General features: G+C 62.1%; 103 protein-coding genes, 2 tRNA genes, 1 pseudogene and 1 riboswitch (2 of these 107 only partly in view). Of the genes and pseudogenes, 67 read left to right on the top strand and 39 right to left on the bottom strand.

Annotated elements, in window-relative coordinates:
* Positions 1–832: the 3' portion of a LysR family transcriptional regulator gene (locus F3H95_RS03930; protein WP_149744992.1), read on the top strand. 38 nt of this gene lie to the left of the window's left edge; the window shows 832 of its 870 coding nt (coding positions 39–870); its start codon lies off the left edge, out of view; the stop codon is at positions 830–832.
* A gap of 52 nt (positions 833–884) precedes the next feature.
* Here the strand turns inward: F3H95_RS03930 and F3H95_RS03925 are convergent, their stop codons facing one another.
* A complete protein-coding gene (locus F3H95_RS03925) occupies positions 885–1,121 on the bottom strand; it encodes a hypothetical protein (protein WP_143126471.1) in 237 nt (78 codons plus the stop codon).
* A 208-nt stretch (positions 1,122–1,329) separates the two neighbouring features.
* Positions 1,330–2,619 carry an isocitrate lyase gene (gene aceA, locus F3H95_RS03920; protein WP_149744991.1) on the bottom strand — a complete coding sequence of 430 codons (1,290 nt, stop codon included), beginning with the start codon at positions 2,617–2,619 and terminating at the stop codon, positions 1,330–1,332.
* Between the two features lie 226 nt (positions 2,620–2,845).
* Between aceA and F3H95_RS03915 the strand changes: the two genes are divergently transcribed.
* The 5 genes from F3H95_RS03915 (at position 2,846) to F3H95_RS03895 (ending at position 8,513) form a co-directional block, all read left to right on the top strand.
* Entirely contained in the window at positions 2,846–4,264 is a 1,419-nt protein-coding gene (locus tag F3H95_RS03915; protein WP_149744990.1) for an XRE family transcriptional regulator, read from the top strand.
* 153 nt (positions 4,265–4,417) lie between these two features.
* Positions 4,418–5,512 (top strand): polyamine ABC transporter substrate-binding protein, encoded by a 1,095-nt coding sequence (locus tag F3H95_RS03910; RefSeq protein WP_149744989.1) that lies wholly within the window; start codon positions 4,418–4,420, stop codon positions 5,510–5,512.
* An 84-nt stretch (positions 5,513–5,596) separates the two neighbouring features.
* A complete protein-coding gene (locus F3H95_RS03905) occupies positions 5,597–6,763 on the top strand; it encodes an ABC transporter ATP-binding protein (RefSeq protein ID WP_143126467.1) in 1,167 nt (388 codons plus the stop codon).
* 13 nt (positions 6,764–6,776) lie between these two features.
* A complete protein-coding gene (locus F3H95_RS03900) occupies positions 6,777–7,691 on the top strand; it encodes an ABC transporter permease subunit (RefSeq protein ID WP_149744988.1) in 915 nt (304 codons plus the stop codon).
* Between the two features lie 3 nt (positions 7,692–7,694).
* Positions 7,695–8,513 carry an ABC transporter permease gene (locus F3H95_RS03895; protein WP_143126465.1) on the top strand — a complete coding sequence of 273 codons (819 nt, stop codon included), beginning with the start codon at positions 7,695–7,697 and terminating at the stop codon, positions 8,511–8,513.
* 105 nt (positions 8,514–8,618) lie between these two features.
* Here F3H95_RS03895 and F3H95_RS03890 read toward each other — a convergent pair whose 3' ends face one another.
* The 4 genes from F3H95_RS03890 to F3H95_RS03875 all read right to left on the bottom strand — a co-directional run bounded on the left by F3H95_RS03890 (position 8,619) and on the right by F3H95_RS03875 (position 16,536).
* Positions 8,619–8,855, bottom strand: a complete 237-nt coding sequence (locus F3H95_RS03890; protein WP_149744987.1) for a DUF378 domain-containing protein — start codon at positions 8,853–8,855, stop codon at positions 8,619–8,621.
* 93 nt (positions 8,856–8,948) lie between these two features.
* Complete coding sequence (locus F3H95_RS03885; RefSeq protein ID WP_188134283.1) at positions 8,949–10,739, bottom strand: AsmA-like C-terminal region-containing protein; 1,791 nt, start codon at positions 10,737–10,739, stop codon at positions 8,949–8,951.
* A 196-nt stretch (positions 10,740–10,935) separates the two neighbouring features.
* On the bottom strand, positions 10,936–12,573 hold the full coding sequence (locus F3H95_RS03880) for an iron ABC transporter permease (protein ID WP_149745106.1): 1,638 nt from the start codon (positions 12,571–12,573) through the stop codon (positions 10,936–10,938).
* Between the two features lie 147 nt (positions 12,574–12,720).
* Positions 12,721–16,536, bottom strand: a complete 3,816-nt coding sequence (locus F3H95_RS03875) for an ATP-binding protein (RefSeq protein WP_149744985.1) — start codon at positions 16,534–16,536, stop codon at positions 12,721–12,723.
* A 233-nt stretch (positions 16,537–16,769) separates the two neighbouring features.
* On the opposite strand from F3H95_RS03875, the gene F3H95_RS03870 reads away from it, so the two are divergent.
* The 3 genes from F3H95_RS03870 to F3H95_RS03860 all read left to right on the top strand — a co-directional run bounded on the left by F3H95_RS03870 (position 16,770) and on the right by F3H95_RS03860 (position 19,223).
* Positions 16,770–17,216 (top strand): phasin, encoded by a 447-nt coding sequence (locus F3H95_RS03870; RefSeq protein ID WP_143126461.1) that lies wholly within the window; start codon positions 16,770–16,772, stop codon positions 17,214–17,216.
* Positions 17,217–17,379: 163 nt separating this feature from the next.
* Positions 17,380–17,456: transfer RNA gene (locus F3H95_RS03865), tRNA-His, on the top strand.
* 252 nt (positions 17,457–17,708) lie between these two features.
* Positions 17,709–19,223 carry a bifunctional aminoglycoside phosphotransferase/ATP-binding protein gene (locus tag F3H95_RS03860; protein WP_149744984.1) on the top strand — a complete coding sequence of 505 codons (1,515 nt, stop codon included), beginning with the start codon at positions 17,709–17,711 and terminating at the stop codon, positions 19,221–19,223.
* Positions 19,224–19,259: 36 nt separating this feature from the next.
* On the opposite strand, the gene F3H95_RS03855 is transcribed toward F3H95_RS03860, so the two are convergent.
* Positions 19,260–20,141 (bottom strand): LysR family transcriptional regulator, encoded by an 882-nt coding sequence (locus tag F3H95_RS03855; RefSeq protein WP_143126459.1) that lies wholly within the window; start codon positions 20,139–20,141, stop codon positions 19,260–19,262.
* 265 nt (positions 20,142–20,406) lie between these two features.
* On the opposite strand from F3H95_RS03855, the gene F3H95_RS03850 reads away from it, so the two are divergent.
* The gene (locus F3H95_RS03850; protein WP_143126458.1) at positions 20,407–21,903 is read left to right on the top strand and encodes a CoA-acylating methylmalonate-semialdehyde dehydrogenase; all 1,497 of its coding nucleotides are present in this window, start codon (positions 20,407–20,409) and stop codon (positions 21,901–21,903) included.
* Between the two features lie 85 nt (positions 21,904–21,988).
* On the opposite strand, the gene F3H95_RS03845 is transcribed toward F3H95_RS03850, so the two are convergent.
* Positions 21,989–22,990, bottom strand: a complete 1,002-nt coding sequence (locus F3H95_RS03845) for a Fe(3+) ABC transporter substrate-binding protein (protein ID WP_244617881.1) — start codon at positions 22,988–22,990, stop codon at positions 21,989–21,991.
* Between the two features lie 214 nt (positions 22,991–23,204).
* Here F3H95_RS03845 and rirA point away from each other — a divergent pair, with 214 nt between their 5' ends.
* From rirA to F3H95_RS03830, 3 genes are all read left to right on the top strand, one after another.
* On the top strand, positions 23,205–23,672 hold the full coding sequence (gene rirA / locus F3H95_RS03840) for an iron-responsive transcriptional regulator RirA (protein WP_143126456.1): 468 nt from the start codon (positions 23,205–23,207) through the stop codon (positions 23,670–23,672).
* Positions 23,673–23,810: 138 nt separating this feature from the next.
* Positions 23,811–24,839, top strand: a complete 1,029-nt coding sequence (locus tag F3H95_RS03835) for an AbrB family transcriptional regulator (RefSeq protein ID WP_149744982.1) — start codon at positions 23,811–23,813, stop codon at positions 24,837–24,839.
* Positions 24,840–25,431: 592 nt separating this feature from the next.
* Positions 25,432–26,088 carry a TetR/AcrR family transcriptional regulator gene (locus F3H95_RS03830; protein ID WP_143126454.1) on the top strand — a complete coding sequence of 219 codons (657 nt, stop codon included), beginning with the start codon at positions 25,432–25,434 and terminating at the stop codon, positions 26,086–26,088.
* Positions 26,089–26,212: 124 nt separating this feature from the next.
* Here F3H95_RS03830 and F3H95_RS03825 read toward each other — a convergent pair whose 3' ends face one another.
* Both F3H95_RS03825 and F3H95_RS03820 read right to left on the bottom strand, forming a co-directional pair.
* Positions 26,213–27,502, bottom strand: a complete 1,290-nt coding sequence (locus tag F3H95_RS03825) for an FAD-binding oxidoreductase (protein WP_149744981.1) — start codon at positions 27,500–27,502, stop codon at positions 26,213–26,215.
* 14 nt (positions 27,503–27,516) lie between these two features.
* Positions 27,517–28,764 carry an FAD-binding oxidoreductase gene (locus F3H95_RS03820; RefSeq protein ID WP_149744980.1) on the bottom strand — a complete coding sequence of 416 codons (1,248 nt, stop codon included), beginning with the start codon at positions 28,762–28,764 and terminating at the stop codon, positions 27,517–27,519.
* A 193-nt stretch (positions 28,765–28,957) separates the two neighbouring features.
* Between F3H95_RS03820 and glf the strand changes: the two genes are divergently transcribed.
* The 3 genes from glf to F3H95_RS27615 all read left to right on the top strand — a co-directional run bounded on the left by glf (position 28,958) and on the right by F3H95_RS27615 (position 31,256).
* Positions 28,958–30,121, top strand: coding sequence for a UDP-galactopyranose mutase (glf, locus tag F3H95_RS03815; protein ID WP_149744979.1), 1,164 nt, complete (start codon positions 28,958–28,960; stop codon positions 30,119–30,121).
* Positions 30,122–30,223: 102 nt separating this feature from the next.
* Positions 30,224–31,048, top strand: coding sequence for a manganese catalase family protein (locus F3H95_RS03810; protein WP_143126450.1), 825 nt, complete (start codon positions 30,224–30,226; stop codon positions 31,046–31,048).
* A 73-nt stretch (positions 31,049–31,121) separates the two neighbouring features.
* Positions 31,122–31,256: a hypothetical protein gene (locus tag F3H95_RS27615; RefSeq protein WP_280177824.1), complete on the top strand. Its 135-nt coding sequence runs from the start codon at positions 31,122–31,124 to the stop codon at positions 31,254–31,256.
* 144 nt (positions 31,257–31,400) lie between these two features.
* On the opposite strand, the gene F3H95_RS03805 is transcribed toward F3H95_RS27615, so the two are convergent.
* Positions 31,401–31,892, bottom strand: coding sequence for a sigma-70 family RNA polymerase sigma factor (locus F3H95_RS03805; RefSeq protein ID WP_149744978.1), 492 nt, complete (start codon positions 31,890–31,892; stop codon positions 31,401–31,403).
* A 245-nt stretch (positions 31,893–32,137) separates the two neighbouring features.
* On the opposite strand from F3H95_RS03805, the gene F3H95_RS03800 reads away from it, so the two are divergent.
* From F3H95_RS03800 to F3H95_RS03775, 6 genes are all read left to right on the top strand, one after another.
* Positions 32,138–32,935, top strand: a complete 798-nt coding sequence (locus F3H95_RS03800) for an inositol monophosphatase family protein (protein ID WP_149744977.1) — start codon at positions 32,138–32,140, stop codon at positions 32,933–32,935.
* A 115-nt stretch (positions 32,936–33,050) separates the two neighbouring features.
* On the top strand, positions 33,051–34,184 hold the full coding sequence (locus F3H95_RS03795) for an ABC transporter ATP-binding protein (RefSeq protein WP_149744976.1): 1,134 nt from the start codon (positions 33,051–33,053) through the stop codon (positions 34,182–34,184).
* A 31-nt stretch (positions 34,185–34,215) separates the two neighbouring features.
* Positions 34,216–35,349: an extracellular solute-binding protein gene (locus F3H95_RS03790; protein ID WP_143126446.1), complete on the top strand. Its 1,134-nt coding sequence runs from the start codon at positions 34,216–34,218 to the stop codon at positions 35,347–35,349.
* A 113-nt stretch (positions 35,350–35,462) separates the two neighbouring features.
* The gene (locus F3H95_RS03785; protein ID WP_143126445.1) at positions 35,463–36,284 is read left to right on the top strand and encodes a sugar ABC transporter permease; all 822 of its coding nucleotides are present in this window, start codon (positions 35,463–35,465) and stop codon (positions 36,282–36,284) included.
* Positions 36,284–37,108 carry an ABC transporter permease subunit gene (locus tag F3H95_RS03780; RefSeq protein ID WP_149744975.1) on the top strand — a complete coding sequence of 275 codons (825 nt, stop codon included), beginning with the start codon at positions 36,284–36,286 and terminating at the stop codon, positions 37,106–37,108. The genes F3H95_RS03785 and F3H95_RS03780 overlap by 1 nt, the downstream gene beginning before the upstream one ends.
* Positions 37,109–37,116: 8 nt before the next feature.
* Positions 37,117–38,145: a LacI family DNA-binding transcriptional regulator gene (locus tag F3H95_RS03775; RefSeq protein ID WP_244617863.1), complete on the top strand. Its 1,029-nt coding sequence runs from the start codon at positions 37,117–37,119 to the stop codon at positions 38,143–38,145.
* Between the two features lie 588 nt (positions 38,146–38,733).
* Here the strand turns inward: F3H95_RS03775 and F3H95_RS03765 are convergent.
* From F3H95_RS03765 to F3H95_RS03750, 4 genes are all read right to left on the bottom strand, one after another.
* On the bottom strand, positions 38,734–38,943 hold the full coding sequence (locus tag F3H95_RS03765; protein WP_143126443.1) for a hypothetical protein: 210 nt from the start codon (positions 38,941–38,943) through the stop codon (positions 38,734–38,736).
* A gap of 127 nt (positions 38,944–39,070) precedes the next feature.
* Positions 39,071–39,313, bottom strand: a complete 243-nt coding sequence (rpsU, locus tag F3H95_RS03760; protein WP_143126442.1) for a 30S ribosomal protein S21 — start codon at positions 39,311–39,313, stop codon at positions 39,071–39,073.
* A gap of 51 nt (positions 39,314–39,364) precedes the next feature.
* Entirely contained in the window at positions 39,365–39,610 is a 246-nt protein-coding gene (locus F3H95_RS03755) for a cold-shock protein (protein ID WP_149744974.1), read from the bottom strand.
* 161 nt (positions 39,611–39,771) lie between these two features.
* Entirely contained in the window at positions 39,772–39,981 is a 210-nt protein-coding gene (locus F3H95_RS03750) for a cold-shock protein (RefSeq protein WP_143126440.1), read from the bottom strand.
* Between the two features lie 462 nt (positions 39,982–40,443).
* On the opposite strand from F3H95_RS03750, the gene F3H95_RS03745 reads away from it, so the two are divergent.
* Positions 40,444–41,877 (top strand): aldehyde dehydrogenase family protein, encoded by a 1,434-nt coding sequence (locus tag F3H95_RS03745; RefSeq protein WP_143126439.1) that lies wholly within the window; start codon positions 40,444–40,446, stop codon positions 41,875–41,877.
* Positions 41,878–42,025: 148 nt separating this feature from the next.
* Positions 42,026–42,307 carry a hypothetical protein gene (locus F3H95_RS03740; RefSeq protein ID WP_143126438.1) on the top strand — a complete coding sequence of 94 codons (282 nt, stop codon included), beginning with the start codon at positions 42,026–42,028 and terminating at the stop codon, positions 42,305–42,307.
* An 88-nt stretch (positions 42,308–42,395) separates the two neighbouring features.
* Here F3H95_RS03740 and F3H95_RS03735 read toward each other — a convergent pair whose 3' ends face one another.
* The gene (locus F3H95_RS03735) at positions 42,396–44,147 is read right to left on the bottom strand and encodes an MFS transporter (RefSeq protein WP_149745103.1); all 1,752 of its coding nucleotides are present in this window, start codon (positions 44,145–44,147) and stop codon (positions 42,396–42,398) included.
* 424 nt (positions 44,148–44,571) lie between these two features.
* On the opposite strand from F3H95_RS03735, the gene F3H95_RS03730 reads away from it, so the two are divergent.
* Positions 44,572–45,495 carry a DUF429 domain-containing protein gene (locus F3H95_RS03730; RefSeq protein WP_149744973.1) on the top strand — a complete coding sequence of 308 codons (924 nt, stop codon included), beginning with the start codon at positions 44,572–44,574 and terminating at the stop codon, positions 45,493–45,495.
* Between the two features lie 119 nt (positions 45,496–45,614).
* Positions 45,615–46,436 carry a bifunctional allantoicase/(S)-ureidoglycine aminohydrolase gene (locus F3H95_RS03725; protein ID WP_149744972.1) on the top strand — a complete coding sequence of 274 codons (822 nt, stop codon included), beginning with the start codon at positions 45,615–45,617 and terminating at the stop codon, positions 46,434–46,436.
* A gap of 114 nt (positions 46,437–46,550) precedes the next feature.
* Here F3H95_RS03725 and gmd read toward each other — a convergent pair whose 3' ends face one another.
* Complete coding sequence (gmd, locus tag F3H95_RS03720) at positions 46,551–47,645, bottom strand: GDP-mannose 4,6-dehydratase (RefSeq protein ID WP_143125139.1); 1,095 nt, start codon at positions 47,643–47,645, stop codon at positions 46,551–46,553.
* 281 nt (positions 47,646–47,926) lie between these two features.
* Here gmd and F3H95_RS03715 point away from each other — a divergent pair, with 281 nt between their 5' ends.
* The 16 genes from F3H95_RS03715 (at position 47,927) to F3H95_RS03640 (ending at position 65,933) form a co-directional block, all read left to right on the top strand.
* The gene (locus tag F3H95_RS03715; protein ID WP_143125138.1) at positions 47,927–48,223 is read left to right on the top strand and encodes a hypothetical protein; all 297 of its coding nucleotides are present in this window, start codon (positions 47,927–47,929) and stop codon (positions 48,221–48,223) included.
* Between the two features lie 219 nt (positions 48,224–48,442).
* Positions 48,443–49,414 (top strand): GDP-L-fucose synthase, encoded by a 972-nt coding sequence (locus tag F3H95_RS03710; RefSeq protein WP_149744971.1) that lies wholly within the window; start codon positions 48,443–48,445, stop codon positions 49,412–49,414.
* The gene (locus F3H95_RS03705; RefSeq protein WP_149744970.1) at positions 49,411–50,709 is read left to right on the top strand and encodes a WcaI family glycosyltransferase; all 1,299 of its coding nucleotides are present in this window, start codon (positions 49,411–49,413) and stop codon (positions 50,707–50,709) included. The genes F3H95_RS03710 and F3H95_RS03705 overlap by 4 nt, the downstream gene beginning before the upstream one ends.
* Before the next feature lie 6 nt (positions 50,710–50,715).
* The gene (locus F3H95_RS03700; RefSeq protein ID WP_149744969.1) at positions 50,716–52,218 is read left to right on the top strand and encodes a hypothetical protein; all 1,503 of its coding nucleotides are present in this window, start codon (positions 50,716–50,718) and stop codon (positions 52,216–52,218) included.
* Positions 52,215–53,516, top strand: coding sequence for a hypothetical protein (locus tag F3H95_RS03695; protein ID WP_149744968.1), 1,302 nt, complete (start codon positions 52,215–52,217; stop codon positions 53,514–53,516). Before F3H95_RS03700 ends, F3H95_RS03695 begins: the two co-directional genes overlap by 4 nt.
* Entirely contained in the window at positions 53,513–54,703 is a 1,191-nt protein-coding gene (locus F3H95_RS03690; RefSeq protein ID WP_149744967.1) for a glycosyltransferase family 4 protein, read from the top strand. The genes F3H95_RS03695 and F3H95_RS03690 overlap by 4 nt, the downstream gene beginning before the upstream one ends.
* Positions 54,700–55,752, top strand: coding sequence for a glycosyltransferase (locus tag F3H95_RS03685; RefSeq protein WP_149744966.1), 1,053 nt, complete (start codon positions 54,700–54,702; stop codon positions 55,750–55,752). Before F3H95_RS03690 ends, F3H95_RS03685 begins: the two co-directional genes overlap by 4 nt.
* Complete coding sequence (locus tag F3H95_RS03680; protein WP_149744965.1) at positions 55,749–56,933, top strand: glycosyltransferase family 4 protein; 1,185 nt, start codon at positions 55,749–55,751, stop codon at positions 56,931–56,933. Before F3H95_RS03685 ends, F3H95_RS03680 begins: the two co-directional genes overlap by 4 nt.
* A gap of 1 nt (position 56,934) precedes the next feature.
* Positions 56,935–58,035 (top strand): glycosyltransferase family 4 protein, encoded by a 1,101-nt coding sequence (locus tag F3H95_RS03675; protein ID WP_149744964.1) that lies wholly within the window; start codon positions 56,935–56,937, stop codon positions 58,033–58,035.
* A complete protein-coding gene (locus F3H95_RS03670) occupies positions 58,032–59,195 on the top strand; it encodes a glycosyltransferase (RefSeq protein WP_149744963.1) in 1,164 nt (387 codons plus the stop codon). Before F3H95_RS03675 ends, F3H95_RS03670 begins: the two co-directional genes overlap by 4 nt.
* Complete coding sequence (locus F3H95_RS03665; protein WP_149744962.1) at positions 59,192–59,779, top strand: putative colanic acid biosynthesis acetyltransferase; 588 nt, start codon at positions 59,192–59,194, stop codon at positions 59,777–59,779. The genes F3H95_RS03670 and F3H95_RS03665 overlap by 4 nt, the downstream gene beginning before the upstream one ends.
* The gene (locus tag F3H95_RS03660; RefSeq protein ID WP_149744961.1) at positions 59,776–60,897 is read left to right on the top strand and encodes a glycosyltransferase family 4 protein; all 1,122 of its coding nucleotides are present in this window, start codon (positions 59,776–59,778) and stop codon (positions 60,895–60,897) included. The genes F3H95_RS03665 and F3H95_RS03660 overlap by 4 nt, the downstream gene beginning before the upstream one ends.
* Position 60,898: 1 nt before the next feature.
* The gene (locus F3H95_RS03655; RefSeq protein WP_149744960.1) at positions 60,899–61,807 is read left to right on the top strand and encodes a glycosyltransferase family 2 protein; all 909 of its coding nucleotides are present in this window, start codon (positions 60,899–60,901) and stop codon (positions 61,805–61,807) included.
* A 302-nt stretch (positions 61,808–62,109) separates the two neighbouring features.
* The gene (locus F3H95_RS03650; protein ID WP_348530039.1) at positions 62,110–62,883 is read left to right on the top strand and encodes a sugar transferase; all 774 of its coding nucleotides are present in this window, start codon (positions 62,110–62,112) and stop codon (positions 62,881–62,883) included.
* 166 nt (positions 62,884–63,049) lie between these two features.
* On the top strand, positions 63,050–64,483 hold the full coding sequence (locus tag F3H95_RS03645) for a mannose-1-phosphate guanylyltransferase/mannose-6-phosphate isomerase (protein ID WP_149744959.1): 1,434 nt from the start codon (positions 63,050–63,052) through the stop codon (positions 64,481–64,483).
* Between the two features lie 145 nt (positions 64,484–64,628).
* Positions 64,629–65,933: a UDP-glucose/GDP-mannose dehydrogenase family protein gene (locus F3H95_RS03640; protein WP_143125125.1), complete on the top strand. Its 1,305-nt coding sequence runs from the start codon at positions 64,629–64,631 to the stop codon at positions 65,931–65,933.
* A 168-nt stretch (positions 65,934–66,101) separates the two neighbouring features.
* On the opposite strand, the gene F3H95_RS03635 is transcribed toward F3H95_RS03640, so the two are convergent.
* The 3 genes from F3H95_RS03635 to F3H95_RS03625 form a co-directional block, all read right to left on the bottom strand.
* Positions 66,102–66,917, bottom strand: a complete 816-nt coding sequence (locus tag F3H95_RS03635; protein WP_143125147.1) for a metallophosphoesterase family protein — start codon at positions 66,915–66,917, stop codon at positions 66,102–66,104.
* Positions 66,918–67,178: 261 nt separating this feature from the next.
* Positions 67,179–67,883, bottom strand: coding sequence for a DUF6030 family protein (locus tag F3H95_RS03630; RefSeq protein ID WP_280177826.1), 705 nt, complete (start codon positions 67,881–67,883; stop codon positions 67,179–67,181).
* A 208-nt stretch (positions 67,884–68,091) separates the two neighbouring features.
* Positions 68,092–68,661: a transglutaminase-like cysteine peptidase gene (locus F3H95_RS03625; RefSeq protein WP_244617862.1), complete on the bottom strand. Its 570-nt coding sequence runs from the start codon at positions 68,659–68,661 to the stop codon at positions 68,092–68,094.
* Between the two features lie 306 nt (positions 68,662–68,967).
* Here F3H95_RS03625 and F3H95_RS03620 point away from each other — a divergent pair, with 306 nt between their 5' ends.
* The 6 genes from F3H95_RS03620 (at position 68,968) to F3H95_RS27415 (ending at position 76,256) form a co-directional block, all read left to right on the top strand.
* Positions 68,968–70,470 carry a hypothetical protein gene (locus F3H95_RS03620; RefSeq protein ID WP_149744956.1) on the top strand — a complete coding sequence of 501 codons (1,503 nt, stop codon included), beginning with the start codon at positions 68,968–68,970 and terminating at the stop codon, positions 70,468–70,470.
* A gap of 135 nt (positions 70,471–70,605) precedes the next feature.
* Positions 70,606–71,790: a polysaccharide biosynthesis/export family protein gene (locus tag F3H95_RS03615; RefSeq protein WP_244617861.1), complete on the top strand. Its 1,185-nt coding sequence runs from the start codon at positions 70,606–70,608 to the stop codon at positions 71,788–71,790.
* Positions 71,791–71,920: 130 nt separating this feature from the next.
* A complete protein-coding gene (locus tag F3H95_RS03610) occupies positions 71,921–72,634 on the top strand; it encodes a hypothetical protein (RefSeq protein WP_149744955.1) in 714 nt (237 codons plus the stop codon).
* Between the two features lie 90 nt (positions 72,635–72,724).
* Entirely contained in the window at positions 72,725–74,941 is a 2,217-nt protein-coding gene (locus tag F3H95_RS03605; RefSeq protein ID WP_244617879.1) for a polysaccharide biosynthesis tyrosine autokinase, read from the top strand.
* Positions 74,931–75,641 (top strand): hypothetical protein, encoded by a 711-nt coding sequence (locus F3H95_RS03600; protein ID WP_149744954.1) that lies wholly within the window; start codon positions 74,931–74,933, stop codon positions 75,639–75,641. Before F3H95_RS03605 ends, F3H95_RS03600 begins: the two co-directional genes overlap by 11 nt.
* A gap of 339 nt (positions 75,642–75,980) precedes the next feature.
* Positions 75,981–76,256 (top strand): hypothetical protein, encoded by a 276-nt coding sequence (locus tag F3H95_RS27415; protein WP_244617860.1) that lies wholly within the window; start codon positions 75,981–75,983, stop codon positions 76,254–76,256.
* Between the two features lie 253 nt (positions 76,257–76,509).
* Here F3H95_RS27415 and prmB read toward each other — a convergent pair whose 3' ends face one another.
* Positions 76,510–77,433, bottom strand: coding sequence for a 50S ribosomal protein L3 N(5)-glutamine methyltransferase (gene prmB / locus F3H95_RS03590; protein WP_149744952.1), 924 nt, complete (start codon positions 77,431–77,433; stop codon positions 76,510–76,512).
* A gap of 151 nt (positions 77,434–77,584) precedes the next feature.
* Between prmB and F3H95_RS03585 the strand changes: the two genes are divergently transcribed.
* Entirely contained in the window at positions 77,585–78,388 is an 804-nt protein-coding gene (locus tag F3H95_RS03585) for a pseudouridine synthase (protein ID WP_149744951.1), read from the top strand.
* Between the two features lie 95 nt (positions 78,389–78,483).
* Here the strand turns inward: F3H95_RS03585 and F3H95_RS03580 are convergent, their stop codons facing one another.
* Positions 78,484–80,298: a DUF190 domain-containing protein gene (locus F3H95_RS03580; protein WP_149744950.1), complete on the bottom strand. Its 1,815-nt coding sequence runs from the start codon at positions 80,296–80,298 to the stop codon at positions 78,484–78,486.
* A gap of 89 nt (positions 80,299–80,387) precedes the next feature.
* A riboswitch (Fluoride riboswitch) is annotated at positions 80,388–80,464 on the bottom strand.
* A 34-nt stretch (positions 80,465–80,498) separates the two neighbouring features.
* Between F3H95_RS03580 and F3H95_RS03575 the strand changes: the two are divergent.
* A pseudogene (locus F3H95_RS03575) lies at positions 80,499–80,711 on the top strand (DDE-type integrase/transposase/recombinase); the annotation flags it as partial.
* A gap of 123 nt (positions 80,712–80,834) precedes the next feature.
* Here the strand turns inward: F3H95_RS03575 and F3H95_RS03570 are convergent.
* Positions 80,835–81,614, bottom strand: coding sequence for an SDR family oxidoreductase (locus F3H95_RS03570; RefSeq protein ID WP_149744949.1), 780 nt, complete (start codon positions 81,612–81,614; stop codon positions 80,835–80,837).
* Positions 81,614–81,934 (bottom strand): nuclear transport factor 2 family protein, encoded by a 321-nt coding sequence (locus F3H95_RS03565; protein ID WP_149744948.1) that lies wholly within the window; start codon positions 81,932–81,934, stop codon positions 81,614–81,616. The genes F3H95_RS03570 and F3H95_RS03565 overlap by 1 nt, the downstream gene beginning before the upstream one ends.
* A 102-nt stretch (positions 81,935–82,036) precedes the next feature.
* Between F3H95_RS03565 and F3H95_RS03560 the strand changes: the two genes are divergently transcribed.
* Positions 82,037–82,942, top strand: coding sequence for a LysR family transcriptional regulator (locus F3H95_RS03560; protein ID WP_149744947.1), 906 nt, complete (start codon positions 82,037–82,039; stop codon positions 82,940–82,942).
* A 62-nt stretch (positions 82,943–83,004) separates the two neighbouring features.
* On the opposite strand, the gene F3H95_RS03555 is transcribed toward F3H95_RS03560, so the two are convergent.
* A tRNA-Gln gene (locus F3H95_RS03555) sits at positions 83,005–83,078 on the bottom strand.
* A 343-nt stretch (positions 83,079–83,421) separates the two neighbouring features.
* Between F3H95_RS03555 and F3H95_RS03550 the strand changes: the two genes are divergently transcribed.
* The gene (locus F3H95_RS03550; protein ID WP_244617859.1) at positions 83,422–85,182 is read left to right on the top strand and encodes a Ppx/GppA phosphatase family protein; all 1,761 of its coding nucleotides are present in this window, start codon (positions 83,422–83,424) and stop codon (positions 85,180–85,182) included.
* Positions 85,179–85,919: an RlmE family RNA methyltransferase gene (locus F3H95_RS03545; RefSeq protein ID WP_143125112.1), complete on the top strand. Its 741-nt coding sequence runs from the start codon at positions 85,179–85,181 to the stop codon at positions 85,917–85,919. Before F3H95_RS03550 ends, F3H95_RS03545 begins: the two co-directional genes overlap by 4 nt.
* Positions 85,920–85,922: 3 nt before the next feature.
* Here F3H95_RS03545 and F3H95_RS03540 read toward each other — a convergent pair whose 3' ends face one another.
* Positions 85,923–87,332, bottom strand: coding sequence for an MFS transporter (locus tag F3H95_RS03540; protein ID WP_149744945.1), 1,410 nt, complete (start codon positions 87,330–87,332; stop codon positions 85,923–85,925).
* Between the two features lie 196 nt (positions 87,333–87,528).
* Between F3H95_RS03540 and F3H95_RS03535 the strand changes: the two genes are divergently transcribed.
* The 8 genes from F3H95_RS03535 to F3H95_RS03500 all read left to right on the top strand — a co-directional run bounded on the left by F3H95_RS03535 (position 87,529) and on the right by F3H95_RS03500 (position 96,267).
* On the top strand, positions 87,529–88,551 hold the full coding sequence (locus F3H95_RS03535; RefSeq protein ID WP_188134282.1) for an MBL fold metallo-hydrolase: 1,023 nt from the start codon (positions 87,529–87,531) through the stop codon (positions 88,549–88,551).
* A 379-nt stretch (positions 88,552–88,930) separates the two neighbouring features.
* A complete protein-coding gene (guaB, locus tag F3H95_RS03530; RefSeq protein WP_143125110.1) occupies positions 88,931–90,436 on the top strand; it encodes an IMP dehydrogenase in 1,506 nt (501 codons plus the stop codon).
* A gap of 101 nt (positions 90,437–90,537) precedes the next feature.
* Positions 90,538–90,900, top strand: coding sequence for a hypothetical protein (locus F3H95_RS03525; RefSeq protein WP_143125109.1), 363 nt, complete (start codon positions 90,538–90,540; stop codon positions 90,898–90,900).
* An 82-nt stretch (positions 90,901–90,982) separates the two neighbouring features.
* Positions 90,983–91,402 (top strand): MAPEG family protein, encoded by a 420-nt coding sequence (locus F3H95_RS03520; protein WP_143125108.1) that lies wholly within the window; start codon positions 90,983–90,985, stop codon positions 91,400–91,402.
* Positions 91,403–91,527: 125 nt separating this feature from the next.
* Positions 91,528–92,556 (top strand): alcohol dehydrogenase AdhP, encoded by a 1,029-nt coding sequence (gene adhP / locus F3H95_RS03515; protein WP_149744944.1) that lies wholly within the window; start codon positions 91,528–91,530, stop codon positions 92,554–92,556.
* 170 nt (positions 92,557–92,726) lie between these two features.
* Positions 92,727–93,902 carry a patatin-like phospholipase family protein gene (locus tag F3H95_RS03510; protein WP_143125106.1) on the top strand — a complete coding sequence of 392 codons (1,176 nt, stop codon included), beginning with the start codon at positions 92,727–92,729 and terminating at the stop codon, positions 93,900–93,902.
* 1 nt (position 93,903) lies between these two features.
* Entirely contained in the window at positions 93,904–94,686 is a 783-nt protein-coding gene (locus tag F3H95_RS03505; RefSeq protein ID WP_149744943.1) for a 3-hydroxybutyrate dehydrogenase, read from the top strand.
* Positions 94,687–94,815: 129 nt separating this feature from the next.
* Positions 94,816–96,267, top strand: a complete 1,452-nt coding sequence (locus tag F3H95_RS03500; protein ID WP_149744942.1) for a methyl-accepting chemotaxis protein — start codon at positions 94,816–94,818, stop codon at positions 96,265–96,267.
* An 83-nt stretch (positions 96,268–96,350) separates the two neighbouring features.
* Here the strand turns inward: F3H95_RS03500 and F3H95_RS03495 are convergent, their stop codons facing one another.
* Positions 96,351–97,304, bottom strand: coding sequence for a LysR substrate-binding domain-containing protein (locus tag F3H95_RS03495; protein WP_149744941.1), 954 nt, complete (start codon positions 97,302–97,304; stop codon positions 96,351–96,353).
* Between the two features lie 188 nt (positions 97,305–97,492).
* On the opposite strand from F3H95_RS03495, the gene F3H95_RS03490 reads away from it, so the two are divergent.
* The gene (locus tag F3H95_RS03490; RefSeq protein WP_149744940.1) at positions 97,493–97,774 is read left to right on the top strand and encodes a DUF1127 domain-containing protein; all 282 of its coding nucleotides are present in this window, start codon (positions 97,493–97,495) and stop codon (positions 97,772–97,774) included.
* 153 nt (positions 97,775–97,927) lie between these two features.
* Here the strand turns inward: F3H95_RS03490 and F3H95_RS03485 are convergent, their stop codons facing one another.
* The 5 genes from F3H95_RS03485 to F3H95_RS03465 all read right to left on the bottom strand — a co-directional run bounded on the left by F3H95_RS03485 (position 97,928) and on the right by F3H95_RS03465 (position 103,264).
* The gene (locus F3H95_RS03485) at positions 97,928–98,812 is read right to left on the bottom strand and encodes a DUF937 domain-containing protein (RefSeq protein ID WP_143125101.1); all 885 of its coding nucleotides are present in this window, start codon (positions 98,810–98,812) and stop codon (positions 97,928–97,930) included.
* A 99-nt stretch (positions 98,813–98,911) separates the two neighbouring features.
* Complete coding sequence (locus F3H95_RS03480) at positions 98,912–100,285, bottom strand: glutamate--cysteine ligase (RefSeq protein ID WP_149744939.1); 1,374 nt, start codon at positions 100,283–100,285, stop codon at positions 98,912–98,914.
* A gap of 102 nt (positions 100,286–100,387) precedes the next feature.
* Positions 100,388–101,137, bottom strand: a complete 750-nt coding sequence (locus F3H95_RS03475; protein WP_149744938.1) for a 16S rRNA (uracil(1498)-N(3))-methyltransferase — start codon at positions 101,135–101,137, stop codon at positions 100,388–100,390.
* Positions 101,138–101,163: 26 nt separating this feature from the next.
* Positions 101,164–102,606, bottom strand: a complete 1,443-nt coding sequence (locus F3H95_RS03470) for an inorganic phosphate transporter (RefSeq protein WP_244617878.1) — start codon at positions 102,604–102,606, stop codon at positions 101,164–101,166.
* A gap of 193 nt (positions 102,607–102,799) precedes the next feature.
* Positions 102,800–103,264, bottom strand: coding sequence for an NUDIX hydrolase (locus F3H95_RS03465; protein WP_143125142.1), 465 nt, complete (start codon positions 103,262–103,264; stop codon positions 102,800–102,802).
* 305 nt (positions 103,265–103,569) lie between these two features.
* Between F3H95_RS03465 and F3H95_RS03460 the strand changes: the two genes are divergently transcribed.
* From F3H95_RS03460 to glcF, 4 genes are read left to right on the top strand one after another with little or no spacing between them, the layout of a single operon-like run.
* A complete protein-coding gene (locus F3H95_RS03460) occupies positions 103,570–105,009 on the top strand; it encodes an FAD-linked oxidase C-terminal domain-containing protein (RefSeq protein WP_149744937.1) in 1,440 nt (479 codons plus the stop codon).
* Complete coding sequence (locus tag F3H95_RS03455) at positions 105,006–106,205, top strand: FAD-binding protein (protein ID WP_149744936.1); 1,200 nt, start codon at positions 105,006–105,008, stop codon at positions 106,203–106,205. Before F3H95_RS03460 ends, F3H95_RS03455 begins: the two co-directional genes overlap by 4 nt.
* Positions 106,205–106,927: an endonuclease NucS domain-containing protein gene (locus tag F3H95_RS03450; RefSeq protein ID WP_149744935.1), complete on the top strand. Its 723-nt coding sequence runs from the start codon at positions 106,205–106,207 to the stop codon at positions 106,925–106,927. The genes F3H95_RS03455 and F3H95_RS03450 overlap by 1 nt, the downstream gene beginning before the upstream one ends.
* 3 nt (positions 106,928–106,930) lie before the next feature.
* Positions 106,931–108,229, top strand: a complete 1,299-nt coding sequence (glcF, locus tag F3H95_RS03445; protein WP_149744934.1) for a glycolate oxidase subunit GlcF — start codon at positions 106,931–106,933, stop codon at positions 108,227–108,229.
* A 26-nt stretch (positions 108,230–108,255) separates the two neighbouring features.
* On the opposite strand, the gene F3H95_RS03440 is transcribed toward glcF, so the two are convergent.
* Together F3H95_RS03440 and F3H95_RS03435 are read right to left on the bottom strand one after the other, a co-directional pair.
* Positions 108,256–108,918: an outer membrane beta-barrel protein gene (locus F3H95_RS03440; protein WP_149744933.1), complete on the bottom strand. Its 663-nt coding sequence runs from the start codon at positions 108,916–108,918 to the stop codon at positions 108,256–108,258.
* Positions 108,919–109,004: 86 nt separating this feature from the next.
* On the bottom strand, positions 109,005–109,862 hold the full coding sequence (locus F3H95_RS03435; protein WP_149744932.1) for a L,D-transpeptidase: 858 nt from the start codon (positions 109,860–109,862) through the stop codon (positions 109,005–109,007).
* A 293-nt stretch (positions 109,863–110,155) separates the two neighbouring features.
* Here F3H95_RS03435 and F3H95_RS03430 point away from each other — a divergent pair, with 293 nt between their 5' ends.
* Positions 110,156–110,785: a DNA-3-methyladenine glycosylase I gene (locus tag F3H95_RS03430; protein WP_149744931.1), complete on the top strand. Its 630-nt coding sequence runs from the start codon at positions 110,156–110,158 to the stop codon at positions 110,783–110,785.
* 3 nt (positions 110,786–110,788) lie between these two features.
* Here F3H95_RS03430 and F3H95_RS03425 read toward each other — a convergent pair whose 3' ends face one another.
* The 5 genes from F3H95_RS03425 to F3H95_RS03405 all read right to left on the bottom strand — a co-directional run.
* On the bottom strand, positions 110,789–111,454 hold the full coding sequence (locus F3H95_RS03425; protein WP_149744930.1) for a DNA-3-methyladenine glycosylase I: 666 nt from the start codon (positions 111,452–111,454) through the stop codon (positions 110,789–110,791).
* A 10-nt stretch (positions 111,455–111,464) separates the two neighbouring features.
* Complete coding sequence (locus F3H95_RS03420; RefSeq protein ID WP_143125090.1) at positions 111,465–112,172, bottom strand: HAD family hydrolase; 708 nt, start codon at positions 112,170–112,172, stop codon at positions 111,465–111,467.
* Between the two features lie 112 nt (positions 112,173–112,284).
* Positions 112,285–112,659 carry a DUF305 domain-containing protein gene (locus F3H95_RS03415; protein WP_149744929.1) on the bottom strand — a complete coding sequence of 125 codons (375 nt, stop codon included), beginning with the start codon at positions 112,657–112,659 and terminating at the stop codon, positions 112,285–112,287.
* A gap of 69 nt (positions 112,660–112,728) precedes the next feature.
* Complete coding sequence (locus tag F3H95_RS03410; protein WP_149744928.1) at positions 112,729–113,163, bottom strand: hypothetical protein; 435 nt, start codon at positions 113,161–113,163, stop codon at positions 112,729–112,731.
* Between the two features lie 59 nt (positions 113,164–113,222).
* On the bottom strand, positions 113,223–113,556 hold the 3' end of the coding sequence (locus tag F3H95_RS03405) for a hypothetical protein (protein WP_149744927.1). The gene runs 422 nt beyond the window's last position; only the last 334 of its 756 coding nucleotides appear in the window; its start codon lies off the right edge, out of view — the gene reads right to left on this strand; its stop codon occupies positions 113,223–113,225.

The following is a 113,556-nucleotide window of genomic DNA, read 5'->3' as shown; positions in this document are numbered from 1 at the left end:
GGAGGTCGCGCGGCGGGGCGGGTTGTCGGGTGCAGTGCAGGCCACAGGCCTCAGTCCCGCCTCGCTCGGGCGGCGCATGCTGGATCTGGAGGCCGAAATCGGTCGCTCGCTCTTCCTGCGCAGCCGCACGGGCTATCGCCTGACGGGCGATGGCGAGGCCCTGTTTGCCCAATGCCTGGAGATGGAGGCAGCGGCCCGCCGTATCGAAAGCTGGAATGCCAGCGGGCTGCATGCGCCGCTGGTGCGCATTGCCTGCGGCACCTGGATGGCCTGGCACCTGATGCGGCATTGGCCGCCGCTCTGCCGGCCGGATGACCGGTTCCGGCTGGATATCTTCATCGGCGAGCAGCGCGCGGCGCTCGCGCATCGGGAAAGCGATATCGGCATACGCGCCTTCGAGCCTGCGGAATCCAATCTGGCTGCCACGCGTCTGGGGGAGGTGGCGTATGCCGCCTATCGCGCCCGCAGCCTGTCGGGCACCGAGGCCAACCGCTGGCTGGCGGTCGGGGAAGAGGCTGCTATTTCCGCCTATCTGCGCTATCCGCGCGAACACCATGCCGAGCACATTGCGGTCACCGTCAGCCGGCCGCGCTCGCTGCTCGATCTCGTGCTGGCCGGCGCCGGCATTGCGGTTCTGCCCTGTTTCGTCGGGGATGCTCTGCCGGAACTTGTGCGGCAGGATGGCGAGGTTGCCGCACTGCGTCACAGCCAGTGGATCGTGATGAACAACGAGGACCGGGGGCGGCGCGAGATCCGCATCGTCATCGACCGGATGACGCGCCTCGTGCGGGATGAGGCAGCCCTGTTTGCCGGTGAGCGACCGAACGCATGAGGCGGGGAAGCGTGTGTCGCTTCCCCGCCATTCTTCCAGGCTGTTTTCGGGGTCAGCGCGGCTGCGTCACGATGACCGGGATCATCAGGTCGCCCCAGTTGCCCTCGCCGCCATGGTGGCGGGCGGAGCGCACCAGTTCGACCGAGACGCCGGCATCGACGGCGCGCATCACGGCATGGTTCAGGCGGTGTAGTTCGTTGGCGAGCACGCGGATGGCCGATTGCTGTTCGGCGCTCATCGCGGTGGACTGTTCCTCGGCGCGTTCCTTGACGCGGGTCTGGACGTTCATGGCATTTCTCCTCTTGTTGTACAGGGGTTGTTGAAGGGGAACGCTCAGACCCCTCCCCAACCCCTCCCCACAAGGGGGAGGGGCATGGCCTGCGGCACCGGACTGCCCCTTCAAACCGTCCAGAAAGCTGTCGGCTGCGAATGGGTAAGGCGGTTCTGCGGGTTACCCCTCCCCCTTGTGGGGAGGGGCTGGGGAGGGGCCTTGGTTTTTACTCAGCTGCCGGGCGGAACTGCTCGTGCTCGGTGGATTCCTTCATTGCCGTCGTCGACGACTGGCCGCCGGTGATCGCCAGCGACACGGCATCGAAATAGCCGGTGCCGACCTCGCGCTGGTGCTTGGTGGCGGTATAGCCGTTGATTTCGGCGGCGAATTCCGCCTCCTGCAGCTCCGAATAGGCGGCCATCTGGCGCTCCTTGTAGCCGCGCGCCAGTTCGAACATGCCGTAGTTCAGCTGGTGGAAGCCGGCGAGCGTGATGAACTGGAACTTGTAGCCCATCGCACCCAGCTCGCGCTGGAACTTGGCGATCGTCGCATCGTCCAGATTCTTCTTCCAGTTGAACGAGGGCGAGCAGTTGTAGGCGAGCTTCTTGCCCGGATGCACCTTGTGCACGGCTTCGGCGAACTTGCGGGCCTGTTCCAGATCCGGCTTGCCGGTTTCCATCCAGATCAGGTCGCAATGCGGTGCATAGGCGATGGCGCGCGCGATGCAGGGATCGATGCCGTTCTTCACCTGGTAGAAGCCTTCCGCCGTGCGCCCCTTGTCGTAATCAACGAAGGGCTGGTCGCGCTCGTCGATGTCGGAGGTCAGCAGCTTGGCCGCTTCCGCATCGGTGCGGGCCACGATGAGGGTTGGAACACCCATCACGTCGGCCGCAAGGCGCGCGGCATTGAGGTTGCGGATATGGGCTGCCGTCGGGATCAGAACCTTGCCACCCAGATGGCCGCACTTCTTTTCGGATGCCAGCTGGTCCTCGAAGTGAACGCCGGCGGCACCCGCCTCGATGAAAGCCTTCATGATCTCGAAGGCGTTCAGCGGCCCGCCGAAGCCGGCCTCCGCATCGGCAACGATCGGCGCGAACCAGGTTTCGACCGAAAGTCCCTTGCCTTCCTGCGTCTCGATCTGGTCCGCACGCTGCAGGGTGCGGTTGATGCGCTTTGCAAGCTCCGGCGCGGCATTGGCCGGATAGAGCGACTGGTCCGGATACATGGCGGAGGCGGTGTTGGCGTCGGCGGCCACCTGCCAGCCGGAGAGGTAGATCGCCTTCAGCCCGGCGCGCACCATCTGCATGGCCTGATTGCCGGAGAGCGCGCCGAGCGCGTTGACGAAGTCTTCCTCGTTGATCAGTTTCCACAGGCGGGTGGCGCCCATTTCGGCCAGCGAGTAGCGGATCTCCACCGAGCCGCGCAGCCGCTTCACGTCCTCTGCCGTATACGGCCGCTCGATGCCATCGAACCGCCCCTGGGGCGCGCTGGGAACAAGGTTGTAAAACTCTGTCATGGTGCTCTCTCCCGTCTGCTCTGGAGGCGAGGACACATCCTGTGTCCGATGATGCTACCTCCGAATGTCTGAGACAGAATTTACAGTGCAACGCAGCGTATCGCCAGAAAATAATAGAAAACAGATGGATGAAAGAGGTTAGGTTGTCTTGCCTTTGACGTCTCCTCGTGTAAATTTGTAAATAATGTAAAAGTCGTAAACCAGAGGCCTCTGTAAAAGGTGTGACATGGCGGAGCGGAAGATATTTGCAGGGCCTCGCGTGCGGCGGCTGCGTCTGAGCCTCAATCTCACCCAGACCGCGATGGCCGAGGGGCTGGGGATCTCCCCCTCCTACCTGAACCTCATCGAGCGCAACCAGCGCCCGCTGACCGTGCAGCTGCTGCTGCGGCTGGCCTCGGTCTACAAGGTCGATATCGACCAGTTGCAGGGCGAGGGGGGCGGTGCGGCCCAGCAGCTGCGCGAGGTGTTTGCCGATCCGCTGCTGGCGGGGGAAATTCCGGGCGACCAGGAGCTGATCGAGGTGGCGGAGGGGGCACCCAACGCGGCAGTCGGCATTCTGAAGCTTTACCGCGCCTATCGCGAGCAGGCGGCCCGCCTTTCCGATCTCGCCGATCTTCTGGCGCGCGAGGGGCATGAGACCTCGCTTGGCCGCGCGCGCCTGCCGATGGACGAGGTGCGCGAGACGCTCGAAAAGCGCCCCATGGTGTTTGCAAGGCTGGACGAGGCGGCGGAGGCTTTCATGGCCGCGCTCAATCCCGGCGACGATCTTTCGGGTGCGCTGAAGGGCTGGCTGCGCTCGGTGCATGGGATCGTGGTGCGCCAGCTGCCGGTGCATGCCATGCCGACGTTGCGCCGCCGTTATGACCGGCATTCCATGCGTCTCTTCCTCTCCGAGCGGCTGTCGGTGGCGGACCGCACCCGCGAGATCGCCCAGGAGGTGGCGCTGCTTGCGCTGGGGCAGGAGATCGCCGCGGAGCTTGCCGGCCTGTCGCTCTCCAGCGGCGAGGCGCTGCGCATCGGCCGCTTCGAGCTGGCACGCTATGCGGCGCATGCGCTGATGATGCCCTTTTCAAGTTTCCTGTCTGCAGCCCAGCGCACCCGCTTCGATCTCGATCAGCTGGCGGCCCGCTTCGATGTCTCCCTCGAGCAGGCCGCGCACCGGCTTGTGTCCCTGCACCGGGCGGGCGTCAGCGTGCCCGCCTTCTTCCTGATGGAAGCCGATCATGCCGGCAACGTTCTGCGCAAGGCGGGCGCGCTCGGCTTTCCGCAGGCCCGGTTTGGCGGGCTCTGTCCGAAGCTTGGCCTGCACCAGGCCTTCGCCCAGCCCGGCCAGCTGCTGGTCGAACGGGTGGAGATGCCGGATGGCGCGGCCTTTCTGACACTCTGCCGCACGCTGGAGGGGCCGCGGGCGGCCTATGGCGAACGTCTGCGCCGCACCGCGATCCTCGTCGGCTGCGATGCGTCTGCCGCCTCCGACACCGTCTATGGTGCGGCGGCCGACCTGCCGGCGGCCCACGTGCCGGCCGGCACGGCCTGCCGGCTCTGCGAACGGCAGGGTTGCCTTGCGCGCGCCGAGCCGCCGCTCACCCGCCCGCTGGGTCTCGATGAAATGGTCACGGGTCTAAGCGCGTTCGATTTCCAGTAAAGAACAAGCACGTCAGGCCCCTGCCAAGTCTTGTGCGGTGCCGAACTTTTCCGCTTGTGAGCCGCCCGTTTCCTTTTTACTCTGCACCAAAAGACGACAACCAATCCGCATCCCTTGCCGGGACCTGCGGGAAAACGGGAACTGGAGACGATCATGAAATCACCCATGCTCCACATGCTGGCCCTTGCCGTCTCGGCACTGGCCGCAACCGCCGCCGCCGCCCAGGAGCGCGAGGTGCATGTCTACAACTGGTCCGACTATATCGACCCGTCGATCCTGGAGGATTTCACCAAGGAAACCGGCATCAAGGTCGTCTATGACGTGTTCGATGACAACAGCCTGCTGGAAACCAAGCTTCTGGCCGGCGGCTCCGGCTATGATGTCGTGGTGCCGACCGGGCCCTTCCTGCAGCGCCAGATCAAGGCCGGCGTCTATCGCAAGCTCGACAAGAGCAAGCTGCCGAACATTTCCAACATGTGGCCGGAGGTGATGACTCGCCTTGCCAAGTACGACAAGGACAACGAGCACGCCGTCAACTACATGTGGGGCACGACCGGCATCGGCTACAATATCGACAAGATCAAGGCCGTGCTGGGCGATACGCCGATCGATAGCTGGGATGTGCTCTTCAAGCCGGAAAATGCCGCCAAGCTCAAGGCCTGCGGCATCAACGTCCTGGATGCGCCGGACGAAACCTTCGCGATTGCGCTCAACTATTTGCACAAGGATCCGAACAGCAAGGAGATCGCCGATATCCGCGCCGCCGGCGAGGTCTACAGCAAGATCCGGCCCTATGCCCGTTCGATCAATTCCGCCGCCTATATCAACGATCTCGCCAATGGCGACATCTGCATCACCATCGGCTGGTCGGGTGACATCCTGCAGGCCAAGAAGCGCGCCGAGGAAGCCAAGAACGGCGTGAAGATCAATTACGTGATCCCGAAGGAAGGCACCTATATGTGGTTCGACAACCTGGCGATCCCCGCGGACGCCAAGAATGTCGAGGAAGCGCATGCCTTCATCAACTACCTGATGAAGCCGGAGGTGATCGCCAAGGCCTCCAACTATGTCCAGTATGCCAACGGCAACCTGGCCTCGCAGCAGTTCGTCGACAAGGAAATCCTCGACAACCCCTCCGTCTATCCGACCAAGGAGGTTCTCGGCCGGCTCTTCACGATCTCGCCCTATGAGGGCAAGTCGCAGAAGGAGGTCACCTCCGTCTGGACCAAGTTCAAGAACGGCCGCTGAGGCGAAAACCGGGGGCGGGCCTTGCGGCCCGCCTTTTTTGACTGTGGCGACGTTGACTGGATGACCAGCAGGAGTGGGCAGGGCATGGCGAAATCTCTCGGACCCGTAAAGCGCAAGTTTTCCCCCTGGACCGATCCATCCGCGACCCCCTTCATCCGCTTCGAGAACATCACCAAGCGCTATGGCGATTTCACCGCCGTCGACAATCTGACGCTCGATATCTACGAGCGGGAATTCTTTTCGCTGCTCGGGCCCTCCGGCTGTGGCAAGACCACGCTGATGCGCATGCTGGCCGGCTTCGAGGAGCCGACGTCGGGCCGCATCCTGCTGCAGGGCAAGGATCTCTCCGGCGTGCCGCCCTATCGCCGCCCCACCAACATGATGTTCCAGAGCTATGCGCTCTTCCCGCACATGACGGTGGAGAAGAACATCGCCTTCGGGCTGGAGCAGGACGGGCTGGCGAAGCCGGAGATTAAGGCGCGCGTCGAGGAAATGCTGAAGCTCGTGAAGCTCGAGCCCTTTGCCAAGCGCAAGCCGGCCCAGCTCTCCGGCGGTCAGCGGCAGCGCGTGGCGCTCGCCCGCTCGCTTGCCAAGCGGCCCAAAGTGCTGCTGCTCGACGAGCCGCTCGGTGCGCTGGACCGCAAGCTGCGCGAGGAAACCCAGTTCGAGCTGATGGACATCCAGCACACGCTCGGCCTCACCTTCCTGATCGTCACTCACGATCAGGAGGAGGCGATGACCGTCTCCGACCGCATCGCGGTGATGGACAAGGGCGTCGTCGTGCAGGTGGCGGCGCCGGCGGAAATCTATGAAGGTCCGAACTGCCGCTATGTCGCGGAATTCATCGGCGACATCAACATACTCGACTGCGCAGTCACTGAAAATGCCGGTGTCTGCGTGCATCCCGGCCATCCGCCGCTGGTGCGGCTGGAGAGCGACGGGATGAAGATTGCGGTGGAACAGGAATGCCCGGCAAGCAATGGTGCGAAGGTTGCCTTTGCCATCCGCCCGGAAAAGGTGCGCATATCGCTTGATCCGCCTGTCGAGACCGACGTCAATACCGCCCATGGCGAGGTCTGGGATATCGGCTATCTCGGCGATTTCTCGGTGTTTCTGGTGCGTCTGGACGATGGGCGCATCCTGCGCGCCGCACAGGCCAATGTCTCGCGTCTTGTCGACCGGCCGATCACCTTCGGAGACATGGTCTGGCTCACCTGGCCGCTGGATGGCGGCCTAGTGCTGACACGCTAGCGCGGAGACGATCATGACAGACGCCCCCGCAGCATCCTTCGCCAAGGCCAGCCCGCTGCGCTGGCTGGTGGTGATCATTCCCTATCTCTGGCTGGTGCTGTTCTTCGCCGCACCCTTCCTGATCATCTTCAAGATCTCACTGTCGGATTCAGCGATCGCCATGCCGCCCTACGAGCCGGTGTTCGAGGGTTTTGGCAAGCTCGGCGATTTTCTCTCGGCGCTCGATTTCGAAAACTACCAGTCGCTGGTCGAGGATTCGCTCTATCTCGCGGCCTATCTGTCGTCGCTGCGCATCGCGCTGATCTCGACGCTTCTCTTGCTTCTCATCGGCTATCCGATGGCGCTCGCCATGGCGCGGGCACCGAGTACGATCCGCCCGACGCTGATGATGATGGTGATCCTGCCGTTCTGGACCTCCTTTCTCATCCGCGTCTATGCCTGGATCGGCATCCTGAAGCCGGAGGGGCTGCTCACGGTCGCACTGCAGGCAGTCGGGTTGCTTGCCCCTGACCAGCAGGTGGAGATCTACCGCACCGACTATGCCGTCTTCATCGGCATCGTCTATTCCTATCTCCCCTTCATGGTGCTGCCGCTCTATGCGACACTGGAAAAGCTGGATGGCACCCTGCTGGAGGCGGCAAGCGATCTCGGCTGCCCGCCGTGGAAGGCCTTCTGGCGGATCACCTTTCCGCTGTCCTTGCCCGGCGTGATTGCCGGCGCGATGATCTGCTTCATCCCGATCACCGGCGAATTCGTCATTCCGGATCTGCTCGGCGGGCCGGAGACGCTGATGATCGGCCGAACGCTCTGGGTCGAATTCTTCGGCAATCGCGACTGGCCGCTTGCCTCGGCAGTGGCCGTGGTGCTGCTGCTGGCGCTCGTTGTGCCGATCGTGATCTTCCAGAACCAGCAACAGAAGGTGGGGTGAACCATGAAATCCTCGCGCTTCGACAGCACCGTCCTCACCTTCTGCTTCGCCTTCCTCTACCTGCCGATCGTCATCCTCGTCGTCTATTCGTTCAATGCCTCCAAGCTGGTCACCGTCTGGGGCGGCTTTTCGCTGCAATGGTATCGGTCGCTGTGGTCGAACGAGAGCCTGATGGATGCCGCCTGGGTAACGGCCCGCGTCGGCGTGCTGAGCGCCAGCATCGGCACCGTGCTCGGCACGCTTGCAGCCCTCACCCTGGTGCGGTTTCCGCGCTTTCCCGGCCGCATCCCGTTTACGGGCATGATCTATGCACCGCTCGTGATGCCGGAAGTGATCACGGGCCTTTCGATGCTGCTGCTGTTCGTCGCGCTCGATGTCGATCGCGGCTTCTGGACGGTGACGATTGCCCACACCACGTTCACCATGTGCTATGTGGCGATCATTGTGCAGTCGCGCCTGCTGACCTTCGACCGGAGTCTCGAAGAGGCAGCGATGGATCTCGGCTGCCCGCCGGTGAAGACCTTCTTCAAGATCACGCTGCCGCTCATCCTGCCAGCCATCGTGTCGGGCTGGATGCTGGCCTTTACGCTGTCGCTCGACGATCTCGTCATCGCAAGCTTCACGACCGGCCCCGGGGCCACCACCCTGCCGATCAAGATCTATTCGCAGGTGCGCCTCGGCGTGACGCCGGAAATCAATGCCGTCTGTACCCTTTTGATCGGCCTCGTCACCATCGGCGTCATCATTGCTTCCATCACCACCAAGCGCAATGAGGCTCGCCGCATCCGCGACGAACATGCGGCGATCCGCGGGGTGCTCTGAGGTCCGGTCGCGATCCGGCGCCGTCCAGAGCGAAAAAATGCCGGCGCTCCTTGGGGGAGGCCGGCATGTTTCTTGTTTGTGCCGCAGCGAGAAGGCCGCGTCAGGTCAGCGGTGACCGATATGGGCTTCGGCGGAAGTTTCGCCGGCCGAGAGGGCGCGGGTGAACGGGATCAACTGCCACAGGGCCGACAGGCCGACCAGCACGTAGACGAGGGTGGCGAGCGTTGCCTCCCGGCCGCCGAACAGGGCTGCGACGAGATCGAAATCGGCAATGCCGACCAGAAGCCAGTTGAGGCCGCCGATGATGACGAGCAACAGGCTGACGATGTTGAGGGCGCGCATGGGAAGGTCCTTTCCGCAGGTTTGTCCTCCCCCAACTTTTCCTTGCCGGCATTGTTCCTTGGCGGTGAAAGGTTGTGCTTGAGGGGCTTGCCCTTACGGTTTGGCTGGCGTACCGGCCGGTGCCGGCCAGATGATCGGGTTCGGCCATGCGCCGCCGATGAAGGCGCGGTGCGAGGCCGCGCCCGTCTTGCTGTCGATCACGGCAATCAGCGACAGGCTTCGGGTCTGATAGGGCACAACGCCGCTCAGATGCATCACATAGCTGCTTCCATCGATGGTTGCCTGCCGGATGCGGGCGCTGCCGGCGGTGAAATCCGCCTGAAGATCGAGGCTGTTGAAGTCGGTATGGCCGTCGCGGGCCTTGTCGAGCGTGAAATAGCCGGTGCCGGAGGCGAGCGTGCGGAAGGCGTCCAGATCGAGCGCGGGGATCTGGCCGGTCGCGGCAGAGAAATGCATGGTGCCCGTCACGTCGTCTGGCTTCGCCAGAAACAGCGGCTTGGACAGGTCGAGGTCCAGATCGATGGAGGCGGGGGCGATGATCAGCGATCCCGGCAGGGAAAGCTGTTTGGCGAGTGCATCGAATTCCACATTGCGCGCCGAGAGCCGGATCTTGGTGGCGGGCTTCGGTGTCAGCCGCATGCTGATCTGGCCAGTCAGGCTGCCGCCCAGCGCTGTGCTGTCGAGGATCTCTACCTCTGCCCGCTTCGCATCCGACAGCAGGCTGACGGCAGCATCGGTCAGCACCAGCGGGCCGTAGCGTGCGGTCTTCACGGAGAAGCGGGCATCGAAACCGAGTTGGCGCTCGAAGGGCGCCTCGCGGGCAGGATCGACGGGGCCTGCATCCTGCCGGTCGCTGGAGATCGCATGCGCGAGCGAACGGAGGTCCATCCGGTCGAAGGCGAGCGTTCCGCTCACTCGCGGCGGCTGGGTGTCTGTCGCCATGGCGAGATCCATCACCCCGGTACCGGAGGTGCCATTGGCGGCAATCGTCAGCTGGTCGAAGCGCATCACCCGCTCAAGGGTCACCAACCGTGCGGAAAGCGTGATGTCGTGCAGCGCATCGGCGGTGTGGATCGGCAGGTTTGCCCAGCGCACGACCTCGGCCATCTTGGGGATGGTCAGCTGCAGGTCGCCGGAGAGGAAGGCGCTGCGGGTGAGGTCCGCGCGGCCTGAAAAGCGCGCGGTGATGAGGCTGGAGTTCAAGGCCAGGTCCAGGCTTGCGCTGGCGCCGCCCAGCAGTTGCAGGGGCTGGGCGGTGGAAAGATCAATATCCAGCAGCACGCCGCGCACCAGCGACCGTGCCCGGAGGCGGGCCGGTGCCGATAACTCGTCCCAGTCGAGCGTGCCATTGATCTGCTCAAGTGTCAGGCTGCGCCCGTCGCTGCTGTCGATGACCAGGCGGCCGTTGGAGATCGACACATCGCCGATTTCCGCATCGTTCAGCGGCCGTGCCTTTTCTGCCGTATCGGTGCTGATGGCGTGGCGCACGGCTGCGCCGAGCAGACCCTGGTTGGACCAGTTCAGCTGACCGCCCGCACCCGTATGCACCGTGATGTCCGGCTGTACGAGCGCGAAGTTGTGAAAGACCGGATTGCCCGTCAGCGCCTTCAGCAGGCTGAAACTGGCGGAGAGTTCGGCGATATGCCCGAGAACCGGCGAGCCCGGCCTGTCTTCCTGACGGATCACGATGCCACGCAGGCGCACCATGGGACGCGGCCAGAATTCCAGCTGCGGCACGCTGTCGATTGTCACGTCGTGGCCGAGCCAGTCCTCCACGGCCGTTTCCACCCGCTCGCGCACCAGCGCGGACGATACCAGCACCGGTGACAGGATTCGGAACAGCACCACGACGACCAGAATACCCGCCACGGCGACAAGCGCCATGCGAGATGTCCGGTTGCGCGGTGACAGGTCGATCATGCGTCTTTGGCCATCTCTCTGCTGGATGACGGGAGTTAAGGGGTGACAAGGCCTGAAGCCGTGCGTTTCGTTATCGGAATTGTCAGCGGCTTGCAAACATGCGCGTCAAATCCGCCGATCCAAGGGCCGGATATCGGCCAGACGGGCTAAATATCGACCGTCAGCGTTCCATCGAGCGCGACACCAGCAGCACCGGAATGAGCCCGACCAGCACGATGATCAGCGACGGGATCGAGGCCCTCTCGATCTGCGCGCGCGAGGCATCCTCATAGACGAGAGTGGCGAGCGTGTTGAAATTGAATGGCCGCAAAAGGATGGTGGCAGACAATTCCTTCGTCGATTCCACGAAGACGAACAGTGCCGCCGTCAGAAGCGCCGGGCGCATGTTGGGCAGAAGCACGCCGGTCAGCGTTCTGAGCCGGCTGCGCCCCAGCGTGCGTGCCGCCATGTCCAGATGCAGCGACAGTTTCTGGAAACCGGAATCCACCGTCCCTTCCGCCATGGTGAGAAAGCGTACGGTGCAGGCATAGAAGATGGCAAAACCGGTGCCGGACAAGAGAAGCCCGGTGGAGATGCCGACATGGCTGCGCAGCCAGGCATCCAGCGCATTGTCGAAGGCGGCGAGCGGCACCAGCACGCCGATCGCCAGTACCGTGCCCGGCATGCCATAGCCGAGCGAGGCCAGCCGTCCGGCAAGGCCGCTCAACGCTCCGCCGCGGGTGCGCACGGTATAGGCAAGGATGAAGCCGATCAGCACGGTCGCAAGCGCCGTGGCGCCGGAGACGGTGACGCTGTGCCACAGCGCCTTCATCAGCCGCGGGTCATGCAGCAGGTCGATACGCTTGAAGGCATAGCTCAACAGCATGGCGACCGGCAGCACGAAGCCTAGGGCGACCGGCAGCAGGCATGTGACGATGGCCAACCATCGCTTCATGCCCCCAAGCGGCGGACGGATCTGGTCGTTGACGCTTGCCGTGGTGCGGTTTGCGACGAAGCGCTGGCGCCGCCGGGCAAGCCTCTCCACGGCAATCAGTCCGGCGACGATGACGAGCAATACCACCGAAAGCTGGGCGGCGCCGCCGAGGCTGCCGCGGTTCAGCCAGGCATCGTAGATGGAGAAGGTCAGCGTGTTGACGCCGAGATATTCCACCGCGCCGATATCGTTCAGCGTCTCCATGCTGACCAGCGTCAGCCCGATCATCAGCGCCGGCCGCGCCATGGGAAGCTGGATGCGCAGGATGGTGCGCAAGGGACCGGCGCCCAGCGTGCGGGCCACATCGGCGGCGGCGCGCCCCTGCATCAGGAAATTCGAACGGCAGGCGAGGTAGACGTAAGGATAGAGCACCGAGGACATCACCAGCACGGCGCCGCCCAGCGAGCGGACATCCGGAAACCAGTAGTCGCGGGCGGACTTGAAGCCGAAGAACGCACGGTAACCCGTCTGCAGCGGTCCGGTGAAATCGAGAAACTCGGAAAAAGTGTAGGCCGCGATATAGGACGGGATGGCGAGCGGCAGCACCAGTGCCACCGACAGCACACGTCGCAGCGGAAAATCGAAGGTAGTGACGAGCCAGGCCGTTACGATGCCGAACAGGCTGGTTACGAGACCGGTGAAAACGACCAGCATCAGCGTTCGGCCGGTTGCCCGCGGCAGCACGTTGACAAGCACATGCTGCAGGCTTTCCAAGCCGCCGAAGGCTGCGATCCACACCACTGCTGCCACCGGCATCACGGCAAGGGCCGCGACCAACCCCGACAGGACCGAGAAGGGGCGCGTATCCTGTCGCGCCACACGCATCTGCCTCTGGCGAGCAAGCTGCAAGGCCGGTTCCCCTCTTCTCCAATGTCTCATGATGTCGGTGCCGAAGGCCTACAGCATCCGTCGCAAAAGACAAACGCCTTTTGCGGCAGCGGGGCTGCTACCGGCATGACAAGCCACCCCGGATCAGGTGGCGAGCACGCGGGGTGAGGGGAAGGTCACTTCCACCAGTGTGCCCTCGTTCGGGGCAGAGTGAATGGCAAAGGCGGCGCGGTTCGCATCCACCATCGCCTTGGTCAGCGGCAGGCCAAGGCCGGTGCCATCGCCGCGCTTGCGGGTGCCGCCCGCCACCTGCCGGAAGGGCTTCATCGCCAGTTCCAGTTCCGCCCGCGTCATGCCGATGCCGGTATCGCGGATGCGCAGCACCACGGCGCCATTGGCCTCGTAAGCGGTGGAGACCACGATCTGGCCACCCGACGGCGTGAAGCGGATGGCATTCGAGAGAATGTTGAGGATGATCTGCTTGATCGAGCGCAGATCGGCCACCACCGGCGGCACTGACTGGGAGAGCGCGGTGCGGATGATCACCCGCTGGCCATTGGCCTGCGGCTGCACCAGGGAAACCGCCTCCGCCACCGTCTCGTTGAGGCCGACGGCTGAAAAATCGAGATCCATCTCGCCCGCCTCGATCTTGGAAATGTCGAGAAGGTCATTGACGATGTCGAGCACGTGGCGACCGGAGCGGCCAATGTCATTGGCATATTCCACATAGCGCGGATGGCCGAGGGGGCCCAGCCGTTCGGTCGCCATCATGTCGGCAAAGCCGATGATGGCGTTGAGCGGCGTGCGGATCTCGTGGCTCACATGGGCGAGGAAGTCGCTCTTGTGGGCATTGGCGGTTTCCGCCGCCCGCTTGGCATTGCGCAACTCCTCTTCCGTGCGCTTCCACTGGGTGATGTCGCGGATCACGGCGCAATAGCCGTTGGACGAGGTGAGGTGGCCGATCGTCATGAACAGCGGCAGGAAGCCGCCGGAGGCTTCGCGGCCGATCACCTCGCGCCCGTCGTTCAGCAGGCTCGCGACGCCATGGCCTGCGAGACCGGCGAGGTAATCCATCACCGATTTCTGGCTCTCATGGGCAAACAGCATGACGAAAGGTTTGCCGGCCGTCTCGTCATTGTCGTAGTTGAAAAGCGCGCTGGCCGCCCGGTTCATCGAGCGGATCTCGCCCTCGCTGCCGATGATGACGACGCCATCGGTGGCGGTGTCGAGAATGGCGCGCAACTCGTCCACCTCGACGGCCATGCGGGATACGCGGTCGGCCTGCCGCGCCGGGTCTTCCGCCGGCGCCTTTTCGGCCGCGTCCTTCACCGGCATCAGGGCGAGGATCAGGACGGTCGACTGTTCCCAGCGCACGGTCTGCAGGCGGGCGGTGACCGGCACGATGCTGTCATCGGCGCGCACCACGACCATGCCGCCGGCCTCGGAGGTCTTGTCCTCCAGATCCTGCCGCTGCAGCAGTGCATCGAGGCCGCCAACGGCTGCCAGCGCTTCGAGCGAATCGTAACCGGTCAACCGCAGGAATTCCGGATTGGCATGGATCAGCCGGTCACCGGCATGCACCAGCAGCGCAACCGGCATCTGGTCGATAATGTCGGCGGACAGATCCGGGCGCTGGCGCGGCTTCATCACCTGCGCATAGGCTTCCGCCATCGAGATGCGGTCGTCTTCCGTCTCTTCCGGCTCGGGTACATCGGCATCGAACGTGGCGGCTTGCGGAGCGTCGTCGCGGCCCTCGTCGGCTTCTAAGGCAGCGGTCTCGAAAACGGCCTGCGGCTCTTCCACGGCAAGGGGCTCTGCCTCATCCTCGTCCCCGGACGGCGCGTCCTTCTCATCATCGGGGATCGCGCGAGAAAGGTCATCGTCTGCGGCGACGTCGGACGACGTGACGTCGGTCGGCTCCGCATCGACCAGCGTCGTGGCATCGTCGATGATCGGGGCAATCTCGTATTCGCCGACGGGCGGCGCCATGTCGGCAGCGTGCTGCGCAACAAGCGTCTCCGTCTCGACCGCGGGGTCCTCGGCGACCGCTTCGGCGGGTTTCGAAACCGCGTCCGGTGCCATAGTGCCGGTCTCTGCCGTTGCATCCTTCGGGGCGTCTTCGGCCGGTGCGTCGGGACGGCGGAAGGCATCGAGGCGGCGGGCAATCTCGCGGAAGGCGGCCTGTTCGACGGGCGTCAGGCTGTCGCGACCGGAAGGACGGCGGTCTTCGATGCGCACCACTTTTTCCGGGCTGCCGGGCAGGGCGGGCTGCACGATGCGCAGCACCGGCTTTTCCGCGCCGGGGAAGGGATGCACGGAGGCGGAGGTTTCCTGCGCTGCCTGCGGCTGTTCCTGCGTCAGGTGTTCGCCCGTGTGTTCCGGTGATGGAGGCGCGTCTGTATCGACTGCGGCGGGTTCCGCGGCTGCCGGAGGCTGATCTTCTGTGTCTTCGAAGGCGATGGCCGTCTCGTCCTCGGTCCAGCCGTCTTCCACCCAGGCATGTTCGGGCTGGTCGGGATCGACGATCTCCTCGGCTGCCGCCTCGGCTTCTGTCGGGCCGGGCACCAGCGTAAGGCCGATCGCCAACGGATCTTCCTGCACATCGGCAATGCGGATGATGCCAAAGCCGCGAAACCCGTCGAAATCCCGGTTTCGGGTATAGGTGGGGAGCGCTGCGAGATCGATCGGCACACAGAGGCTGGTGCCCTCGACGGGCCAGTAGATCGTCTTGCCCGACCAGGTGTCACGCCGGGTCAGCAGTTCCGTGATCCTGCCTTCCGGATCGAGATTGAAGAGGGCCGCGACATCGGCAAAGCCGAGACCGATGATTTCTGCCGCATGCGGGCCGACAGCGGCCGCCAGTTCCGGGGATACTGCGCAGAAGCAGCCATCCGCATCGATCTTCCAGACGAAGCGGGTGGCGCGGGTATCGCGGCGGAATTCAAAGCCGGGCGCTGCGGGATGGTCGGTTGCTGGCACAGCGGCAGCCGTTGCGGCTGCGATATCAGCCGGTGTCTCCTGCTTGGCGCCGCCGCTCGACCCCATGCGGTTGGGCGCGACATCCACAACAGGGAGATCGGACATATCGGCCTTCACCGCCTCCGGCTGTTCCGCATGTACCGATTCGGCCGGCTCGGTCACGATTTCGGTGTCTGCAGCCTCCTCTTCCTCCATCTCGACGATGCCGGAAACGGCGGTGAGAGCCTCATCGAAATCCGGGGGTGCGGCCGGTGCGGCGGGCGCGGATGCTGCTGGTTGTCTTTCTTCGGTGGCAAGCGCCGGGTCGCGCTCCAGCGGATCGGCCTGTACCAGGAAGAGAAGGTGCAGCGCCGGCTCATCGGACAGGCGGGCGATGGCCGCGGGCAGATAGCCTTCGGCCGTCGGCACCGGGCGCTTGACCAGCCGGTCGCGATCGTTGGCGGCCAGCGTCACCAGCATGCGTGCGGTGTGCGGCGTCAGGTTCAGGCGCGAGAAATCGGCGGAGGAGGACATGACCTGGCCCTCGCCATCGAGCACTGCCACATGCATGCCGGGATCGTCGAAGCCGTCCATCATCTGCCGGGCGGCCTCTGTGGTCAGCGGCGGCTGTGCGGCGGCGGGCACGGCCAGAAGAACGGCCCTTTCCCCATCAGGCAGGGCGACCAGTTCGCACAGCGCCTGAACGGCCACGCGTTCGAAGCCGGCGGTGATGCGGATGATGAAAGTGCGGCTGTCGCCCACTGCCTGAAGCTGGCGCGCCGTGGTGCGCGCCTGGCGCAGGATGAGGTCGAGACGCGGCGGCCCCTGGTCGATCAGGTCATAGATCGCCGTCTTGCCGAACAGGCGTGCACCGAGCCCGTTGGTCCACAACACCTCGCCGAGATCCTGCGAGAACAGAACAACTGCCTTGCCCGCCGCGAAATGATCCCGCACCCGCGGGTGCACGGCGATCTCGATGAAAGGATATTGCACAGCGGACATGGCAGGCCTTGCACTCGGTGCCGATCTCATTCCGGCACTAGATTAACACATTGTTAGTAACTTCCCAGCCCCGTCCGGTCCACATACCCGCGCGGGGAATCGCCGAACACGGTTAATCAGAAAATGTTTATGTTGCACTGCACAACGATATTGCAATGCAACAATCCATGCGCTATATACGTGTGCATGAGGCCGCCGCACCGGAGGCCAGGTTCGAACAAGGATCAATGAACATGGCTTACAAGACCGAAGACGTATTTTCCTTCGCCGCATTCGACCCGAGCCGTTTTGCGGAAGGTTTCCGCGATATCGCTGAAAAGGGTGCCGCCCAGTCCCGTGAAGCGTTCGGCAAGCTGAAGACGGCCGCTGAAGAAGCGACGAAAACCGTGGAATCCACGATGCAGACCGCTCAGGCCGGTTCGGTCGAACTCGGCCTGAAGGCCATCGACGCGCTGCGCACGAATGCCGATCTGTCGCTGTCCCACATGGAAGCCCTGCTCGGTGTGAAGTCCGTAGCTGAACTGGTCGAACTGCAGACCGGCTTCTTCCGCAAGCAGGCGGAACTGACTGTCGAGCAGGCCAAGGCCATGCAGGAAGCCGCCCGCAAGCTGGCGGAAGAGGTTTCCAAGCCCGGCAAGGAAGCTGCCGAAAAGGTCATGTCGCAGTTCAAGGCCGCCTGATCAGGCGCCTGTCCGCGGACAAACAAGAATGCAGCCGGGCCGCAGCGCCCGGCTTTTTCGTCTTCGCATTTTTTGCGGTGGCGCGGCAATTCGGGGCTTGCAAAACACAGACAATGCTTTTATGTCACGCCCCAGACGCAGCCGGCCTTGCTGGCGGCGGTGTGCGGTTGTAGCTCAGTTGGTTAGAGCGCAGGTTTGTGGCACCTGAGGTCAGTGGTTCAACTCCACTCAACCGTACCACTTCTTCTTCCGATGATCCCTCGAAACCTTGCTTTTGTCATTGCGCAGCCTCTGCGTGTATGTGCTGTTTTGTTTTTCGCTTGCGGCATGTCAAGGCGCAGGGTGCCCGCTCGCTTCTAGCCTGATCCCGCTGTTCTGCTCTGCAACCTGTGCGGTTCATCACCGTTGTCGGGCAGTGGCTGTTGCGCGGGCGTGTGCTCAGGGGACCGCTGCGGACAATGGGAAACGGGGCGACAAGGAGGGCCAGCCAGCATGATCGTGGATGACCAGCAGGAGATCCGGGCCTTCCTGTCCGAGGGCGGTCCGTTCGGCAGCGCCGAACCCGTCACGCTGATCGAGACGCATATTTCTTTGATCGCGCTGGCCGGCAAAAGCGCCTTCAAGCTCAAGCGGGCGGTGCAGCTGCCCTATCTCGACTTCTCCACCCCCGACTTTCGGCTTTCGGCCTGCGAGTCGGAGGTGGCGCTGAACAGTCTGACGGCGCCCGGCCTTTATCGTGGCGTGCATCGCGTCACCCGCGACGAGGCGGGCGCTCTGCGGCTTGGCGGGGAGGGGCGGCTCGTCGATGCGCTGATCGAGATGGCCCGCTTCGATCAGGACCGCCTGTTTGACCGCATGGCGGTGGCCGGACGGCTCACGCCGGCGTTGATTACGCAGACGGCGCGGATGATTGCCCGCGTCCACCGCACGGCGCCCGTATCCGGCGACGTGGCCGGTACCCGGCGGATCGGCGATGTGCTGTCGATCAACGAGGCGGGCTTTGCCACCAGCCGGGTCTTTTCCGCCGATGAAGTCGAACGTCTCTCGGCCCGTTTCCGCTCTCATCTTCTGCGCCATGCCGACCGCCTCGACCGGCGGGCGGCGGCGGGCAAGGTGCGGCGTTGCCATGGCGATCTGCACCTGCGCAACATCTGCCTGCTCGAGGACGAGCCGCGGCTGTTCGATTGCATCGAATTCAATGCCGAACTGGCAACGACCGACGTTCTCTATGATCTCGCCTTCCTGCTGATGGATCTCTGGCATCGCGGTTTTGCCGATCTCGCCAACCTGACGATGAACCGCTATCTGGACGATGCGGAAGAAGATGACGGCGTCGTGCTTCTGCCCTTCCTGATGGCGATCCGTGCGGCGGTCAGGGCGCATGTCACGGCCACCCAGGTGGCGGAAAGCTGGGGGCCGTCCGAGGCGCTGGTGCGCGAGGCACGCTCCTATTTCGCATTGGCGGATGCCCTGCTGGCCACCGAGCCGCCGCGGCTGGTCGCGATCGGCGGCCTGAGCGGTTCCGGCAAGACGACGGTGGCGGACCGTCTGGCCCCGCGCCTTGGCGTGCCGCCCGGAGCCCGCCTTCTGGAAAGCGACCGCATCCGCAAATCCCTGTTCGATGTGCCGGCCGAAACCCGCCTGCCGCAGGCGGCCTATGCGCCGGACGTGTCGCAGGAGGTCTATCGCGAGATTGCGCTGCGGGCGGGCGTGCTGCTCTCGGCGGGCGCCTGCGTGGTTGCCGATGCCGTGTTCGACAAGCCGGAAAATCGTGCGCGCATGGCAGACGCCGCCCATGCCGCGCAGGCGCGCTTCACAGGCATCTGGCTGGCAGCGGATACGGCGACGCTGCACCGGCGGGTGCGCGAGCGGGCGCCCGGCCCCTCGGATGCCACCGTCGACGTGCTGGCTCGGCAACTGGACCGGCTGCCGCAGGTAACGGACTGGCGGCATCTGAAAGCCGATGAGCCGGTCGAGGCCCTTGTGGAGGCGGCGCTGAAGGGGTGAGCCTTCCGGCTGCATCATGCGTGGCCGTCTACCTTCTCAGGTGAATATGGAGCGCGCCTCGCCGACCGCTTCCTGCAGGAAGGAGACGACGGCGCGGATGCGCATCAGGTCGCGCAGGCTCTCGTGATAGCTCGTCCAGTAGGCGCGGCGGATGGTGATGTCCGGCAGCACGCGGGCGAGTTCCGGCACGCGGCGGGCGATGTAATCATGCAGGATGCCGATGCCGGCGCCGGTGCGCACCGCTTCCGTCTGGCCGATGGCGCTCGAAATCTCGAAGCTTGCATCCCAGTCGCGCATCACCTCTCCGGTAAAGTTCAGCTGCGGCGAGAAGATGAGGTCCTCCACATAGCCGATGCGGGGATGCAGTCTCAGTTGCTCCAGCGTGGCTGGCTCGCCGTTGCGGGCAAGATAATCGCGCGAGGCATAGAGGCCGAGCGTGTAATCGGTGAGTTTCGAGCAGACGAGGCGCCCCTGCGCGGGCCGCTCCACCGTGATCGCGATATCGGCCTCACGCTGCGAGAGCGAGAAGGCGCGCGGTACCGGCACCAGCTGGATGCGCAGGTTCGGATGCCGCTGCGTCAACTGGCCAAGCCGTGGCGCGAGGAACGACACGCCAAAACCGTCCGGCGCCCCGATCCGCACCGTGCCTTCGATTGGCGCGTTCACCTGGCCGGTACGTGCCTGCGCCGCCAGCATTTCCGCCTCGATGCGTTCGGCCGATTCCAGAAAGGCATGTCCCTCCGCCGTCAGCTCGCAGCCGTTCGGCTTGCGGATCAAGAGCCGGGTGCGCAAGCTATCTTCCAGCGCATTGATCCGCCGGCCAAGCGTCGCATGGTTCAAGCCCAGGCGCCGCGAAGCCGCCAGCAACTGTCCCTCGCGCGCGACGGCGAGGAAGATGCGCACATTGTCCCAGTCCATCCGCTATTCTCCGCCCTGTCCCTTTTGTCCTCTACCCCGTTTCCCGTCATGGCGGTTGTCATGCGACGACATGGGCATGGCGCTCCTTCCGGGACTTTCCCTCGGCCGATGTCCCTGCGCCGGGAAACTCTACGACCGCAGGGCCTGACGGCAACATCAATCCGTCAATGGACATCAATTCATGCACAACGGATGCGTAAATCATCGCGTTGTCTTGTGCAAATTAAAGCGCATACTACGGCCACACAAAACCTGGAGGACACCCATGTACCAGATCGGTCATTTCATCGATGGCAAGCACGTGCCCGGCACGTCCGGCCGCAGCCAGTCCATCTTCAACCCGGCCACCGGCGAAGTGCAGGGCGAGGTTTCGCTGGCCAGCGCCGCCGAACTCAACGCTGCCGTCGAGAGCGCCAAGGCTGCCCAGCCGAAGTGGGCGGCCACCAACCCGCAGCGCCGCGCCCGCGTGTTCATCAAGTTCGTCGAACTGCTTAACAAGAACATGGACGAACTGGCGCAGATCCTGTCGCGCGAGCATGGCAAGACCATCGAGGATGCCAAAGGCGACATCGTGCGCGGTCTCGAAGTCTGCGAATTCGTGATCGGCATCCCGCATCTGTCGAAGAGCGAGTTCACCGAAGGCGCCGGCCCGAACATCGACATGTATTCGATCCGCCAGCCGGTCGGCATCGGCGCGGGCATTACGCCCTTCAACTTCCCGGCGATGATCCCGATGTGGATGTTTGCGCCGGCGATCGCCTGCGGCAATGCCTTCATCCTGAAGCCGTCCGAGCGCGATCCGTCCGTTCCGATCCGTCTTGCCGAACTGATGATCGAGGCAGGCCTTCCGGCCGGCATCCTCAACGTCGTCAACGGCGACAAGTCGGCTGTCGACGGCCTGCTGACGCATCAGGATATCGGTGCGATCTCCTTCGTCGGCTCGACCCCGATCGCCCGCTACGTCTATGGCACGGCCGCCATGAACGGCAAGCGCGCCCAGTGCTTCGGTGGCGCCAAGAACCACATGATCATCATGCCGGATGCCGATCTCGACCAGGCCGCCAACGCGCTGATGGGCGCCGGCTACGGTTCGGCCGGCGAGCGCTGCATGGCGATCTCCGTTGCCGTCCCGGTCGGCGAGGAAACCGCCAACCGCCTGATCGAAAAGCTGACACCGATGGTGGAAAGCCTGCGCATCGGCCCCTATACCGACGAGAAGGCCGATATGGGCCCTGTCGTCACCAAGGAAGCGCGCGATCGCATTCTCGGCCTGATCGACAGCGGCGTTGAAGCCGGGGCCAAGCTCGTGGTCGATGGCCGCGATTTCAAGCTGCAGGGCTATGAGAACGGCTATTTCGTCGGCGGCTGCCTGTTCGACAACGTGACGCCGGACATGGACATCTACAAGACGGAAATCTTCGGCCCCGTCCTCTCGGTCGTCCGCGCCAAAAACTACGAGGAAGCCCTCGCGCTGCCGATGAAGCACGAATATGGCAATGGCGTTGCGATCTACACCCGTGACGGCGATGCCGCCCGCGATTTCGCCAGCCGCATCAACATCGGCATGGTCGGCGTCAACGTTCCGATCCCGGTTCCGCTTGCCTATCACTCGTTCGGTGGCTGGAAGGCTTCGTCCTTCGGCGACCTCAACCAGCACGGCACGGATTCCATCAAGTTCTGGACCCGCACCAAGACGGTCACCTCGCGCTGGCCGTCCGGCATCAAGGACGGTGCCGAATTCGTCATGCCGACGATGAAGTAAGCACTGTTCTCTCGACACCTATGCGAAAGGCCGGGTCTTGCGCCCGGCCTTTCCGTTTTTATCTCATGCTGCTGACGCACTTGGCTTACTTCGAGGGGCCTTCATTGAAGCCGACCTTGTCCACCAGTTCGGAGGCGGTCTTGCGGTTCTTGGCGATGTCGATCAGCGGCAACGTGTCCGGCTTGATCGGGCCGAAGGATTTGACAATCGCCGAGGGTTCGGCGCCTGGCATCACCGGATATTCGAAGACCTGTTCGGCATAGATCTTCTGTGCTTCGCCGGAAGCCAGGAATTCCATCAGCTTCAGCGCATTCTCCTTGTTCGGCGCATTCTTGGCCAGCGCCATGCCGGAAATGTTGACATGCGTGCCGCGATCGGCAGCGTTCGGGAAGAGAACCTTGATGGACTTCGCCCATTCCTTCTCTTCCGGTGCCTGATCGTTGGTCATCATCAGGCCGACATAATAGGTGTTGCCAAGCGCGATGTCGCATTCACCGGCCATGATGGACTTGGCCTGGCTGCGGTCGTTGCCGTCGGGCTTGCGGGCCAGATTGTTCTTCAGGCCCGTCAGCCACTTTTCCGTGTAGTCTGCGCCATGATGGGCGACCATCGAGGCAAACAGCGCGACATTATAGGCGTGCTGGCCGTCACGGATGCAGATCTTGCCCTTCCACTTCGGATCGGCCAGTTCCTCATAGGTGATGTCGTTCTGCGCGACGCGATCCTTGGAGGCATAGACCACGCGACCGCGGGTCGTGAGGCCGAACCAGTCGCCATCGGGATCGCGGTAGGAGGACGGAATGTCCTTGTTGATCGTCGCATTGCCGGTCACCGGCTGCACGACACCGCCTTCCTTGGCCTCCATCAGGCGGGCAATATCCACCGTCAGGATGATATCGGCCGGTGAATTGGCGCCTTCGGCCTTGATTCGCTCCACCAGCCCCTTGTCGAGGAACAGCACGTTGGTGTCGATGCCCGTTTCCTTGGTGAAGGCGTCGAGAAGGGGCTGGATGAGTTCCGGCTGGCGATAGGAATAGATGTTCACTTCGCCGGCGGCATCAGCACCGGAAACACCGGCCATCAACATTGTGAAAGCGGCAACAGAAGCGGCGAGATAGGGTTTCATCCATAAACCTCCCATTTTTCGGATTATCTTGAAATCCGAATTCATGATTTAATCTGCAGGGTCAATTCACAGGAATGTGAAAAGACGATAAGGTGAGAAAAATATGCATATTTGGAATTGTTCAAAAGTGGCAGAGGGCTTATATAACGCTTAGGCTTGAAGCAGGGAGAATGGCATGCGTTTGACGAAACAGACCAATTACGCGGTGCGCATGCTGATGTACTGCGCTGCCAATGATGGTCACCTCAGCCGGATCCCCGAGATTGCCAGGGCCTACGGCGTCTCCGAACTCTTCCTTTTCAAGATCCTGCAGCCGCTGACCAGGGCTGGACTGGTCGAAACCCTGCGCGGCCGCAATGGCGGCATCCGTCTGGGTCGAGCCGCCGACAAGATTACCCTGTTCGACGTCGTCAAGGTGACCGAAGACAGCTTTGCCATGGCGGAATGTTTCGAGGATGGCGCGGTGGAATGTCCCCTGGTGGACAGCTGTGGCCTCAACTCGGCTCTGCGCAAGGCTCTCGGCGCCTTTTTCGATGTGCTGGCGGAGTATACGATCGACGATCTCGTCAAGGCGCGGCCGCAGATCAACTTTCTGCTGGGCCTGGATGTGCCCGCCAAGCCGGTGGCCGCACCGGCAGCCTGAAGCGTATACCGGCCGCGCCTGCCTCCCGCAGGGGCGACATCGTAAGAATACCAATCCGGTGCACCGGATACCGTCGTCTATAGAGAACTGCCGCGCCTGATAACGGCGCGGTTTTCTTGTCATTATTGCTTTTATTCAATGTATTTCAACGCGCTTATTCCCTTCGGCCAGACGCTTGCACTTGGATCGCTCGGCGCGGCGGTGATGAGCCTTCTGTCCGTGCCGGCGCCTTTCCTGATCGGTCCTGCCCTTTTCGTCACGTTTGGCAGTCTGGCCGGTCTCTCCGTCGCCGTCCCGCATCCGGTGCGCAATCTGTGTTTTCTCGTCGTTGGCCTGTCGATGGGCTCGAGTGTGACGCCGGAGGTTCTGCAGGCGGCGCGCGCCTGGCCCGTCAGCTTCGTGATGGTGCTGGTCACGTCCATCATCCTTCTGTGGTCCGCCTGGCTGATGCTGCAGCGCCTTTTCCGCTATGATCGGCTGACGGCGCTCCTGGCTGCGTGCCCGGGACATCTGAGCTATGTGCTCAGCCTTGCCGCTGAGACGCGCGGTGACCTCGCCAGCATCAGCATCATCCAGAGCGTACGGGTTCTGGCGCTCACGCTCTTCGTGCCCGTGATCGTGGAGTTTTCCGGTGCGACCGGTACCGGCACGGTGACGCTGCCCGAGGCGACCGGCCTTGTGCCGCTTGCTGCCATGGGCCTGCTGGCCGCAGCTCTCGGCATGCTGCTGCTGCGTCTCAAGGTGCCGGCCGCGCTCCTCGTCGGCGGCATGGGTGTCTCCATCCTCGCGCATCTCGGCGGTTTCGTGCATGGCAGCATTCCGCTCTGGCTGCAGGTCCCGGTCTATGTCGTGCTCGGCGGCATGATCGGCACCCGCTTCTCCGGCGTCAGACTGAAGGACCTGCGCAATGCCTTTGCCGCAGGTATTTCGGTGACAATACTTGTCGGGTTCATCTCGGCGGTCATTGCTGGCGGCATTTCCCGGCTTCTTGGCGTGCCGCTCGGGGCGGCCCTGATTGCCTTTGCTCCCGGCGGTCTTGAGACCATGGCCGCCATGGCCGTGATCATGCATGCGGACCCGGCCTATGTTGGTACGCACCACATTCTCAGATTGCTGTTTCTGTCGGTGCTGATGCCCTTCATTTTGTCCAAATTCAGATCACTATAAATTTTCACCCATGACAATGCAGGCGGATAAAGCCGATATCCTGGCCTAATTTTCGTTGAACTAATGTAGATCATGAAGTATTAAGAATTATGCCCGGAGTTGAGAAGGGCGCTAGACAGACTTGAAGACTGATGGATAACCTAGACTATGTACAAGTTCATCAGTGAAAAGTTGTAGTCGGATTGTTTGGCTCTCGAGGGGCCTCTCAACAGTCATACTTTTTACTAAAGGTGTGGCGATTAATCAGGATTTTGGGGTGCCGGGCGGGCGCTTCAAGATGCATGCGGCTTTGTGCCTTGTCGCATTTTGGTGCGATCTGGCGCGGAAACGGAAGCCTCCGGCGGGCGGGGAAGGGTCTTCGGACCCGATCTCCGCCGCGGAGAGCGGCTCACACCGGTGACGGTGCGGGAGATGCGGCCCCAGGGTCGAGGGAGATGGCGGGACGGCGCGGGGCTGTCCGGTCTTGCGAGGAGAGGTTCCGTGTGGTTTTCCACCGGAACCCTGAACAGAAGCGGGCGCCAGAGGCGCCGAGTGGCCCGGGGAAGGGACACGCATCAGAAGGGGGAATACGATGGATGGTTTGAGGTTCGAAATGCCAGATGCCAACAAGGTTGCCACCCGGCCGGTGCTGCGGCGCATTCCCAAGCAGGAGCGCAGTCGCGAGCGTATCGATGAAATTCTGAAGGTGGCGATGGATCTCATCGGCCAGAAGGGCATCGATGCCGTGACGATGAAGGAAATTGCGGCTCTGTCCGGCGGTCCGATTGCCTCGGTCTACCAGTATTTCCCGAACAAGTCGGCCATCATCGCCATGCTCTATGAGCGGTATGTGGCCAATATCACGCAATTCATGCAGGCGGGGCTGGCCGATATCCGGGTCGCTGATGACCTCTACCGGGCCACCGATGCGCTGATCGATCTCTATTGCCTCTACGTCCACAGCAATCCGCAGATCCAGGATCTGGTGAATGCCATCCAGGCGGACAAGATGCTGGCCGACATGGACCTCACCGAAACCCGGCGGCTGGCCGGCATGTTTGCCATGGCCACCGAACAGTTCATCGATGAGAGCCTGCACGAGCAGTATTACCGCACCACCTTCATGATGTGCCATCTGACGGTGAGCATCGTGCGATTGACGCTGAAGACGCCGGCAGACGAGGCCAAGCATATCCTCGAGGACTTCAAGCGATCCACGCGTGACCAGGTGCGGGTGTTCCTGGAAGCAAGCCAGCGGCCGGCGCACTGATGGACGGCAATGTCAGGGCTCGATGAAACATCGCCCGCCCGAACGGACAACGGCAATACAGAATACAGAATGATGCACCTTGACGGTCGCCGCGGCGGACGACCGTCAAGGTGAGCGCGACCGGCTACAACCCCAGCCGGTCGCGCAAACCGTACCACCAGGCTCCGAGAACGGTCAGCGGCACCCGGAAGGTCTTGCCGCCCGGGAAGGGCAGGTTCGGCAACGAACTCCACACGTCGAAGCGCTCCGCATGGCCGGCCACCGCTTCGCCGAGAATCTTTCCCAGAAGATGCGTCGTCGTCACGCCATGGCCGCTGTCGCCATGCGAGAAATAGACGTTCGGGCCAAGGCGCCCCATATGCGGGATGCGCGTCAGCGTCAGGGCAAAATTGCCGCTCCATGCAAAATCGATCTTCACGCCGGCGAGCGCCGGAAACGTCTTCACCATGTTCGGGCGGATCACCGCCACGATGTCCTTCGGGTCGCGCCCGCCATAGCCGATGCCGCCGCCATAGAGGATGCGGTTGTCGGCGGTCCGGCGGTAGTAATCGAGAATGTAGTTGGCATCCTCCACGCAGTAATTGGCCGGCAGCAGCGCTTCGGCCAGATCCGCCGCCAGAGGCTCCGTCGTCAGCACCTGGCTGGAGACGGGCATCATGCGTCCGCTGATCGCCGGAAACTGCGGGGCCAGATAGGCATTGCCGCAGATCAGCACGTAACGTGCCCGGACGGCTCCCTTTTGCGTGCGCACGGTCTGCGTCGCCCCTTCCTCCAGCGCAGTGGCGCGCGAGCCTTCGAAAATCCGCCCGCCCAGGCCTTCCACGGCCGCAGCCTCGCCCAGCACCAGATTGAGCGGATGGATATGGCCGCCCAGCCGGTCGATCATGCCGCCGGCATAGCGATCGGTGCGGACATAAGTTCCCAACTCCGTGCGCGTGACCATCTCCAGGCCGGGATGGCCGTGTTTTTCCCAATCCCGCTTGTGGGCTTCCATGTCACGCATCTGCTTGTCGGTGAAGGCGGCGAAGAAACCGCCGTCGACAAGATCGCAGGCAATGCCGTAACGGCTGACGCGCTCGCGGATGATGGCAGCGCCTTCCAGCGACATGCGCCCGAGGGCTGCGGCCTTCTCGGTGCCGTAGCGGCCGGCGATGGTGGCGAGGTCGCGGCTGTAGCCATTGACGATCTGGCCGCCATTGCGGCCGGAGGCGCCGAAACCGATGCGCTCCGCCTCCAGCACCACCACCGAATAGCCGCGCTCGCACAGGTCCAGGGCCGCGGAAATCCCGGTGAAGCCGGCGCCGATGATGCAGATATCGGCCTCCACCTCGCCCTCCAGCACCGGGCGGATGCGCGTGTCATTGGCGGAGGCGGCATACCAGGAGGCGGTGTGGCCGGGATTGGCGCTCTGCATGGGGTTCGTCTCCGTCACAGGGGGAAGCGTTCGGGGCGCCAGGCCCGCGCATCGAGGAACGGGGTCTCGCCGCAGATTTGCTCGGCGATCAGACGGCCGGTGACCGGCCCCAGCGTCAGGCCGTGATGGGCATGGCCGAAGGCGAACCACAGGCCCTGGTGGCGCGGCGCCTTGCCGATCACCGGCATCATGTCCGGCGTGCAGGGGCGGGCGCCCATCCAGGGTTCGGCATCGAGCCGCTCGCCGAGCGGGAAGATGTTGCGGGCCACGGCTTCGGCGCGATCCAATTGCACCGGCGTCTTCGGCGCATCGCGCAGGGCAAATTCGGCGCCGGTCGTCAGGCGGATGCCCCTGTCCATCGGCGCGAGGAAATAGCCGCGCTCGCTGTCGGCGGTCCAGCCGTTCAGGAGCTTGTTGTCCTTGATGCCGTAATGCATGTGATAGCCGCGCTTGACGCCGAGCAGGAAGCGATAGCCGAGCGGCGCCGTTACCGTGTCGGACCAGGGGCCGAGGGCCACGACCACATCCCTGCCTTCGACGGGGCCGTCTGCGGTACTCATCCGCCAGCCGGTGCCGGTCGCGGCAAGGGTCGTGGCATCGCCGCGGACGATGCGGCCGCCGAGCCTTTGCAGGAGGCCGGCATAGGCGAGCGTCAGCGCATGCGGATCGGTGACCGACCAGGGATCTGTCCAGGTCAGCGCCCCGACGAAATCGCTGCTCAGATGCGGTTCCTTCGCTGAAAGACCCGCCGCATCGAGCGCCTGGAAGCCAAGGCCGTAATCGCGCTTCAGCCGCTCGGCCTCGGCGATCTCCGCATCGCGTTTTGCCGCCGTGCGGAAAGCCTGCGTCCAGCCCTGCTTGCGGATCAGATGGCCGGCATCGGCGGCCTGGATCAGATCGTCATGTTCGCGCACTGAGTGTTCGATCAGCGGCGCATAGGCCCGCGCAATCGCGGCATGGCGGGCGGGATGCGAATTCCACCAGTAGCTGGCAAGGAAACGGGCGACGGAGGGAAGCGCGCCGGCATGGTAATGCGCATCGACACGGTTGTTCATGGCATAGCGCAGCAGCATCGAAATGCCCTGCGGAAAGCCGTAGGGCACCACGCCTTCGCGCTGTATGAGGCCGGCATTGCCGAAGGAGGTTTCCTCGCCAGGCCCGCGCCGGTCCACCAGCACCACGCTCTTGCCGCGGCGGGCAAGATGCACGGCTGCGGAAACCCCGATAATGCCCGCTCCGAGAACGATCGCGTCTGCCGTCATGATGTCTGCCTTGCCCCTTGGTCCATCGCTTTTTGCCTGACCATGCCTCTCGGCACTGCCTCGCGCAAACGAAAACTGTGGTCCACCCGTCACGCAAGGGCGGCTCAAGACTGGGCGGCTAGACCGGATCGACGAGGGGCCTTGCGTGTGCGCTCCTCGCCACCGTTTCGTCTGGCAGGAAGAGGGCCGCCCCATGAATTTCCAGGATTATGATCTCATCATCGTCGGTGCCGGTTTCTTCGGGGCAACGGTGGCGGAGCGGGCGGCCAATCAGCTCGGCAAGCGGGTGCTGATCATCGACCGCCGTTCCCATATCGGCGGCAATGCCTATAGCGAAAACGACCGGCAGACAGGCATCGAGGTGCACAAATATGGCGCTCACCTGTTCCACACGCCGAACAGGACGGTGTGGGATTATCTGTCCCGCTTCACCCGCTTCACCGATTATCGCCACCGCGTCTTCACCAGCTATCGCAACCAGGTCTTTGCCATGCCGATCAATCTCGGCACGATCTGCCAGTTCTTCGGCCGGCAGTTTTCGCCGGATGAGGCGCGGGCGCTGATCGCCGCGCAGGCGGCTGAGCTGGAGGGCAGGGTGCCGCGCAATCTCGAGGAAAAGGCCATCTCGCTGATCGGCCGTCCGCTCTACGAGGCCTTCATTCGCGGCTATACCGCCAAGCAGTGGCAGACCGATCCGCGCGACCTGCCGGAATCGATCATCACGCGGCTGCCCGTGCGCTACAACTTCGACAACCGCTACTTCAACGATCCTTACGAAGGCCTGCCGGTGGATGGCTACACCGCGATCTTTACGCGGATGCTCGACAATCCGCTGATCGACGTACAGCTTGCCACCGATTACTTTGCGGTGCGCCAGGCGATCCCCTCCGACAAGACGGTGGTCTATACGGGCCCGATCGACCGCTATTTCGATTACCGCGCCGGGGAGTTGAAATGGCGCACCATCGACTTCCAGGAGGAGGTGCTGCCGGTCGGCGATTTCCAGGGCACGGCGGTGATGAACTATGCCGACGAGGATGTGCCCTATACCCGCATCCTCGAATTCCGGCATTTCAACCCGGAACGCGACTATCCCGCCGACCGCACGGTGATCGTGCGCGAATATTCCCGCTTCGCCACCCGCGCCGACGAACCCTACTATCCCGTGGATACACTGGAGGACCGGCGTACCTATCTCGCCTATCGCAAGCTGGCGGAAGAGGAGACGGGGGTAATCTTCGGCGGCCGCCTCGGCACCTATCGCTATCTCGACATGCATCAGGCCATCGGCGCGGCGCTGAAGAGTTTCGAGACGGAAGTCTCGCCGCGGCTGATCGGAGCCGAGCGGGCGGCCTGATCGCTGGGCAGCAGGACGCGCCTGCCAAAGGCCTCCCAGGAAAAAAGGAACTTCTCTCACCTCCTACGGTTGGGCTGCCGATCCAACCTCAAGGAGAGAGACATGTTCTATACGGATGGCAAGCTTCAATATCCGGTTCGGGTGGAGAAGGCAGATCCCCTGTTCGCGCGGGCCCTGCAGCAGGCGATCGGCGGCATCGAGGGCGAGATCCGCGTCGCCATGCAGTATTTCTTCCAGGCCTGCGGCGCGCGTGGCAACAGCAAGTTCCGCGACATGCTGATGAACACGGCCACGGAAGAGCTCGGCCATATCGAAATGCTGGCAACCGCCGTCGCGCTCAATCTGGAAGGCGCGCCGCTGTCGGAAAAGGAGGCCGTTGCGGCCGATCCGGTCTCCAGCATGGTGCTCGGCGGCATCAACATGAAGAACATCCTGTCGTCCGGCCTGTCGGCCATGCCGGTGGATAGCGACGGCGTGCCGTTCGACATGTCGCATGTCTATGCCAGTGGCAACATCGCCGCCGACATGACCGCCAATGTTGCCGCCGAAGCGACCGGCCGCACGCTCGCCGTGCGTCTCTACAACATGACCAATGATGCCGGCATGAAGGACATGCTCTCCTTCCTGATCGCCCGCGACACCATGCACCAGAACCAGTGGCTGGCGGCGCTGGAGGAACTGGGCGGTCCCCAGGGCGTGTTCCCCATCCCCAACAGCTTTCCGCAGGATCTGGAAAACCAGGAGTTCTCCTATGCCTTCCTCGGCTTCCAGGAGGCCGGTGTCGAGCCGCTTGCCGGTCGCTGGTCGGAAGGGGAATCCATCGATGGCAAGGGCCGGTTCGCCGCCATGCCGATGAAGCCGCTGGGCCAGAAGCCGGATCTCGGCCCGGCACGCCCGGATAGCGGCGCCCAGACCGAACAGATGTGACGTTTGCCCGCCGGCGGCCCCGCGCCGCCGGCATCCTTTCCGGAAACCTGCCGACGCGATCGGAGATCATCGCATGACACGAAACCGCTGGATCATCCTCGCTGCCCTCGTGCTGCTCGCCCTCATCGCGGTGCTGGCCTCGCGTCCCGCCACGCAGACGGCGGCGGATGCACCCGGTCAGCCGAGCCCGCACGCCATCACACAATAGGGGCACCCGCACATGGAGCGCGCATTGCCTTCGGGTGTCGCGCGCCCGTCCAACGCGTCAACATCCCCCCACGGCAACAGCCTGCGGAGGGCGCTGAAAAAGGCGGGAGGGGCGACGACCGGGCTGGCAGCGCCTGCGGACGAATCAGTCCAGCTGCTGCGCCAGCTGCGCACGCGCGCGGTTGACGCGGCTCTTGATCGTGCCGACCGGGCAGCCGCACCGTTCGGCCGCCACCTCGTAGCTCTGGCCCTGGATCAGGATGATGTCGACCGCGTCGCGGTAATGCCGGGGGAGATCGAGGAAGGCCCGGTGGAATTCCTGGGCGCGTACCGCCCATTCTTGCGGCGCATTCACCGTCGGCCGCGCCGAGGCGCAATCATCGAGCCCGACGATCTCGCGCTTGGCAAGCCCGAAGCGGGTGCAGAAGGTGTTGCGAAGGATGGTGAACAGCCAGGATTTGAGGCTGGTTCCCTCCTGGAACTTGTCGAGATTGGCAAGCGCGCGCATCAGCGTCTCCTGTACCAGATCGTCAACATTGCTGGGGCTGCGGTCGAGCCGCCGGGCGAAGGATCGCAGGGCGGGAATGAGTTCGAGCATTTCCGCGCGGACGCGATCGCTTGCGTGATCAGTCGTCATGGTGTCGCCTTCCTTTTAACGTGCAGGACAACATTCCTGCACGTGGTTGGTTCCGTTTTCTCGGCGAAAACCGTTGGACCTCAGGGCGAAGCGCAATCTTCTTCCCACCCGGTGGCCGCAAGGCTTGCGTCTGCGTGATCGATGAGGCGATAACCCCCTGGAAATTTCAGCGCGAATCGCACAGTCCCGCCTCCGGCTGCCGCCGGTGGCGGGCAAGTGAATACAGACGGAAAGCGTAGATCCCCATGACGGACAGCCTGCCGCATGCAAACCCGTTCGAGGCGCGTGCACGGGTTGCCATCGATATTGCCCGTCAGGTCGGGCGATGGGCGGCGCGCCATCGGGCCGAGAACGATCCGCTGTCGCTGTCTGTGGAGAACAAGGGGCCGCAGGATTTCGTGACGGCGGTGGATCGCCGCGCCGAGGCGGAAATTCGCGCCTCGCTGGTCGGTGCGTTCGCCGGTGATGGCTTCCTGGGCGAGGAGGGCGGCACTGAGGCGGGCAGCGGCGGCATGTGGGTGGTCGATCCGATCGACGGCACCACCAACTATATTCGCGGTTTCCGTCACTGGGGCGTGTCGATTGCCTATGTCGAGGCCGATGCGATCCGTCTCGGGGTGATCTATGATGCTACGCAGGACTGTGTTTTTCATGCGATTGCGGGTGCGGGTGCTTTCAAAGAGGGAGCGCCGATCCGGGCCGCAGCCACGCGGGATCCCACTGCGGCCATGGCGATGATCGGCCACAGCCGGCGCACAAGCTTCGAGGATTATCTGGCCATCTCGCGCCGATTGCACGACCTCGGTGTCGATTACCGGCGTATGGGTGCGGCTGCGATCGGTCTTGTCCGGGTCGCCGAAGGCGTCGCTGATCTCTATTACGAGCGCCACCTGAACAGCTGGGACATGCTGGCCGGGGCGCTGATTGCCCGCGAGGCCGGTGCCCATGTGGCGATGGCACCCGTTCCAAGCCTTCTGGCGCAGGGCGGTGGCATCGTGGCGTGTGCGCCCGGCCTCACGGACTGCTTCTCCTTCCTCACCTGAGCCCCCTCTCCGACGGCGAAAAAATCCTCAAGGTTCCCGTCTGTCATCTGTCTGTTAGAAACAGGTCCTAAGACACTCTCCAGTAGCTGCACAGCTGTGCAAGGAGAGTGCGAACATGAGTGGATCGGGTTATCTGGAGCTGAACGGCATTGCGTCCCGGTACGGCGCAACGCAGGTGCTCAAGGATATCAATCTGTCGATCCGTGCCGGTGAATTCGTGGCGCTGCTTGGCTCGTCCGGCTGCGGCAAGACCACGCTGTTGCGCACCCTTGCCGGCTTCAACGCGCCCTCGTCAGGCAGTGTACACATCGGTGCACGCGATATCACCCACTTGCCGCCGGACAAGCGCGGCATGGCGCTGGTTTTCCAGTCCTATGCGCTGTGGCCGCACATGACGGTGGACGAAAACATTGCCTATGGCCTGAAGCTGAAGGGGGTGCCGCGCGCCGACATCGCGGCGAAGGTGTCGGCCATGCAGTCGCTGCTCGGCCTTCAGGGGCTGGGTGGCCGCAAGCCGCAGGCACTGTCCGGTGGGCAGCGGCAGCGCGTGGCGCTGGGTCGTGCCCTCGTCATCGATCCGGAGATCCTGCTGCTTGATGAGCCCTTGTCCAACCTTGATGCGCGCATCCGCCTGACGGTGCGCCATGAACTGCGTGCCCTGCAGCAGCGGCTTGGCATCACCGCGATCCACGTCACCCATGACCGCGAGGAAGCCATGGTGATGGCGGACCGCATCGTCATTCTGGATGCCGGCCGCATTGCCCAGCAGGGGAGGCCCGAAGAGGTCTACAACCGCCCGGCCTCGCCCTTCGTCGCCGCCTTCATGGGCGCCGAAAATCTGCTGAAGCTCGACGGCTTCGTCGTCGGGGATCGCTTCGTGCTCTCGCCTGGCGCCGTCCATGCCGCCGGTGGTGTGCCGCTTGACGGACGCTCGCTCGCGTCCGGCGCCGTCGAGGCCCGGTTCCGGCCGGAAGCGGCACGCATTCTTGCCACGCTCGATACCGCTACGCCCGAAGACGGCATGACCTTCCGGGGCGAGGTTCTGGCGGTCACCTATCCCGGCGGCCACTGGCGCCATGTGGTGCGCACCGGCGCCCATGAGATTCTGGCCGATGCGCCGCGTGCCTGCCAGCCGGGCGAGCGCGTGGCCGTGCATGTGGGGGCCGATGCGCTCTTCCTGTTCAATTTGGCGGAGCCTGCCTCCGCCTCCTCCCTTTCCCGCCTCTCGGGCGTGAAAACCGATGCCTGACTTCCTTTCCCGACACATCCGGAGAAGACCCATGAAGACATTGTCCTACGCCGCCTTCGCCGCAGCCCTCGTTGCCATGCCCGTGCATGCCGAGGAACTGACGGTCGCCACCGCGGGCGACCAGAACATGGTTGACTACATCAACCAGTATCTCGGCCCGCTGTTCGAGAAGACCTATCCGGGCAACACGGTGCGCGCCGTCGGCACCGGCCCCGGCGATGCCGGCTCGCAGAAGATCCTCGAGCGCTTCGATGCGCAGGCTGGCGCCAAGGCCGACAAGTGGGATACCGACGTTGCCGTCGTTCACGAGAAGTTCGTCGGCCCGATGGTCACCAAGGGCTATCTCGCCAAGTATCGCGGCGACATCGACACCGGCAAGCTGGTGACGCGCGACAACGCGAAGATGGCGCTCGGCACCAATGTCGACGGCTATGTCATGCCGATGTTCAACAGCCAGACGGCCGTTGCCTACAACCCGACGCTCGTCGCCAATCCGCCGAAGAGCTATGCCGAAATCGTCGAATGGGCGAAGGCCCATCCGAAGCAGTTCGGCTATAACGGCATCAAGGGTGGCGCGTCCGGCGTCAGCTTCGTCATGGGCTGGATCTATGCCTTCGGCGAGGGCGATGCCACCACGCTGATGAACGGCCCCTTCAAGGAAGAGGACACCAAGAAGTGGGACAAGGCGCTGAAGAGCCTTGCCGACTTCACCACCAATGCGACGCTGACCCCCGGCAATGCCGGTACGCTCGATCTTCTGTCGCGCGGCGAAATCGCCATGGGTCCGGTCTGGGTTGACATGTTCTACAGCTGGAAGGCCGATGGCCGCCTGCCGCCGGACATGAAGCTCTTTCTGCCGGCACCGGGCATGCCGGGCCAGCCCATGCACTACGTGATCCCGGAAAAGACCGCCCACAAGGATCTGGCCGAGAAGTTCGTGGCACTCGCCACCAGCCCGAAGGTGCAGGCCGAAGGCATCGTGAAGCGCTTCAACTGGTATCCGGGCATCGACGCCCAGCACGTCAAGGCCGAGCTGGACGGCGCCACCTGGAACAAGCTGTTCGTCGACATCTCGCCGGAAGATCTCGCCTCCAAGGGCAAGCCCTTCCCGATCGCGCCCTACAACAATGCGATCCTGGAAGCCTATGAGAAGTCGGTGAAGTAAGCTTTTCCGGTTCGCTAAAGACCCCCTCCGGCCCGCCGGCCGGAGGGGGATGACTGGCGGCCGGTGCTGCCGCGTTCGAAAAGTTCGACCAACCATCTGTGACGGGTTCCCCCATGCCCAGACGTCTCCTCGGCCTTCTGCTCGTCATGCCGGCGCTTGCGGTCATTGCGCTGCTGTTCATCCTGCCGCTCGTCATGTCGGCGGTCGGCGCCTTTCAGCTGAATGGCGGCTGGGGACTGGGAAACTTTGCCAAGGCCTTCGATCTCTATCTGAACGACATCCTGTTCAGCGTCGGTATCGTCAGCCTCTCCACGGCACTGATCGGGTTCGGCGCGATCGCAATCGGCGGCTATCTGACGCTCGGCGCCCATCCCGTGGCCGTGACGATCCTGCGCTGGCTCTATCGCTGGCCGATGTTCATTCCCTTCATCGTCGTTGGCCAGATCCTGCGAACCTTTCTCGCCAAGAACGGCATGATGAACAATACCGCGATCAGCCTTGGCCTGATGACGCCGATCGATGCGATGAGCTTTCTCGACTGGCGCGGCATCGTGATCGCCTTCGTCTGGAAGCAGACGCCCTTCGTCGCCCTCTTGGTGGCCGGCGCCATGGCCTCGGTCAATCGCGAGGGCATCGAGGCGGCCGTCAATCTCGGCGCGTCGCGGCTGCGCGTTCTGGTCGAGATCATCGTGCCGCAGGTCACCGCGACGCTTGCTGTCGGCCTGATCCTCTCCTTCGTCACCATGATGTCGGTTCTCTCGGTGCCGCTGATGATCAATGCCCAGTCGCCCACCATGCTGACCGCCGACATTGCGTTCCGCGTCAACGCCTATGGCGATTACGGCGTCGCCAATGCGCTTGGCCTCATTTCGCTGGTGCTCGCCTCGTCGGTCGCCTGGATCTATCTCCGGATCAGCCTCAAGGAGCGCGCGTGATGGCGGCCCTGCGTTTGAACCTTTCCGTTCTCTGGTGGCTGCCGCGCGGCCTGATCTTCGGCCTGATGGCCTTCCTCATCTTCGGCCCGCTGTTCAACATGGCTTTATGGACCGTCACGGAGAAGTGGTATTTTCCGCATGCGCTGCCGCTGGAATACGGTTTCTCCGCCTGGGCGCGTGTGTTTGCGCCGCGCGGCGGCGCGCTGCAATCGCTCGGCAATTCGCTGACGGTGGCGGTGCTGACGGTGATCGTCTCGCTCGCCTTCGCCATTCCCGCCGGTTATGCGCTGGCGCGACTGAAGCTGCCGCTGCGTAGCCTCATCCTGCTCGCCTTCCTCATCCCGCAGGCTTTTCCGAACCTCACCGTCTACGTCAACGTGGCGCGGCTTTTCTATGAAATCCACCTCAACGGCACGATTGCCGGCGTGGTTCTGGTGCATGTCTCGCACGGCCTTGTCTATGCGGTGTGGATTGCCACCGCCGCCTTCTCGGCGATCGATGTGGAACTGGAACAGGCGGCCCGCAGCCTGGGCGCCGGTGCCATACGCACCTTCCGCGACATCACCTTGCCGCTTGCCGCACCCGGCCTGATGGCGAGCGCGATCTTCGTGTTTCTCGAATCCCTGGACGAATTCACCGGCAGCTATTTCGTCGGCGCGCCGGATGTGAACATGCTGCCGCTGCTGCTTTACACGGCAGGCTCCGGCGGCAACTATCAGGTTGCATCCATCACGGCGCTGCTGCTTCTGGTGCCATCCCTGATCTTCATGCTGATCGTCGAGCGCTTCCTGAAGGCCGACGTTCTCTCTCGTGTCGGACGGTGAGGCTTGCGATGAAAGACGGAAAGACCCCTTCCAACCGGATGCGCTTCGTGAGCGCCGAACAGGTGGCCCGCCGCGCCGGCGTGTCGCGCTCGGCGGTGTCGCGCACCTTCACGCCCGGTGCGAGCGTCGCCCCCGCCACCCGTGAAAAGGTGCTACGGGCGGCCGAGGAGCTTGGCTACCACGTCAACGATCTGGCGCGCGGCGTGTTGAACAACCAGAGCCGGCTGGTCGGCATTGTGGCAACCAAGCCGGAAGTGGGTTTTCGCGCCTATCTGACCGCAGCACTTGCCAAGGCGCTGATCCGCCGCGGCAGCGTGCCGATCCTCATCAATACCGGGCAGACGGAAGAGGAACTGCTGGCCGCCCAGAAGACGCTGATCGGCCACCGGGCCGAAGCGACCATCATTCTGTCCGGCTCTCCGCCGGCCAGTTTCTTCGAGCTTGCCAAGCGCAACGGACAGCCGGTGGTGATGATCGGCCGTTCGGAACCGGATGCCGACCATGTGCATGCCGGCAATGCGGAAGCCTCCATCGAGGCAGCGCGTCTGTTGATCCGTGCCGGACGGCGGCGGCTTGCCTTTGCCGGATCGCATTCGGCGACCCCGTCGATCCTCGAGCGGCAGATCGCCTTCGTGGCGGAGGTCGAATATCACGGTCAGAGCGTTGCGATCGCCCACGGGGCCGATTCCGATTACGAAGGCGGCGTGATGGCGGGCCGCGCCCTTCTGGCGGAAAGCGAGCGGCCGGATGCGGTCTTCTGCGCCAACGATCTGATCGCCTTCGGGGTGATGGACGTGGTGCGGCGCGAGGGCAATCTCCGCATTCCCGAGGATCTCGCCGTCATCGGCTTCGATGACGTGCCGCAGGCCGCCTGGCTGAATTACGGCCTGACCACCTTCCGGCAGGACCCCGTCGTGATGGCGCAGCGCGCCGTCGATCTCCTGGAGCGACGCCTGGCCGATCCGGATGGCGAGCCGGGGCGCGAGCGGGTGGTGCCGGAAATCGTGGTGCGGGAGAGTTTCGTGCCGCGGCCCTGATCGATTGCAGCATCCGATCCTTTGCCATTGAAATGGGGGAACATCCTCCCCTCCTTGCGGGTTCGCCTCGCAAAGGAGGTGACCCATGCCGCATCACAGGACAGATCCGAGGGGAGAGGCCGCCCGCGTCCGGCGCAACCTGCCGCGCCCGGGAAAAGGCCGATTCCGTGCCGTATTCGTGGCCCTTGCCGCAGCGCTGTGTCTCTTCGGTTCGATGGCCGCGGCGCAGCAGACGAAGGATGCCACAGGCCACGGTGATTGTACGGCGCCGGCCCCCGCGGCACCGAACGGGCAAGGCTCCGATGCCGGTGGACGAAACTCTCTCTCCGACTGCAACGGCGTACTGACGCCGCCTCCCGTTGGAGATAAGGACATCGTGACGCCCGCGCCGCCGGTTGGCGATACGCCCGTCATTCGCCCGAATGCGGTGCCCTCTCAGCCGGTATCGCCCGCTGAGAACGGCTCCCGACAGGAGGGATGAGAAGCGGTCTGAATGATCGTGGCTGCGCGAAGCCTGCGCTGAAGCTGTCTTCGAGCGGATCGGCGGCGGCATGTTCATTCGCAGTTCGGGCTGTGCCGATCTCGGCGTCAGTCAGGCCGTTTACGGCGGCCCGCGGCGGGCTTTGGCGCAGGTTCTGCATCGGCCTGTTGTTCCAGCCGGAGCGCTTTCAGCTTTTCGGTCTTCTTCAGTCTGGCCTCGGCCTCGGCGGAAATGATCGCCCGGGCGGACTGGTCTGTGGCAGCGGCGCGGTCACGCGCCGATGGTCTGCTGCGGGTTTCCCTTGCGTCATCCGGCATGGTTCTGCCCTTTGCTGTTGGGAGGAGGGGCCGCGTGACTGCCTGTGCAGTCACTTCCGGCGCGGTGCGCCGTTGCGGGAGAGGGCGTTTCCTGCCCGATGGGGCGGAAACGCTCTGGAACGGCTGATCAGCCGCGACCGCGGGGAGCGGCCTTCTTCGGCGCGGGCAGCAGGCCCTCGCGCTGCATCTTCTTGCGGGCCAGCTTGCGCTGGCGACGAATGGCTTCCGACTTTTCGCGGGCGCGACGCTCGGAGGGCTTTTCGTAGGCGCTGCGCGCCTTCATTTCGCGGAAAACGCCTTCCCGCTGCAACTTCTTCTTCAGCACCCGAAGGGCCTGGTCGACATTGTTGTCTCGAACTAGAACCTGCAAAACATCTCCTTTTGCACGCCATGGCTGGCTGATGTGCAATGTTCGTGTTGTCTACTTGCCGACCTTGATCCGCTGCGGGTTCAACCAGGAGGTTCCCTTGGCGGGAAGGACGGCGGCTTCTTCCGGTATCGGACGGTCCGATTGCTCGGCATCGATGTCCGTCTCGATGATGCGGCGCTCGAACGCTTCGTTCTCCAGCCGAATTCGGTATTGGATGTGCCCGTTGGTGGAGGGCAGCATCGCAGAAATATGGCCGGAAACCGGCGATCCGCCGGGGCCTGGCAGGTCTTTGAGCACCACCCGGCATCCAACGGCATAACGTGGACCTCGCATGGGGGCCTCCGCACTGCGCAAGAAAGGGAATGCGCAAAACAAAAAGGCCGGGCGTTACCCCGACCTCTCCCGTCATTTTCCGATCAACCGCCAGTACATCCGTGGTCGGGGCCGGTGAATGACAATCACGCAGCGATCAGGTTGTCAGCCGAGCTCTTGCCCGAGCGCTTGTCCTGGACGATGTCGTAGCGGATCTTCTGACCATCGGTCAGGCCGCGCAGACCAGCGCGCTCAACGGCCGAGATATGGACGAAAACGTCCTGGCCGCCGTTATCCGGCTGAATAAAACCAAAACCCTTGGTGCTGTTGAACCACTTTACGGTGCCACTGTTCATAACGATCTCCTTTTCAAATCGTTGAGGTTTCCTGACCGGACCCCGGCCGAGGATCGATATTTGAAGGGAAATCTGACAGAGCGGTCCGCTCGTGGACAAAGTCACAACCAAGTTCGATGAGTGCAATCTACGCGGTTTTCGAAAATGAGCAAGAGGTTTCATAAAATAAAATTTCACAAGCAGCCTGTCGGTTTGCGAAACTTTCATGTTATCTCGCTGTTAACATGCAGAAATCGGCAATTTTTTTGCCCAATTTCGTTGGCCCCGTCGGACGGGGCCGGGATCATAAATGCAGCCGTCAAAACCTGTCATATGTCTTGCGGACAGACGTAATATAAGTATGGTGGCGCGCAGGCAGCGGATTGGGTTGCATGTCCGCGGCGAAGGCGTGACATTGCGTGCGCCTTGCATATTTTCTTTCGTGATTTTCAGAACGGCGCATGAACGCCAGAGGGAGGCTCGATGACCATCCACCACAACCTGATCGCCGGCGAATGGGTCGGCAGTTCGACATCGGAAAACATCAACCCGTCCGATACCAAGGACGTCGTTGGTCTCTACGCCCAGGCCAGCGCCGAAGATGCCAAGACCGCCATTGCTGCGGCCAAGGCGGCCTTCCCCGCCTGGTCGCGCTCGGGCATCCTGGAGCGTCACGCCATCCTGAAGAAGACCGCCGACGAGATTCTGGCACGCAAGGAAGAGCTTGGTCGCCTGCTGTCGCGCGAAGAGGGCAAGACGTTGCCGGAAGGCATCGGCGAGACGATCCGTGCCGCGCAGATTTTTGACTTCTTCGCTGGTGAAACCCTGCGTCTGGCTGGTGAGGTTCTGCCGTCTGCCCGTCCCAACATCGGTGTGGAGATCACCCGCGAGCCGCTCGGACCGATCGGCATCATCACACCGTGGAATTTCCCGATCGCCATCCCGGCCTGGAAGATCGCGCCGGCGCTCGCCTACGGCAATACGGTGGTTTTCAAGCCGGCAGATCTGGTGCCCGGCTGCTCCTGGGCGATCGTCGATATCCTGCACCGCGCCGGCCTGCCGAAGGGCGTGCTGAACCTCGTGATGGGCCGCGGCTCGGTCGTGGGCCAGGCCATGCTCGACAGCCCGGATCTCGCCGGCATCACCTTTACCGGCTCCACCGGCACCGGCAAGCGCGTGGCGCTCGCCTCCATCGAGCATAACCGCAAGTTCCAGCTGGAAATGGGCGGCAAGAACCCGATGGTCGTGCTGGACGATGCGGATCTGTCCGTGGCCGTGGAAGCCGCCGCCAATTCCGGTTTCTTCTCTACCGGCCAGCGCTGCACCGCGTCCTCGCGCATCATCGTCACGGAAGGCATCCACGACAAGTTTGTCGCCGCCCTCACCGAACGCCTCGGCAAGCTCAATGTCGACCACGCCCTGAAGGACGGCACGCATATCGGCCCGGTCGTCGATGAAAAGCAGCTGAAGCAGGATTGCGATTACATCGAGATCGGCAAGAAGGAAGGCGCGAAGCTGGCCTTTGGCGGCGAATGTGTCGAGCGCGAGACGCCCGGTTTCTACCTGCAGCCGACCCTCTTCACGGAAGCGACCAACCAGATGCGCATTTCCCGCGAGGAAATCTTCGGGCCGGTGGCTGCTGTCATCCGGGTCAAGGATTACGAGGAAGCGCTGGCCGTTGCCAATGATACGCCCTTCGGCCTTTCGGCCGGCATTGCCACGACCAGCCTGAAGCATGCCACGCATTTCAAGCGGAATTCGGAAGCCGGCATGGTGATGGTCAACCTGCCGACCGCCGGTGTCGATTTCCACGTTCCGTTCGGTGGCCGCAAGGCCTCTTCCTTCGGTCCGCGCGAACAGGGCAAGTATGCGGCCGAGTTCTTCACCGTGGTGAAGACCGCCTACACGCTCGCCTGATCCGTCAGCACGTTGCGTTCTCCAGAAGGCCGGTGGGGCAACCCGCCGGCTTTCCTCGTTTCAGAATGCCGTGCGGGCCGGGCGGCTCTCTTGCTCCCTGCGGTTGTTTATGGGAACCATGCGCAGCATTGACCGGAGGATTTTTGCCATGCTGGACATTCTGACCTCGCAACTCCTCGATCCCTTCCGCATTGGCCTGATCTTCTTCCTGCTGATGACGGCGCTCAGAACGCGGGCCGCGATGGGCATGGCCGCGCCGCTGGCAATGGGCGTCGTCTTCATCGCCATCCTTCTCACCATCACCACAGCCGCCACGCAGCCGGGCAGCATGCCGGAGAAGATCGGTCTCGGCATCGTGGCGAACCTCGTGATCCTTGCGGTGCTTCTCGCCGGCTGGACGGTTTGGGAGCGCTCCCGTCGCCAGGGCTGATGCCACGGGCTTGTTCCAGACGATGCCTGCAAAAGGCAGCGGGCCGGCATTGCTGCCGGCCCGCCTGTTGGATTGCCTGGGATGACGCTTACTTGGCGTCGTCGGCAAAGATGTTCTTCTTGTGCGTGCCGCCTGGCACCAGGAGGGCGCCGATGACCACCGTCGCACCGGCGATGATGATCGGATACCACAGACCGCCATAGACGTTGCCGGTCTGGGCGGAGATGGCGAAGGCGGTGGCCGGCATCAGGCCGCCGAACCAGCCGTTGCCGATATGATAGGGCAGCGACAGGCCGGAGTAGCGGATGCGGGTCGGGAAGAGTTCGACCAGCATGGCGGCGATCGGCGCGTAAACCATCGTCACCAGGATGATGAGGTAGGTCAGGATCAGCACGACCGCGATCTTCTGGCCGCTGAAGATGTCGAAGAAGTGCGCGGCCCTGATGACCGTGGTGTTCTTGTCGGCAACCAGCGGATAGCCGGCAGCCGTCAGGGCGTCGTTGACCGCCTTTGTGAAGGCGGCAGGCGTTGCCTTGGCGGCATCGCCGGTCAGCTTGCTCACGTCATAGGACGGAATGACCGTTTCGCCGATCTTGACCTGTGCCGTTGTGGCAGCCGGATCCTGAACCGAGGTGTAGTTCACCGAAGAGCGCGCAAGGGTGGACTTGGCGATGTCGCAGGACGAGGTGAACTTGGCGGTGCCGACCGGGTTGAACTGGAACGAGCAGTCGCCGGGGGCTGCGGTGACGGTGACGACGGTCTGCTGGGCGGCGTGCAGCGCCGGATTTGCGGTTTCCGTCAGAAGCGGGAAGACGAACTTGTAGGTGAGCGCGGCAATCAGGCAGCCGGCGAGAATGATCGGCTTGCGGCCGATCTTGTCCGACAGCGAGCCGAAGAACAGGAAGCCGCCGGTGCCGAGGATCAGCGACCAGGCCACCATGACGTTGGCCGTGAAGCTGTCGACCTTGATGACGTTCTGCAGGAAGAACAGGGCGTAGAACTGGCCGGAATACCAGACCACGGCCTGACCCGCGACGAGGCCGAACAGCGCTATGAGGGCGAACTTGCCGTTCTTCCAGGTGCCGAAGGCTTCGCGCAGCGGGGCCTTGGAGGCTGCACCCTCTTCCTTCATCTTCTTGAAGGCGGGCGATTCATTCATCTGCATGCGGATATAGAGCGAGATCAGGAGCAACAGGATCGAGCCCAGGAACGGAACGCGCCAGCCCCAGAGATCGAAGGCCTTGATCATCTTCGGCGTGCCATCCGGGTTCATGACGGCGGCTCCTGCCGCATCGAGAACCGCCGTCGGCGCCCAGTGTGCGTTCACATAGCTCTGCACCCCGAGAATGACGATCAGCGAGAGCAGAAGGCCGAGGGTTGCCGTCGTCTGGATGAAGGCCGTGAAGTAGCCGCGCTGGTTGGCCGGCGCATGTTCGGCGACGTAGACCGCCGCGCCGCCATATTCACCCCCAAGTGCCAGACCCTGCAGCATGCGCAGGATGATGAGAATGATCGGCGCCGCCGCACCCCAGCTGTTGTAGCCGGGCAGAAGACCGACGAGGAAGGTGGACAGACCCATGATGAGGATCGTCATGAGGAAGGTGTATTTGCGCCCGACGAGATCGCCCAGCGCACCGAACACCAGGGCGCCGAAGGGGCGAACGATGAAGCCCGCCGCGAAGGCGAGAAGCGCAAAGACGTTACGGGTAGCTTCGGGGAAGGCCGTGAAATACTGCGCGCCGATAATGGCGGCGAGCGAACCGTAAAGATAGAAATCATACCATTCGAAGATGGTGCCGGCAGAAGAGGCCATGATGACCTTCTTCTCCTCACCCGTCATGGGACGCGATCGGTCCCTGGCGTTCATTTCAATTGCTGCCATGTATGCCTCCTCCTAGATTCCAGCCTCTCGGCCTGCCAATGCCGCTGATCACAGTCTCTCGCGTGAACCCTGCCTCCAGCAGCGCCCCTCACTCCGATGCCGGCCGTCCCGGCCGGGAATGCAACGCGTCGCTTGCGCGATCGCCTCCTCATTGCATTTCCTCCGGCCTGTTGCCGGGTGTCGGTCCTTGCGTGGCGACCACAATCAACGCGGTGGCCAAGAGCGACATTGAAAAACCTAGCACAGCTCGAATGGACGGATCAGAACGACTTTGGTCTAACTGTTGACAACCTGCGGTGCCCGAAGCGCCTGATCGGGAACGGGCCGGCCTTGCACGCCGGCAGGACGAAGAGAACCGTCATGCGAGGGGAGAAGACGACGTATGCTGCCGGCCATCATTGCCCATTGCGACTGGAGCATCGACGCCCGCAAGCGCTGGATGGCGGTCGCCATTCGCGAGGGAGGGGGCTACCGCCTGGCCGCGCCGGAGCCGGTTGGCAATACCGCGGATCTGATCGAGCGCCTTGCCCCCCGGGCAACCGAAGCCGGACCGTTGCTGCTGGGCTTCGATTTTCCGATCGGGCTGCCGGTCGCCTATGGTGTGCTGACCGGCCTTGCCTCCTTCCGCCATTTTCTGGACGTGGCGGGCGAGGGGGACTGGGCGGACTGGTTCCGCGTGGCGGCCGTGCGGCAGGAAATTTCCGTGTCGCGTCCCTTCTATCCTGCCCGACCCGGCGGCACCCTGCGCAGCCATCTGTTTACGGGACTGGGTCTCGATGCTGCCGATCTGTTGCGCCAATGCGAGCGGCCGGCACCGGGCAGGGCGACGCCTGCCATGCTGTTCTGGACGCTTGGCGGCAACCAGGTCGGCAAGGCGGCGATCACCGGCTGGCGCGAGATCATCCTGCCCAACCGGAATCGCATCGGCCTCTGGCCTTTCGATGGGACGCTATCCGGGCTTCTGGCCGAAAAGGCGATCGTGATTGCGGAAACCTATCCGGGCGATGCCTATGGCCAGATCGGCATTGCGCGCCAGCCGGTGTGGAGCAAGCGCAAGCAGGAGGGGCGCCTGAGAGCTACGGGTTTTCTGCATCGCTGGATTGCCGGTCGTACCAGGGTTAACGCCTCAGCCCTTCTTCCGTCGCTGGCCGATGGTTTTGGCGTCGATGCCGCCGGTGAGGATCGTTTTGACTGCACGGTCGGGCTGCTCGCGATGATCGACGTGGTTTTCGGCGCAAGGCCCGAGGGCGCCCCCTTGCCGGCGCCGGTCACCACCTGGGAAGGCTGGATCCTCGGGCGCGCCTGATCACCCCCTGCGTTCCCGAACCCGAAAGGCCCGTTTCCTGCGCCATTTATCTTGCCCGATCTTCGGTCTATGAGAAGGGGAAGGCCGGGGTTCGGCCGTGACCAGCGTGGAATGGAAGAATGGAAAAAGCGCGATATTACGCCAAGATGGGTGGCCTGCCGGGCCAGACGGAACTGCTTTCCAGCAAGGCGGTGTTCACCACGGCCTATGCGGTGATCCCGCGCACGGTGATGTCCGATATCGTCACCAGCCTGCTGCCGCACTGGGACAAGACGCGCGCCTGGATCATCGCCCGGCCGATGACCGGCTTTTCGGAGACCTTTGCCCAGTACCTGATGGAGGTGGCGCCGAGCGGTGGCAGCCTGCAGCCGGAACCGAACCGCGAGGCGCAGGGTGCGATCTTCGTGGTCGAGGGCGAGATGACGATCACGCTGGAAGGCACCGCCCATCCTCTGCGGGCCGGCTCCTTCGCCTATCTGCCGGCCGGCTCTGCCTGGACGGTGAAGAACGACGGGGCGGTTGCCGCGAAATTCCACTGGGTGCGCAAGCGCTTCCAGGTGGTGGACGGGCTGGAACTGCCGCCGGCGATCTTCACCCATGAGGACGAGCACGCGATTTCCCACATGCCCGATACCAACGGCGCCTGGGGAACGACCCGCTTCATCGATCCCGCCGACCTGCGCTACGACATGCATCTCAACATCGTGACCTTCGAGCCGGGCGGCACCATTCCCTTCATGGAAACCCATGTGATGGAGCACGGGCTCTACGTGCTGGAAGGCAAGGCCGTCTACCGCCTGAATTCCGACTGGGTGGAGGTGGAAGCCGGCGACTTCATGTGGCTGCGCGCCTTCTGCCCGCAGGCCTGCTATGCCGGCGGCCCGGGCCGCTTCCGCTATCTGCTCTACAAGGATGTCAACCGCCACGTCGATCTGTGGTGAGGGGGGAGGCCGGTTCTGCCGGCCTGCTCTGTGTGCCCGTGGGCAGGCACCTGACATGCGAAGGGGCGGTGTCTCCACCGCCCCTCAGAAAGATCAGCGAACGGAGCCTGCGGCTTATTCGTGATAGTCGTAGGCCGCGAAGCCGTGTCGCTTGACGAGTTCGTCGCGCTCGGCAGCCTTCAGGTCTTCACGCATCATTTCGGCGACCAGTTCCTGGAAGGTGATCTTCGGCACCCAGCCCAGCTTTTCCTTGGCCTTGGCCGGATCGCCGAGCAGGGTTTCCACTTCGGTCGGACGGAAATAGCGGGGATCGACGGCAACGATGCACTTGCCGCTGGCGTCATAGCCCTTCTCGTTCACGCCCTCACCCTCCCAGGTGATGGAGAGGCCGATTTCCTTGGCGCCGGCATCGACGAATTCGCGCACGCTGTACTGCACGCCGGTCGCGATGACGAAGTCTTCCGGCTGTTCCTGCTGCAGCATCATCCACTGCATCTCGACATAGTCCTTGGCGTGCCCCCAGTCGCGCTTGGCGTCGAGATTGCCGAGATAGAGGCAATCCTGCAGGCCAAGCTTGATGCGGGCGAGCGCACGGGTGATCTTGCGCGTCACGAAGGTTTCGCCGCGCACCGGGCTCTCGTGGTTGAAGAGAATGCCGTTGCAGGCATAGATGCCGTAGGCTTCGCGATAGTTGACCGTGATCCAGTAGGCATAGAGCTTTGCGACCGCGTAGGGCGAGCGCGGATAGAAGGGCGTGGTCTCGCGCTGCGGAATTTCCTGGACGAGGCCGTAGAGTTCCGAGGTCGACGCCTGGTAGAAACGCGACTTCTTCTCAAGGCCGAGAATGCGGATGGCTTCCAGAATGCGCAGTGCGCCGAGCGCGTCCGAGTTTGCCGTATATTCCGGCTCCTCGAAGGAAACGGCCACGTGCGACTGGGCGGCCAGATTGTAGATCTCGTCCGGCTGCACCTGCTGGATGATGCGGATCAGGCTCGAGGAATCCGTCATGTCGCCGTAATGCAGGATCAGGCGGCGGTCCTTCTCGTGCGGATCCTGATAGAGATGATCGATGCGATCAGTGTTGAAGAGCGAGGCGCGGCGCTTGATGCCGTGCACTTCATAGCCCTTCTTCAGCAAGAGTTCCGCCAGATACGAACCATCCTGACCGGTGATGCCGGTGATCAAAGCGACTTTGCGTCCATCTGCCATGTGTACCAATTCCCTGTGTCCAAAAACCGATAGTTCATCAAGATATGCAGGTTGCGGATCGGTGGCGCTTCAAAATGCGGAAGGAATGCTTGCCTCAGCCCGCAGCGACGTCTGACGACCTGTCGCCTGTTTCTTTATCATCTTGCGCCGCCCTGTCATTCATCATCCGGACCTATCCTGATATTTCCCCTCTTACTGTTGCGCCGCCACCCTCATCGCGGATCCAGAACGCCACCGTTTTCCTGCATGTTGCTACAGTCAAGGCATGACTCATATCTACTATGAGCCAGACGCATAACTACTTTGCAAAAGCCGGTGATGGATCACCCTCTCGACGCGCCGCATTGGCAGAGCCTACACCCATTTTGTGCTTTGCAGCATTCTTCCGCTTCATGATTTTTCGCAGTTTTGCAAGAAGAAGTTACCCTTTCCAAGGATTTGTTACGGTTTTCTTCGTGCGGCGTGGCTTTTCCGTGCCGCGCTTGATGCGTCTGATGCGCGTTTGCACCAATGCCCAAAAAATAGACGAGCCATACGAATTGAATATATTGGTGATTGCCTCAGTGCTGGCGGTGTAGTACTCACGTGGCCAAGTCTTTCCGAAGACATCTCGTCTGGATGGTGTCTGTTGCGGTTCATCTGCGGTGTCTGTGCCTGCAATATGGAGCCTTGTGAAGTCAAGTTTCCCGTCTGGGGTGTGGTGTTTTCGGGTGCGACTTCTGTTTGCTTGCGTTCTCGGGCGTTTCTTGCGTCCCTGAATTCTGGGTGCGCTGATCGTGGTTTCGTGGAGTGTGGTGATGGCTGACGTGCGTTACGATCTGGCCGGCAAGAAGGTGTATGTTGCCGGGCATCGCGGAATGGTGGGGTCGGCGATCGTCCGCCGTCTGGCGTCCGAAGGGTGTCAGGTCCTGGTTGCGACGCGCAGTGAGCTTGATCTGACCCGGCAGGACCAGGTGGAGGCCTGGATGGGGGCTCACCGTCCGGATGCCGTCTTTCTGGCCGCCGCCAAGGTGGGTGGCATTCTGGCCAACGACACCTATCCGGCGGACTTTCTCTACGAAAACCTGGTGCTCGAGGCGAACATCATTCATGCCGCGCACCGCATCGGTGTCGAGAAGCTGCTGTTTCTCGGCTCCTCCTGCATCTATCCGAAGTTTGCGCCGCAGCCGATTACTGAGGATGCCCTGTTGACGGGCGCGCTGGAGCCCACGAACGAGTGGTATGCGATTGCCAAGATTGCCGGCATCAAGCTGTGTCAGGCCTATCGCAAGCAGCATGGGCACGATTTCATTTCCGCCATGCCGACCAATCTCTATGGCCCCGGCGACAATTTCGACCTCACCTCCAGCCATGTGATGCCGGCACTGATCCGCAAGGCGCACGAAGCCAAAATCAACGGGAAGTCGGAAATCGTGGTATGGGGCACGGGCACGCCGCGTCGCGAGTTTCTGCATGTCGATGATTGTGCCGACGCCTGCGTTCACCTGATGAAGACTTATTCCGGCGAAAGCCACGTCAATGTCGGCTTCGGAGACGATGTGACCATCCTGGACCTCACGAAACTTGTCTGCAAGGTGGTTGGCTACGAGGGGGCGATCGTCAACGATCTCTCCAAGCCCGATGGCACGCCGCGCAAGCTGATGAGCGCCGACAAGCTCAGGGCATCCGGCTGGTCGCCAAGTATCGAGCTCGAGGAGGGCATTCGCAGCGCCTACGATGCCTTCCTCGCAGGCGAGTACGCCGAGCGCAAGCCGGGAGCGGCCGCATGAGTTCGGCGGCCCTTGATGACCTTCATGCGGAAGATGTTGCGCCCAAGGCTGCAGTGTCGCCTTTGGCTGCCCGGAAGGTTCTGATCTACGGCATGAATTACGCGCCGGAGCTTGCGGGTGTCGGCAAATATACCGGTGAGATCGCCGAATATCTTGCGCGCGAGGGGGTGGACGTCACGGTGGTCACCACGCCGCCGCATTATCCCGGCTGGGCTGTGCAGGACGGTTACCGCAACGGTTATGGCAGCTCAGTGGAAAACGGTGTCAAGGTGGTGCGCACGCCGCTGCTGCTGCGCCGCAAGATGAGCGGCATCTGGCGCATGCTGGCGCCGCTGAGCTTTGCCGTCGCGTCCGCGCCCGTCGTCTTCTGGCAGATCCTGCGGCGTCGGCCGGAAACGGTGTTCTGCGTCGAGCCGACCCTGTTTGCCTCGCCCGTTGCGCAACTGGCTGCCGCGGTCGTCGGCGCGCGGACCGTGCTGCACGTTCAGGACCTCGAAGTCGACGCGGCATTTGCTGTCGGCCATCTCGGGGCCCACGGGCTCCTGAAGAAGCTCGGCTTTGCCTTCGAGCGCTTCACACTGAAGCGGTTCGACAAGGTAATCACCATTTCCAACCGGATGGCGGAAAAATTGGTGGCCAAGGGCGTTTTGCCCGAGAAGATGGCGCTGGTGCGCAACTGGGTCGATCTGACGCACATCTATCCGATGGACGAAGAGAGCCCCTATCGCGCCGAACTTGGCTTTGAGAAGGAGGACTTCGTTGTTCTCTATTCCGGCAATATCGGTGCCAAGCAGGGTCTGAACGTGCTTCTGGATGCGGCCGAGCAATTGAAGGACGAGAAAAAGATCCATTTCGTGATTGCCGGCGAAGGCCCGGTCAAGGCCGAGCTGCAGGCGCGCTACGGACATCTTTCCAATTTGCGCTTCCTGCCTTTCCAGCCCTATGCGCGGCTGAACGCGTTCCTCAATATGGCGGATCTGCATGCCCTGCCGCAGGACAAGGGCGCTGCGGACCTCGTGCTTCCTTCCAAGCTTGGTGGTATGCTGGCCAGTGGCAGGCCGGTGCTGGTGACGGCCGACGACGGCACGGAGCTTGCAGAGTTCGTGCGCGGCGCAGCGATCGTGGTGCCGCCGGGCGACGCAGGCGAGATGGCGCAGGCGATCAACGAGGCCTCTTGGCAGATGATGTCTTCCACTCGGCAAGCGGATCAGCTTGTTCTCGTGCGCGGGCTTTCGTCGCACGATGTGCTGCCGCAACTGGCCGGATTGTTCCATGCAGGTCTCGGAGCGAAGTAACCCAGGATGTCATCGATCGCTGCGCAGTCGGAACTCCAACGCGATGCCATTCTGGCCGGCCGCTTTGATATGCGTGTCTGGACCTTCGTAAGGTTTGTCATCCCACTTCACGTCGCGCTCGTTCTGTTAAACTTTGCGTTGGATCAGCAATTTCTTACCGCGTGTGCGCACTTGGCCATGGCAGCGATAGCTTGGCTCGTTACCATGCGCTGCAGGGATGGAATCAGGATCATCATCTTTACGAACGTTTATTGGATGTTCTCGGTTGCGACCTATGCCTACGCTTTTCTGAATGGTCAGACAGCATCCTATGGGTTGGGGAATGCAGAAAGAGCTGCACTTGTAGCTCTCGTCAGCCAGTTGGCGCTGTATGTGGCTTGCCTGCTGACGCCGAATAGAGGCGTCCTGCTGAAGATTGATGAATTCAAGTACATTGGTCGTCGTTCCACGCTCAACACATTGCAGTACCCATTTCTGATCGTTGGTGTGCTCGGTTTCATTGCCGGCAATTATGGTTTGCTTTCTTCCGCATATGCGGCAACTCTCGGTTACTTTTTGCTTGTCGCGATGTCGATCCGGCTTGCAGGAGGTAAAATTGCCCAGGATCCCATCTTGTTGGGGATCTTTGCGCTTATGTTCTACATTTCTGCTTCCAGCAGTGGGCGTACGGCGCTCATGGCGCTTCTATTCATGCTGGGTTTCGCGGTTCTCCTGTTGAAAGAGAAAATCATCTCTTTCGGAACTCTGATTGTCGCATACTTCACAATGCGATTGCTGAGCATATTTTCAGCCCTTCTTCTCTCCGTTCGCTGGACGAGAGGCACATCGGTCTCGACGGCGGAGTTGTTCGCGGCGAAGTTTTTTGCCTTGGATACTGCATTTTTCCTGATCAATCCCTTCTACGTACATCCTGTTCAATTGGAAGCCGCCACTGCGCCTGAAAATACCAGCGGTTTTTACTCGGACTTTTTCAGAGCGGGTTCCGACAGCCTGCTTCAGCGTCTGACGCTTCTTCCACAAATGGACATCGTCGTCTCGAAAATTCACGACATCAGTACCATTCGTTGGGATGACCTTTGGGGGAATATTGTCTGGAATGTTTTGCCTGGAATTTTTGGTCAGGATAAGGATCTTCTGTTCAGTGACCAGATCGTTTGGGAGCTCGGACTGCGCGACTGGGCCAGCGTGGGGCGGCCGATGATTACGGTTCAGGGTGAACTGTACTCCATCGGAGGATATGCCTGCGTATTCCTCGTGACATTTTATCTCTATTATATGATGAGTTATATGTATGGCGTAATGGCTCGGATGATGGGCGGCCGCGTCACGGCGATCCTGATTATGTCCCAGTTCTTCGTCAACGGCTTAGTTTCGACAACGCTTCTCAGTGTCGCGATGGCGTCTACACGAACCCCATTCCAATTTATTGTTCTGCTTAGCGTGATATTCTTCATCTTTAGAATGTTCACAAAACGCGACAAGCCGTTGCGTAAGAGGAAATTTGCGTGAAGCTTGCCAGTTTGAAGTCTCAATTTACTTGGGGGTTGTTCTCTCAAGGCTATTCCCAGGCCGTTACGATTGGCTCCCAGCTGCTTGTCCTTCCATTGATGGTGACGTTCTGGGGCGCGGAGAAGTACGGAAGCTGGCTGATTATCTCAGCGTTGCCGTCCTATCTCTCCATGGCGGATCTCGGATTTGCGCAAATTTCTGCAAACGACATGACCATGCGGATGGCACGGGGAGACGCCCGAGGCGCTCTGGTTGTGAACCAGACGGCATGGCTTTTCAACCTTTGCGTCACCTTGATCCTCATCGTTGCCTTTGGTCTGTTCGTCTCGTTTGTGCCCCTGGATGAGCTTTTCAGCTTGAAGGCGGGAAATGGAGGCGATGTTCGAGTTGCAACCTTTGTGTTGGGTCTTCTTACTCTGACGTCGATTGTGTTCGGCGTGGTCGGTGCGGGAATGCGGTCGGTTGGCCTGTTGTGGGCTGTGGTGAGCATCAACGCGACTTCACGGCTGACCGAGGCAGTGCTTCTGGCCGGATGTGCGTATTTCGATTTTGGCTTCCTTCCGACATCGCTGCTGCTGCTTGCCAATCGTTCTCTTATCTTTCTGATGGGCTGTTTTCCGTTCTACAGAAAGTATCCTCAGTTTATGCCGGGGCTTCGCTTGGCTGATTTTCAGCTGCTGCGCCGTATGGTTGTTCCGTCTGTCGCTTATATGTCCTATACGGCAAGCTACGCCTTGAATATCCAGGGCGTCAGTCTGCTTGTGGGCGCTTTCCTTGGGCCGGTTGCTGTCGTTGTCATCAACGCGATCCGCACTTTGACGCGGCTTGGTCGGACAGCGGCTTCAATCGTGATCAGTTCTCTCGAACCGATATTCGCACAGTTATCTGGTTCGGGCGAGGTTTCCAGAGAGAAGAAGACGTTCCAATATCTGATCTACTCCGCCAGTATTGGTACGTTGATTTATGCCGTGGGCATGTGGTTGTTCGGCGAGGGGTTCCTAGCGTGGTGGACGCGAGGAACGGTTGTTGATCAGTCGCTGCTGTTCCACATGATGTTGCTCGCCGTCGTCTTCGAGATCGCCTGGTACACGTTGCAGACGCCCTTCGTTTCGACCAACAGACACAGTTATTTTGCGCTCTGGCTGCTCATTCTCTCTGCTCTCTCTATTGCACTATTGTGGCTAATGATCGGGCGGTTCGGGCTTGCCGCGGCAGGTGCGGTTACCCTGATGCTGAATGGATCGATGGTGCTGGTGACAGTTCTTGTTGCCCGCAAACATAGCAAGAAAGCGGCTTGACGCTCGCCTCTGGGTTTCCCTTGTCGCTCTTTGTGGCGGCAATCAAATTGAAGATTATGGATGACGAAATGAGCAAGTCAGCAACGGAAGACGGAGTGCCTCGTGGTCTGTGTCTCAGTCCTCGCTGGTTTATCCGTCCCAAAAATACGGATTGGCTTCATACCGTTTACGCTGCTAATCTTCTGACACAGAGCAGCAAACGTTTTACACTTGAGTTGGACAAGCGAGCGGTTTCCGTTGGTCGCTCAAGTTACACTTATATTCGGAAGTTTTTGCTGGGCAGAGCGCTTGGGCGCTCTGCGATTTTCACGCCTTACGAGCAATATCCCGGAAAACTGCCCGGGTATGATTTCTTTTACTCTTACGGCACCTTTCCCACAGATGCACCGAGCGGTGCCAGGATTCTTTGGCATGACGGCCCGACCGATGTAGATGTCCTCATGCGTCGCGGCTTGTCTGTGGCGGAGGTCGATCGGTGCCTTCGCGCAAAGAGGGATATCGCACAGGTCGCGACACGACTGGCGATGTCCAGTGAATACTCCAAGCAGCTTTTTTGTCAGCAATTCGAGGTCGATGCTGCCCGGGTTGATGTCCTGCCTTTTGTCCTGCCCTTCACGCAGGCGATTGATGATGAGCGGCTTACCGCCAAGCATGTCGCCGGTCCGATCAAGATACTGTTTGTGGGCCGTGCAGCGCGGCGCAAGGGACTGGATCTGCTGGTCACGGCATTTCAGTCGCTTCGTGCGCGGGGAGTTGAGGCGACGCTGACCATTGTCTCCGAGATGCAGGACGGCCCCGTCGCATTGCCGGATGACCCTGCCATCGAATTGTTGCCAGCCCTGCCGCCGCTTGAGATTCAGCGCTTGATGAGTGCGGCGCACATATTTGCGATGCCGAGCCGGGAAGAAAGTTACGGCATTGTGTATATCGAGGCCCTCGCTGCCGGCGCGGTTCCGATTGCGCCCGACAAGCCGCAGCAGAGGATGATGCTGCAGAATGGCGACATCGGTTGCCTTGTCTCACCGTCGCCGGATGATATTGCAGAGAGACTTGTCAAGTTAAGCGAAAACAATTCGCTGCGGTTGGAGATGGCACGGCGCGGCGTTGAGGCGTTCACCAAGCATTACAGCAAGGCAGCCGTTTTGGAGCGGTTTGAACAGGCCTTCGACATGACGTTGAAAGGTTGAGCGGCGATATGCGGGAATTGAAAGTGCTGTTTGTTGGCTCCTTTGCTGGCACAAGCGGGCATCGAGCAGATGCATTGCGCCGCAGCGGTTATGCGGTGACGCACATCTCACCCTATGTCGATCTCCCCCGTCGGTGGAGCTTCTGGCTCTACCGGACGGGTGGGATCGGTTTGGACTGGCTGGTGACCCGGTCGCTGAAACGGCAGATTCCGGACGGCCGTTTTGATCTGGCTTTCGTGGATTCTGGCGATGTAATCGGGCCGCGTGCCTTGTCTTACATCCGGTCCGTTGCAAGATTGTCCTGCAATTACAATGCCGATAACCCCTATCATGACCCGCCGCCGGAGCGGCTCAGGTGGACCTTGCACCGACGTGCCGCAAAGATGCATGATCTTGTCGTGGCGGTGAAGCGCGACAAACTTGACGAGCAGATGCGTGCGCTTGGTATTCGTAACCCCATGCTGATCTGGCAATGTGCGGACGAGATCGAGCATACGCCTTACGCGTTTCAGGATGGGGAAAAGGACGAGTGGGCCTGCGATGTGATCTTCGCAGGCGCCTGGATGCCCGGGCGGGATGCCTTTATGGCGGAACTGGTCGAAGCGGGGCTGGATATCAGGATCTACGGCAACCGCTGGGACCGATCGCCGAATTTCGAGCGCATCAAGTCGGCCGTTCAGTTCAAGTTTCTGAAGGACCGTGATTACGCCAAGGCGATTTCTGCGGCCAAGGTGGCCCTTGTGATGCTGAACGACCGGAATTTCGATCTGCACACCACGCGTTCCGCGGAAATCCCGGCCATCGGCACGGCGATGTGTGCTCCGCGTACCAGCCACCATCTTGCGATGTATGACGAGGGCGAGGAGGTTCTGCTGTTCGACAATGCGCAGGAATGCGTGGCGCAGTGCCGCCGCTTGCTGGCGGATGATGCGTTTCGAATCCGCATGGCGCAGAAGGCCAGGGAGCGGTCGGTGCGCAACCGCACCTATAACGAATTCCTGATGCAGGATATCGTCGAGCGAGCCCTCGAAATCGGAGGCCGGCGATGACGCAGGTGCTCATCATCGATACCCATCCGGTGCAGTATCGGGCTCCGATCTATCAGGATCTGGCGCGCTATGACGGTGTGTCGCTGACCGTTGCCTATTACAACGACGCCTCTGTCCGGGGCTATCGCGATGTGGAGTTCCAGCGCGAGGTGAAGTGGAACATGCCGCTGCTCAGCGGATATTCGCATGAAGTTCTGCTGCCCGGGCGTGAGGATACCCGCGATACGTTCTGGGGCTTCAAGGGGATCGAGGTGGGCAAGGTTCTGTCCAAGCACAAGCCCGATCTTGTCATCATCCATTCCGTCAATCACTGGGTCGGTATCCGCTTCTCCCTGGCCGCGCGCTTGCGCGGCATCGCCTGCTGGTTGCGGGTGGAAACGCAGGACGAAGCCTTCATTCGTCGCAGTTCGCTCAAGCAGACGGTGCGCAGCCTCGGTTACCGTGCCATTTATTCGCTGTTCAATGGGGCGTTCTGCTTCGGCGAACTCAATCGGCGCCATCTTGTCGCGCATGGCTTCAAGCCGTCGCAACTGGTGATGACCCGATTTTCGACGGTGGATAAGGCGGCCAGTCTTTCTGCAACGGAGAAGGCTACACGTGCCCGTGCGCTGCGGGAACGGCTCGGCATTTCCGCGGAGAGTGTGGTTGTCGCGGCCTTCGGGAAGCTCATCCCGAAGAAGGATCCGGAAACGGTGATCAAAGCCTGCATTGCGCTTGCCTCCACGACTGGGCGTGATGTCACGTGTCTTCTGGTGGGAAGCGGCGCGCTGGAAGAAGATCTTCGAAGCCGATATTCGCAGGCTCCCGGCATCCGCCTGGTGTTGACCGGCTTCATCAATCAGGACGAGATTGGCGACTACTATCTGGCGTCCGATGTGGTGGTCCTTGCCTCTCGCCGCGAGGGTGAAGTCTGGGGCCTGGTGTGCAATGAGGCGTTACAGGCCGGCTGTGCCCTGGCCATGTCGGAGGCGGTCGGTGCCGCTCCCGAATTCGGCCATCGCGAGCGCTGTGGAATCTTCCCGATCGGCGATGTCGCTGCACTGACAACGCTTTTGCAGAAGCTGTGTCTGTTCGAGCGTGACTACAACTGGGCCAGCGGCTTTATGCAGGATTACAGCACGGAGGCGGCCGCGACCGGCCTTGCATCCGTTGCGCGGCTGGTCCGGCGGAGGGAGGGCTGACATGCGTGTACCCCGCGTCCTGTTTCTGGCGCTCGACACCTATTCGCGTACCGGCGGTCTGCAACGCTTCAATCAGCGGGTGATTGCGTGCCTCTCCGACATTGCCGGCAAGGGCGCGATCCGGGATTGCCGGGTCATGATCATGCGGGATGTCGATTCCGATTTTCCTCCGGTCGAGCGCGCTCATCTGCGTGGTTTTGGTCCCCGCCGTCTGGCCTTCATGCGGGAGGCGCTCGCGGCCGCCCGCCAATCGGACATTCTTTTCCTGGGGCAGGTCAACCTGCTGCCTGTCGGCTTTCTGGCCAGACTCCTGAACCCCCGCCTGAAGATCTGCCTGTTCGTGCATGGTGTCGAGGTGTGGAACGATCCGGTTTACCGTCGCAAGCGCGTGTATGAGCCTCTTCTGTTGAAAGCCGTCGGCATGGTGGCCTCGGTCAGCCGCTATACGGCCGATATCATGGCGCGCGAATTTTCGGTAAACACGCAGAAGTTTCGTATTTTTCCCAATGCGGTTGATGCCTTGGCGGAGGACATCGTTCCTCCGGCTGCCGGCGCTCCGGTCGTGCTCTGTGTGACACGCATGGCCGTGCATGATCACGGCAAGAATGTCGACAAGGTGCTGCGCGCCTTCAAGCTTGTTCTGGAGCGGCAGCCCGAAGCCCGGCTCGAGATTGTCGGCGATGGGGTGCTGAAGCCGGAACTGGTTGCACTGGCTGAAAGCCTTGGCATCCAGACGAGCGTGACCTTTCACGGACGCGTCAGCGATGCGGTGCTCGATGACTGCTATCGGCGTGCGTCCTGCTTTGTGCTGCCCTCTTCCAAGGAGGGATTCGGCATCGTTTATCTCGAGGCCTGGAAATACGGGCTGCCGGTGATCTGCGGCACGCAGGGTGCCTCCAAGGAGGTGGTGAGCGACAGGCAGGATGGTTTCGTCATCGATCCATCGGATGTTCCGGCTCTCGCCGCAGCGATGGAGACCCTGGTTGGTGATCGGCAAAGGGCTGCTGCCATGGGACAGGCCGGCAAGCAAAAACTGCAGTCGCGTTACCTGAATGCGCATTTCAGAGCCAATCTTGAACAGCTGCTCGGGGAACTGTCGTGAAAATTTTGCGCGTTATTGCCAGTGTCGATCCGCGGACGGGCGGCCCGATCGAGGGGCTGAAGCTCAGCGCTAACGCCATGCGCGACGACGGGCATGAGACAGAGGTGGTTTGCCTGGACGATCCGGCGGCACCTTATGTGGCGAGCTTCCCGTTTCCGGTTCACGCCTGCGGACCCGGCACGCGCAGGTATGGCTATACACCGAAGCTTGCCCGCTGGATCGCCCAGAATGGCAACCAATATGATGCGGCAGTTGTTCACGGTCTCTGGAACCATGCCTCGATTGGCGGCTGGCAGGGGCTGCGAAAGGCGCGGCTGCCTTATGTCGTCTTCACCCACGGCATGCTCGACCCATGGTTCCGTGAAACCTACCCCCTGAAACATCAGTTGAAGCAGATTCTCTGGGGCCTGGCGCAGGGCAAGGTGTTGCGGGATGCGCATCGCGTCCTGTTCACGTCCGAGGAAGAGTGCCGTCTGGCGCGCGGGGTCTTCCGCGGCCACGCCTACCGGGAACAGGTCGTTGCCTATGCCGCAGGCGAGCCTCCGGATGAGGCGGAGGAACAGCGCGCTGCCTTCCGGGCGCTCCTTCCCGCGGTGGACGGCCGCCGCTATCTCCTTTTTTTGAGCCGGATCCATCCCAAGAAGGGATGCGACCTGCTGGTGGATGCCTTTCTGGATATGGCCGGTGCACATCCGGATGTCGATCTAGTTATCGCAGGTCCCGATCAGGTTGGCATGAAGGCCGAATTGATGGCGAAAGCCGTCTCCGCCGGGATCGCGCATCGTATTCACTGGCCCGGCATGCTGAGCGGCAAGGCCAAATGGGGCGCCTTCCGTGGCGCCGAGGCCTTCGTCCTGCCGTCCCATCAGGAAAATTTCGGCATCGTCGTTGCGGAAGCGATGGCCTGCGGTACTCCCGTTCTCATCACCAACAAGGTGAATATCTGGCGTGAGGTGCTCGAAACGGGTTCAGGTCTGGTCGAAAACGATGATCGTGACGGTATCGTGCAATTGCTGAATACCTTCCTCGGGCTTTCGGATGGTGAACGGCAAAGCTTGGGTCACCGTGCACGGCAGGGGTTTGAAAGCTGTTTTCGTGCAGATGCGGCGGCGAGGGATTTGCTTCTTGCTTTAAAGGCTGCCCGTGGAGGTGTCACGTGACTATTCTCGACGCAAAAGAGAAGCGCCCGCTCGAGGGGGGCGCCAGTTTTTCACTGGCAAATCGAATCGAGCGATTGATCTGGCAGATTGTCTGGCTACTCCTCGCCCGCTGGAACCCGCCCTTCTTTAGCCCTTGGCGCGTTTTCCTTTTGCGCAGATTTGGTGCACGCATCGAGCCGGGTGCTGCGGTGGCGCCATCGGTGAAGATCTGGCTGCCGCGTCATCTCAGCATGGAGAGTTTCTCCACAATCGGACCCGGTGTCGATTGTTATAACATGGCGCCGATCTCCATCGGATCCTATACCACCATCTCGCAGCGTTCCGTGCTGTGTGCTGGAACGCATTCCATTTCCGACGATCATTTCCAGCTGGAGGCCCATCCCATTCACATTGGCAGCAAGGTGTGGATTGCCGCGGAAGCATTTGTGGGGCCGGGGGTCTCGGTGGCAGACGGCGTGGTGCTGGGTGCGCGCGCCTGCGCATTTCGCGATTTGCGCGAGACGAATGGTGTTTATGTCGGCAACCCCGCGAAATTCATCAAGCTACGAACCGAGGGCGCAAACAAGGTGCGGGGCAGCCAATGAAAATCAATTGTGTCATCGGGCCGTTCCTGCCGATCCCGCCGATCCGGGGCGGGGCAGTGGAACGCATCTTCCTGGCGGTTTGTGAAGAGTTCGCAAAACGTGGTCACGAGGTGACGATGGTGTCGCGTCGGTTTCCGGGACTGGCGAATGAAGAAATTGTGGATGGCGTTCGTCACCTGCGTGTACCCTCGAACGATGCCCCGTCGAACCGAGTGTTGTATCGCCTGCTCGATCTGAAATATGCGTTGACGGCCAGCAAAGCTCTGCCGCGGGCCGATGTCACGATAACACATAGTGTTTCCTTGCCTTTGCTCATTCCGAAAGCGCGCGCCGGCAAGATTTATGTCAGTGTCGGACGCTATCCGAAGGGGCACATGGGCATCTATAAAAGAGCCGACAGGCTGCAGGGCGTTTCCTCATTCGTGACCGAGGCAATCAAGCAGCAATCCCCGTCGGTCGCTCATCTGGCAAAGACTGTCCCCAACTGTTTGAGCCAGGTTTTCTCAGAAGCGGTGGCCGAGGGACGCGGGCCGAGACTGAAGCAGATCCTGTATGTTGGCCGTATCGCACGTGAAAAAGGTATTGATCTTCTTATCGATGCATTTGCGCGGCTGAAGCAGACGGATACGCAGTGGACGTTGAAAATCGTCGGTCCGCATGAGGTCAACCAAGGCGGTGACGGTGCGGCATTTCTCGAAGAACTAAGGTCGCGTGCGGGGGCTGCCATTCGCGACATTGATTTTGCCGGTCCCGTTTACGAGGAACTGAAACTGAAGGAAGTCATGCAAAAGGCGGATGTTTTCGTCTATCCGTCGGTTGCAACGACCGGTGAATCCTTCGGACTCGCTCCGTTGGAAGCAATGGCATGCGGATGTGCCGTAGTTGTATCCAACCTTGAATGCTTTCGGGATTACCTGGTGGATGGCGCGAACGGCGTGGCGTTCGATCATACGGACAGAACGGGTGATTCGCTGGCGGGTACCCTGCAGCGCTTGACGGAAAAGGCGGAGGTCAGGGATGCGCTGGCGGCTGGGGGTCTTGTGACTGCGCGCAAGTATTCTCCGCAATCCGTTGCGGACTTGTTCCTGAAAGACTTCGAAACCTTGGTGGCGCGTTGATATGAGTGTTTGTGTCCTTATCCTGACCCACAACGAGTCCCTTCATATCGAACGGGCGATCACGCACGTGAAGTCTTTCGCGAAGGAGATCTTCGTGATCGACTCCGGTTCGAAAGACGCCACCGTCGAGATTGCCAAGGCCAATGGCGCTCAGGTGTTGTTCAATCCCTGGACGAATTACTCACGGCAATTCCAGTGGGGGCTCGACAATGCGCCGATCACGGCCGACTGGATCATGCGGCTTGATGCGGATGAGGTAATCGAACCGGCTCTGGCCGCCGAGATCTGCGAGAAATTGCCGACCCTGGGATCAGACGTTGCCGCGGTGAACCTGAAGCGGAAGCATATCTTCCTCGATCGGTGGGTGCGTCACGGTGGCCGTTATCCGTTGATCCTCACGCGTATCTGGCGCAAGGGGCAGGGGCGCATTGAAGACCGCTGGATGGATGAACACATCATGGTGTGGGGGGGGCGCACGGTGCTGTTCGACCACCCGTTCTCCGACCACAATCTGAATGACCTCACTTTCTTCACCGACAAGCATAACAGATATGCCAACCGGGAAGCCGTGGATGTACTGAATCAGCGTTACCATCTGTTCGCAACGGACGCCGCGCTGACCAAGGATGCATCGTCACTGCAGGCGTCTCTCAAGCGGTTCATCAAGGAAAAGATCTATAATCGGATTCCGTTTCCGGTATCCTCTTTTGGCTACTTTATTTACCGGTATATTTTCCAGCTCGGCTTTCTCGATGGATTGGAGGGGCTTTGCTACCATTTTCTGCAGGGCTTCTGGTATCGCTTCCTGGTGGGAGCCAAGGTGCTGGAGTTTGACCGCGCCATACGGCACTTGTCCGGGCGGGAGGCGAAGCTTGCGAAGCTTGCTGAAATGACCGGGTTGAAGCTGTAGGGTGAAAACCTCGTGGCGATTGGATTTTGACTTGAAACCTCGCGCATCAAGGCCCGCCTTCCTTTCCTGATTTCTCTTTTTTCCCGGACTCTGCCGATCCGTGTCCGTGGCAAGTGGCGCGGCGAGCCTCTCCGGTTCCGGTTGCTGTGACTGTAGATCGGTGCAGTCATGATCATCCTGCATGGCTTGAATATTTCATGTGATGATTGGGTCACATACACCAGTTTGCATACGGCATGTTTTACAGCGGGTTAAATTAATTGGTGACTCTGAATCCGTTCCGGAATATGGAGTATCTATTCTTGGCGGACGATCACATTTTCAATATTCAGTGGGTGGTTTCAGTGGCGGCAACCGATATGCACAAGGAACAATCTGTTGTGTCTTTGGGTGGTGGTCATTTGCTCTGGGATTATGACGATGCGTCCGGAGCAGGGCTTGGTTTTGCATCCCGTACGCGGTTTTCACGAGCTTTCCATCTTTCGGCGAAGCGTTTGCTGGACGTTGCGGTGTCTTTGGGTGCGCTGATCGTTCTGGCGCCCCTGTTGCTGAGTGTCGCCCTGATGATCCGTCTGGAAAGTCGTGGGCCTGTCCTGTTCCGGCAGACACGCTGGGGGCAGGGCTGCAAGCCGATCCGCGTCTACAAGTTTCGTTCGATGTATGTTGAACGCTGTGACCCGACGGGTGTGGCGCAGACGATCAAGGATGATCCGCGCATTACCCGTGTCGGACGTGTCATTCGTCGCACGAATATCGATGAGCTGCCTCAGTTGCTGAATGTTCTCAAGGGCGAGATGTCTCTTGTTGGTCCCCGCTGCCATGCCATTGGCATGCTGGCCGCCGGTATCCCTTACGAAGATCTGGTGCAGGATTATCATCGGCGCCATCTGATGAAGCCCGGCATTACCGGCCTTGCCCAGATGCGTGGACTGCGCGGCCCGACGGATCGGCCGTCGAAGGCGCGGGCGCGGATTGCCTGCGATCTCCATTACGTCGATAACTTTTCGATCTGGATGGACCTCAAGATCATTCTCGGCACCATTCGATCTGAACTGACGTCCGGTCAGGGCTTCTGAATGCGGCGCCCGCGAAAGGCGGGCGCTTCCTGTCTTCCTGTTGGAAACCCTGTTGGCATCTCCCTGTTGCGATGGGGCGGCACTGTGTGCTTGAACACGGGAAAATGCCGAGGTGGTGTTGCAACCTCTCTGCAGGGCTTTTTCATCCATATATCCGGAGTTTGCTATGAGCCAGAAGATCATCCCCGTCATCATGGCCGGTGGAAAGGGTACGAGGCTCTGGCCGTTGTCGCGCTCCAGTGCGCCAAAGCAGTTCATTCAAGTCGCCGGCGATCGCACGCTCTTTCAGGCAACGCTTCTGCGTGTAGCCGACAGGTCGCTTTATGAGGCGCCGGTTGTCATTACCAACCAGGATTTCCGCTTCCTCGTGGCCGAGCAGGCACGGGATATAGGGGTTGCCTTGTCCGGTATTCTGCTGGAGCCGGTGGCGCGCAACACGGCCCCGGCCATTGCTGCAGCCTGTGCCTATCTGGTCGAGGGGTTCGGCGAGGACGCCGTGCTGCAACTGCTGGCATCTGACCATGAGATCGACGCTGGCGATCTCTATCTGGATGCGATCCGCATCGCCCGTGACACCGCGATCTCCGGCAAGATCGTGACTTTCGGCATCAGGCCGACGGAGCCGGCCACGGGTTACGGCTATATCGAGCAGGGCGACATCTTGCCGACGGGGGCCAGGGAACTGCGCCGTTTTGTGGAAAAGCCGCCGCTGGCAAAGGCTGAGGAAATGCTGGCCGCCGGCGGTTTCTCCTGGAATTCCGGCATCTTCATGTGCCGCGTCGGGCTTTTGATGAACGAATTGCGTGCGTTTGCCCCTGTTGTCCTGGAGGCCGCCGTTGCTGCCGTTGCCAAGGCGCATCGGGATCTTGATTTCGTGCGACTGGACCCGGAAAGCTTTGCGGCAAGCCCCGATATCTCCATTGATTACGCGGTCATGGAAAAGACCTCGAATGCCGCCGTTGTTCCTGCGGCCTTTGCCTGGTCCGATCTCGGCAGCTGGGATGCCGTGTGGAAGCTTGGCGCCAAGGACGAGGCCGGCAACGTCGTGCTCGGCAATGCAACCCTGGTCAATGCCGAAAACTCGCTGATCGTCTCGCGTGCCGGCCATCTGGCCGTGCAGGGGGTGAAGGATCTGGCTGTGATCGCCAGCGAGGATGCCGTCTATGTGGGGCGGCTGGAGGATAGTCAGGACGTGGGCAAGCTGGTGAAGCGTCTTGCGGCGGAGGTCCATACGGCAAAGCTCACGGAAACCCATCCGACGTCCTATCGTCCGTGGGGTGGATTGACCGCGCTTCTTGATGGCGACCGCTTCCAGGTCAACCGGCTTTTTGTCCTGCCGGGCAAGCGGCTTTCGCTGCAGCGCCACCATCACCGCGCGGAGCATTGGGTGTGCGTGAAGGGGGTTGCGGAAGTCACGATCGGCGACCAGGTGCGACTGATCCGTGAAAACGAATCCATCTTTATCCCCCAGGGTGAGGTACATCGGCTACACAATCCTGGCAAAATTCCCCTCGAGATGGTCGAGGTCCAGACGGGCGCCTATCTGGGACAGGACGATATCATTCGTCTGGAGGATGACTATGGTCGGGAAAAGGCTTGAGCGCCGGATGTGCCGCCGCAGCGCGGGGAGCGCCGTCTGAAACCCATGGCCTGGTTGATTTGGGCGTGTAATGTTGCGATGCAATAAGGTGATGTCGGTCCGGTTCCACTGAAGATGTTGAAACTCTCTCGATGAGGAATAGTGAATGCGTATAGTCATGGTTGGCTCCGGCTATGTCGGACTTGTTTCGGGTGCCTGCTTCGCTGACTTCGGCCACGATGTGGTATGCGTCGACAAGGCCGCCGAGAAGATCGCGGCACTCAACAACGGCATCATGCCGATCTATGAGCCTGGCCTTGATGCACTCGTGGCCTCCAATCGCTCCGCCGGCCGCTTGTCCTTCACAACCGAACTCGGCCCTGCCGTCGAGGCGGCGGATGTTGTTTTCATCGCGGTCGGAACGCCGTCACGCCGTGGCGATGGCCATGCGGACCTTTCCTATGTCTATGCGGCTGCCGCTGAGATTGCCCAGTCGATCAAGGGCTTCACGGTTGTCGTGACGAAGTCGACCGTGCCGGTCGGCACCGGTGATGAGGTTGAGCGTATCATTCGTGAAACCAATCCGGAGGCAGACTTCGCGGTCGTCTCAAACCCCGAATTCCTGCGCGAAGGCGCGGCCATCGACGACTTCAAGCGACCGGACCGCATCGTTGTCGGTGTCACCGACGACCGGGCGCGAGGGGTCATGACCGAAGTCTATCGTCCGCTCTATCTCAACCAGTCGCCGCTTGTCTTTACCGGTCGCCGGACGTCGGAACTGATCAAGTACGCTGCCAACGCCTTCCTGGCGATGAAGATTACCTTCATCAACGAGATCGCCGATCTTTGCGAGCGGGTGGGTGCGGATGTGCAGGACGTGTCGCGCGGCATCGGCCTTGATGGTCGTATCGGTTCCAAGTTCCTGCATGCCGGTCCGGGTTATGGTGGCTCCTGCTTCCCGAAGGATACGCTGGCACTGGTCAAGACCGCGCAGGACCATGACAGCCCGGTCCGTCTGATCGAGACCACCATTGCGATCAACGACAATCGCAAGCGCGCCATGGGCCGCCGCGTGATTGCGGCACTCGGCGGGGACGTACGCGGCAAGAAGATCGGCATTCTCGGCCTGACCTTCAAGCCGAATACCGATGACATGCGTGACAGCCCTGCGATTGCGATTGTCCAGACCCTGAAGGATGCCGGAGCTATCGTTTCGGGCTACGATCCGGAAGGTATCGACAATGCCCGCCAGATGATGGACATCGCATTCGCCTCCGGCCCCTATCAGGTGGCGGAAGGCGCTGCGGCTCTGGTCCTCGTGACCGAATGGAATCAGTTCCGCGCGTTGGACCTGCCACGTCTGAAGTCGCTGATGGTGACTCCGGTCTTCGTGGATCTGCGCAATGTCTATCGCGCGTCCGAGGTCGAAGCCCATGGCTTTGACTATCATGCCATCGGTAAAGCGGATTGACGATACCGGAATATCTGATCTCAAGGCGCCGCCCATCCTGAGGGGCGGCGCTTTTGCGTTCTGGATGGGCGTGAATGGATGTTGTCCAAAGGATCCCGCAGCCTTGCGAAAGCGACAGGCGCGAAACCACAGGGCGCGAGGCGCGACTTTAAACGATCATGATCCGTTTTAAAGCAAAACGGCGTCTTCCTGATAGATCTTCAGGACGCAGAGGCGACCGGTCGCATAGGCACAGGTGTCAATGGCGATACGTCCCGGCTTGAATTCTGGTTCTGGCACCGGTGTGTGGCCGTGAACGACGGTGAGCGGCAGTTCCGGACCGCGAGACAGGAACGGTTCGCGGATCCAGAGCAGGTCTTCGTCCGTCTGCTCTTCCAGTGGAATGCCCGGCCGAATGCCAGCATGGGTGAAGACATAGCTGCCAAGCTTCAGGCTCGACGGCATCTTGCGGATAAAATCGATGTGCGACAACGGAATGGCTTCATCCAGAAGCTGCCTCAGAGCAGTGAAATCGATCCGGTCACGCTTTTGGAACAACTCGATATTCACCCCGTAGGACATCAGCGTTTCACGCCCACCGAACTCAAGCCAGGTCGCGGCGTTGCGCGGATCGGTGAGAAAACGCAGGAACATCTCGTCGTGATTGCCGCACAGGGCAAGGCGGCGAAGGCCCTGCGGGCTTGGACGGCTCAGATGGTTGAGAACGGCGGCAGAATCCGGTCCGCGGTCGATATAGTCTCCCAGAAGCACCACCAGCCCTGGAACGCCGGATGCTTCGATGTCGGACATGATCCGGTGTTCTGCCTCGATGAGTTCGCGGATGCAGCCATGGATATCGCCAATGGCATAGATTGCGTAGGCGGGTGGTTGTTCACCGAGGTCCAGCCGCTGACGGGACGCAAGGGGAGACGCGTGTACCCGCTTTCCCCGGAGCCAATCCAACAGCTGCTTAAGTGACGTCAATCTGCACCTTCCATTTCGCATAACCCTGTCAAGGCTATGCTCACACACCGAGACAACGGTAACCGAGGCCCTGAAGACTTAATGGTGCCTCAAAATATTGAACATACGGACAAGACTATGTCGAAACCAATTGCCAAATTATTTTTCTGCCGACACTTGGGGCTCTCTTGCGCTGCGGTCAAGGCCTAAAAAAGCAATTGATTGAACACGATTGCGTAAGTCGTGACCACCGTAACGTCTCCCGGATGTGTTCTTTGCGTGTGGTGCGGTTGGCACTCGCGGTTATGGATGTGACATATGGTTGCCCACCGCACGGAGATCCTGGGCTGCCGGTTCCAGCGGATAGCGATCCACGCGACGCTTCAATGCAAAAAGATTGAAGCGTTTGGGATCCAGTAGCTCTTGCCGGAATGTGATCACGTAGGGGCCGAGAACGGAATAGAAATCCTGCCACTTTTCCGTCTTGTCACGGATGACCGTCTGCAAGTCCGGCTCCAGTGAAACAGGGTGGACAATATGTTGCAGCATGGCAAAACCATGCAGGAGAATCTCGCTGCCATCGGTATCGGCCTTGCTGAGTTTCATGCGCCAGGATGTGATGCTGTGCATCTTGTCTCCGCGAACCTGAAGGAAAACCGCGGCTGCATCCGGAGACGGTGCGGCAGACCAGAAGGCAAGGCATTGCCAGTTGCCTTCGCCATCCACCGTGTATTGTGGTTTGTCCTGCCCGGGGTCTGCCAGGGCCGCGCATTGCTGCGCAGGCTCGACAACGGCTTCGAACCGCGTTGCCGGCAGGGCGGGAGACAGACTGATCAGCCATTGCCCGGCAACGCGCGCGCCGGCGCGGGAGGTCTTGTGGATCCGCTCTGTGGTCTTTTCTGGGGTATGGATGCCAAGACGCTTTTGCAGCAGTTTCCAGTTGCGCGCATCATTGGCAAACAGCACCGTGCCGATGGTCGCGCCGGTCGCGAGAAGAAGCCAGATCATCAGCGCCCAGCGACCCCTCGGACGCGGCAGCTTGCCGATGGCCTGTTGATCGCTCTCTATCGTCATGCCGCCGTAGATTATTCGATGGACAATATCCTGTTCAGACGGAGGTGGATCAGTTGTGGCAAGTCGTCAAGTAAAAGCTTCGAGTGCGGGTTTTTTCTTTCCGAATTCGTCCGGGATGACGTCGATCCGCGATTCCAGGGGGCTATCCTTTTCTGCCAGTGGCTGAGACCTCATTCCAGAAAAGCGGATTTTCTTCCGACTGGATCTTCAGCCATTGCAGATCCGTGTCCTGCCAGTTCTTGATCTCATCCATCCGGTTGTCCAGCACGAGGTCACCCTTGTCCGTGCTGACCACAAGCACTGCGTGGCCGTTGTTGTTGCGGGTCATCGTCACGGCGATCCGCAGCTTGTTGGCGGGCCAGCCGAGTTTTGTCAGGCGGCTGCGTTTTGTCAGGACATAGTCCTCGCAGTCACCGTAGCGAACATCCATGTCCCATGAATCGCGGCCGGGCGCGTCGTTCATCGGCATGATCGCTGCATTTACCTCCGCGTTCACACGCCTCAGTTCGCGCATCAGGTTGGGCGTCAGAACAAGTGTTGAAGCCGCATTGCGCGTGTGGCATTCATCCCCGTGCGCCACGCAAAACGTCACATAGGCGAAGGGAGCAAGGGTCGGCTTTGCGGCAGCGATGTGAATGATTTTCTTCTGGGTCGGTGCTGCAAGGCCCCCGGGGCCGATGGCCAGTGCCGGGGAGACACTCGACAGCATCATCAGCGTCACGGCGCAGGCGAAAGGAATGCGACTCATCACTTTGTCCCGTTCAGGTTTCCGCGCACCGCTGCGGGTTGCGCCTTTCTGAGACGGTTTTACGCGTCGAGAAGATGAGGTGACTTTAAGCGGATCAGTTCAATTTGAGCGATGTCGCATTTTTCGATGGCAAGTACGGCGAGTGTATCGAAATGAAGTCGCGACAGGTTTTCAGAATTATGTGCCTGGTGGATCGGCTGCCGCTTAATTTAGCGCTTGAAAGATTTTACGGCTTGCGCCTTAGTGCACCGGTCTTCACAGCATCGATTTATGTTAACCAAGGACAAGAGTGGATTGGTAGCGAGATCTGCAACAATCGCGTCTGCCGCGCACAAATCGGATAAATCGGTGATTCCCGCCGATGAAGATATGAAGACGCGTCTGCTTCGGCGGACAGCAACCGTTCTGTTTATCCTGTCCATCACGATCACGATGCTGACGCACGGCGCGGTTTATCCGATCGCCGCAGGTCTGGCAGCAATCTTGATGGCGTCATCCCTGGCGCTTGCCTATTTTGCCATGGGGCTTCCCCGGGCGACCGGCGGTCTGTTCAAGACAGCGCTTGCTTGCTGGGTGCTCGTTGTCTTCTGGTGCGAATTTCAGGGCATGCCTGCGCCGTTCGGCTTGGCGGGGCACTCTGCCTGGACAGCGCTTGCCGAGATGGGAATTGCTGCCGATGCATCCGTTTCGCCGACCCCCGGCGTGGTGCGCGGTGGCGTTGTGGCCATCAGTCTGCCAGCAATGACCTTGCTGTGCGTGCTCATGCTGTTCCGCCGCGATTCGGCCGTGGAGCGGGCGCTTTGGGTCTTTGCCGTTTCCGGAGGTTGCCTGGCGGTCTTTGCACTATTTCAATATGTTGCTTTCCCGCATTCGCTGATGCTGGGCGAGAAGCTGCACTATCTCGGCAACTTGACCGCGCCTTTCGTGAACCGAAACACGGCTGCGACCTTCTATGGTGTGAGCCTGATTGCTCTTCTTAGCCATTTCAAGGGACTGCAGTTTCAGGTCATTCCCGGCAGTTCCCTGTTTTATAATCGCTCTGGCTGGTCTGCGCGCAAGGCATTGTTGTGGGTCTTGCTGACCTGTGCATCCTTCGGCGCAGTGCTGGCGACGAGTTCGCGTGGGGGCGTATTCGCAACGTTTGTCGCTTTGTTAGTGATGTTTGCCGCAGCGACGTTTTTTCCTCCCGTGCCTTCGCAAAGGGCCGGCTTCGCTGGGCAGCCAACGTCGAGTGTCAAGGCACGCCTGCTGAAAGTGGTCGCCGTTCTGTTGATCCTGTTGCTGGTGGCCAGCCTGTTTGCGGGGCGCGTTGTGTTGCGCGCCGAGATACAGGGTGTTGACGATAGCCGTTTCTGCGTTCTGCCGGGAATCCTCGCCGCCATTCACGACGGCTTGCCATTCGGAATCGGTCCGGGTGCGTTTATCAACGTTTTCCCAGCCTATCGCGATGCCAGCTGCGGGATGGCGGGTGTCTGGAACATGGCGCATGATGTTTATCTCGACGGTCTTCTGGCCCTCGGTATTCCCTTCCTTGTCGTTCTTGTTGCTATGCTCGCGGCAATATCTCTGTTACTGCGGCGTGGCATTTTGCATCGAAAAAGTCGCCGGCTATTCGTGGTGGGTGGTATTGCCACGTGCGTTCTGGTGGCTGTGCATTCCCTTGTTGACTTCTCGTTGCAGATTCCTGGCTTTGCAACGTGGTGGCTGATCTATCTCGGAATGGTTGCTTCCATCAGCGGAGGTCGAAAATCCTCCGGTGAAAGGGAAAGTTAACCATAATGTTGTGGTGTATTTGCTACACGTACATTCGGGATTCCTTGAAAAGTGTGCGATGCGGCAGAAAAGACTGGAGCCGATTGGCTATCCGTAATTTAGTATGAGCAACCTCTCAATGATATGGCGGGACTGATGGGGATGAAAGCAAATCGTATTTTATCAATTGCTATGGTCAGCTTTTTGGCGAGTTGTGCCGGGCTTCCGCGTTCCGGGCCGGACCAGCGGGCGGTTGACTCGGGTGCTTCGGTGAAGGTTGCTTCGCCGGACCAGAAGGTTGGTATCGATTATGCATTGGTCGATATCAATGCTTCGGTTCTGCAGCATGTGTCCAAGGCAACGTCTGGCAGCTTGCGTGGCGGCTTCGGTGGCGGCAGGGGCGGTGCTCCGGACATTCTGCTCGGCGTTGGCGATGTGGTTCAGGTGGCCGTCTTCGAGGCTCAGGCTGGCGGGTTGTTCATTCCCGCAGATGCAGGTGCCCGTCCGGGCAACTACATCACGCTGCCCAACCAGACCGTGGACCGTCAGGGCAATATCACGGTGCCTTACGCGGGAACCATTCGCGCGGCCGGACGCCGTGTCGATGATGTGCAGGTCGATATTGCCAGCCGGCTGGCCAATCGCGCGATCGAGCCGCAGGTGGTGCTGACCGTCTCGGAAAGCCGTTCCATGGAGGCGTCCGTTCTTGGCGATGTCAATTCGCCGAAAAAGATTACGTTGAGCCCCGCCGGTGAGCGTGTGCTGGATGTTATTTCCGAAGCGGGCGGTTTGAGCGGTCCTGCTGCGGAAACGACCATTACGGTGCAGCGCGGCGGCCGTCAGGCGACGGTCGATTACAATCTTCTCGCGCGAAATTCGAATGAAAACATCTATGTCCAGCCCGGAGACACGGTGATCGTTCGTCGCGAGCGCCGCACCTATCTGGCGTTCGGGGTAACCGGTCAGAGCGGGAGTATCGACTTCCAGGATTCTGATCTGATGCTGGGTGACGCGCTTGCAAAGGCTGGCGGTCTTTTGGATGACAAGGCGGAGCCGACGGGCGTGTTCCTGTATCGTCTCGTCAGCCGCGATTTTCTGACAGGCCTCGGCGTCGACACGAAGCGCTTCCACTCGGATCAGGTTCCGGTGATCTTCCGTGCCAATCTGCGGGATCCGGCGGGTTTCTTCGCCATTCAGAAATTCCCGATGCAGAACAAGGATGTTCTCTACGTCTCGACGTCTGATGGTGTTGAACTTACGAAGTTCCTGACGATCCTGAATTCTGCCACGTCGTCGGTCAACAATGTTGTCAATACGCGTGACAATCTGAGAAACAACTGACAATGCTGGATCTTATCCGGCGTCGTTAGGGATAATGAAACCTCTTGCTCCAAGGCGATATGGAAAGCTTGAATTTCATCTCGTCTTGGACTTTATGGTCAAGTGAAACTTAACAGGGAGTTCGCTCGTCATGGGCCTCAAAATTCGTAATGCTCAACTGATCGTGTCGGCTCTTTTGGTTGCGTCGCCGGCCTTCGCTCAAACGACGCCTCCTGCATCGAATGCTGCGCCTGCTCAGACTGAGCAGCAGGCGCCGGCTGTTGCGCCGGCAACGCCGGAGCAGCTTGCAGCGTTTCTCGGTAACCCCCAGAGCATTCTGGCTGTGGGCGTTGATGCGCTTCCGAACTATGTGGCCTCGCTGCTGCTTGCCGCCGTTGGCGCGAACAAGATGACGGAGGCGTTGACTGCTCTTCAGGCTGCCGCCCTGTCTGCAAGTTCTGCCCAGTCTGCCGCTCTGGTTGCCGGCTCCAATATCGCTGCGAACACTCTGGCCACCCAGGGTAATCCGGCTGCTGCGGCGCAGATCCAGGTTGCTGTTGCCTCCAGCACGCAGCTTGCTTCTGCCGCTCAGCGCACTGGTACGCCAGGTGACACGCAGACTGCCGAAACCGGTGTGGCCGGTGGCGGTGCGATTGGAACGGCTGGTGGCGGCGCGATCGGTACTGCTGGTGGTGGTGCGGCTGGCGGTGGTGGCACGGGCGGTGGTATTGCTTCAACGAACACGACAACAACGAGTTCCAGTGGAAGCGGCACCTTCTCGGGTGCGGATGGTGGCACCTCAAGTGGCGGGTCGAACACTGGCGGCGGCGGTACGGTCGTGGTCAGTCCCACGACGAATGGCTGATACAATCTCTTTTTGAGTGATTAGGGTAGAGCAGTGAACCAGCGCGCCGTATTTCCGGAAACAAACGATGCAGGCTTGACCGAGAATACGGTGCCGGCCATCGACGCCGAGCACATTATAGCCATGCTGCGGCGTCAGTGGATTGTTCTGCTGGTGGCTGTTTTCGTAGCTTTGGTGCTGGGCGTGGTCTACCTGATCACGGCGGTGCCCATGTATACAGCAACGACGCGTGTTTTGATCGATCGTGGCAACAGTGAGATTGTTCAACAGCTCTCAACCATCGGGGGCGCTCTGGACGACGAGGCTTCTGTCCTCAGCCAGGTTGAGTTGTTGAAATCCGACAGCATTGGTCTTTCGACAGTGGACAGACTGCGCTTGCAGGATAATCCGCAGTTTATGGCATCAAGCAGTTCTGTCGTGTCCATGGTGGTTGGTCTTTTGCGCAGTGGTCTTGCAGAGCTTGGCCCGGAAAGCGCCGTCGATGACGGCGCCATGGATCCTGTCGAGGCAAAGCGGCGCAGTGCCCTTGCGCGCGTTCAAGGTGGTCTCAGTGTACAGCGTGTCGGACGTGCCTATGTGCTGGAAATTGGCTTTACCGCCGTGACGCCAGCCTTAGCCGCGCAAATTGCCGATGGGATTGCGGAATCCTACCTGAACGACAAGCTCGATGCGAAGTACCAGGCAACGCGCCGTGCCGGTGAATGGCTGCAGGATCGTATTGAGGAACTGCGGCAGCAATCGCTTGAATCCGACCTTGCGGTCCAGAAGTTCCGCGCAGCGCACGGCCTCGTGCAGGCCGGCAATACGCTGGTTTCCGACCAGCAACTGACGGAGTTGAACAGCGCGCTCATTGTTGCCCGTGCTGATACCGCAAGGGCCCAGGCTCGCTATGACAGAATCCAGGAAATCATTGCGAGCGGCAAGACGGATGCAATCGTCACGGATGCGCTTGGCAGTTCCGTCATCAACACCTTGCGCGAAAAGTATCTGAATGCGTCCAAGCTTGAGGCTGATATTACGCGGCGTCTCGGTCCAGACCATATTCAGGCGGTTCGTTTGCGCCAGGAAATGTCGGAATATGAACGTCTGATGTTCGATGAACTGCGCCGCATCGCCGAAAGCTATCAGAGCGAACTGGAAGTGGCGCGTTCCCGCGAGCGCAATATCACTGAAGGTGTCCGCAACGCGACCAATGTCAGCGTCGCGGCAAGCGAAACGCAGGTCCAGCTGCGCGAACTCGAGCGGTCTTCGGAAACCTATCGCAATCTCTACCAAACGTTCCTGCAACGCTATCAGGAAGCGGTTCAGCAGCAGTCATTTCCGGTGACGGAAGCCCGTATCATTACGAGACCGGTTCCTCCGGTCGGCCCCAGCAGCCCGCGCAAGGGGCTCGTGCTGGTTGCGTCTGTCCTGCTCGGCTTGATGGCTGGCGGCGCAATTGCGGCATTCCGCGAGTTCCGGGACCGTTTCTTCCGGACGGGTGACCAGGTGCGTGACATACTGGGTCTCGAATATCTCGGCGCAACACCGGAAATTGTTAAAAAGAACAATGAGAGCGTTGAACCTGCGGCGCCTGGCAGAGTGCATTTCCGTAGCACGATTTCCAACTTCTCGTTGGCCTATCCCTTGTCCTCCTTCTCCGAAACCTTGCGTAGCTGCAAGATTGCGGTCGATGTCAACGTCCAGAAGCCCAATAAGGTTGTCGGCTTCGTGTCGTGCCTACCTGGCGAAGGCAAGTCGACAATTGCTGTCAATTTCGCACAGATCGCAGCAAAGAGCGGTCGTACGCTGTTGATCGATTGCGACCTTCGTAATCCGGGTGCAACTCGTATGCTTGGCCAGCATGCCGATGCCGGTCTTCTCGAAGTGCTGACAGCCGGTGCGCCTTACAAGTCTCTGCTGCTGAGCGATGCCGAGTCTGGTCTCGACTTCCTGCCGGTGATCGTGAAACGCCGTATCACGCATTCGTCGGAACTCCTGGCCTCGCCGCAGATGCAGCAGCTTCTGTCGAAGGTCAGTGCGGAATATGACTACGTCGTTCTCGATCTTCCCCCCCTTGCACCCGTTGTGGACGCGCGTGCCATTGCCGGTCGCGTCGATGGCTTCATCATGGTGGTCGAGTGGGGTAGCATTGCGCGCAAGGTGGTCAAGCAGACGCTGGAGGCCGAGCACCAGATTGCAGAGCGGACGCTTGGTGTGGTCCTGAACAAGGTCGATGTCCAGAAGCTGAAACTCTACCGCGAATATGGCTCGTCGGATTACTATAGCTCTCGCTACAGTTCCTACTACGTGGATCATGAAAGCTGATCCTTTTATCGGGCTCGTCATGTTGGGGACCGCAGCCTTTGTCTGCGGTCTTGCCGTCAAGACGGTTCCCGCGTCGATTGCCGCTCGCGAAATTGTCAATGTGCGCCGCGTGGCTTACAGCAAGGATCCCGTATCGCTTGCGGCCGTCGATGAGGCGATTGCAAAGGCCGATGTCGTCTTTGCGGATTGCCAGTCGGACGGGATAACGGGCGTTGTGGATCTGGTGACCTGGAAGGCCGACCAGATTGATCCGCGTGAAGACCGCGACAACTGGATCTTGGCACTGCGACAGCTTGAAGATGTTTCACGCAAGGCACTGGCCTGCGAGCCTACGGACGGGATGTTCTGGGCTCGATTGGCATTTGCCCGCTGGTTTCTGGGCGGAACGGCGCAGGAGCAGGCAAAGCTTCTGGGTTATTCCCAAAGCTACGCGCCGTCTGAATATCCGGTCATCCGGGCGAGGTTTTTCCAGTGGCGGCGTGTCTCACCCACGGTAATTTCTCTCGCGCGCCATCAAGTCCAGGAGGATATTCGCACGGTCCTTCTCTACGTACCGCTCGTTGAAGCCGTCGATCTTTTGACGGGAATGCCACAGCAGCTCACGCTCATGATGCAAGAGGAAATGCGACTGATGCCGCCGGAGCGCTTCGAAAGGCTGCAGTCCGTCGATGGGGCCGAGGAACTCTTCCCCAGGGGGTGATCAGGTCTGGCGCTTCCTTACCTGTGTCTTCTACTGTTTTTGCGTGGCCAGCGTTGGCTGGTGGTTTGCAAGACAGTTATCCGTGCTGTTGGTGCGAAATCCCTCAAAGCAACCGAGGTAAAAATCGACAAGACGCTTGCATACGCTGCGTGTTTTTGTTTGTCTCAAGCAAATCCCCTGATCTCTCCGGTAGATTGAGGTCTCGCTGCGAAACGGAGCAAACGCGTCTGCGGGCGTGTGCTTCCGTGAAATACAGCGCACGGTCTGCTATAGCCAGACAACCGGTGAGATCTCCCTGGCCACTGGAACGAGGCAAACGCAGAAACGGACGGTGACTCGGTGAATTCCCTCGTTCTGCTGCCAGCCATGCCAATGGAGACGCCGGCGCCGTGTTTCGGTCGCGCCGGCAGCGTCACTCTCGGTCACATCGGCGACAAATACCATGAGTTGCTTACCGCCAAACCGGCCAATGCGCTTCCTGCCATCGATGGTGCCGGTCAGTTCGCGCGCCACAGCGACGAGCACATGGTCGTCGGTCCTACGGCCGGACCTGTGGTTGATGGCTTTGAAGCAATCGATGTCGCAGAGGAGCATGACCTCTGGCAGCAAGTGTGAGCCATGAAAAGCGCTGACGGCATGTACGAAGCCGCCGCGATTGGGAAGGGCTGGTGAAGGGATCACGTTGGGCGGCGTTGCGGTGCCTGTGGATTGCCACACTCATCATCCCAAGGATGGCCGGGTGGCGACAGAAGACAGACTGCAACGTCGTTGACGTGAACGGGTGTGTTGTGAGCGGAATGGACGGGCAAGCATCTCGCGGAAGACGTCGAGGGTTCCTGGCCGGCAGGCCGTCCGCCTTGCAAGACTGTCAGGAGACGCCAAGTGCCTCTGCCGAAAGCCAGAAGACCGCATCCTGCGATTCTGCCGTTTCCAGCCAGACGAAATCGAGATGTGGGAATTCCTCTTCCAGGATTTCACGGCCGGAGCCGATCTCGCAGATCAATCCACCGCCGGGATTCATGTGCGCGGCTGCCTCAGCCAATATCTCGCGAACCAGATCGAGGCCGTCCTCGCCGCCATTATGGGCAAGGCGCGGCTCGGCCTGGAATTCCGGCGGATAACCCTCGAGGGCGGCGTGATCGACATAGGGCGGATTGGTGATGATGAGATCATAGCGCCGTCCGGCAAGCGGCGCAAACAGGTCGCCGGCAAGAAGCGTAACCTGGTCCTCCACTTCGTGTTCGGCAAGGTTGAGGCGAGCCACTTCCAGAGCCTCTTCGGAGAGGTCGACGGCGTCCACGGCAGCCTGCGGGAAAAATTTCGCGGCCAGCACGGCCAGGCAGCCCGAGCCGGTGCAGATATCGACGGCGCTTTCCACGCTCATGGGGTCCGGCAGGAAGGTGGAGCCCTGGCCGCCCAGATATTCGCGGAACAGGATTTCGCCAATATGCGAACGAGGCACGATGACTCGCTCATCCACATGAAAGCGCACACCCTGGATATAGGAACGTCCGGTCAGGTATGCGGACGGCTTGCGCGAGGTCACGCGTGCCTCGATCCGTTCCGCCAGCAGACGGCGCTCGTGTGGCAGCAGGCGGGCATCAAGAAAAGGATCAAGGGCATCGATGGGCAGATCGAGCGAATCCAGCAGCAGGAAGGCGGCATCATCGCCGGCGGTGGTCGTTCCGTGGCCATAGCTTAGATTTGCCGCGTTGAAGCGGGAGATGGCATAGCGCCAGAAATCGCGCAGGGTCACCAGTTCGCGGGTCACGTCGTCCAGGTTCAATGTCATGCTCCCTTCCAATGGCGCGTTGCCTGCCGTATTGCCGGGCAGACGCTGGCCGCATCGCTATGCGCGCGTGGTTTTGCATCAGCGCGCCTTGGCTCTAGAATGCAGGGACAGGCCGGTCAACAGGGCATTGGCCGCAAGGAGATGGAACAGCATGACGGCAGGGCGGAAGGAGCAGAAACCGGACAGGGGACGTTCGCCGAAGGCGCCGGCCGGCGGCAAGCGCGTCACGCTGCCGCGGGCACTGTCCAAGCTCGGCTTCTGTTCGCGCACACAGGCCGAGAGCCTCATCCTTGCCGGGCGCGTCAGCGTCGACCAGCGCGTGGTGCGGGATCTTCAACACTGGGTGGATCTCGAGATCGCCCGGATTGCCGTCGACGGTGAAGCGGTGGTGGCGCAGCAGATGATCTATCTGATGTTGAACAAGCCCCGCGGTCTCGTTACCACGCGGCATGATCCCGAGGGACGGCCAACCGTGTTCGATTGCCTGAAAGGCCAGGATCAGACCCACCTCTCGCCCGTCGGCCGGCTGGACAAGGCAAGCGAAGGCCTGCTGCTGTTTACCAACGACACCGAGTTTGCCCAGGCGTTGCTCGATCCGGAAACGCATGTGCCGAAGACCTACCACGTGCAAGTTGACGCTATCCCGGGCGAGGCGCAGTTGCAGGCCATGGTCCGCGGCCTTGAGCACGAGGGCGAATGGCTGAGCGCCCGGCGTGCCGCGCTGATCCGCAGCGGGGCGCGCAATGCCTGGCTGGAAATCGTGCTGGAGGAGGGGCGCAACCGGCAGATCCGCCGCATGCTCGAGGTGCTTGACATGGCCTGCCTGCGGCTGGTGCGCGTGGCGATCGGCGACGTCGTGCTGGGAGATCTGGAAAAAGGCGAGGTGCGCCCTCTGACTGGCGATGAAGTGGCTGGACTGCGTCAGCGCGCGAAGCCGGGCGCCGCCTCGTCCTGATCCCGGTGCTGCCCGTCTGCCGGCGCCTTCATCGGGGTAAAGGTGAATTCCCCGCCGGCAAGGAAGCTCCTTGCCGAGCGCGGAGTGGCCCGTTCTCAGCGGGCGTCTTGCTGCGACGGCTCCCATTCCGTCTGTGACGCATCCCGTACGTGCCAGTGTTCGATGTGCTTGTAGATGATGACCTTGTCCTTCAGCAACATCCCATGGGTTTGGCAGAACTGTTCCAGCCGCTCGCGCTCGCCGATGAGTTCGACGCACATGGTCAGGTCCGGGGTCGTGATCTCCCCACCCCCGTCCTGCAGCTTGCCGCCGTTTGAGTAACCGAAATGCGTGTGGTGGGCGGTGGCATTCATGATGCCGGACGCCTTCGCCTGCATGACCAGTTCCCGGCAGAGCGGTTTGGCTCCGCCCAGCCACGAAGCCTTGCTGAGGGTGTTCTCCTCCGGTTTCATGTAGATGCGAACCATTCCGACCTCGCGGGCGGAAAGCCTGTGGCTGTTCATGGCGCTCGGCCCTTCGGCAATGTTTGCGGTTGACCTCAGCGAGTGCAGGCGGATCTGTGCCTGGAAATCTCTCCTCGCCCGAGCGCTCATGTCGCGCATGTGGCGGACGGAGATATCCGGGGGAAGGTGGTTGGCGGCGGACGTTTTCGGCACCCCGACGCGTTGCGAGAGATAGATGCTGGAATGGCCGCTGCAGAGATAGGCTACGAAGCAGGCGATCGCGACATAGACGGCGTGCGTCGCGCCGAAGAGTTCGGTGCCCATGATCACGCAGGCGAGCGGCGTGTTCGTCGCGCCCGCGAAAACGGCGAGGAAACCCAGAGCCGCGAACAGGTCAGGCGGAGCACCGAGCACGCCTGCGAGCGCACTGCCGAGAGCTGCGCCGATGAAGAAGAGCGGCGTGACCTCGCCACCCTTGAAGCCCGCGCTGAGTGTCACGATGGTGAACAGACCTTTCCAGGCCCAGCTCCAGTAATCGACATGCTCTGGCCGGAAGAAACCGAGGATGGTTGCGTCATCCGGGCTCGGAGACCAGACGCCGAGGCCGAGATACGCGCGTGTCCCCAGAACATGAACGAGGCTAAGCAGGATGGCGCTCGCCAGCACCGGACGCAACGGCGCATAGGGCAGCAGCGTCCTGTAGGCGGCGGATGCGAGGTGGGAAAGTTCGGCAAAGCAGTGCGCGGCAAGACCGAAGGCGACGCCGGCGATCACCACCTTCAATATGAGAAGAGCATCAAGGTGAAAGCCGATGCCTGCGCCAGAGAGGTAGGAAATGGAATAATGGACATGATCAATGCCCCAGCTGTGGCAGGTTCCGTCGGCGACGACAGCAGCCAGCAGCGCGGGAAGCAGCGCTTCGTATTGCATGCGCCCGATGGTGAGCACTTCGAGCGCAAAGACGGCGCCGGCAATCGGCGTTCCGAAAACCGCGCCGAAGCCCGCCGCGATGCCGGCCATCAAAAGGATGCGGGTATCGGAGGGGGTGAGCTTGAACAGTTTGCCGAACGCGCTTGCGAGGCTGCCGCCAAGTTGCACCGCGGTGCCCTCACGCCCTGCGGAGCCGCCAACCAGATGCGTCAGAACCGTTGTCACGAGAATAAGGGGGGCCATGCGCAACGGCACGCCGCCGCCCGGTTCATGGATCTGATCGACGATGAGGTTGTTGCCGCCCTCGGCCGACTTGCCGAACCTGCCATAGGTCCAGACCATCGCGAAGCCCGCAAGCGGCATCAGATAGATCAGCCAGGAAAATTCGAAACGCAGTTCCGTCGCCCGGTCAAGGCCCCGGAGGAACAGGGCAACCAGCGACCCCACGGCCATTGCCATCGGAGTGACGACGACGATCCATTTTGCGAGGCTGCGGATCTGTTGAAGACGAAGACCGAAAATCGATGCGGGCGTCATGCGAACGACGTTCCATCACAAGGATCAGTCAGGGAAACAGGATACGGATTTTGACTTCCAGGCACGGCTCTACTCCTTCGCGTAGTTAGCGTCGAGTAGGAGTCATCAGCTTCGTCAGGGAAGCGGTTCGGCTCTATGCCAGGCAGAATCCATTACCGTTAACGCTCGATAGATCATCTCGCTGCGGCTTGTCAACGGCCAACGACCGCTGGTCGCTGGACTTCGCGTCGGATCAGCGCACCGATGGCCGCAGGTTCCGGGTACTGACGATCGTCGATGATTGCACCAGGAAATGCCTGGGGCTCGTCGCCGATACATCGCTCTCGGGCCTTCGGGTTGCTCGCGAGCTGGATCGGATCATCGAGAAGCGTGGCAAGCCGAAGATGATCGTCAGTGACAACGGGAGCGAGTTCAGACCTCGTCTTCCACTCCTAGCCTCCTGCGGACCCAAGCCAAACTGGCCGCGTCGCCACCATTCGATCGATGGTTGAAAATAGCCTGCTTCACGTGGCAGGCGATACAGGCAGAGGCAGCTTCTAGACCGTCGGCACTGTCCCGCCGTCGATGACATATTCCACGCCCGTGATCGTGGCGGCGCGATCAGAGGCGAGAAAGGCAATGAGGCTGGCGACATCTTCCGGGCTGGAAGGACGGCCGATCGGAATACCGCCGAGACTGTCCATGATCAGCCGCTTGCCCCCTTCGACGTCGGTTCCGGCCTCCTTCGCCAGCCGTTCGGCCAGATGGACAGATGCGTCGGTCATGATCCAGCCGGGCGAGACCCGCAGGACGCGGACGCCCTTCGGAGACACTTCCTTTGACAGGCTTTTGCTATAGGTCGAGAGGGCCGCCTTGGCCGCCGCATAGGCGGTTGTTGCCTCCGACAGTGGCATTAGCCTCTGGATGGACGAGACATGGATGACGACGCCCTGGCACTGAGCGATCATGTCGGGCAAAAGCAGTCGATCGAGGCGGACGGCCGGAAATAGGTTGAGGTCCAGCTCTTTTCGCCAAAGATCTTCGGTCAAGGCCTGAAACCCGCCGCCCGGTGCTGACGACCCGCCCAGCATGTGGACAATGATGTCCAGTCCACCAAGCCGCTCCCGCACGGTGTCAGCGACCGTTTTGCATCCCTCTTCGCTCGTCAGGTCGGCAGCAATAAATTGGCTGGCCGGCATATCTGCCGGCTGCGAACGTGCCGTCGTGATGACCGCTGCACCCAATTGCCGGAAAAGGTCCACTGTTGCTGCACCGGTGCCCTTCGTTCCAGCCGTCACAAGCACGCGCTTGTCTTTCAGGTCGATAAAGTCTTTCATCAGCCGATCTCCAGCGCTGCAATCTTGTCACCGTCCAGGCGGAAGCGGTAGGTGAGGACGATAGGGCTGCCCGGGAACTGTCCCGTCACCTCGCCGCGCACGACATGCTCCCCATCTCGTTTTTCGGCATCCAGAGGCTTGGTGCTATGGCGGTATTTCTCCTTCGCTGCCATCCACCAGGATGTAATTGCATCAGTCCCCAAATGGCTGGTTCGCTCGTCGGAAACGACGGCCTGCGGCGTGAACAGGGACTGTAGAACGTTCTGTCCGTTCTGGTGGTCTGCCGCAAAAAAGGCCTCAATGACTGCAGGCATCTTCATGATCGTCTCCGTTGGGTAGTCGTGATGGAAGTAGACTTAAGGCTTGGCATCCATAAAGATAAGCGGGACAGTGCGTTATGAGGTGATGAAGGAATCGGGATAATGGAGACAGCCGGCCTGCACGAATTGAGCGCCGTTCTCGCCATTGCGCGACGTGGAACGTTTCGTGCCGCGGCTATCGACATGGGCATGTCCACGACAGCCCTCAGCCATATGATCGGCCGGCTGGAGAGCCAGCTCGGCCTGCGTCTGTTCAATCGGACGACGCGGAGCGTCTCGCTGACCGATGCGGGAAGGCTTTTCGTGGAAGAGGTGGGGCCAGCTCTTCAGGACATTCACGGCGCGCTCCAGGTGGTTCGTTCCCAGCGGGACGAGCCGAGCGGCACGATCCGGATCAATGCCGCGCCCTTTGCCGCACGGCAGATCATCTCACCGCTGATCACCGGTTTCGTGCGTCGTTATCCTGCCGTGCATGTCGATCTCGTGACGGAAGCGCGGCTCGTGGATATCGTTGCCGACGGCTTCGATCTCGGTGTGCGCGTGGCGGCGCTTGTGCCAAGCGACATGATTGCTGTCCCGCTCGGCCGCCTGCAGCGCTATGCGATCGTGGCATCGCCAGGTTACGTGGAGCGGATGGGCAAGCCCCAGACCCCTTCGGATCTCTTCAACCACAACTGTATCCGTGTCCGCCTGCCGGACGGATCCCTGTTCCGCTGGCGGTTCGAGAAGAACGGAGAGGCCGTGCAGACTGATGTTCCGGGGAACCTGACACTTGACGAAACGAGTGTTGCCTGCGCTGCCGCCATAGACGGCATCGGCATCGGCTGCTTCATGGAGGAAGGGGTTGCCGAAGAGTTGAAGGCGGGACGCCTTGTCCGTCTGATGGAAGACTGGACGCCGCCGTTCGGTGGACTTTGCCTCTACTATCCCGGCCGCCGAAATCTTTCCGCCGCGATGAAAGCGTTTTTGGGCACGGCCCGCGAGTTTGCAAAAAGTCAAGATGGCTGAGATGCCAAAACAGGGTCGGGCACGACTTGAAATAAAGCAGTTCTACTCATTTAGGGAAGAATTGGCTGGGGAACCTGGATTCGAACCAAGATTAACGGAGTCAGAGTCCGCCGTTCTACCGTTGAACTATTCCCCAGCAGGTCGAAGATGAACTCCGAACTGAAGAGCGATTATTTGGCCAAGGTCAGGTGCTTCCTGCGGGCCGAACCGCTTCGGTGGGTGCCTTCTACCAGATTCTGCCCCGTGTTCAAGAGCAGAAATTGCACTTTTTTGACAGGCTGTGGAGAAAGCGGCGAGGGCAGGCAAACGCGTTTGCAAGGCAGGTGCGACTGCACCGGTTGCAGGTGTGCGGGACGCGGGCGCGGAGTGTGGCACAAAGTCGTTGGCGAAAGCGTCGGCTGCTGTTATCCTGTCATCAACGAAACGATGAAAGCCGCAGCGCGCCTTCAATGGCCTTGCGCGGCATGATGGATAGAGCAGTGATGAACCCCGACAGCGGCGGAAAGCCGCCCGAAGGCGGGGCGTCGGCAGCGGGGCGACCGGATGGCAAGGCCGGACGGCGCCGAAAGGCCAAGCGGAACGGCAAGCCGTTTTCCGCAGCCGTTGCGCATGGTGTCGTGAAGGCGGAAGCCTCTGATGCCCGACGTCCGGACGACAAGACCGGTGGTCCTCCCCGAAAGCGCAAGCGCCGGCGTGCGCGTGCAACGCAAGGCGGGCAATCCGGTGCAGCGGCCTCGCCGTATCCCGAAAGTGAAACGGTCACGCCCGGCCAGAAGGCCGTGGCGGCGGCCACTTCCGCATCTTTATCTGCGGGCGTAGAGGGACGTGGCGCGTCGCCAGGCCGTCGGCGCAAGCGCGGTCGCAAGAAAAGTGAAGCCCGCGGGCCGCAGGGGCGGCCGCTCGCCACATCCGGCAAGCCTGGGTCGGGCAGGGGGCAGGGCGCGCATGTCTCGCTCTCGTCGATCGCGTCCGCCGCTGGCGCAACCCATGCGGACGCGGTTTCTGCCCATTCGGCGCGGGGGCATGGACATGGTCATGCGAGCGGGCATTCTCACGGTCACGGTCACGGTCACGGTCACGGTCACGGTCACGGTCACGGTCACGGTCACGGGCATGAACAGGGGCACACGGCCCCGCATCGCCATGCGTCAGAGGTGCGCGCCCGCGGTGTGGTCGAGGCGGCTGAAGGTGCCCGCTCCCGCTCCCATCCGGACGATCTCTATGCCGCGCTCGATCTCGGCACCAACAATTGCCGCCTGCTGATTGCCCAGCCGACACGGCCCGGTCAGTTTCGCGTGGTGGATGCGTTTTCGCGCATCGTGCGCCTCGGCGAGGGGCTGGCGAAGACGGGCCGGCTCTCGGACGAGGCGATGGATCGCGCCGTTGAGGCGCTGCGCATCTGCGCCTCGAAGCTCGCGCACCGGCCGATCCGCCGCATGCGCCTGATTGCCACCGAAGCCTGCCGCGCGGCCGTCAATGGCGAGGCGTTTCTGGAGCGCGTCACGCGCGAAACCGGGCTGGAACTGGAAATCATCGACCGCGAAACCGAAGCGCGGCTGGCGGTGTCCGGCTGCTCGTCACTGGTCGGGCGAGAAGCGCGCTCCGTCGTGCTGTTCGATATCGGCGGCGGCTCCTCCGAGATCGCCGTGATCCGCATTCGCGACAACCGCTCCTCGCGGCTCGCCAACCATATCACCCACTGGACCTCGCTGCCCGTTGGCGTCGTGACGCTGTCGGAGCGGCATGGCGGGCGCAATGTCACGCCCGACGTTTTTGCCGCCATGGTGGCGGAGGTGGAAGGCATGCTGGCCGGCTTCCACTGCCCCTCGCTGGAGGAGGAGGCGGAAGAGGATTTTCATCTGATCGGCACCTCCGGCACGGTGACGACGCTGGCCGGCGTGCATCTCGATCTGCCGCGTTATGACCGGCGCAAGGTGGATGGCCTCTGGCTGGCCGATCACGAGGTGTCGGCCATGCAGGCAAGGCTGCTGTCCTGGGATTTCGACGGGCGCGCCGCCAACCCCTGCATCGGGCCGGACAGGGCGGATCTGGTGCTGGCGGGCTGTGCCATTCTGGAGGCCATTCGCCGCCGCTGGCCAAGCCGTCGCATGCGGGTGGCCGACCGCGGTTTGCGCGAGGGGCTATTGACCGACATGATGGCCGATGACGGTGTGTGGCGCCGGATGCGCCGCCGCCCGGCGGAAAGCGCGCCGCGCACAGCTACGGAGAAGAACCGATGACCAAAGCCCCCATCGGCCGCAAGCTCGGCCAGAAGGTGAAGAAGGGCAAGCTGAAGGCCTCGTCCCGCCGCTGGCTCGAGCGTCACATCAACGATCCCTATGTGCAGCGCGCAAAGCTGGAAGGCTATCGCGCCCGTGCCGCCTTCAAGCTGCTGGAGATCGACGAGAAGCACCAGATTCTGAAGGGCGCGCGGCGCATCATCGATCTTGGCGCCGCCCCCGGCAGCTGGTCGCAGATCGCTGCCAAGGTGACGGGCTCGACGGAGGAGGATATCCGCGTCGCCGCCATCGATTTCCTCGAAGTCGTGCCGATCCCGGGCGTCAAGATCCTGCAGCTCGACTTCCTCGATCCATCCGCCCCGGAAAAACTGCTGGAGGCGGTGGGCGGCACGCCGGATCTCGTCATCTCCGACATGGCGGCGCCGACCACCGGTCACCAGAAAACAGACCATCTGCGCACCATGCATCTGTGCGAGGTGGCGGCCTATTTTGCCGTGGAGGTGCTGGCCGAAGGCGGCCATTTCCTGGCCAAAACCTTCCAGGGTGGCACGGAGCGGGAGCTTCTCTCCATGCTCAAGCAGAATTTCCGCCAGGTGCTGCACATCAAGCCGGCCTCGTCGCGCTCGGAATCCGTCGAGATGTTCTTGCTCGCCAAGGGGTTCAAGGGCCGCCGGCCGACGGCTGCCGAGGAGGCTCAGGACGCAGACGCCGCGCAGGACGACGTGCTGTCGGAATAAAGCTTACTCGCCCGGCGCTTCTGCCGCCCTCGGCTGGTAGCGCCGGTGGCCGGAAACGCCGGCGCCCGTCTGCGGATGCAGGGCCAGAACCGGCAGGCAGGCGCACAGCGAAATGGCCGACACGATGAAGAAGGCGAGATGGAAATCCGCCAGCTCGAGATGCGTGCCCGACAGGTAGGACGAGGTTTCCAGCACCAGCGCAGCGAAGGCAACGCCGAGCGCCAGGCTGATCTGCTGCATGACGGAGCTGATCGAGGTGGCCTGGCTTGCCTCCGCATCCCCGATTTCCGAATAGCCGAGCGCATTCACACCGGTGAAGAACAGCGAGCGGGCAAGGCCGGAGGCAAACAGGAAGAAGGTGATCAGCAGGGCAGGGGTCGCCGGCGTGAAGAAGCCGTTGATCGCCGTCATCGCGGAGCCGGCCACGCAGGCACCGAGCAGCGCGCTTCGGAAGCCGGTGGCCGCGAAGGTGCGCTTGGCCATGAATTTGACCGCCATGGCACCCGCGGCACCGGCGAAGGTGGTGAGGCCGGACTGGAAGGGTGTCATGCCGAAGCTCAGCTGCAGCATCAGTGGCATCAGGAAGGGCACGGCACCGGTCGCGATGCGAAACAGGGTGCCGGCGGTAACGGAGGCGCGGAAAGCGGTGTTGCGAAACAGCGTCAGCGTCAGGATCGGGTTCTGATGGCGCCGGGCATGGCCGATATAAAGCGCGCCGCAGGCAAAGCCGATCACGGCGGCGCTGATGCCGACATAGGGCGGCAGGGCCGGCAGGCTGACGACGGAGAGTCCGAAAACGATCCCGGAGGCGGCAAGCGCTGTCAGGACAAAACCCGCCATGTCGAGCGGCGGCGCGCCGCGCGCCGGGATGTCCGGCAGGTGGATCGAGGACAGCCAGATGCCGATGATGCCGATCGGCACGTTGATCAGGAAGATCCAGTGCCAGGTGAAATAGGTGGTGATGAAGCCGCCGATCGGCGGGCCGGTCAGCGGGCCGACCAGCGCGGGAATGGTCAGCAGTGACATGGCCGAGACGAGGTCCTTGCGATCGGTGGTCCGCAACAAAACGAGACGTCCGACCGGCGTCATCATCGCGCCGCCCATGCCCTGCAGGAAGCGCGCCATCACGAAGGCCAGCACCGAGGAGGACATGGCGCAGAAGATGGAGCCGGTCACGAAGACGGCGATCGCCATCCGGAAAATGTTCTTGGCACCGAACTTGTCGGCCATCCAGCCGCTGATCGGAATGAAGACGGCGAGCGACACCATGTAGGAGGTCAAGGCCAGCTTGAGGGTGATGGGGCTGACGCCGAGATCGGTGGCAATGGCCGGCAGGGCGGTGGAAATCACCGTGGAATCCATGTGCTCCATGAAGAGCGCGACGGCGAGAATAAGCGGAACGATGCGGTTCATAGGGGATGGCTTCATGTCAGCGGCGGGCGCCCCGTTCCTACGCTTCCTTGGTCCGTCCCGCCATACAATTTCTTCTGTCCGGCTGCCGGCATCACGACTACGTGAGAGGCATTTTCCTCGGGCATCGGCTGCATATCTCTGCAACCACCGGCGATGGGACGAGACGCGCGGCCGGTTGCGCATATTGGAGGTTGACATGGCACAGATGAAGATGGGGCGGCGGGTCCTTCTGGGATCCGCCGGAGCAGGCATTCTGGCCGCACCGGCACTTCTGTCGGGGCAGGCGCTGGCGCAGGGGACACAGGGGACGACGCAACCCGCCACGGATGGAAAGATGACAGCAGCAATACCCGCAACGATGCTGCCCCAGACCGACAGGTTCAAGCTCGGCGAATTCGAGGTTCTCGTGGTGCGAGACGGTGGCCGCGCCTCCGGCAAGCCGAACGAGACCTTCGGTACCAACCAGAGCCCGGAGGCCGTCGCAGACCTTCTCAAGGAAAATTTCCTGCCCGCCGACAATTTCGTCAATTCCTTCGCGCCGACATTGATCCGGGCCGGAAACGAGCTTGTGCTGTTCGATACCGGTTTCGGCGCCAGCGGCCGTGCGCAGGGCACCGGTCGTCTGCTCGACGGCATGAAGGCGGCGGGTTACCGGCCGGAAGATGTCACCGTCGTTGTCCTGACCCATCTGCATGGCGATCACATCGGCGGCCTGATGGAGGACGGCAAGCCCGCCTTCCCGAATGCCCGCTATGTCACCGGCAAGACGGAATATGATTTCTGGACCAGCGCGGAGCGTGCCGGCACGCCGGCGGAAGGCGGCCAGAAGGCGGTGCTTGCCAGTGTGAAGCCGCTCGCCGAAAAGATGACCTTCATCGGCGATGGTGCGACCGTCGTTCCGGGCATCACCGGCATGAACGCCTTCGGCCACACCCCCGGTCACATGATCTTCCACGTCGAATCGGCCGGCCGCCGGCTGGTGCTGACGGCCGATACCGCCAATCATTACGTTCTGTCGCTGCAGCGCCCGGAATGGGAAGTCCGCTTCGACATGAACAAGGAGATGGCGGCGAAGACCCGCAAGACGGTGTTCGACATGATCGCCACCGACCGCGTCGCCTTCCTCGGCTATCACATGCCCTTCCCCTCGGTCGGCTATGTGGAAAAGCGCGAGACCGGCTATCGCTTCGTGCCGAAGAGCTACCAGTTTGACATCTGATCCGTTGTCCTCAGCATGATCCCGCGGCACGCGTCCGCGGGGTCATGCCTCTGCGGGGAGGGCCCTGTTGGGTGTTTGTTCGTCGACAATCCTGTCCGCTTCGATGAGGCAGGGGAATGTGCCGCCGGTACGAAAGGCCGGCACGACCAGCCGGACAGATGCCGTCTCATGAGGCATCTCGCATGATCGCAAGGGGCGGGGCACGCGCCATCCGCTGCCGTGGCTCACGCCGAAGCGAAGGGACGGAGGCGGGCTCGGGGTTTTTCCTATTCCCTTCCCGTCATAAGCGTGTTACCAGCCCTCGCCAACTTCCCATTCCCGAAGATCGCTTCCGGCCCCTCCCGCCGGACCGCTCTTTCTTTTACTGAAGGAAATTGGCATGGCCCGCATTGTAGAATCCGCCACCGGCGCCGAGGCGCTCACCTTCGATGACGTGCTGCTGCAGCCGGGTCATTCCGAAGTCCTTCCGGCGCAGACCAATATCGCCACGCGGATCGCCCAGGACATCGAGCTGAACCTGCCGATCCTCTCCTCTGCCATGGACACGGTGACGGAAAGCCGCCTTGCGATTGCCATGGCCCAGTCCGGCGGCATCGGTGTCATCCACCGCAACCTGACGCCCGTCGAACAGGCCGAGGAGGTTCGGCAGGTCAAGAAGTTCGAAAGCGGCATGGTCGTCAATCCGGTCACGATCGGTCCGGATGCGACGCTCGCCGAAGCGCTCTCGCTGATGAAGGCGCACGGCATTTCCGGCATTCCGGTGGTCGAAAACGGCGGTGCCGGCGGACACAAGACCGGCCGTCTGGTCGGCATCCTCACCAACCGCGACGTGCGCTTCGCTTCCGATCCCGGCCAGAAGATCTATGAGCTGATGACGCGCGAAGGCCTCGTCACCGTCAAGGAAAGCGTCGATCAGGCGGAAGCCAAGCGCCTCCTGCACAAGCACCGCATCGAGAAGCTCCTGGTGGTGGATGGTCATGGTCACTGCGTCGGCCTGATCACCGTGAAGGATATCGAGAAGTCGCAGCTCAATCCGCATGCCTCGAAGGACGCACAGGGACGCCTGCGCGTGGCCGCTGCCATTTCCACCGGCGATGATGGCCGCGAGCGCGCCGAGCGCCTGATCGAGGCCGGCGTCGATGTCATCGTCGTCGATACCGCGCATGGTCACTCACAGAAGGTTCTCGATGCGGTCGCTGCCGTCAAGCAGATGACGAACTCCGTCCGCATCATCGCGGGCAATGTTGCGACCGGCGATGGTACCCGCGCCCTGATCGATGCCGGCGCCGATTGCATCAAGGTCGGCATCGGCCCGGGCTCGATCTGCACCACCCGCATCGTTGCCGGCGTCGGCGTGCCGCAGCTCGCTGCCGTCATGGCTGCCGTCGAGGAGGCCAACAAGCACGGCATTCCGGTCATTGCCGATGGCGGCATCAAGTTCTCGGGTGATGTGGCCAAGGCGATTGCCGCCGGCGCGTCGGCCGTCATGGTCGGCTCGCTTCTCGCCGGCACGGACGAAAGCCCGGGCGAGGTCTATCTCTACCAGGGCCGTTCCTTCAAGGCCTATCGCGGCATGGGCTCGGTCGGCGCCATGGCGCGCGGCTCGGCGGACCGCTACTTCCAGGCGGAAGTGCGCGACACGCTGAAGCTGGTGCCGGAAGGCATCGAGGGCCAGGTACCCTACAAGGGTCCGGTTTCTGCCGTGCTGCACCAGCTGGCCGGCGGCCTCAAGGCGGCCATGGGCTATGTCGGCGGCAAGGATCTCAGGGATTTCCAGGAAAAGGCCACCTTCGTGCGCATTTCCGGCGCCGGTTTGCGCGAAAGCCATCCGCATGGCGTGACGATTACCCGCGAAAGTCCGAACTATCCGGGCGCCGGCAGCTGAAGCCTGCTGACGGGTGCGCGGCGACTGGCCCCCATTGCCAGTCGGCAAGGCTTGCGTATTCTCCCGGTGCTGGCAATCCTGCCGGCATTTCGGGGGACTTCATGAAGAGACTGATTGCTGGCGCACTGCTTGTCGGTGCGTCATTTTCCTGTGCGCAGGCACAGACAGTGGAAGCGGGGACCTATAGCGTTTCCGGCACCAATCTGGACGGTTCCGAATATAGCGGCACGGCCCGGATTTCGCTGACCAGCGAAACCACCTGCTCGATCGAGTGGAAGACGGGGGCTACCAATTCCGTCGGGATCTGCATGTTGCACGAGAATGCGTTTTCCGCAGCCTATGTGATGGGCGATAGCGTCGGGCTGGTGATCTACGAGGTCAAGCCGGGCGGCATTCTCGACGGCGTCTGGACGATTTCCGGCGAGGACGGCGCCGGTACGGAAGTCTTGCGCTTGCGCCACTGACGGGGCCATAAGACATGCGGCCGCGGACTGATCGGTTCGCGGCCTTTTTCTTGCGTTGTGCAGAAGCGGAAAGGGCCCTGCCATGTTGCCAAGCGAAGCCATGATCTGGCCGATGATTGCCCATGTGGTGCTCGTCTTCTTCCTTTACATTCTTCTCTCCGTGCGTCGCGTGGCGGCGGTCAGGGCCGGGCGGGCAACGGTTTCGCAGTTCCGTGAAAACCTGCAGGATCCGCCGGACAGCCTGTTCGTGCACAACAATCTCAAGAACCAGTTCGAACTGCCGGTTCTGTTCCATGTGGTCTGCATGGCGCTCTACATGACGAGCGGCGACAACCCTGTTATCATCGGGCTTGCCTGGTTCTTCGTGCTGAGCCGCTGCGTGCACACCTATATCCACGTGACCAGCAACCGCATTCGCTACCGCCGGCTGGCCTTCATGGCGGGGGCGGCGGCGCTTGGCTGCATGTGGATCTGGCTGGCGCTTTGGCTGGCGCTCAACTGAAGCGGCGCGCTTTGCGGCAAATCAAAACGGAAAGCTGACAGCTGCTCTAGAACGGTGGTGTGCGGATCAACCGCTCCCCATCATGCGCCGGCCGGGACCGGCGCCGACCGTTCGAGGAGAAGATCATGGCAGCAATGATGAAAGCCGCAGTGGTGCGCGAATTCGGCAAGCCGCTGGTGATCGAGGACATGCCGATTCCGGAACCGGGTCCGGGCCAGATCCTCGTCAAATACGAAGCGACCGGCGTGTGCCATACCGACCTGCATGCCGCCAATGGCGACTGGCCGGTCAAGCCGAACCCGCCTTTCATCCCGGGCCACGAAGGCGTGGGCTATGTCGCCAAGCTCGGTGCCGGCGTCTCCCGCATCAAGGAAGGCGATCGTATCGGCGTTCCGTGGCTGCATACCGCCTGCGGCTGCTGCAATCCCTGCCGCACCGGCTGGGAAACGCTGTGCGGCAGCCAGCAGAACACCGGCTATTCCGTCAACGGCACGTTTGCGCAATATGGTCTGGCTGATCCCGATTATGTCGGCCGCCTGCCGGACAATCTGGCATTCGGCCCCGCCGCGCCCGTGCTCTGCGCCGGCGTCACGGTCTACAAGGGCCTGAAGGAAACCGAGGTGCGGCCCGGCGAATGGGTGGTCATCTCCGGCATAGGCGGTCTCGGCCACATGGCCGTGCAATATGCGAAAGCCATGGGCATGCATGTGGTGGCCGCCGACATCTTCGATGACAAGCTCGAACTGGCAAGGAAACTCGGCGCCGATGTCACCGTCAACGGTCGCGCGGCCGATGCGATCGAACAGGTGCAGAAGGCAACCGGCGGCGTGCATGGCGCCCTCGTCACCGCCGTCTCGCCCAAAGCCATGGAGCAGGCCTACGGATTCCTGCGTTCCAAGGGCACCATGTCGCTGGTCGGCCTGCCGCCGGGCTTCATCTCGCTGCCGGTCTTCGATACGGTGCTGAAGCGCATCACCGTGCGCGGCTCCATCGTCGGCACAAGGCAGGATCTCGAGGAAAGCCTGATGTTTGCCGGCGAGGGCAAGGTCGCCTCGCATTTCTCCTGGGACAAGATCGAAAACATCAACGAGATCTTCCACCGCATGGAAGAAGGCAAGATCGACGGACGTATCGTGCTCGATCTGGCAGCCTGACCGCCATCGGACTGCGAGAGGAGAGGAAAGCCGTTCCCTCGGGGGCGGCTTTCTGCATGCCATCTTTGTGAACGCCGTTTCCCCTTCTGGCGGATGAAATTTTCTTCGCGTCGCACCATGTTGAACAGGAACATGCTGCATAAGCGAAGATGATCATCAGGAAATCTCCCATGCGTCCCTTGCAGAATATTCTCGTCTTCCAGGGTGGCGGCGCGCTCGGCGCCTATCAGGCCGGCACCTTCGAGGCGTTGCACAGCCACGGCATCCGGCCGGACTGGCTGGCGGGCATCTCGATCGGCGCGATCAATTCCGCGATCATTGCCGGCAGCCCGGATGAGCACAAGGTCCGCAACCTGCGCGATTTCTGGGACATGGTCTCCTCCGGCCTCGATTACGGGGTGATGCCGCAGGATCATTTCGGCAAGCGCATGCTGAAGGACTGGTCGGTGCTGGCGGGGTCGATGACGGGCATTCCCGGCTTCTTTTCGCCGCGGCTTGCAACACCCTACCAGATGCTGCTGAACCCGGATTACCGCATCAGCCATTACGACACCGAGCCGCTGATGAAGACGCTGGAGCGGCTGGTCGATTTCGACCGGATCAACACCGGCAAGGTGCGCGTCAGTCTCGGCGCGGTGAACGTGAAGACCGGCAACTTCGCCTATTTCGACACCAGCAATACGCGTCTGTGCGCCCGCCATGTCGCCGCCTCCGGCGCGCTGCCGCCGGGTTTCCCGCCGATCGAGATCGATGGCGAATTCTACTGGGACGGCGGCCTCGTCTCCAACACGCCGCTGCAATATGTGCTGGCGGCCGACAGCTACGATGCCGATCTCTGCATCTTCCAGGTGGACCTGTTTCCGGCCCGCGGGCGGATGCCGCGCGATCTGCTGGAGGTCGATGCGCGCGTCAAGGAGATCCGCTATTCCAGCCGCACGCGCATGAACACGGACGAGTTTGCGCGCAAGCAGAAGATCCGCCGCGCCGCCCGCCGCCTGCTGGAAAAGCTGCCGCCGGAACTGCAGGACGACGAGGATGCGGCACTCCTGCGCTCCATCGGCGTCGAATATGACGTGACGCTCGTTCATCTCATCCATCGCAGCGCCGCCTATGATTCGCATGCCATGGATGCGGAGTTCTCGCGCGCCACCGTCGAGGAGAACTGGAAGGCGGGGTATGACGATGCCATGCGCACGCTGACCCACCCGAAATGGACAAGACGCGGGCGTCCCCGCAATGGCATCCAGATTTTCGACCTCGCCCAGGATACGGCGCGGGACGAAGGAGCAACCGACCACATGCCGGCTGCCATGCCGCAACGCGCGGCGAAAGCAAGGAGAACGTGACATGAAGCTCAAGGGTAAAGTCGCCATTATCACCGGCTCGGCGAGCGGCATCGGCGCCGCGATCGCCAGGCGCTATGTCGAGGAGGGCGCGAACGTCGTGATCGCTGACCTCAACCGCGAGGCGGCCGAGACGAAGGCGCAGGAACTGTCGGCGCTCGGCTCCGGCCAGGCAATCGGCATCGCCATGGACGTGACGAGCGAGGAGGCGGTCAATGCCGGCGTTGCCGCAACCGTCCAGCATTTCGGTCGCGTCGATATTCTTGTCTCGAATGCCGGCATCCAGATCGTCCATCGCATCGAGGATTTTCCCTTTGTCGACTGGAAGAAGATGCAGGCGATCCATCTGGATGGCGCCTTTCTCACCACCAAGGCCTGCGTGCCGCATATGAAGCGGCAGGGTGGCGGCGCGGTGATCTACATGGGCTCCGTGCATTCGCATGAGGCCTCGCCGCTGAAATCCGCCTATGTCACCGCCAAGCACGGCCTTTTGGGTCTTGCCCGGGTTCTGGCCAAGGAAGGCGGCGAACACGGCATTCGCGCCAATGTCATCTGCCCCGGCTTCGTGCGCACGCCGCTTGTCGACAAGCAGATCCCCGAACAGGCCGCAACGCTTGGCATTTCCGAGGATGAGGTCGTCAAGAAGGTGATGCTGGGCGAAACCGTGGATGGCCAGTTCACCACGGTGGAGGATGTCGCCGAAGTGGCGCTGTTCCTCGCCGGCTTCGAGACAAATGCACTGACAGGCCAGTCGTTTACCGTGAGCCACGGCTGGCACATGGGCTGACGCTACGCCAGCGCCAGGACGCGGCCCATTGCACGCGCCGCGTCCTGTCAGATGTTGCCGGCAATCTTGATGAGAAAATTAAGAGTGTTTTGCGAGCATGAATCATCTTTTTAGGTGTTGAGGGTGTTCATGCGTAAAATTGAAGATGACATCAGGCCGTGGTCCGGTGAGCGCAAGGCCATCGGGCAGGAGCTGTTCAGGATGCTGGACAAGCATGTGCGGGATGTCAGTACGCGGTGTTACAAGCATTTTGATTCATCGACGACCGTTCTGGCAGATGATGTCGTGGCGCGCGAACGCGTGAAGTTTCAGCATCTGTGCGAGGGCGATTTCAGTTCCCGCTACTTTGCAACCCAGGCCCCGGTGATCCGTTCGATTGCGGAAAAGACGGGCTTCACTGATTTCATCGTCAAGGCTGCCTCGATCTATGCAGCGGAATGGACGTTGACCGTGATGCGGGAAACCAGCTGGTCGCCTCGCAAACGCGAAACCTATGTCCGCAGCATCCTGGAATCGATCTTCACCGACATCGCGGTCGCCGTGCATGTGCTGGTGGAGGACATCGATGCCGAGACCCGGCAGCAGCAGGAGGAGTTCGAACGGCAGCGCTCCGCCGATGCCGCAGCCGATGCCTCGGCCATGCAGGTGATGGGTCAGGCGCTGAACGCGCTGGCGGATGGCAACCTCTCCATCCGCATGAGTGAGCCTCTGCCGGAGAAGAATGAGGGTGCAAGGCGGGACTTCAACCGCGCCACCGAGGCGCTCGACAGCGTGATGACGACGATTGTCCATACGGTCGCGGACTTGCGCACTGTCGTGGAGGAGGTATCGAGCGCCAGCGAGGACCTGTCGCGTCGTACCGAGCAGCAGGCGCAGGCACTGGAGGAGACCGCCACCGCGCTGCGCGAACTGACGGCGACGGTGCAGAAGACCTCTGAAGGGGCCGCTACGGCAAGCCGTGTGGCCACGTTTACCAAGGACGAGGTCAGCCGCACCGGCCAGATCATGATCGAAGCCGAGCAGGCCATGGGCAAGATCGCGACAAGCTCGCAGGAGATCGCCCGCATCGTCTCGGTCATCGATGAGATCGCCTTCCAGACCAATCTTCTGGCGCTCAATGCAGGGGTGGAAGCGGCGCGCGCCGGTGATGCCGGCAAGGGCTTTGCCGTCGTTGCCTCTGAGGTTCGCGCGCTTGCCCAGCGCTCGGCGGAAGCGGCGAAGGATATCCGGTCGCTGATTTCGGCCAGCTCCGATCAGGTGAAGCACGGGGTGGTGCTGGTCGAAAGTACCAGCCAGACGCTGAGCGGCATTGTGCGCAAGGTCAGCGAGATCGACGAGGTGATCGCCGCGATTGCCAATTCGGCGCGCGAGCAGGCGAGCGGCATCCAGGACATCAATGAATCGGTTGCCCAGATGGATCGCGCCACGCAGGAGAATGCCGCAATGGTCGAGGAATCAACCGCTGCCACGACGACGATGCGCTCGAAATCGCGCCAGCTTTCCGATCTGGTTGGCGATTTCAGGCTGACGGATGATCGCCGTGAGGAGTACCTGCCGCGCACGCCGCGCCGCGCCGCCTGACCTCTGGCGGCTTCCAGCTGCATCGTGGCGCACCTGCTTGCGGCGGTGCGCCACACCCGGCCACGGGAAAGGAGAGATAGACCCTACCAGCCGGGCATCAGGGGCACGCTGCGCAGGCGCGTCGCGTTGCGACCGAAGGCGCGCATGTCGTTGTCGAGGTCATCGGGCGCCACGGCCGGCGAAATGTTGTCGAGACAGGCGGTGATGTGGTCGGTGATCGCCGTCATCAGCGAGGTCGAAAGGCCGGGCCGCTTCATCAGGCCGATCTGTACCGCCGGCAGCGGCGGAAAGCCATCCTGCTGTGAAAGAACCTTCATGCCGGGCCTGAGCGCCGATTCCGGCAGCACCGACACGGCCATGCCCGCCAGAACGGCCGCCGCGACAACGGTGGACGACCAGCTGGTGAACAGAACCTGGTAATCGCGCCCATCCGCGTCGAGTGCCGAACAGGCGAGCTGGCGCCAGTTGCAATCGCGACGCCCGACCGCCAGCGGCACCGGTGAATCGTCGCGCAGCGGATGGTTGGCGGAGGCCACCCAGCAGAGCGGCTCGGTGCGCACCACATCCGACTGCCGTGCGCGCGGATTGTGGGTGACAAGCGCGATATCCAGTTCGCCGCGCGCCATTTTTTCCGCAAGATCCACCGAGGGTTCGCAGACGATGTAAAGCTCGACATTCGGGTGCGTCTTGGCGAAGCGGCCGATGATTTCCGGCATGTAGCGATCGGCATAGTCGTCCGGCGTGCCGATCCGCAGCGTTCCCTCCAGACGGTTGTCGTCGAAGGCGGCAATCGCCTCGTTGTTCAGCCGGATGATGCGGCGCGCATAGTTCAGAAGCTTCTCGCCCTCGGCCGTCAACCGGTTGCCGCGCCCGTCCTTCACGAACAGCTGCTTGCCGACACGCTCCTCCAGGCGGCGCATCTGCATGGAAACCGCGCTTTGCGTCTTGAACACGCGATCGGCAGCCTTGGTGAAGCTTCCCGTATCAACGATGGCGACGAAGGTTTGCAGCTGGTCTGTATCAAGCGGAGCGGACATCAGGTCACCTATCAGATCATCTGATGACAATCATTAGAAACATTCGTTGGACTGATCAATGCTGATTTTGCATAACGCAAGGGCAAAGCAAATCCAAAGGCCTTCTCCACCGCCGCCCAGGTCTCTGCTGGCCACCTTTCCGGGTCCCGGAAGGGATGCATTTCTCGTGCCCGAAGAAAGGAAATCCCATGAGCACGACAGAACGGATGACAAGCCGCGCAATTGCCGCGCGCCGCACGCCTGATCTCGGCCTCCTCGCCGATGTGATCGCTGCCGCCACCAACGTTCTGCGCGTGTTCCGCAACCGCAAAGCCCTGAACCAGCTGAGCGAGCTTGAGGATCATCAGCTGGCCGACATCGGTCTTACCCGTCGCGATGTGGAGATTGCGATGAACCAGACACGGGCTTTCGACGATCCCTTCAAGCTGTTGCCGGCCCATGTGCGCGGCAAGGGGCGTCGCCGGTCGTAAGCCAGCGTCCGGCAGGCCGTACCGTGACGACCGCCGCACACACAGTTTTCCCCGCAGGGTAACGCCAATAACCCTGCTCACTTGCCCGGCCGGTCGATCCGCGCCGGGCTTTTTTATGCGCAGGTCCATCCCGCCGGCGGATGCCCGGTCCGATCAGACCGGCGCCTTGGGTGTGTCCTGACCGGCGCGCCTGTAGCCGTCGAAAATCGCCTCCATGTTCTTCTGATAGGCCTTCTGCACCTCGACGCCGCTGTCGAACATGCTGTTCAGCATCGACTTGAATTTTTCGATCTCCGGCTGTGGCTGTGGCGCATCGCTCTGGGCAGGCTTTGCCTGTGCGGCCGGGGCAGGGGGCTCAGTCGCCGCCGGCTGGAAGGCGCCGGCCATCATGTCCTGGAAGGCCTTGGCGAAGGGATTGTCCGTGAAGGGGTTGGGCGCCGGTGCCGCATGGCTCGGCTTTTCCAGTCCCCACATGGAGCGGAAGGCCTGGAACATCGGCGTGTCGAAGGGGATCGGAGCCGGCTGGGGTTTCGGCTTCTGCGCAACGCCGATCGCTTCCAGCCACTGCTGCGTTGCCTTGCCCATGGCTTCCGGAGAAAACGGGTTCTGCGAGACCTGTCCCGTCATCTGCTTGAAGAGGCCGCCCATGATGCTGTCGGCCATGGCCGGCATCATCTGGCGCAGCACCTCCTGGCCGATGCCCGTCAGTTGCGCGGCCTGTTCGGCGATCGCGCGCGTCACGTCCCTGGAACCGAACAGCCGGTCCAGGATGGCGTTGCCATCTGCCATGCCCTGCGGTGTGAAGGCCTTGGTGATGTCATCGAAATACTGAGCATAGGCGCCGGAGAACATGCTGCTCATCAGGGCGCTGAAGTCGTAGGGATTGCTGCTGGTGCGCTTCAGCCCGGAGGAAAAGGCCGGCATCAGCGCTGCCATGGCCTGTGCCGCCTGTTCCTGGGCCAGGTTGAACTGCTTGGCCATGGTCTCCATGGCGGCGCCGTTCTGCGCCCTCATCATCATATCGAACAGCGGCAGCATCGCACTCGGCTCCTCTCTGGAATCCCTTTTATATACAGTCACTATAACTGGAAAAGGTTCCGGGGAAACCGGTTTGTTCAGCTTAAAATCGCACGCTGTTCAGTACTGAAACGTGTCGAAGACAGGATCCACGGATCCACCCCAGCGTCCGTGGTAGAGCGCCAGCATTTCCTCCGCCAGAACCTTTTTCTTGGCGACAATCTCCTCGAGCGGCTGCAGGAAGATCGATTCGTCCTGGCCTTCGCCGTTCAGCCGCGCGCGGGCCCTGAGGCCGTCCGCGGAGATCCGGATCGCATCGCGGGCGATGTCGAGAAGCGGGCGGCCGGCAATCTCGGTGTTGAGGCCGGCGGCGGGCACGGCATCCCGCAGCGCCAGCACATCCTCGTAGGTCCAGTCGCGGGTCAGTTCCTCGGCAGCGGCAAGCGCGCTTCCATCATAGAGGAGGCCCACCCAGAAGGCGGGCAGGGCGCAGATGCGACGCCACGGGCCGCCATCGGCGCCGCGCATTTCGAGGTAGCGCTTCAGCCGCACGTCGGGAAACAGCGTGCCCAGATGGTTGGTCCAGTCGCCGAGCGTCGGCTGCCAGTCGGCCACCTCGCCCTTCAGGGCGCCGTTCATGAACTGGCGGAAGGTGACGTGCGTGCAGTCATGATAGCGACCGTCGCGCACGATGAAATACATCGGTACGTCGAGCGCCCATTCGACATAGGTCTCGAAGCCGAAGGTGCCGGCAAAGGCCTGCGGCAGAAGGCCCGAGCGGGCATTGTCGGTGTCGCGCCAGATCTCGCCGCGCCAGGAGAGCAGTCCGTTCGGCTTGCCTTCGGTGAAGGGAGAGGACGCAAACAGCGCGGTCGCCAAGGGCTGCAGCTTCAGCGACACCAGCATCTTGCGCGCCATGTCGGCTTCCGAGGAGAAGTCGAGATTCACCTGGATCGTGCAGGTGCGGTACATCATGTCGAGGCCGTGGCGGCCGACCTTCGGCATGTAGCGCGTCATGATCTCGTAGCGGGATTTGGGCATCCGCGGCGTCTCGGCCAGCGTCCATTTCGGGCTGCCGCCGATACCGAGGAAACGGATGCCCATGGGCTCGGCCACCTCGCGCAGCACGGCGAGATGCTGGTTGGATTCGCGGCAGGTCTGGTGCAGCGTTTCCAGTGGCGCACCGGAAAGCTCGAACTGGCCGCCGGGCTCGATCGAGATTGCGCCCATGCCGGACTGTTCGCCAAGCCCGATGATGTGCTCGCCATCCATGATCGGTTCCCAGCCGAGCTTTTCCTGCATGCCCTTCAGCAGCGCAGAAATACTGCGCTCGCCGAAATAGGGCACGGGGCTGCTATCGGCCTGGAAGAAGGCGAACTTTTCGTGCTCGGTGCCGATGCGGAAGGTTTCCTCCGGCTTCGACCCCTTGGCGATATAGGTCACCATCTCCTCGACGGAGGTCAGCGGGGTATGATCGGTGGTGTCACGAGCCATGAAATCGACCTTGTCTGATGGGGCGATGCCGGTGCTGAAACCGGGCAAAGCTGCTTGTACCGGATCGCGAAACGGCGCAAGTGAATTTCTCTGAAAGCACGCTCAGACAGGCGGTTGGGCCCAGTCGCCGAGCACGGCCTGGACGACGGCAAGGGCGGCCACCGCTGCGGTATCGGCGCGCAGGATGCGCGGCCCGAGCGGGATGGCGGTGACGAAGTCAAGCGCATGCAGCATGGCGCGCTCCTCCTGCGAGAAACCACCCTCCGGACCGATGAGAAGCGCAAGCTTCCGCTCCGAAATCTGTCCAAGGATCGGCAGCGGATTGTGGCTGTCTGCCCCTTCGTCGCAGAAGAGGATGCGCCGCTCTGCGGGCCAGCGCTCCAGCAGGTCCTTCAGCTTCACCGGCGGCAAAACGGCCGGCACCGCCAGGATGCCGCATTGCTCGGCCGCCTCCATCACATTGGCCTGCAGTCGCTCCAGGCTGGTGATCTTGCCCTGCACATGCTGGGTCATCACCGGCTGCAGGGTGCCGGCCCCCATCTCCACCGCCTTCTGCACGAGATAGTCGAGACGGCCAACCTTCAGGGGCGCGAAGAGATAATGCAGGTCCGGCAGCGGGTCCTGCGGGCGGGTCTGCTCGAGGGGCTGCATCTGCAGCTTCTTGCGGCTTGCAAACTGCAGTCTTGCCCTCCACTCGCCGTCGCGGCCGTTGAACAGCAGCACTTCGTCGGCCTCCTGCATCCGCAGCACGTTGACGAGGTAGTTGAACTGTTCGGCGCTCGCCTCGACCGGGGATCCGGCGGCGAGGGGAACATCGGCGAAAAGCCGCTGCATGCGAAAATTGGCGCGCATCCTGAAATATCCTGCGGGCGGTTCGGTCAGATGAAGAGCCGGAACATAAGCAAAGCGAGGCCACCCGCAAGGGCTGCCGAGAGCGGAACGGTGATGGTCCAGGCGCCGATGATGGTCAACAGATGCGAGCGGCGCACCAGATGGCGCCGGCGGATCTCTGCCGTGTTCACGTCCTTCTTGCGCCGCGCCGGCTGTCTCTCCCGCGCCTTCATCGCCATGAAGGCCTGCCGGCGGCGTGAATGTGTCATGTACCATTCGCGGTAGAGACCGACCCCGAACACCGAGCCGACGGCGATATGCGTCGAACTGACGGGAATGCCGAGGCTTGAGGCGAGGATGACGGTGACGCCGGCCGACAGCGCCACGCAATAGGCACGCACCGGATTGAGCCGTGTGATTTCCTTGCCGACGAGGTTGATAAGTTTCGGCCCGAACAGCAGCAGGCCGCAGGAAATGCCGAGCCCGCCGATCAGCAGTTCCCAGACGGGGATCGGGGAGGCGCCCACGAGCGGCTGGTCTTGCGAGGCCGAGACGACCGCCGCAAGAGGGCCTACCGCATTGGCAACATCATTGGCGCCATGCGCGAAGGAGAGAAGGGCTGCGGAAAAGACGAGCGGCACCTGGAACAGCGTTTTCAGCGACTGGTTTCGGTTGTCGAGTCCTGCCGCCTTGCGTCGCACCAGGGGAATGCTGACGAGCCAGGCCGCGAGGCCGACGGGAATGCCGACAAGGACGGCATCCACCAGTCGCAGGTCCAGATCGGCAAAGGAGACGATCAGCACGATATAGGTCGAAAAGGCCCCGAACATCACGCCGATCAGCACCGGCACCCAGCGCCGGGCCGCGGCGATCTTGTCCGGCGTGTAGATAATGAAGGTCTTGATGAAGGCCAGGACCGCAATGGCAATCGCAGCGCCGAGCAGAGGGGAAAGCAGCCAGCTTGCGGCGATGCCGGACAGCACCGTCCAGTTGACCGCCGAGACGCCGGCCGCCGCAATGCCGCCGCCCAGCACGCCACCCACGATCGCATGCGTGGTGGAAATCGGGGCGCCGATCCAGGTGGCGACGTTGATCCAGATCGCGGCCCCGAGGAGCGCTGCCATCATCGCCCAGATGTAATAGGCGGGGTTGGCGACCTTGTCTGCGTAGAGAATGCCGTTGGCGATGGTATCTGCCACGGCGGTGCCGGCCAGCAATGCGCCGGCCACCTCGCAGACGGCTGCGATCGCAAGGCCAAGACCAAGGCTCAGCACCCGCGCGCCGACTGCGGCCCCGATATTGTTGGCAACGTCGTTGGCGCCGATGTTCATCGCCATGTAGGCCGCCAGCACCGCAGCCGCGATCACGACCACGACCGCGGCATGGCCGACCACGGCGACGGCGGAAAAGATCGTGACGGCAATGAGGAAAAGAAAAGCCGCGCCCGGCGCCGCCAGCCGGCGGCCAAGGTGCATGGAGGCGCTTTCCACGGAGGCGATGCGCGCCAGATCCTTGTCCAGCGTCGCCTTCCGCCCGGGGGCCGGCGTTGCGGCGGAGCCGGCATCGTCAGGCCGGCTATCGGTCGGTGTCGTCACAATAAATGCACTGCCATTCCGGGTTGTTGCGGCCAGAGGCGAAGTCTAGCGCGAGAAAGCGACGCCACGGTGACGACCGCTACGGGTCTCAGCCTCCCACAGCACGCATCGGCTCCGCCGGCTGCGGCGTCATGCGGCGCTCGAAGGCCAGAATGAGGTTGCGCAGTTCCGCTTCCTGGACACGGCCCGCCGCTTCCCGGCAGGACACCCAGTCCAGCACGCGGCTTTCCTTCTCGGGAAAGCTTTCCAGCATCTCGTCCACCTGCAGGGCATGAACCTGCACGCGCACGGGCACTTTCACCCCTGTCTTGCGCGTCTTTACATAGGCGAAGAAGCCAAACGGGTCCTTCTCTGCCTTGCCCCGAACGCCCGCTTCCTCATAGGCTTCCCGCTCGGCCACGGCATGGGCCTTCTTGCCCTTCATCGGCCAGCCCTTCGGAATCACCCAGCGGCGCGTCTCGCGGCTCGTCAGAAGCAATATCTGCAGGCCATGGGCCGGATGGAACCGGTAGCACAGCGCGGCATATTGCTGCTGCGGCGGGCGCTGCAACATCAGGCGAAGGTCGGTGGCGATCTGGCTGAGAAGACTCACTTTCGTGGAACTCCGGATTTCGAGGAAACTCCTAACACAAAATTCTGCTTGCACAGCTGTTCATTTGCGACACAAACCGAAAATTGATGCGGCCTTTGCGTCAGTCGAACCAGTTATAACACATTCAGGTTGCGCGAAGCTGAAATATAAGAGGCTGCTTGAATATTCCCCATCATTTGACGGGCGTCAGATGGGCGAAAGGTAGCGCTTGAAGACGACGCCTGATCCGTGAGAGGAAGAATATCTGGGCAGTTGGAGGAGACGACGTGTCCGAAACGATCGCATTCCTGAAACCGCGAGCCGATGTGCTGGCGCGCCGCGCAACCATCATTGCTGATCTGGCGGACTTGCTGCCGCCCGAAGGCCTGGTGCATGAGCCGCGCGAACTGGTGCCCTTCGAAACGGATGCCTTCGTGTCCTATCGGCGGCTGCCGCTGGCGGTCGCGCTGCCGACCAGCACGGCGGAGGTGGCGGCGGTGCTCAAATACTGCCATCGCTACGGCATACCCGTTGTGCCGCGCGGCGCTGGAACGTCGCTGTGCGGCGGCGCCATTCCGCAGGAGGATGCGGTGGTGATCGGCCTGTCGCGCCTGTCGCGCATTCTCGAGATCGATACCGCCAACCGCACCGCCACCGTGCAGGCGGGCGTCACCAACCTCGCAATTTCCGATGCAGTGTCGCCGGAAGGTTTTTTCTATGCGCCGGATCCGAGTTCGCAGCTTGCCTGCACCATCGGCGGCAATATCGGCATGAATTCCGGCGGTGCGCACTGTCTGAAATACGGCGTCACCACCAACAACCTGCTCGGCGTCAAGCTGGTGCTGGTCGATGGCACGGTGATCGCACTGGGCGGCAAGCATCTGGATGCCGCCGGCTACGATCTTCTCGGCCTCGTCTGCGGCTCGGAAGGCCAGCTCGGCATCGTGACCGAAGCAACCGTGCGGATCCTCGCAAAGCCGGAGGGCGCGCGCCCCGTGCTGTTCGGCTTCGACACTTCGGAAGAGGCGGGCGCCTGCGTGGCCGATGTGATCGGTTCGGGCATCATCCCGGTCGCCATCGAATTCATGGACAAGCCCGCCATCGAGATCTGCGAGGCCTTTGCCAAGGCCGGCTATCCGCTCGATGTCGGCGCGCTGCTGATCGTCGAGGTGGAGGGATCGGAGGCGGAGATGGATGCCATGCTCGCGCTCATCGTCGAGATCGCACGGCGCCATGGTGTGCTGACGGTGCGCGAGTGCCAGTCGGCGACGGAGGCGGCGCTGATCTGGAAGGGCCGCAAGTCCGCCTTCGGCGCGACGGGCCGCATTGCCGATTATATCTGCATGGATGGCACGGTGCCGCTCAGCCAGCTGCCTCATGTGCTCAAGCGCACCGGCGAGATCGTCGCGGGCTTCGGGCTGCGCGTTGCCAACGTCTTCCATGCCGGCGATGGCAACATGCATCCGCTGATCCTGTTCAATGCCAATGATCCCGTCGAGGCCGCGAAAGCCGAGGCCGCCGGCAACGAGATCCTGAAACTCTGCGTGGATGCCGGCGGCTGTCTGACCGGCGAGCACGGCGTCGGCATCGAGAAGCGGGACCTGATGCGCCACCAGTATTCCGAGGCGGACCTTGCCCAGCAGATGGCGGTGCGCGCCGCCTTCGATGCGCAATGGCTGATGAACCCGTCCAAGGTGTTTCCGCTGGAAGGGCGGCCGGCTGCATGAGCGCGATTCTGGTTCCCGTCTGCGAGGAGGAAGCGGCCGGCATGATCCGCGCTGCCGCCGAAGGTGGCCGCAGGCTGGCGATTTCGGGCGGCAACACCCGCTCGGGTTTCGGCCGGCCGGTCGAAGCCGATGCGGTGCTGCGCTCGGCCGGTATCTCCGGCATCGTCGCCTATGATCCGGCCGAAATGGTGATGACCGCGCGTGCCGGCACGCCGGTTGCCGAGATCGAGGAGGCGCTGTTGGAAAACGGCCAGATGCTGTCCTTCGATCCGATCGACCACCGGGCGATCATGGGCACCGAGGGTGAGCCGACGATCGGCGGCGTCTTTGCCACCAATGCCTCCGGCTCGCGGCGGCTGTCGGCCGGGGCTGCGCGTGACAGCCTGCTCGGCATCCGCTTCGTCAATGGTCGCGGCGAGGCGATCCGCGCCGGCGGACGCGTGATGAAGAACGTCACCGGGCTTGATCTCGTCAAGCTTCTCGCCGGGTCCCACGGCACGCTGGGCTTGCTGACAGAGGTGACTTTCCGCGTGCTGCCACGCCCGCAGACGGAGCAGACCATCATCATCTCCGGCCTTGATGACGCGGCGGCAACGCGGGTGATGGCGACAGCCATGGGGCTGCCGCTCGAAGTGTCCGCAGCGGCGCATCTGCCGGAAAGCGTGCGCGGCCGTTTTCTCGGCGGGCATCTGCCGGAGGGTGCCGCAACCGTGCTGCGGGTGGAGGGACTTCCCGCCTCGGTGTCCGTGCGGGCCGCCCGCCTTCGGGAACTGCTGGGCCGCCATGCTCCCGTGTCGGCGATCGAGAACGAGGCCAGCGCTCACCTCTGGCGACAGATTCGCGACGTCGCGCCCTACACCGACAATACCTGTCGCCCGGTCTGGCGTGTCTCCGTCGCGCCCTCCGCCGGCTTTCAGGTGGTCGCGGCGCTGCGGCAGGAGGCGGGCATCGACGTCTTCTATGACTGGCAGGGCGGGCTTGTCTGGATGCGGATGGAAGCCGATCCCGAGGCAGACCTGCTGCGTCGCGTCATCGCCCATTTTGGCGGCGGCCATGCCACGCTGATGCGGGCGTCGGAGCGCACGCGGCAGGTGATTGCTCCCTTCGAGCCGCTGCCGGACCCGGTCGCAGTGCTCACCCAGCGGGTCCGCCTCTCGCTTGATCCGTTCGGCGTCTTCGCCCGGAGGATCACCTGATGCGGGCGGACTACAAGGACTGGCTTGTCGCACAGGAATATTCCGACAACACGCGCAACGCCCAGCTTCATCGCGTTTCGCGCGTAGAGCAGGTCTATGGCAATCTCGACGAGATCTGGGGCGCCGGTGGCTATGACGCGCTGATCGCCGAGCTGGTCTATACCAGCGCCGACGAGAAGGCGGGCCGGCCCAATCCATCGCGGCTGGTGTTCGACGGCAATATCCGCAACAACCTGCAATCCTACAAGAATGCGGTGGTGCGCTACCGCAAGTTCCTCAACGATGCCACGCTGGATGCCGCGGCAGTTTTGCCGGAAGCGGCTGCCCTGCCCGAGATCACCCATGAAAAACAGAAGCTTTCGCTGGAGCGGGATATGCAGGCGGCCCTTCGCCGCGACATCGCCCGGCTGGAGCAGGGGCTGACCATCGCCGATGATGGCGCCGAGCGCGCCGTGTCCTCCGGCTTTATCGACATCTTCTGCCAGGACCGAGCCGGGGCGAGCGTTGTCGTGGAGCTGAAGGCCGGAAAAACGGATGCGCGCGTCGTCGGCCAGATCCTCGGCTACATGGGCGACATCATGGAGGAGGATGGCGCCTCGCGCGTGCGCGGCATCATCGTGGCGCATGATTTCGACAAGCGCACGATTGCGGCTTCCCGCGCGGTGCCGAACCTCACGCTCATGCGTTATTCGATCTCCTTCACCTTCGAGGAAATGGCCTGACCCATGCAGACATCCTTCACCGCCGAACAGCTTGTCGATCCGCAGGTGGCGGAATCGGAAAAGATCCTGCGGCGCTGCGTGCATTGCGGCTTCTGCACGGCCACCTGTCCCACCTATGTGACGCTGGGCAACGAACTGGACAGCCCGCGCGGGCGCATCTACCTCATCAAGGACATGCTGGAAAACGGCCGCCCGGCCGATGCGGAAGTGGTGAAGCACATCGACCGCTGTCTCTCCTGCCTTTCCTGCACCACCACCTGCCCCTCCGGCGTTGATTACATGCATCTCGTCGATCACGCACGGGTGCATATCGAAAAGACCTATACGCGCCCGCCGCTCGACCGTTTCACCCGGGCGCTGCTGGCGGCGATCCTGCCCTATCCGGCACGGTTCCGTGCGGCGCTGACGCTTGCGGGTCTTGCCCGGCCGCTGGCGCCGATCATGGCCCGCGTCAAGGCGCTGTCTTCCTTTGCCGCCATGCTCTCGCTTGCGCCGCAGACGCTGCCCGCAGCGCCGGCTCCATCAGGGGAGGCTGTGGTTGCCCCCGGCCTTCGCCGTGGCCGCGTCGCCCTTCTCGAAGGCTGCGCCCAGCCGGTGCTCGATCCCGGCATCAATGCCGCCACCCGCCGCCTGCTTGCCCGCTTCGGCGTGGCGGTGGTCACGCCGAACGGTGAGGGCTGCTGCGGCGCGCTGGTGCATCACATGGGCCGCGAGGCCGATGCGCTCGATTTCGCCCGCCGCAATGTCGATGCCTGGATGGCCGAGATCGAGGGGGAGGGGCTCGATGCCATCCTGATCACCGCGTCCGGCTGCGGCACCACGATCAAAGATTACGGCCACATGCTGCGGCTCGATCCGGTCTATGCGGGGAAGGCGGCCCGTGTCTCGGCACTCGCCCGCGACATCACCGAATATCTGGCAATGCTTGATCTGCCGCGGCTGGAGACACGCGGGCTGACGGTGGCCTATCATTCCGCCTGCTCGATGCAGCACGGCCAGAAGATCACGCTGCAGCCGAAAAACCTCTTGAAGGCGGCGGGCTTTGCCGTGAAGGATCCGGCAGAAGGCCATCTCTGCTGCGGCTCCGCCGGTACCTACAACATCCTGCAGCCGGAGATTTCTGGCCAGCTCAAGCAGCGCAAGGTGCGCAATCTGGAGGCCACGAAACCGGATGTGGTCGCCACCGGCAATATCGGCTGCATCACCCAGATCCGCACCGGAACCGAGATCCCGGTGCTGCACACGGTGGAACTGCTGGACTGGGCCTATGGCGGGCCGAAACCCGCAAGGCTTCCGGCCTGATGACGTGACGACGTCGGGCCTGCCGGTCAGAATTTGTAGGACACGCCAAAATTCACCGCATGGGTGATGATGTCGGTCTTCAGCGAGGCATTGCTGTCGATATCGACATCGATCCAGTTATAGGTGCCCTTGTATTCCAGGAAGGCCGACCAGTTGTCGGTGAAGCGGTAGCTGACGCCCGCCTGGGCCTGGATCGTGGCGCCGCCGAACTGGTAGTCGAAGGTCTTGCCGGAGGGGCGGGTGACTTCCACATGCGGTACGTTGATGCCGACGCCGGCGCCGACATAAGGCGTGATCGGCAGGTCCTGCAGCGGGAAGCGGTAGAGCGCGTTCAGCGTCAGGATGTTCAGCCCGTCGGTGAACTCGAAATGCGACCAGCCGGCCTTGGCCATGGTCGCGTCGTCTGCATAGACCTTGTCATGCGTGTAATCGAGCGAGATGCCGAGGTTGGACAGCGCGTCGCCGTCGAACCAGTAGGTGCCGCGGATGCCCCAGTAGGGCGGGCTTGCGAAGGATTTGCCTTCCCAGCCGGCGCCGAAACCCGGCTGGTCGCTGACATCCACATGGCTGTGCGGTGCCGACTGCCAGCCGCCATAGCCGGAGATTTCGAAATCGCCGGCTTGAGCGGCACTGACGAAGAGACAGCCGGCCAGCAGGGCGGCAGTATGGATGGCATTGCGAAGAATCATGACGGATGCCCTGGGTCCCGTTAGCGTGATCCCAAGCTAAGCGGCCGGGCATGACAGGCACATGACAAACCTGTTGCCGCCCTGCCTCACATCACGATGACTGTGGTTCCGATGGGAACGCGCTCGTAAAGATCGGTGACATCCTCATTGCGCATGCGGATGCAGCCGGAGGAGACGCCGCTGCCGATCGTCCAGGGGGCATTGGTGCCGTGGATGCGGTAGAGGGTCGAGCCAAGGTAGAGCGCGCGTGCGCCGAGCGGGTTTTCCGGGCCACCCTGCATGGAGGCGGGCAGATAATGCCCTTTCGCCGCCTCGCGGGTAATCATCTCCTTCGGCGGGTGCCAGTCCGGCCATTCGGCCTTGCGGGTCACCTTGTGGGCGCCTGCCCATTCGAAGCCCGGCTTGCCGACGCCGACGCCATACCGTTTAGCCTTGCCGTCCTCCAGCACCAGATAGAGGAAGCGGTGCGGCGTATCGATGACGATGGTGCCCGGCGTCTCGCGCGTGTCATAGTCGACGATCTGCGGCAGGAATTGCGGTTCCAGCCGGCTGCGGATCACCGGGATCGGCTGCATGGCGGCCGCCTGAACCGGGGTGGCGACCGAAGCTGCGGCCGGCAGCGATGGCTCCGGCTGGCGCGGGCGGATCTGTGTGGATTGCGTCCGGGGTGCCGCGACCGGCGGCGCCACGGCTATCTGGCGAAACGGATTGGCGGGCAGGCCTGTCCGGGAACGGCCGGCGCTGACGGGGGATGCGGCCGCGGGCGCGTTCGCTGGAACCGCGCCTCCCAGTTGCCGGATCCACGGTGCCGTCAGGTCCGGGCTGACGATCACCGGCGGCCGTTCGCGGTAGCGCTCCTCGGCGGCAGCGGGCGCGACGAAGACCTGCAGGCCTGTGCCGATCAGAATCAGGGTCTTGCCGAAACGTGTCCAGGGGCGCTGCATCCGCGACATCCTTTCCAAAGGGTTGACGCCGGCGGCCGGCCGGCATCCTCATGCCCCAGAAACTGCGCTGCAACCGCCACCGAAGGGTAAATGCAGGCTCCTGAAAATCCGCGGGTTTTTGCAAACCGGACGGCAGGGTTAATGCATCGTTTGGAAACGGGGTAAAGGACTGGTAAAGCTCCCGCCGTCCGGGCCGGCGCACCGATCGCCGGCGGCAGATTTCGGATGGCATGTTTCGGGTGGAAGGGGTCGCCCGTTCGTGCCAGGGCGCGGGGATCTTGAGAGGAGTTTTCATGATGAAACCGGGTATCATCGAGGGCGCGGACGGCCGCTGCCGCTGCTTCTGGCATCAGGGCCTTGCCGATTACGAGCGCTATCACGACGAGGAATGGGGCCGCCCGGTCACCGATGACACCCGCCTGTTCGAGAAGATCTGCCTTGAAGGGTTTCAGTCCGGCCTCTCGTGGCTGACGATCCTGCGCAAGCGCGAGAATTTCCGCGCGGCCTTCGCCGGCTTCGATTTCGAGCGCGTTGCCACCTTCGGCGAGGCCGATATCGAGCGCTGCGTGGCGGATGCCGGCATCATCCGCCATCGCGGCAAGATCGTCTCCACCATCAACAATGCCAGGCGTGCGGTGGAACTGCGCGACGAATTCGGCTCGCTGGCAAGCTTCTTCTGGTCCTACGAGCCGAAGCCCGGCGAGCGTCCCGCCGTGATGGATCTGGAAACGCTGCGCGCCAACCCCACGACGCCGACCTCCATCCGCCTGTCGAAGGACCTGAAGAAGCGCGGCTGGACCTTTGTCGGCCCGACCACCGTTTACGCCTTCATGCAGGCGATGGGCCTCGTCAACGATCATCTGGATGGCTGCTATCGCCAGCCGGAGGCAGATGCGGAACGGGCAGCCTTCGCGCGGCCCTGAGGCCTAATCGATGCTGAGCGCCAGCACGCGGCTGATTTCGGTCAGCGAGCGGCCGGACTGGTTTCTCCACGTGTTGAAGGCGGCCTGCACCGCCGCCTTGTCGCGGGCCGAGGTCGGCGCCTTGCTCACCACGCCTTCGGCCACCAGCCGGTTCACGACGCTTTGCGACAGGATGAAGCTTTCCAGCCCGGCAAGGCGCAGAAAATACGGCCCCGTATTGCCGCCGAGCCGGGAACCCTTCTTCTGCAGGAGATCGAGCAGGCCGATATAGTTCTCTGCCGGCCAGCCTGCGAAGAAGGCTCCGGCGGAGCCGTGGTCGCGGGCGAGATCTGCGAGGAACACCGCGTTTTCCTGCACGGACTTGATCTTCTGGCCATGCCGGATGATCCGCGTGTCGGAGACCAGCCGGCCGAAATCCTCGTCATGCAGCATGGCGCAAGCACCGATGTCGAAGCCTTCGAAGGCGGCCTCGAACCCCGGCCACATGGCATCCACGACCTTCCAGTTGAAGCCGGACTGGAAGATGCAGCGGGTCATCAGCGCAAGGAACCGGTCGTCGGTCATCGCTGCAATCTCGGCTGCCGGCTTCGGAAACTGCAGGGCCTCGCGCACGGACTCTTCGCCCTTGCGCTCGACGGCAAGTGTCCAGATGTCGTCAAAGCTGCGCATGGCCGTCCTCTCAGCTGCAGATATCGTCGATCAGCGGCTTCACTCCGCCGAGATCGTCGATCTCGCGGAAGCGCGGCGCTTCCGCCGGCTTTTCCACGTGCTCCAGCACCCAGGTCAGCGCATGCGGCACGAACACGCCCCAGCTGCCGGCGGCCAGCGCCGGCACCACGTCGGATTTCAGCGAATTGCCGATCATCATCGCCTGTTCCGGACCATCGCCATGCTTGCCGAAGATGCGGCGATAGGTGGTGGCCGTCTTGTCGGAGACCACTTCCACGGCGTCGAAGTAATCGCCGAGCCCGGATTGCGCCAGCTTGCGCTCCTGGTCGAAGAGGTCGCCCTTGGTGATCAGCACGAGGAAGTATTGGCCGCACAACGCCTCCAGCGTGTCGCGCGCATGCGGCAGGCATTCGACGGGATGGGACAGAAGCTCGCGGCCGATCGAAAGAATCCGGCCCACCACCTCGGCCGGCGCCTTGCCTTCGGTCACCTCCAGCGCGGTCTCGATCATCGACAGCGTAAAACCCTTGATGCCGAAACCGTAATAGGCAAGGTTGCGCTTTTCCGCCTCCAGCAGGCGCTCCGAGACGTGGTCGCCCTCGGCATAATCGGCGAGAAGATCGCGGAAATGGCTCTCCGTCAGCTTGTAATACTGCTCGTTCTGCCAGAGCGTGTCATCGGCATCGAAGCCGATGACGGTCAGCGGGCGGATGGTCATGGCGGGCCTCTTCCTCAGGACGACGCGATTAAACTAATCCCGTCTGCGGCCAATGCAATGGCGCGCCAGCGCGCCATTGCGGGGTGCGGCCAGGGGCCCCTTCGCGCGTGCCTTACTGGCCGTGTTTGGCCAGCCACGCCTTCATCACGGCAATCTCGGCTTCCTGCGCCGCGATGACGTCCTCGGCGATCTTGCGGATGGCCGGGTCCTTGCCGTGGGCCAGTTCCACCTTGGCCATGTCGATGGCGCCCTGATGATGCGGGATCATCGAACGGACGAAATCGACATCGGCATTGCCGGTATAGGGGATGGCCATGGCCTTGTGCATGGTCATGTTGGCTGCCTCGAAGCCCTTGGTTGAGGCGTCGGCACCGTTCATGGCATGGCCGGAATGGGCCGACATGTCGTCTGCGAGGGCTGGCAGGGTTGCGGGCAGGGTGAAGAGCGCGGCGACGAGGCCGGCGGTAAGAGCGGTTCTGACTGTCATGGGTCTTGGTCCCGTGTTTGACGAGTTGCAAAAAGGAAAAAAGGGGCGGATCAACCGCCGTCCGGCTCGTCAGGCGCGGGGTGGAGGATCAAGCGGCGCGGGCGCCCTGTCCAGAAGCACCGCATCCGGCAGGGGGGCGGGATAGCGCAGCGCCATCGGATGGCCACCCGCCAGCACGAGGGGCGGCACCAGCGAGGTACAGGCGGCACAGAGGCTCATGGCGCAGCCGGTCTTGTGGTGCGTGTCGGCGCAGTCGCGGCAATGGCCGGCGCTTCCTGCGTTCCGGTCCGCATGCTCTGCGCCCGTCATTGCCGTCTCGTGCAGTTTCCCGTGGGGGTGCAGCGATATGGTCGCCTCGGCGCCTGGTATCGGGTGATCCCTCATCATCGGCATGCCGCCCGCTGCCATCGGGAGCGCAAGCGCCGGCATCAGCCCTTGAAAGAGCCAGGCCAGCAGGGCGAGGAGAAAGGCAAAACGGCGCATGTCGTTCAGAGTAGTCCGCATCCGGCAAAATGCAAGGACGGGCAGCCGGCGATGGGCCGGCGAGGGCCATGGCCGTCTCCTCAGGCGGCGATCACGCGATGCACCGCCTGCTGGTGCGGTCCCTGCTCGCCGAAGGGGGCGACCGTCCAGTCCCAGCTCTTTCGATGGTCCGGCACGGGCACGCCGCAGAGAAGATCGTCCTCCTCCAGAACGCTGCCATCGCGTGACAGCACGCGGTAGGAGACATCGGTGATGAGGCAGGTGCGGCAGGGCAGGGCAGCAAGGCCGGAGAGATGCGCCGCCGCCAGTTGCGGTAGGATGGTGTGCACCGCTTCCGCCCTGCCGGAGGTCTCGAGCGCCATCCGCGCCCCGACCCCGATCTGCGAGAGCAGATTGGCGGAGACGACGAGATCG

The organism is Rhizobium sp. RU35A (genome assembly GCF_900156005.1).
GTDB lineage: Bacteria > Pseudomonadota > Alphaproteobacteria > Rhizobiales > Rhizobiaceae > Neorhizobium > Neorhizobium straminoryzae.
Note: the sequence above shows the minus strand (reverse complement) of the source record. Positions and strands in the feature narration are given on the sequence as shown.

Excerpts from the sequence above, each read along its gene's own strand:
- F3H95_RS03925 (WP_143126471.1), bottom strand. The coding sequence starts at position 1,121 with ATGAACGTCCAGACCCGCGTCAAGGAACGCGCCGAGGAACAGTCCACC.
- aceA (WP_149744991.1), bottom strand. The coding sequence starts at position 2,619 with ATGACAGAGTTTTACAACCTTGTTCCCAGCGCGCCCCAGGGGCGGTTC.
- F3H95_RS03915 (WP_149744990.1), top strand. The coding sequence starts at position 2,846 with ATGGCGGAGCGGAAGATATTTGCAGGGCCTCGCGTGCGGCGGCTGCGT.
- F3H95_RS03910 (WP_149744989.1), top strand. The coding sequence starts at position 4,418 with ATGAAATCACCCATGCTCCACATGCTGGCCCTTGCCGTCTCGGCACTG.
- F3H95_RS03905 (WP_143126467.1), top strand. The coding sequence starts at position 5,597 with ATGGCGAAATCTCTCGGACCCGTAAAGCGCAAGTTTTCCCCCTGGACC.
- F3H95_RS03900 (WP_149744988.1), top strand. The coding sequence starts at position 6,777 with ATGACAGACGCCCCCGCAGCATCCTTCGCCAAGGCCAGCCCGCTGCGC.
- F3H95_RS03895 (WP_143126465.1), top strand. The coding sequence starts at position 7,695 with ATGAAATCCTCGCGCTTCGACAGCACCGTCCTCACCTTCTGCTTCGCC.
- F3H95_RS03890 (WP_149744987.1), bottom strand. The coding sequence starts at position 8,855 with ATGCGCGCCCTCAACATCGTCAGCCTGTTGCTCGTCATCATCGGCGGC.
- F3H95_RS03885 (WP_188134283.1), bottom strand. The coding sequence starts at position 10,739 with ATGGCGCTTGTCGCCGTGGCGGGTATTCTGGTCGTCGTGGTGCTGTTC.
- F3H95_RS03880 (WP_149745106.1), bottom strand. The coding sequence starts at position 12,573 with ATGCGTGTGGCGCGACAGGATACGCGCCCCTTCTCGGTCCTGTCGGGG.
- F3H95_RS03875 (WP_149744985.1), bottom strand. The coding sequence starts at position 16,536 with ATGTCCGCTGTGCAATATCCTTTCATCGAGATCGCCGTGCACCCGCGG.
- F3H95_RS03870 (WP_143126461.1), top strand. The coding sequence starts at position 16,770 with ATGGCTTACAAGACCGAAGACGTATTTTCCTTCGCCGCATTCGACCCG.
- F3H95_RS03860 (WP_149744984.1), top strand. The coding sequence starts at position 17,709 with ATGATCGTGGATGACCAGCAGGAGATCCGGGCCTTCCTGTCCGAGGGC.
- F3H95_RS03855 (WP_143126459.1), bottom strand. The coding sequence starts at position 20,141 with ATGGACTGGGACAATGTGCGCATCTTCCTCGCCGTCGCGCGCGAGGGA.
- F3H95_RS03850 (WP_143126458.1), top strand. The coding sequence starts at position 20,407 with ATGTACCAGATCGGTCATTTCATCGATGGCAAGCACGTGCCCGGCACG.
- F3H95_RS03845 (WP_244617881.1), bottom strand. The coding sequence starts at position 22,990 with ATGTTGATGGCCGGTGTTTCCGGTGCTGATGCCGCCGGCGAAGTGAAC.
- rirA (WP_143126456.1), top strand. The coding sequence starts at position 23,205 with ATGCGTTTGACGAAACAGACCAATTACGCGGTGCGCATGCTGATGTAC.
- F3H95_RS03835 (WP_149744982.1), top strand. The coding sequence starts at position 23,811 with ATGTATTTCAACGCGCTTATTCCCTTCGGCCAGACGCTTGCACTTGGA.
- F3H95_RS03830 (WP_143126454.1), top strand. The coding sequence starts at position 25,432 with ATGCCAGATGCCAACAAGGTTGCCACCCGGCCGGTGCTGCGGCGCATT.
- F3H95_RS03825 (WP_149744981.1), bottom strand. The coding sequence starts at position 27,502 with ATGCAGAGCGCCAATCCCGGCCACACCGCCTCCTGGTATGCCGCCTCC.
- F3H95_RS03820 (WP_149744980.1), bottom strand. The coding sequence starts at position 28,764 with ATGACGGCAGACGCGATCGTTCTCGGAGCGGGCATTATCGGGGTTTCC.
- glf (WP_149744979.1), top strand. The coding sequence starts at position 28,958 with ATGAATTTCCAGGATTATGATCTCATCATCGTCGGTGCCGGTTTCTTC.
- F3H95_RS03810 (WP_143126450.1), top strand. The coding sequence starts at position 30,224 with ATGTTCTATACGGATGGCAAGCTTCAATATCCGGTTCGGGTGGAGAAG.
- F3H95_RS27615 (WP_280177824.1), top strand. The coding sequence starts at position 31,122 with ATGACACGAAACCGCTGGATCATCCTCGCTGCCCTCGTGCTGCTCGCC.
- F3H95_RS03805 (WP_149744978.1), bottom strand. The coding sequence starts at position 31,892 with ATGACGACTGATCACGCAAGCGATCGCGTCCGCGCGGAAATGCTCGAA.
- F3H95_RS03800 (WP_149744977.1), top strand. The coding sequence starts at position 32,138 with ATGACGGACAGCCTGCCGCATGCAAACCCGTTCGAGGCGCGTGCACGG.
- F3H95_RS03795 (WP_149744976.1), top strand. The coding sequence starts at position 33,051 with ATGAGTGGATCGGGTTATCTGGAGCTGAACGGCATTGCGTCCCGGTAC.
- F3H95_RS03790 (WP_143126446.1), top strand. The coding sequence starts at position 34,216 with ATGAAGACATTGTCCTACGCCGCCTTCGCCGCAGCCCTCGTTGCCATG.
- F3H95_RS03785 (WP_143126445.1), top strand. The coding sequence starts at position 35,463 with ATGCCCAGACGTCTCCTCGGCCTTCTGCTCGTCATGCCGGCGCTTGCG.
- F3H95_RS03780 (WP_149744975.1), top strand. The coding sequence starts at position 36,284 with ATGGCGGCCCTGCGTTTGAACCTTTCCGTTCTCTGGTGGCTGCCGCGC.
- F3H95_RS03775 (WP_244617863.1), top strand. The coding sequence starts at position 37,117 with ATGAAAGACGGAAAGACCCCTTCCAACCGGATGCGCTTCGTGAGCGCC.
- F3H95_RS03765 (WP_143126443.1), bottom strand. The coding sequence starts at position 38,943 with ATGCCGGATGACGCAAGGGAAACCCGCAGCAGACCATCGGCGCGTGAC.
- F3H95_RS03750 (WP_143126440.1), bottom strand. The coding sequence starts at position 39,981 with ATGAACAGTGGCACCGTAAAGTGGTTCAACAGCACCAAGGGTTTTGGT.
- F3H95_RS03745 (WP_143126439.1), top strand. The coding sequence starts at position 40,444 with ATGACCATCCACCACAACCTGATCGCCGGCGAATGGGTCGGCAGTTCG.
- F3H95_RS03740 (WP_143126438.1), top strand. The coding sequence starts at position 42,026 with ATGCTGGACATTCTGACCTCGCAACTCCTCGATCCCTTCCGCATTGGC.
- F3H95_RS03735 (WP_149745103.1), bottom strand. The coding sequence starts at position 44,147 with ATGACGGGTGAGGAGAAGAAGGTCATCATGGCCTCTTCTGCCGGCACC.
- F3H95_RS03730 (WP_149744973.1), top strand. The coding sequence starts at position 44,572 with ATGCTGCCGGCCATCATTGCCCATTGCGACTGGAGCATCGACGCCCGC.
- F3H95_RS03725 (WP_149744972.1), top strand. The coding sequence starts at position 45,615 with ATGGAAAAAGCGCGATATTACGCCAAGATGGGTGGCCTGCCGGGCCAG.
- gmd (WP_143125139.1), bottom strand. The coding sequence starts at position 47,645 with ATGGCAGATGGACGCAAAGTCGCTTTGATCACCGGCATCACCGGTCAG.
- F3H95_RS03715 (WP_143125138.1), top strand. The coding sequence starts at position 47,927 with ATGAGCCAGACGCATAACTACTTTGCAAAAGCCGGTGATGGATCACCC.
- F3H95_RS03710 (WP_149744971.1), top strand. The coding sequence starts at position 48,443 with ATGGCTGACGTGCGTTACGATCTGGCCGGCAAGAAGGTGTATGTTGCC.
- F3H95_RS03705 (WP_149744970.1), top strand. The coding sequence starts at position 49,411 with ATGAGTTCGGCGGCCCTTGATGACCTTCATGCGGAAGATGTTGCGCCC.
- F3H95_RS03700 (WP_149744969.1), top strand. The coding sequence starts at position 50,716 with ATGTCATCGATCGCTGCGCAGTCGGAACTCCAACGCGATGCCATTCTG.
- F3H95_RS03680 (WP_149744965.1), top strand. The coding sequence starts at position 55,749 with ATGACGCAGGTGCTCATCATCGATACCCATCCGGTGCAGTATCGGGCT.
- F3H95_RS03675 (WP_149744964.1), top strand. The coding sequence starts at position 56,935 with ATGCGTGTACCCCGCGTCCTGTTTCTGGCGCTCGACACCTATTCGCGT.
- F3H95_RS03660 (WP_149744961.1), top strand. The coding sequence starts at position 59,776 with ATGAAAATCAATTGTGTCATCGGGCCGTTCCTGCCGATCCCGCCGATC.
- F3H95_RS03655 (WP_149744960.1), top strand. The coding sequence starts at position 60,899 with ATGAGTGTTTGTGTCCTTATCCTGACCCACAACGAGTCCCTTCATATC.
- F3H95_RS03645 (WP_149744959.1), top strand. The coding sequence starts at position 63,050 with ATGAGCCAGAAGATCATCCCCGTCATCATGGCCGGTGGAAAGGGTACG.
- F3H95_RS03640 (WP_143125125.1), top strand. The coding sequence starts at position 64,629 with ATGCGTATAGTCATGGTTGGCTCCGGCTATGTCGGACTTGTTTCGGGT.
- F3H95_RS03635 (WP_143125147.1), bottom strand. The coding sequence starts at position 66,917 with ATGCGAAATGGAAGGTGCAGATTGACGTCACTTAAGCAGCTGTTGGAT.
- F3H95_RS03630 (WP_280177826.1), bottom strand. The coding sequence starts at position 67,883 with ATGATCTGGCTTCTTCTCGCGACCGGCGCGACCATCGGCACGGTGCTG.
- F3H95_RS03625 (WP_244617862.1), bottom strand. The coding sequence starts at position 68,661 with ATGATGCTGTCGAGTGTCTCCCCGGCACTGGCCATCGGCCCCGGGGGC.
- F3H95_RS03620 (WP_149744956.1), top strand. The coding sequence starts at position 68,968 with ATGTTAACCAAGGACAAGAGTGGATTGGTAGCGAGATCTGCAACAATC.
- F3H95_RS03615 (WP_244617861.1), top strand. The coding sequence starts at position 70,606 with ATGGGGATGAAAGCAAATCGTATTTTATCAATTGCTATGGTCAGCTTT.
- F3H95_RS03610 (WP_149744955.1), top strand. The coding sequence starts at position 71,921 with ATGGGCCTCAAAATTCGTAATGCTCAACTGATCGTGTCGGCTCTTTTG.
- F3H95_RS03600 (WP_149744954.1), top strand. The coding sequence starts at position 74,931 with ATGAAAGCTGATCCTTTTATCGGGCTCGTCATGTTGGGGACCGCAGCC.
- prmB (WP_149744952.1), bottom strand. The coding sequence starts at position 77,433 with ATGACATTGAACCTGGACGACGTGACCCGCGAACTGGTGACCCTGCGC.
- F3H95_RS03585 (WP_149744951.1), top strand. The coding sequence starts at position 77,585 with ATGACGGCAGGGCGGAAGGAGCAGAAACCGGACAGGGGACGTTCGCCG.
- F3H95_RS03580 (WP_149744950.1), bottom strand. The coding sequence starts at position 80,298 with ATGACGCCCGCATCGATTTTCGGTCTTCGTCTTCAACAGATCCGCAGC.
- F3H95_RS03570 (WP_149744949.1), bottom strand. The coding sequence starts at position 81,614 with ATGAAAGACTTTATCGACCTGAAAGACAAGCGCGTGCTTGTGACGGCT.
- F3H95_RS03565 (WP_149744948.1), bottom strand. The coding sequence starts at position 81,934 with ATGAAGATGCCTGCAGTCATTGAGGCCTTTTTTGCGGCAGACCACCAG.
- F3H95_RS03560 (WP_149744947.1), top strand. The coding sequence starts at position 82,037 with ATGGAGACAGCCGGCCTGCACGAATTGAGCGCCGTTCTCGCCATTGCG.
- F3H95_RS03545 (WP_143125112.1), top strand. The coding sequence starts at position 85,179 with ATGACCAAAGCCCCCATCGGCCGCAAGCTCGGCCAGAAGGTGAAGAAG.
- F3H95_RS03540 (WP_149744945.1), bottom strand. The coding sequence starts at position 87,332 with ATGAACCGCATCGTTCCGCTTATTCTCGCCGTCGCGCTCTTCATGGAG.
- F3H95_RS03535 (WP_188134282.1), top strand. The coding sequence starts at position 87,529 with ATGGCACAGATGAAGATGGGGCGGCGGGTCCTTCTGGGATCCGCCGGA.
- guaB (WP_143125110.1), top strand. The coding sequence starts at position 88,931 with ATGGCCCGCATTGTAGAATCCGCCACCGGCGCCGAGGCGCTCACCTTC.
- F3H95_RS03525 (WP_143125109.1), top strand. The coding sequence starts at position 90,538 with ATGAAGAGACTGATTGCTGGCGCACTGCTTGTCGGTGCGTCATTTTCC.
- F3H95_RS03520 (WP_143125108.1), top strand. The coding sequence starts at position 90,983 with ATGTTGCCAAGCGAAGCCATGATCTGGCCGATGATTGCCCATGTGGTG.
- adhP (WP_149744944.1), top strand. The coding sequence starts at position 91,528 with ATGGCAGCAATGATGAAAGCCGCAGTGGTGCGCGAATTCGGCAAGCCG.
- F3H95_RS03510 (WP_143125106.1), top strand. The coding sequence starts at position 92,727 with ATGCGTCCCTTGCAGAATATTCTCGTCTTCCAGGGTGGCGGCGCGCTC.
- F3H95_RS03505 (WP_149744943.1), top strand. The coding sequence starts at position 93,904 with ATGAAGCTCAAGGGTAAAGTCGCCATTATCACCGGCTCGGCGAGCGGC.
- F3H95_RS03500 (WP_149744942.1), top strand. The coding sequence starts at position 94,816 with ATGCGTAAAATTGAAGATGACATCAGGCCGTGGTCCGGTGAGCGCAAG.
- F3H95_RS03495 (WP_149744941.1), bottom strand. The coding sequence starts at position 97,304 with ATGTCCGCTCCGCTTGATACAGACCAGCTGCAAACCTTCGTCGCCATC.
- F3H95_RS03490 (WP_149744940.1), top strand. The coding sequence starts at position 97,493 with ATGAGCACGACAGAACGGATGACAAGCCGCGCAATTGCCGCGCGCCGC.
- F3H95_RS03485 (WP_143125101.1), bottom strand. The coding sequence starts at position 98,812 with ATGCTGCCGCTGTTCGATATGATGATGAGGGCGCAGAACGGCGCCGCC.
- F3H95_RS03480 (WP_149744939.1), bottom strand. The coding sequence starts at position 100,285 with ATGGCTCGTGACACCACCGATCATACCCCGCTGACCTCCGTCGAGGAG.
- F3H95_RS03475 (WP_149744938.1), bottom strand. The coding sequence starts at position 101,137 with ATGCGCGCCAATTTTCGCATGCAGCGGCTTTTCGCCGATGTTCCCCTC.
- F3H95_RS03465 (WP_143125142.1), bottom strand. The coding sequence starts at position 103,264 with ATGTTGCAGCGCCCGCCGCAGCAGCAATATGCCGCGCTGTGCTACCGG.
- F3H95_RS03455 (WP_149744936.1), top strand. The coding sequence starts at position 105,006 with ATGAGCGCGATTCTGGTTCCCGTCTGCGAGGAGGAAGCGGCCGGCATG.
- F3H95_RS03450 (WP_149744935.1), top strand. The coding sequence starts at position 106,205 with ATGCGGGCGGACTACAAGGACTGGCTTGTCGCACAGGAATATTCCGAC.
- glcF (WP_149744934.1), top strand. The coding sequence starts at position 106,931 with ATGCAGACATCCTTCACCGCCGAACAGCTTGTCGATCCGCAGGTGGCG.
- F3H95_RS03440 (WP_149744933.1), bottom strand. The coding sequence starts at position 108,918 with ATGATTCTTCGCAATGCCATCCATACTGCCGCCCTGCTGGCCGGCTGT.
- F3H95_RS03435 (WP_149744932.1), bottom strand. The coding sequence starts at position 109,862 with ATGCAGCGCCCCTGGACACGTTTCGGCAAGACCCTGATTCTGATCGGC.
- F3H95_RS03430 (WP_149744931.1), top strand. The coding sequence starts at position 110,156 with ATGATGAAACCGGGTATCATCGAGGGCGCGGACGGCCGCTGCCGCTGC.
- F3H95_RS03425 (WP_149744930.1), bottom strand. The coding sequence starts at position 111,454 with ATGCGCAGCTTTGACGACATCTGGACACTTGCCGTCGAGCGCAAGGGC.
- F3H95_RS03420 (WP_143125090.1), bottom strand. The coding sequence starts at position 112,172 with ATGACCATCCGCCCGCTGACCGTCATCGGCTTCGATGCCGATGACACG.
- F3H95_RS03415 (WP_149744929.1), bottom strand. The coding sequence starts at position 112,659 with ATGACAGTCAGAACCGCTCTTACCGCCGGCCTCGTCGCCGCGCTCTTC.
- F3H95_RS03410 (WP_149744928.1), bottom strand. The coding sequence starts at position 113,163 with ATGCGGACTACTCTGAACGACATGCGCCGTTTTGCCTTTCTCCTCGCC.